The 115,343-nt window shown below is 47.8% G+C and carries 113 protein-coding genes, 7 tRNA genes, 1 rRNA gene and 1 riboswitch (1 of these 122 running past the window's edge); of the genes, 41 read left to right on the top strand and 80 right to left on the bottom strand.

Features of this window, described 5'->3' with window-relative positions:
* The 15 genes from ABCW47_RS14835 to uxuA all read right to left on the bottom strand — a co-directional run.
* On the bottom strand, positions 1-385 hold the start of the coding sequence (locus tag ABCW47_RS14835; RefSeq protein WP_343210718.1) for a leucine-rich repeat domain-containing protein. Its footprint begins 2,369 nt before the window's first position; 385 of the gene's 2,754 nt are visible here — the first part of the coding sequence; its start codon is at positions 383-385; the stop codon falls past the left edge of the window.
* 31 nt (positions 386-416) lie between these two features.
* Complete coding sequence (locus tag ABCW47_RS14830; RefSeq protein WP_343210717.1) at positions 417-1,208, bottom strand: hypothetical protein; 792 nt, start codon at positions 1,206-1,208, stop codon at positions 417-419.
* 170 nt (positions 1,209-1,378) lie between these two features.
* Entirely contained in the window at positions 1,379-1,918 is a 540-nt protein-coding gene (locus ABCW47_RS14825) for a hypothetical protein (RefSeq protein WP_343210716.1), read from the bottom strand.
* A gap of 3 nt (positions 1,919-1,921) precedes the next feature.
* On the bottom strand, positions 1,922-2,419 hold the full coding sequence (locus ABCW47_RS14820) for a signal peptidase I (protein ID WP_343210715.1): 498 nt from the start codon (positions 2,417-2,419) through the stop codon (positions 1,922-1,924).
* Positions 2,420-2,471: 52 nt separating this feature from the next.
* Entirely contained in the window at positions 2,472-4,133 is a 1,662-nt protein-coding gene (locus ABCW47_RS14815; RefSeq protein ID WP_343210714.1) for a carboxypeptidase-like regulatory domain-containing protein, read from the bottom strand.
* Positions 4,134-4,306: 173 nt separating this feature from the next.
* Positions 4,307-4,897: a hypothetical protein gene (locus ABCW47_RS14810; protein ID WP_343210713.1), complete on the bottom strand. Its 591-nt coding sequence runs from the start codon at positions 4,895-4,897 to the stop codon at positions 4,307-4,309.
* A 136-nt stretch (positions 4,898-5,033) separates the two neighbouring features.
* Positions 5,034-5,678, bottom strand: a complete 645-nt coding sequence (locus ABCW47_RS14805) for a signal peptidase I (protein ID WP_343210712.1) — start codon at positions 5,676-5,678, stop codon at positions 5,034-5,036.
* 290 nt (positions 5,679-5,968) lie between these two features.
* Positions 5,969-6,058: riboswitch (cyclic di-GMP riboswitch) on the bottom strand.
* A 19-nt stretch (positions 6,059-6,077) separates the two neighbouring features.
* Positions 6,078-6,743 carry an HD-GYP domain-containing protein gene (locus tag ABCW47_RS14800; protein ID WP_343210711.1) on the bottom strand — a complete coding sequence of 222 codons (666 nt, stop codon included), beginning with the start codon at positions 6,741-6,743 and terminating at the stop codon, positions 6,078-6,080.
* Between the two features lie 93 nt (positions 6,744-6,836).
* Complete coding sequence (locus ABCW47_RS14795; protein ID WP_343210710.1) at positions 6,837-7,637, bottom strand: response regulator; 801 nt, start codon at positions 7,635-7,637, stop codon at positions 6,837-6,839.
* Complete coding sequence (locus ABCW47_RS14790; RefSeq protein ID WP_343210709.1) at positions 7,634-9,442, bottom strand: sensor histidine kinase; 1,809 nt, start codon at positions 9,440-9,442, stop codon at positions 7,634-7,636. The genes ABCW47_RS14795 and ABCW47_RS14790 overlap by 4 nt, the downstream gene beginning before the upstream one ends.
* Positions 9,443-9,493: 51 nt before the next feature.
* Positions 9,494-9,889, bottom strand: a complete 396-nt coding sequence (rbsD, locus tag ABCW47_RS14785; RefSeq protein WP_343210708.1) for a D-ribose pyranase — start codon at positions 9,887-9,889, stop codon at positions 9,494-9,496.
* Positions 9,890-9,922: 33 nt separating this feature from the next.
* On the bottom strand, positions 9,923-10,663 hold the full coding sequence (locus tag ABCW47_RS14780) for an MBL fold metallo-hydrolase (protein WP_343210707.1): 741 nt from the start codon (positions 10,661-10,663) through the stop codon (positions 9,923-9,925).
* A gap of 20 nt (positions 10,664-10,683) precedes the next feature.
* Complete coding sequence (yfcE, locus tag ABCW47_RS14775; RefSeq protein WP_343210751.1) at positions 10,684-11,217, bottom strand: phosphodiesterase; 534 nt, start codon at positions 11,215-11,217, stop codon at positions 10,684-10,686.
* A 48-nt stretch (positions 11,218-11,265) separates the two neighbouring features.
* Complete coding sequence (locus ABCW47_RS14770) at positions 11,266-11,901, bottom strand: GDSL-type esterase/lipase family protein (RefSeq protein WP_343210706.1); 636 nt, start codon at positions 11,899-11,901, stop codon at positions 11,266-11,268.
* Between the two features lie 27 nt (positions 11,902-11,928).
* Positions 11,929-13,005: a mannonate dehydratase gene (gene uxuA, locus ABCW47_RS14765; RefSeq protein WP_343210705.1), complete on the bottom strand. Its 1,077-nt coding sequence runs from the start codon at positions 13,003-13,005 to the stop codon at positions 11,929-11,931.
* A 290-nt stretch (positions 13,006-13,295) separates the two neighbouring features.
* On the opposite strand from uxuA, the gene ABCW47_RS14760 reads away from it, so the two are divergent.
* From ABCW47_RS14760 to ABCW47_RS14740, 5 genes are all read left to right on the top strand, one after another.
* A complete protein-coding gene (locus tag ABCW47_RS14760; protein ID WP_343210704.1) occupies positions 13,296-14,042 on the top strand; it encodes a DUF5058 family protein in 747 nt (248 codons plus the stop codon).
* 12 nt (positions 14,043-14,054) lie between these two features.
* Entirely contained in the window at positions 14,055-14,735 is a 681-nt protein-coding gene (locus tag ABCW47_RS14755) for a hypothetical protein (protein ID WP_343210703.1), read from the top strand.
* A 15-nt stretch (positions 14,736-14,750) separates the two neighbouring features.
* On the top strand, positions 14,751-16,196 hold the full coding sequence (locus tag ABCW47_RS14750; RefSeq protein WP_343210702.1) for a M20/M25/M40 family metallo-hydrolase: 1,446 nt from the start codon (positions 14,751-14,753) through the stop codon (positions 16,194-16,196).
* Positions 16,197-16,425: 229 nt separating this feature from the next.
* Complete coding sequence (locus ABCW47_RS14745; protein WP_343210701.1) at positions 16,426-17,028, top strand: RNA polymerase sigma factor; 603 nt, start codon at positions 16,426-16,428, stop codon at positions 17,026-17,028.
* Positions 17,015-18,187 (top strand): anti-sigma-I factor RsgI family protein, encoded by a 1,173-nt coding sequence (locus tag ABCW47_RS14740; RefSeq protein WP_343210700.1) that lies wholly within the window; start codon positions 17,015-17,017, stop codon positions 18,185-18,187. The genes ABCW47_RS14745 and ABCW47_RS14740 overlap by 14 nt, the downstream gene beginning before the upstream one ends.
* Positions 18,188-18,255: 68 nt before the next feature.
* Here the strand turns inward: ABCW47_RS14740 and ABCW47_RS14735 are convergent, their stop codons facing one another.
* The 4 genes from ABCW47_RS14735 to ABCW47_RS14720 all read right to left on the bottom strand — a co-directional run bounded on the left by ABCW47_RS14735 (position 18,256) and on the right by ABCW47_RS14720 (position 21,249).
* Positions 18,256-19,134, bottom strand: coding sequence for a cation diffusion facilitator family transporter (locus ABCW47_RS14735; RefSeq protein WP_343210699.1), 879 nt, complete (start codon positions 19,132-19,134; stop codon positions 18,256-18,258).
* 59 nt (positions 19,135-19,193) lie between these two features.
* Complete coding sequence (locus ABCW47_RS14730) at positions 19,194-19,832, bottom strand: MarR family winged helix-turn-helix transcriptional regulator (protein WP_343210698.1); 639 nt, start codon at positions 19,830-19,832, stop codon at positions 19,194-19,196.
* Between the two features lie 214 nt (positions 19,833-20,046).
* Entirely contained in the window at positions 20,047-20,337 is a 291-nt protein-coding gene (locus tag ABCW47_RS14725) for a putative signal transducing protein (RefSeq protein WP_343210697.1), read from the bottom strand.
* A 195-nt stretch (positions 20,338-20,532) separates the two neighbouring features.
* Positions 20,533-21,249 (bottom strand): CPBP family intramembrane glutamic endopeptidase, encoded by a 717-nt coding sequence (locus ABCW47_RS14720; RefSeq protein WP_343210696.1) that lies wholly within the window; start codon positions 21,247-21,249, stop codon positions 20,533-20,535.
* Between the two features lie 167 nt (positions 21,250-21,416).
* On the opposite strand from ABCW47_RS14720, the gene ABCW47_RS14715 reads away from it, so the two are divergent.
* Positions 21,417-22,421 carry an anti-sigma-I factor RsgI family protein gene (locus ABCW47_RS14715; RefSeq protein WP_343210695.1) on the top strand — a complete coding sequence of 335 codons (1,005 nt, stop codon included), beginning with the start codon at positions 21,417-21,419 and terminating at the stop codon, positions 22,419-22,421.
* 64 nt (positions 22,422-22,485) lie between these two features.
* Here ABCW47_RS14715 and ABCW47_RS14710 read toward each other — a convergent pair whose 3' ends face one another.
* From ABCW47_RS14710 to ABCW47_RS14695, 4 genes are all read right to left on the bottom strand, one after another.
* Positions 22,486-22,653, bottom strand: coding sequence for a hypothetical protein (locus ABCW47_RS14710; RefSeq protein WP_343210694.1), 168 nt, complete (start codon positions 22,651-22,653; stop codon positions 22,486-22,488).
* Between the two features lie 32 nt (positions 22,654-22,685).
* Positions 22,686-25,160: an ICP22 family protein gene (locus tag ABCW47_RS14705; protein WP_343210693.1), complete on the bottom strand. Its 2,475-nt coding sequence runs from the start codon at positions 25,158-25,160 to the stop codon at positions 22,686-22,688.
* A 234-nt stretch (positions 25,161-25,394) separates the two neighbouring features.
* Complete coding sequence (locus ABCW47_RS14700; RefSeq protein WP_343210692.1) at positions 25,395-26,099, bottom strand: hypothetical protein; 705 nt, start codon at positions 26,097-26,099, stop codon at positions 25,395-25,397.
* A 137-nt stretch (positions 26,100-26,236) separates the two neighbouring features.
* Positions 26,237-27,019 (bottom strand): SAM-dependent methyltransferase, encoded by a 783-nt coding sequence (locus ABCW47_RS14695; protein ID WP_343210691.1) that lies wholly within the window; start codon positions 27,017-27,019, stop codon positions 26,237-26,239.
* Between the two features lie 154 nt (positions 27,020-27,173).
* Between ABCW47_RS14695 and ABCW47_RS14690 the strand changes: the two genes are divergently transcribed.
* The 4 genes from ABCW47_RS14690 to ABCW47_RS14675 all read left to right on the top strand — a co-directional run bounded on the left by ABCW47_RS14690 (position 27,174) and on the right by ABCW47_RS14675 (position 31,062).
* Positions 27,174-27,785 carry a TetR/AcrR family transcriptional regulator gene (locus tag ABCW47_RS14690; RefSeq protein ID WP_343210690.1) on the top strand — a complete coding sequence of 204 codons (612 nt, stop codon included), beginning with the start codon at positions 27,174-27,176 and terminating at the stop codon, positions 27,783-27,785.
* A gap of 155 nt (positions 27,786-27,940) precedes the next feature.
* On the top strand, positions 27,941-28,615 hold the full coding sequence (locus ABCW47_RS14685; RefSeq protein WP_343210689.1) for a response regulator transcription factor: 675 nt from the start codon (positions 27,941-27,943) through the stop codon (positions 28,613-28,615).
* Positions 28,616-28,647: 32 nt separating this feature from the next.
* Entirely contained in the window at positions 28,648-30,030 is a 1,383-nt protein-coding gene (locus tag ABCW47_RS14680) for a sensor histidine kinase (RefSeq protein WP_343210688.1), read from the top strand.
* A 156-nt stretch (positions 30,031-30,186) separates the two neighbouring features.
* Positions 30,187-31,062, top strand: coding sequence for a DUF362 domain-containing protein (locus ABCW47_RS14675; RefSeq protein ID WP_343210687.1), 876 nt, complete (start codon positions 30,187-30,189; stop codon positions 31,060-31,062).
* A 90-nt stretch (positions 31,063-31,152) separates the two neighbouring features.
* Here the strand turns inward: ABCW47_RS14675 and ABCW47_RS14670 are convergent, their stop codons facing one another.
* Positions 31,153-31,413 carry a hypothetical protein gene (locus tag ABCW47_RS14670; protein WP_343210686.1) on the bottom strand — a complete coding sequence of 87 codons (261 nt, stop codon included), beginning with the start codon at positions 31,411-31,413 and terminating at the stop codon, positions 31,153-31,155.
* A gap of 183 nt (positions 31,414-31,596) precedes the next feature.
* On the opposite strand from ABCW47_RS14670, the gene ABCW47_RS14665 reads away from it, so the two are divergent.
* On the top strand, positions 31,597-32,340 hold the full coding sequence (locus ABCW47_RS14665; protein ID WP_343210685.1) for a PepSY domain-containing protein: 744 nt from the start codon (positions 31,597-31,599) through the stop codon (positions 32,338-32,340).
* A gap of 153 nt (positions 32,341-32,493) precedes the next feature.
* Positions 32,494-32,763, top strand: coding sequence for a DUF1905 domain-containing protein (locus tag ABCW47_RS14660; protein ID WP_343210684.1), 270 nt, complete (start codon positions 32,494-32,496; stop codon positions 32,761-32,763).
* 78 nt (positions 32,764-32,841) lie between these two features.
* On the opposite strand, the gene ABCW47_RS14655 is transcribed toward ABCW47_RS14660, so the two are convergent.
* On the bottom strand, positions 32,842-33,561 hold the full coding sequence (locus ABCW47_RS14655; protein WP_343210683.1) for a M48 family metallopeptidase: 720 nt from the start codon (positions 33,559-33,561) through the stop codon (positions 32,842-32,844).
* Positions 33,562-33,565: 4 nt separating this feature from the next.
* On the bottom strand, positions 33,566-33,823 hold the full coding sequence (locus ABCW47_RS14650; protein WP_343210682.1) for a TfoX/Sxy family protein: 258 nt from the start codon (positions 33,821-33,823) through the stop codon (positions 33,566-33,568).
* Between the two features lie 342 nt (positions 33,824-34,165).
* Here ABCW47_RS14650 and ABCW47_RS14645 point away from each other — a divergent pair, with 342 nt between their 5' ends.
* Together ABCW47_RS14645 and ABCW47_RS14640 are read left to right on the top strand one after the other, a co-directional pair.
* Positions 34,166-34,468: a hypothetical protein gene (locus tag ABCW47_RS14645; RefSeq protein WP_343210681.1), complete on the top strand. Its 303-nt coding sequence runs from the start codon at positions 34,166-34,168 to the stop codon at positions 34,466-34,468.
* Between the two features lie 41 nt (positions 34,469-34,509).
* Complete coding sequence (locus ABCW47_RS14640) at positions 34,510-36,537, top strand: leucine-rich repeat protein (protein ID WP_343210680.1); 2,028 nt, start codon at positions 34,510-34,512, stop codon at positions 36,535-36,537.
* A gap of 111 nt (positions 36,538-36,648) precedes the next feature.
* Here the strand turns inward: ABCW47_RS14640 and ABCW47_RS14635 are convergent, their stop codons facing one another.
* Positions 36,649-37,884: an MFS transporter gene (locus ABCW47_RS14635; RefSeq protein ID WP_343210679.1), complete on the bottom strand. Its 1,236-nt coding sequence runs from the start codon at positions 37,882-37,884 to the stop codon at positions 36,649-36,651.
* A gap of 132 nt (positions 37,885-38,016) precedes the next feature.
* Here ABCW47_RS14635 and ABCW47_RS14630 point away from each other — a divergent pair, with 132 nt between their 5' ends.
* Both ABCW47_RS14630 and ABCW47_RS14625 read left to right on the top strand, forming a co-directional pair.
* Positions 38,017-38,739: a hypothetical protein gene (locus ABCW47_RS14630; RefSeq protein ID WP_343210678.1), complete on the top strand. Its 723-nt coding sequence runs from the start codon at positions 38,017-38,019 to the stop codon at positions 38,737-38,739.
* Between the two features lie 7 nt (positions 38,740-38,746).
* Complete coding sequence (locus ABCW47_RS14625; protein ID WP_343210677.1) at positions 38,747-39,220, top strand: YbaK/EbsC family protein; 474 nt, start codon at positions 38,747-38,749, stop codon at positions 39,218-39,220.
* A 221-nt stretch (positions 39,221-39,441) separates the two neighbouring features.
* Here the strand turns inward: ABCW47_RS14625 and ABCW47_RS14620 are convergent, their stop codons facing one another.
* From ABCW47_RS14620 to ABCW47_RS14545, 16 genes are all read right to left on the bottom strand, one after another.
* Entirely contained in the window at positions 39,442-40,419 is a 978-nt protein-coding gene (locus ABCW47_RS14620) for an immunoglobulin-like domain-containing protein (RefSeq protein WP_343210676.1), read from the bottom strand.
* Positions 40,420-40,456: 37 nt separating this feature from the next.
* Positions 40,457-40,726: a hypothetical protein gene (locus ABCW47_RS14615; RefSeq protein ID WP_343210675.1), complete on the bottom strand. Its 270-nt coding sequence runs from the start codon at positions 40,724-40,726 to the stop codon at positions 40,457-40,459.
* 3 nt (positions 40,727-40,729) lie between these two features.
* Complete coding sequence (locus ABCW47_RS14610) at positions 40,730-42,223, bottom strand: FGGY-family carbohydrate kinase (protein ID WP_343210674.1); 1,494 nt, start codon at positions 42,221-42,223, stop codon at positions 40,730-40,732.
* Positions 42,213-43,154 (bottom strand): transketolase family protein, encoded by a 942-nt coding sequence (locus ABCW47_RS14605; protein ID WP_343210673.1) that lies wholly within the window; start codon positions 43,152-43,154, stop codon positions 42,213-42,215. The genes ABCW47_RS14610 and ABCW47_RS14605 overlap by 11 nt, the downstream gene beginning before the upstream one ends.
* Positions 43,147-43,971: a transketolase gene (locus ABCW47_RS14600; RefSeq protein WP_343210672.1), complete on the bottom strand. Its 825-nt coding sequence runs from the start codon at positions 43,969-43,971 to the stop codon at positions 43,147-43,149. Before ABCW47_RS14600 ends, ABCW47_RS14605 begins: the two co-directional genes overlap by 8 nt.
* Before the next feature lie 4 nt (positions 43,972-43,975).
* On the bottom strand, positions 43,976-45,379 hold the full coding sequence (locus ABCW47_RS14595; RefSeq protein WP_343210671.1) for an L-fucose/L-arabinose isomerase family protein: 1,404 nt from the start codon (positions 45,377-45,379) through the stop codon (positions 43,976-43,978).
* Positions 45,380-45,451: 72 nt separating this feature from the next.
* A complete protein-coding gene (locus ABCW47_RS14590) occupies positions 45,452-46,462 on the bottom strand; it encodes a LacI family DNA-binding transcriptional regulator (RefSeq protein ID WP_343210670.1) in 1,011 nt (336 codons plus the stop codon).
* 293 nt (positions 46,463-46,755) lie between these two features.
* A complete protein-coding gene (locus ABCW47_RS14585) occupies positions 46,756-47,649 on the bottom strand; it encodes a sugar phosphate isomerase/epimerase family protein (protein ID WP_343210669.1) in 894 nt (297 codons plus the stop codon).
* A 17-nt stretch (positions 47,650-47,666) separates the two neighbouring features.
* Positions 47,667-48,116, bottom strand: a complete 450-nt coding sequence (rpiB, locus tag ABCW47_RS14580) for a ribose 5-phosphate isomerase B (RefSeq protein WP_343210668.1) — start codon at positions 48,114-48,116, stop codon at positions 47,667-47,669.
* Positions 48,117-48,197: 81 nt separating this feature from the next.
* Positions 48,198-49,094, bottom strand: coding sequence for a sugar phosphate isomerase/epimerase family protein (locus ABCW47_RS14575; RefSeq protein ID WP_343210667.1), 897 nt, complete (start codon positions 49,092-49,094; stop codon positions 48,198-48,200).
* A 132-nt stretch (positions 49,095-49,226) separates the two neighbouring features.
* Entirely contained in the window at positions 49,227-50,273 is a 1,047-nt protein-coding gene (locus tag ABCW47_RS14570) for a substrate-binding domain-containing protein (protein ID WP_343210666.1), read from the bottom strand.
* A 346-nt stretch (positions 50,274-50,619) separates the two neighbouring features.
* Entirely contained in the window at positions 50,620-51,564 is a 945-nt protein-coding gene (locus tag ABCW47_RS14565; protein WP_343210665.1) for an ABC transporter permease, read from the bottom strand.
* A complete protein-coding gene (locus tag ABCW47_RS14560; RefSeq protein WP_343210664.1) occupies positions 51,554-53,071 on the bottom strand; it encodes a sugar ABC transporter ATP-binding protein in 1,518 nt (505 codons plus the stop codon). The genes ABCW47_RS14565 and ABCW47_RS14560 overlap by 11 nt, the downstream gene beginning before the upstream one ends.
* Positions 53,072-53,664: 593 nt before the next feature.
* Complete coding sequence (locus tag ABCW47_RS14555; RefSeq protein WP_343210663.1) at positions 53,665-55,890, bottom strand: thiamine pyrophosphate-dependent enzyme; 2,226 nt, start codon at positions 55,888-55,890, stop codon at positions 53,665-53,667.
* Positions 55,887-56,987: a 2-oxoacid:acceptor oxidoreductase family protein gene (locus ABCW47_RS14550; RefSeq protein WP_343210662.1), complete on the bottom strand. Its 1,101-nt coding sequence runs from the start codon at positions 56,985-56,987 to the stop codon at positions 55,887-55,889. Before ABCW47_RS14550 ends, ABCW47_RS14555 begins: the two co-directional genes overlap by 4 nt.
* 11 nt (positions 56,988-56,998) lie before the next feature.
* On the bottom strand, positions 56,999-58,249 hold the full coding sequence (locus ABCW47_RS14545) for a hypothetical protein (RefSeq protein ID WP_343210661.1): 1,251 nt from the start codon (positions 58,247-58,249) through the stop codon (positions 56,999-57,001).
* Between the two features lie 318 nt (positions 58,250-58,567).
* Here ABCW47_RS14545 and ABCW47_RS14540 point away from each other — a divergent pair, with 318 nt between their 5' ends.
* The 5 genes from ABCW47_RS14540 (at position 58,568) to ABCW47_RS14520 (ending at position 64,101) form a co-directional block, all read left to right on the top strand.
* Entirely contained in the window at positions 58,568-59,056 is a 489-nt protein-coding gene (locus tag ABCW47_RS14540; protein ID WP_343210750.1) for a DedA family protein, read from the top strand.
* An 88-nt stretch (positions 59,057-59,144) separates the two neighbouring features.
* Entirely contained in the window at positions 59,145-60,458 is a 1,314-nt protein-coding gene (locus tag ABCW47_RS14535; protein WP_343210660.1) for a glycosyltransferase, read from the top strand.
* A gap of 20 nt (positions 60,459-60,478) precedes the next feature.
* Complete coding sequence (locus ABCW47_RS14530) at positions 60,479-61,114, top strand: hypothetical protein (RefSeq protein WP_343210659.1); 636 nt, start codon at positions 60,479-60,481, stop codon at positions 61,112-61,114.
* A gap of 118 nt (positions 61,115-61,232) precedes the next feature.
* The gene (locus ABCW47_RS14525) at positions 61,233-61,937 is read left to right on the top strand and encodes a response regulator transcription factor (RefSeq protein WP_343210658.1); all 705 of its coding nucleotides are present in this window, start codon (positions 61,233-61,235) and stop codon (positions 61,935-61,937) included.
* Complete coding sequence (locus tag ABCW47_RS14520) at positions 61,909-64,101, top strand: sensor histidine kinase (protein ID WP_343210657.1); 2,193 nt, start codon at positions 61,909-61,911, stop codon at positions 64,099-64,101. Before ABCW47_RS14525 ends, ABCW47_RS14520 begins: the two co-directional genes overlap by 29 nt.
* Before the next feature lie 79 nt (positions 64,102-64,180).
* On the opposite strand, the gene ABCW47_RS14515 is transcribed toward ABCW47_RS14520, so the two are convergent.
* The 4 genes from ABCW47_RS14515 to ABCW47_RS14500 form a co-directional block, all read right to left on the bottom strand.
* A complete protein-coding gene (locus ABCW47_RS14515; protein WP_343210656.1) occupies positions 64,181-64,939 on the bottom strand; it encodes a GNAT family N-acetyltransferase in 759 nt (252 codons plus the stop codon).
* Between the two features lie 158 nt (positions 64,940-65,097).
* A complete protein-coding gene (locus ABCW47_RS14510) occupies positions 65,098-65,706 on the bottom strand; it encodes a YcxB family protein (RefSeq protein ID WP_343210655.1) in 609 nt (202 codons plus the stop codon).
* Complete coding sequence (locus ABCW47_RS14505) at positions 65,697-67,106, bottom strand: Sapep family Mn(2+)-dependent dipeptidase (RefSeq protein ID WP_343210749.1); 1,410 nt, start codon at positions 67,104-67,106, stop codon at positions 65,697-65,699. The genes ABCW47_RS14510 and ABCW47_RS14505 overlap by 10 nt, the downstream gene beginning before the upstream one ends.
* 50 nt (positions 67,107-67,156) lie before the next feature.
* The gene (locus ABCW47_RS14500; RefSeq protein ID WP_343210654.1) at positions 67,157-68,350 is read right to left on the bottom strand and encodes a GGDEF domain-containing protein; all 1,194 of its coding nucleotides are present in this window, start codon (positions 68,348-68,350) and stop codon (positions 67,157-67,159) included.
* Positions 68,351-68,636: 286 nt separating this feature from the next.
* Between ABCW47_RS14500 and ABCW47_RS14495 the strand changes: the two genes are divergently transcribed.
* Both ABCW47_RS14495 and ABCW47_RS14490 read left to right on the top strand, forming a co-directional pair.
* Complete coding sequence (locus ABCW47_RS14495; RefSeq protein WP_343210653.1) at positions 68,637-69,197, top strand: RNA polymerase sigma factor; 561 nt, start codon at positions 68,637-68,639, stop codon at positions 69,195-69,197.
* Positions 69,194-69,730: a hypothetical protein gene (locus ABCW47_RS14490; protein WP_343210652.1), complete on the top strand. Its 537-nt coding sequence runs from the start codon at positions 69,194-69,196 to the stop codon at positions 69,728-69,730. Before ABCW47_RS14495 ends, ABCW47_RS14490 begins: the two co-directional genes overlap by 4 nt.
* 92 nt (positions 69,731-69,822) lie before the next feature.
* Here the strand turns inward: ABCW47_RS14490 and ABCW47_RS14485 are convergent, their stop codons facing one another.
* The 4 genes from ABCW47_RS14485 to ABCW47_RS14470 all read right to left on the bottom strand — a co-directional run bounded on the left by ABCW47_RS14485 (position 69,823) and on the right by ABCW47_RS14470 (position 73,368).
* Positions 69,823-70,497, bottom strand: a complete 675-nt coding sequence (locus tag ABCW47_RS14485; RefSeq protein WP_343210651.1) for a class II aldolase/adducin family protein — start codon at positions 70,495-70,497, stop codon at positions 69,823-69,825.
* A 58-nt stretch (positions 70,498-70,555) separates the two neighbouring features.
* Positions 70,556-71,329, bottom strand: coding sequence for a DeoR/GlpR family DNA-binding transcription regulator (locus tag ABCW47_RS14480; protein WP_343210650.1), 774 nt, complete (start codon positions 71,327-71,329; stop codon positions 70,556-70,558).
* Positions 71,330-71,396: 67 nt separating this feature from the next.
* Positions 71,397-72,689 carry a four-carbon acid sugar kinase family protein gene (locus tag ABCW47_RS14475; RefSeq protein ID WP_343210649.1) on the bottom strand — a complete coding sequence of 431 codons (1,293 nt, stop codon included), beginning with the start codon at positions 72,687-72,689 and terminating at the stop codon, positions 71,397-71,399.
* A 19-nt stretch (positions 72,690-72,708) separates the two neighbouring features.
* Complete coding sequence (locus ABCW47_RS14470) at positions 72,709-73,368, bottom strand: aspartate/glutamate racemase family protein (protein ID WP_343210648.1); 660 nt, start codon at positions 73,366-73,368, stop codon at positions 72,709-72,711.
* A gap of 379 nt (positions 73,369-73,747) precedes the next feature.
* Between ABCW47_RS14470 and ABCW47_RS14465 the strand changes: the two genes are divergently transcribed.
* The 4 genes from ABCW47_RS14465 to ABCW47_RS14450 all read left to right on the top strand — a co-directional run bounded on the left by ABCW47_RS14465 (position 73,748) and on the right by ABCW47_RS14450 (position 77,649).
* A complete protein-coding gene (locus tag ABCW47_RS14465) occupies positions 73,748-74,122 on the top strand; it encodes a BlaI/MecI/CopY family transcriptional regulator (RefSeq protein ID WP_343210647.1) in 375 nt (124 codons plus the stop codon).
* Positions 74,123-74,124: 2 nt separating this feature from the next.
* Complete coding sequence (locus ABCW47_RS14460) at positions 74,125-75,672, top strand: M56 family metallopeptidase (protein WP_343210646.1); 1,548 nt, start codon at positions 74,125-74,127, stop codon at positions 75,670-75,672.
* A gap of 211 nt (positions 75,673-75,883) precedes the next feature.
* Entirely contained in the window at positions 75,884-76,303 is a 420-nt protein-coding gene (locus ABCW47_RS14455) for an HTH domain-containing protein (protein WP_343210645.1), read from the top strand.
* A gap of 140 nt (positions 76,304-76,443) precedes the next feature.
* Positions 76,444-77,649, top strand: a complete 1,206-nt coding sequence (locus ABCW47_RS14450) for a pyridoxal phosphate-dependent aminotransferase (protein WP_343210644.1) — start codon at positions 76,444-76,446, stop codon at positions 77,647-77,649.
* A gap of 95 nt (positions 77,650-77,744) precedes the next feature.
* Here ABCW47_RS14450 and ABCW47_RS14445 read toward each other — a convergent pair whose 3' ends face one another.
* The 5 genes from ABCW47_RS14445 to ABCW47_RS14425 all read right to left on the bottom strand — a co-directional run bounded on the left by ABCW47_RS14445 (position 77,745) and on the right by ABCW47_RS14425 (position 82,089).
* Positions 77,745-79,694, bottom strand: a complete 1,950-nt coding sequence (locus ABCW47_RS14445) for a sensor domain-containing diguanylate cyclase (RefSeq protein WP_343210643.1) — start codon at positions 79,692-79,694, stop codon at positions 77,745-77,747.
* Between the two features lie 6 nt (positions 79,695-79,700).
* Positions 79,701-80,219: a GNAT family N-acetyltransferase gene (locus tag ABCW47_RS14440; RefSeq protein ID WP_343210642.1), complete on the bottom strand. Its 519-nt coding sequence runs from the start codon at positions 80,217-80,219 to the stop codon at positions 79,701-79,703.
* A gap of 29 nt (positions 80,220-80,248) precedes the next feature.
* Positions 80,249-80,755: a flavodoxin family protein BilS gene (bilS, locus tag ABCW47_RS14435; protein WP_343210641.1), complete on the bottom strand. Its 507-nt coding sequence runs from the start codon at positions 80,753-80,755 to the stop codon at positions 80,249-80,251.
* A gap of 18 nt (positions 80,756-80,773) precedes the next feature.
* Positions 80,774-81,886 carry a bilirubin reductase gene (gene bilR, locus ABCW47_RS14430; RefSeq protein ID WP_343210640.1) on the bottom strand — a complete coding sequence of 371 codons (1,113 nt, stop codon included), beginning with the start codon at positions 81,884-81,886 and terminating at the stop codon, positions 80,774-80,776.
* Between the two features lie 129 nt (positions 81,887-82,015).
* Positions 82,016-82,089: transfer RNA gene (locus tag ABCW47_RS14425), tRNA-Pro, on the bottom strand.
* 244 nt (positions 82,090-82,333) lie between these two features.
* Between ABCW47_RS14425 and ABCW47_RS14420 the strand changes: the two genes are divergently transcribed.
* Positions 82,334-82,720: a (deoxy)nucleoside triphosphate pyrophosphohydrolase gene (locus ABCW47_RS14420; RefSeq protein WP_343210639.1), complete on the top strand. Its 387-nt coding sequence runs from the start codon at positions 82,334-82,336 to the stop codon at positions 82,718-82,720.
* A gap of 7 nt (positions 82,721-82,727) precedes the next feature.
* Here the strand turns inward: ABCW47_RS14420 and ABCW47_RS14415 are convergent, their stop codons facing one another.
* Entirely contained in the window at positions 82,728-83,999 is a 1,272-nt protein-coding gene (locus ABCW47_RS14415; RefSeq protein ID WP_343210638.1) for an FAD-dependent oxidoreductase, read from the bottom strand.
* A 370-nt stretch (positions 84,000-84,369) separates the two neighbouring features.
* Here ABCW47_RS14415 and ABCW47_RS14410 point away from each other — a divergent pair, with 370 nt between their 5' ends.
* From ABCW47_RS14410 to ABCW47_RS14395, 4 genes are all read left to right on the top strand, one after another.
* Positions 84,370-85,236 carry an RNA polymerase sigma factor gene (locus ABCW47_RS14410; protein WP_343210637.1) on the top strand — a complete coding sequence of 289 codons (867 nt, stop codon included), beginning with the start codon at positions 84,370-84,372 and terminating at the stop codon, positions 85,234-85,236.
* Complete coding sequence (locus tag ABCW47_RS14405) at positions 85,229-85,909, top strand: DUF2461 domain-containing protein (protein ID WP_343210636.1); 681 nt, start codon at positions 85,229-85,231, stop codon at positions 85,907-85,909. Before ABCW47_RS14410 ends, ABCW47_RS14405 begins: the two co-directional genes overlap by 8 nt.
* A gap of 119 nt (positions 85,910-86,028) precedes the next feature.
* On the top strand, positions 86,029-86,241 hold the full coding sequence (locus tag ABCW47_RS14400; protein ID WP_343210635.1) for a hypothetical protein: 213 nt from the start codon (positions 86,029-86,031) through the stop codon (positions 86,239-86,241).
* A gap of 283 nt (positions 86,242-86,524) precedes the next feature.
* Complete coding sequence (locus ABCW47_RS14395; protein ID WP_343210634.1) at positions 86,525-86,776, top strand: hypothetical protein; 252 nt, start codon at positions 86,525-86,527, stop codon at positions 86,774-86,776.
* Between the two features lie 64 nt (positions 86,777-86,840).
* On the opposite strand, the gene ABCW47_RS14390 is transcribed toward ABCW47_RS14395, so the two are convergent.
* Positions 86,841-87,053, bottom strand: coding sequence for a hypothetical protein (locus ABCW47_RS14390; RefSeq protein ID WP_343210633.1), 213 nt, complete (start codon positions 87,051-87,053; stop codon positions 86,841-86,843).
* Between the two features lie 453 nt (positions 87,054-87,506).
* Between ABCW47_RS14390 and ABCW47_RS14385 the strand changes: the two genes are divergently transcribed.
* Entirely contained in the window at positions 87,507-88,274 is a 768-nt protein-coding gene (locus ABCW47_RS14385) for a GolD/DthD family dehydrogenase (RefSeq protein ID WP_343210632.1), read from the top strand.
* A gap of 132 nt (positions 88,275-88,406) precedes the next feature.
* Here the strand turns inward: ABCW47_RS14385 and ABCW47_RS14380 are convergent, their stop codons facing one another.
* The 5 genes from ABCW47_RS14380 to ABCW47_RS14360 all read right to left on the bottom strand — a co-directional run bounded on the left by ABCW47_RS14380 (position 88,407) and on the right by ABCW47_RS14360 (position 93,154).
* Entirely contained in the window at positions 88,407-89,123 is a 717-nt protein-coding gene (locus tag ABCW47_RS14380; RefSeq protein ID WP_343210631.1) for an ABC transporter ATP-binding protein, read from the bottom strand.
* Positions 89,123-89,881, bottom strand: a complete 759-nt coding sequence (locus ABCW47_RS14375) for an ABC transporter ATP-binding protein (RefSeq protein WP_343210630.1) — start codon at positions 89,879-89,881, stop codon at positions 89,123-89,125. Before ABCW47_RS14375 ends, ABCW47_RS14380 begins: the two co-directional genes overlap by 1 nt.
* Positions 89,868-90,872 carry a branched-chain amino acid ABC transporter permease gene (locus ABCW47_RS14370; protein WP_343210629.1) on the bottom strand — a complete coding sequence of 335 codons (1,005 nt, stop codon included), beginning with the start codon at positions 90,870-90,872 and terminating at the stop codon, positions 89,868-89,870. Before ABCW47_RS14370 ends, ABCW47_RS14375 begins: the two co-directional genes overlap by 14 nt.
* Positions 90,873-90,887: 15 nt before the next feature.
* Positions 90,888-91,763, bottom strand: a complete 876-nt coding sequence (locus tag ABCW47_RS14365; protein WP_343210628.1) for a branched-chain amino acid ABC transporter permease — start codon at positions 91,761-91,763, stop codon at positions 90,888-90,890.
* Between the two features lie 146 nt (positions 91,764-91,909).
* The gene (locus ABCW47_RS14360) at positions 91,910-93,154 is read right to left on the bottom strand and encodes an ABC transporter substrate-binding protein (protein ID WP_343210627.1); all 1,245 of its coding nucleotides are present in this window, start codon (positions 93,152-93,154) and stop codon (positions 91,910-91,912) included.
* 361 nt (positions 93,155-93,515) lie between these two features.
* On the opposite strand from ABCW47_RS14360, the gene ABCW47_RS14355 reads away from it, so the two are divergent.
* The 3 genes from ABCW47_RS14355 to ABCW47_RS14345 all read left to right on the top strand — a co-directional run bounded on the left by ABCW47_RS14355 (position 93,516) and on the right by ABCW47_RS14345 (position 98,031).
* Positions 93,516-95,291: a sensor histidine kinase gene (locus ABCW47_RS14355; protein WP_343210626.1), complete on the top strand. Its 1,776-nt coding sequence runs from the start codon at positions 93,516-93,518 to the stop codon at positions 95,289-95,291.
* Positions 95,266-96,843: a response regulator transcription factor gene (locus ABCW47_RS14350; RefSeq protein ID WP_343210625.1), complete on the top strand. Its 1,578-nt coding sequence runs from the start codon at positions 95,266-95,268 to the stop codon at positions 96,841-96,843. The genes ABCW47_RS14355 and ABCW47_RS14350 overlap by 26 nt, the downstream gene beginning before the upstream one ends.
* Before the next feature lie 150 nt (positions 96,844-96,993).
* Positions 96,994-98,031, top strand: coding sequence for an NAD(P)-dependent alcohol dehydrogenase (locus ABCW47_RS14345; protein WP_343210624.1), 1,038 nt, complete (start codon positions 96,994-96,996; stop codon positions 98,029-98,031).
* A gap of 208 nt (positions 98,032-98,239) precedes the next feature.
* Here the strand turns inward: ABCW47_RS14345 and ABCW47_RS14340 are convergent.
* The 3 genes from ABCW47_RS14340 to trmB form a co-directional block, all read right to left on the bottom strand.
* Positions 98,240-98,312 (bottom strand) — tRNA-Lys (locus ABCW47_RS14340).
* 150 nt (positions 98,313-98,462) lie between these two features.
* Positions 98,463-98,612, bottom strand: a complete 150-nt coding sequence (locus ABCW47_RS14335) for a hypothetical protein (RefSeq protein WP_343210623.1) — start codon at positions 98,610-98,612, stop codon at positions 98,463-98,465.
* A gap of 33 nt (positions 98,613-98,645) precedes the next feature.
* The gene (trmB, locus tag ABCW47_RS14330) at positions 98,646-99,320 is read right to left on the bottom strand and encodes a tRNA (guanosine(46)-N7)-methyltransferase TrmB (RefSeq protein WP_343210622.1); all 675 of its coding nucleotides are present in this window, start codon (positions 99,318-99,320) and stop codon (positions 98,646-98,648) included.
* A gap of 345 nt (positions 99,321-99,665) precedes the next feature.
* Here trmB and ABCW47_RS14325 point away from each other — a divergent pair, with 345 nt between their 5' ends.
* Both ABCW47_RS14325 and ABCW47_RS14320 read left to right on the top strand, forming a co-directional pair.
* Positions 99,666-101,114: a D-alanyl-D-alanine carboxypeptidase family protein gene (locus ABCW47_RS14325; protein WP_343210621.1), complete on the top strand. Its 1,449-nt coding sequence runs from the start codon at positions 99,666-99,668 to the stop codon at positions 101,112-101,114.
* A 46-nt stretch (positions 101,115-101,160) separates the two neighbouring features.
* Positions 101,161-102,297: an iron-containing alcohol dehydrogenase gene (locus ABCW47_RS14320; protein ID WP_343210620.1), complete on the top strand. Its 1,137-nt coding sequence runs from the start codon at positions 101,161-101,163 to the stop codon at positions 102,295-102,297.
* Between the two features lie 54 nt (positions 102,298-102,351).
* Here ABCW47_RS14320 and ABCW47_RS14315 read toward each other — a convergent pair whose 3' ends face one another.
* Genes ABCW47_RS14315 through ABCW47_RS14290 form a run of 6 tightly spaced genes read right to left on the bottom strand, consistent with a single transcriptional unit; the run spans position 102,352 to position 109,151 of the window.
* A complete protein-coding gene (locus ABCW47_RS14315; RefSeq protein WP_343210619.1) occupies positions 102,352-103,521 on the bottom strand; it encodes a M24 family metallopeptidase in 1,170 nt (389 codons plus the stop codon).
* A gap of 1 nt (position 103,522) precedes the next feature.
* Entirely contained in the window at positions 103,523-104,644 is a 1,122-nt protein-coding gene (locus ABCW47_RS14310) for an MFS transporter (RefSeq protein WP_343210618.1), read from the bottom strand.
* An 8-nt stretch (positions 104,645-104,652) separates the two neighbouring features.
* Entirely contained in the window at positions 104,653-105,681 is a 1,029-nt protein-coding gene (locus tag ABCW47_RS14305; RefSeq protein WP_343210617.1) for a substrate-binding domain-containing protein, read from the bottom strand.
* Between the two features lie 27 nt (positions 105,682-105,708).
* Positions 105,709-106,671, bottom strand: a complete 963-nt coding sequence (locus tag ABCW47_RS14300; protein ID WP_343210616.1) for an ABC transporter permease — start codon at positions 106,669-106,671, stop codon at positions 105,709-105,711.
* Positions 106,672-106,674: 3 nt separating this feature from the next.
* Positions 106,675-108,183 (bottom strand): sugar ABC transporter ATP-binding protein, encoded by a 1,509-nt coding sequence (locus ABCW47_RS14295; protein ID WP_343210615.1) that lies wholly within the window; start codon positions 108,181-108,183, stop codon positions 106,675-106,677.
* Positions 108,183-109,151 (bottom strand): ABC transporter permease, encoded by a 969-nt coding sequence (locus tag ABCW47_RS14290; RefSeq protein ID WP_343210614.1) that lies wholly within the window; start codon positions 109,149-109,151, stop codon positions 108,183-108,185. The genes ABCW47_RS14295 and ABCW47_RS14290 overlap by 1 nt, the downstream gene beginning before the upstream one ends.
* Before the next feature lie 180 nt (positions 109,152-109,331).
* Between ABCW47_RS14290 and ABCW47_RS14285 the strand changes: the two genes are divergently transcribed.
* Entirely contained in the window at positions 109,332-110,624 is a 1,293-nt protein-coding gene (locus ABCW47_RS14285; protein WP_343210613.1) for a M24 family metallopeptidase, read from the top strand.
* 154 nt (positions 110,625-110,778) lie between these two features.
* Positions 110,779-111,954 carry an ROK family transcriptional regulator gene (locus ABCW47_RS14280; protein ID WP_343210612.1) on the top strand — a complete coding sequence of 392 codons (1,176 nt, stop codon included), beginning with the start codon at positions 110,779-110,781 and terminating at the stop codon, positions 111,952-111,954.
* 115 nt (positions 111,955-112,069) lie between these two features.
* Here the strand turns inward: ABCW47_RS14280 and mscL are convergent, their stop codons facing one another.
* Positions 112,070-112,525 (bottom strand): large conductance mechanosensitive channel protein MscL, encoded by a 456-nt coding sequence (mscL, locus tag ABCW47_RS14275; protein ID WP_343210611.1) that lies wholly within the window; start codon positions 112,523-112,525, stop codon positions 112,070-112,072.
* A gap of 333 nt (positions 112,526-112,858) precedes the next feature.
* Between mscL and ABCW47_RS14270 the strand changes: the two genes are divergently transcribed.
* A complete protein-coding gene (locus ABCW47_RS14270) occupies positions 112,859-113,536 on the top strand; it encodes a transaldolase family protein (RefSeq protein ID WP_343210610.1) in 678 nt (225 codons plus the stop codon).
* A gap of 209 nt (positions 113,537-113,745) precedes the next feature.
* On the opposite strand, the gene ABCW47_RS14265 is transcribed toward ABCW47_RS14270, so the two are convergent.
* The 7 genes from ABCW47_RS14265 to ABCW47_RS14235 all read right to left on the bottom strand — a co-directional run.
* Positions 113,746-114,585, bottom strand: coding sequence for an SDR family NAD(P)-dependent oxidoreductase (locus tag ABCW47_RS14265; protein ID WP_343210609.1), 840 nt, complete (start codon positions 114,583-114,585; stop codon positions 113,746-113,748).
* 122 nt (positions 114,586-114,707) lie between these two features.
* Positions 114,708-114,781 (bottom strand) — tRNA-Met (locus ABCW47_RS14260).
* Positions 114,782-114,855: 74 nt separating this feature from the next.
* Positions 114,856-114,937 (bottom strand) — tRNA-Tyr (locus ABCW47_RS14255).
* A 4-nt stretch (positions 114,938-114,941) separates the two neighbouring features.
* Positions 114,942-115,014 (bottom strand) — tRNA-Thr (locus tag ABCW47_RS14250).
* Between the two features lie 17 nt (positions 115,015-115,031).
* Positions 115,032-115,104: transfer RNA gene (locus ABCW47_RS14245), tRNA-Val, on the bottom strand.
* 5 nt (positions 115,105-115,109) lie between these two features.
* A tRNA-Asp gene (locus tag ABCW47_RS14240) sits at positions 115,110-115,183 on the bottom strand.
* Between the two features lie 65 nt (positions 115,184-115,248).
* Positions 115,249-115,343, bottom strand: a 23S ribosomal RNA gene (locus tag ABCW47_RS14235); the annotation flags it as partial.

Here is a 115,343-nt window from a genome sequence, read left to right as displayed (position 1 = left end):
CCTTGCCGATCCCGCTAAAAGCCTGATCTCCAATCCGCACAACAGTAGATGGTATCGTCAGCGTGCCTCCCATCCGGTAACAGTTATAGAAGAGGTACTCCCCTATCGAAGAAATTCCCTCTGTCATTTCAACACCGGTGATCTCTGCCCTTCTGTCATAAAACGGGGCTGGATTTTCCGGCGAATAGTCATAGAGCGGACCCGTACCTTCTATCACCAGTACGCCATCTTCCCGGATACTTCCCTGCACGCCGTCACCCAGAACATACACCTGTGCGCTGTCTCCGGCAAAACTTAAGGAAGCGCCGGAACACAGTACTGTGATCATAAGAATAGATAAGATCAGTACAGGCAGGCTCCTGCCTCGTTTTTCTTTCTGCTTCATTCCGGCACCTCCATTTCTTCTATTTTATATCTTACGGGATCGTAATCCCGTCTCCTGCATTTAACAATATTTGTCCTGCACTATAATCAGCGGCTATACTCGATTTGAAGAACCGGAGTATATAGCAGCTGTTTGCCTGAACGGTCAGCTGTGCGGTTCCTCCTGTCCAGCTCTTCATATAAGAGTTCGTGTTGTCCGGTGCAACAAGCGCCGGGTCCCACTGAATCGGAATCGTCCTGTCCTCTCCTGCCTGTATTTTCACATCTACATAAGAACTGCCCGCGAAATCTGTCTTTTCGCAGAAGACTTCATTTCCCGGCTCCTGGAGATAAAAAGTTGCACTGTAGTTCACTTCGTAGGGAGATGTGGTGGTCAGATGCACCGTCACCTGTGTACTTCCAGCATCCGGGGTGATCTGAATCACTGAGGTCTGCCCTGCCCTGGCCCCATCCGCCTGCAGTCCAGCAGGTATCGTCCCCGCCGTATGTTCTGCTGTTCCTCCGGTTACCGTTACCTGCCAGCTGATCGTCCCGCTGGTAATCTGCACCTCGTTCCTATAATTGCAGAAATGGATAGGAATCCCATCCTTCCAGTCAAACAGCGTGTAGGCAGCACCCGCACTTTCCCGCTTCAGATAATTGCTGGATACGTAAAAATCCTGGGCCTCAGCCAGATGAGAAGAGGCAGAATCCGAAATATATTTTGCAAAGGAAAGACTTCCCATACAGCTCAAAAAGACGACGGCAGTCAGACTGACCGCAATCATCCTTAAGCGTCTTTTGCTTTTATGGCTTTTGCTATCCGCATCTTTCATACTCTGCACCCGTGTCTTCCTGTTTATAACTTCTTTCAAGTACGCCGAGGCGTACTTGCTGCGAGCCGCGCGTCATGCTTTGCATGACATAATACATCTGTGCGGCTCTGCAATCCGCCGGAGGCTTTATCTAAACAGAACCTGTTAGATAAAACTTCCGCTTTCTGTTTCACTTGTTCTCAAGGGGTACTCCCCGTTGCCTGGCTGGCTGCTACTGTCACTGTAATCAGATCAATCTCATCCTGATAAACCGGATCAGACAGACTGGACGGCCAGGTTATTTTTATTTCATAAGAATGGGATACTTTCTGTGTATGGGGCAGCCTGCCGCCCGACATACTGTTTTGTCCCGGATCTGCCTCGGCCAGCTTATTCCATTCTTCCGGCTGGACTAACGGTTCCCCTGTTATCTCAAAGGTAAGGGGCAGATTCCCGGTTGTCTCAAGGGAAATGGAATAAATCTGTGACACCTCGCTTACCCTGTCACCCTCATAGTTGTTGATTAGAAAGGAGTAGATACTGGTATCTCCGGGCTTTAGCGGCCCTATTGTAAATTGAAAGGAAGAAGGTTCCAGATCGGAGGCCATAGATGCCACCAGAGCTGTACCGGTTCCTGTCATTCGTGTCGCATACCGGGAGAGCGTAACAGAAATCAGGACCGAGGTAACCAGCACCAGGTAAACCAGATAAGGCCAGATCCTTCGTTGCTTTTTGCGCACAGCCTATTCCTCCCTTACTCTGCCCTCCATCAGATACGGTACTTCTATCATCAGAAAACCTCCCAGACACAGCAGCATGATTCCTGCCGGGCTCTTCAGAAAATCAATCAGTCTTCCACATCCCGGTATGGCAAATACTACTTTTCCCACAATCTGTCCGGGATCAATTGCTTCATCCTCCACATTGTTGGCGTCTCCCTGTGTGATGACCTTCCCGTCTTCCTTCTTAACAATTCTGTGAGTGACAAATGCCTTACCCCCGTCGTAGGTTACGATATCACCGATCTCGTACTCTTTCTCCCTGTGAATGATAATCAAATCTCCCACTGAAACGGCCGGTTCCATACTGCCGGACGTCACCTCCAGTCTGGAAAACCCAAATAAAAAGGGCGGGTCCTGCCGCAGCATCAGCTGGGCTATCAAGAACCATACATTGATCAGCAAAATCCCGAAGAGGGCTATTGTAATGAGGATGCGGATTCCTTTCCTCAATTTTTTCATTTTTCTCAAATCCTTTCCTGCTGACAGCCTGTTCTCGCTTCCGAAGCATTTGCTATTCTGCTTTTGCCCGCACGGTTATCGTTACAATATAGGAACGATTACTCCCGGCTCCTACCGCGGAATCTTTTTCATCCTGCTCCTTGCTGATCGAAAAAGGCCACTTCCAGTCCAGCCGGTAACAGATTCTCTCACCAGCCGGAATCCGTACCGTTTTATCTTTTAACTCAGCGGCTTCATACCAGCCGCTTCCCATCACATAGCGTTCTCCCCCGTCTGTAATATCCGCCAGCCGGTACCGCATGGGCAGAGAAAAACTCTGTTCTCCCACTTCCAGTGTATAGATGATATCGGTTTCCTCCGGATTCATCAGTTCAAAGCAGTAATATCCTTCCGATCCCGGTGCTAATTTTTCTGTAATTCCTGCCGTCCGGTTATAAAAAATGTCAATGGACGAGACCTGCTTCCAGCTTTTCCCCGATGCGGAATCAATCACATCAAATTTGGTTTCTTCTTCCTCATCTGGATCTGGTGGGTTAATAATCGGCGGAAATACAACTCCTGGTGTATCAGTGCCCGGCGTATCGGTTCCAGGCTCATCAGTCCCCGGAGTCTCATCGTCTTTCCCCGGATCGTCGGGTTTGTCTGAATCCGGTTTATCATCCGGTTTATTTCCCCCGGTATCCTTATCTTTATTGGGAGGGTCCCCTCCGTCATCCGTCTGATCGGACTTATCCGGAGGGGAAACAGGTTTTGTTCCCTTATTATCGTTTTGGTCGTTATTCTCTGTACCAGGCTTTGAAGGCGGATTCTTGCCTTCCTCTGTTTCTACCGGGACAGGTGTCTTATCCTGAATCCTTACTGGTTCCTTAACCGGCGGCGTGGTAGTTCCTTCTGAATTTTCTATGCTTAAATCCGGCAGTTCTTTTGTCCCGTCCGGAAATGTAATCGTTCCGTCTTCCTCCAGGGTGGTTCCGTCACCCGCCGTGTAACCGTCTTCCGGCGGTGTGAGTGTTCCTGAATTATCCATGGCTCCCTGTCCCGGCAGAAGCAGGGTACCGTCGGTGGTGAGCACCGTGCCGCCCGGCAGGATTACAGGCCCGTCGGTGGGTGTAATTTCCTTCTGCCCCGCATACAGACTTCCCTGATCCGAATATCCGGCGATACGTTCCGGAAGGATCTGCACGGAATCCGAACCATCTGAAAGCTGCACCGCTATTTCCACATATAAGATATCCGCGGCTATCTGGATAGAACAGTCTCCGCTTTCACTCTGCTCCCAGTCCACACCGGTAAAATCCTCCTGGCGCTTCAAGGTTACTCTGTTTTCTGCCAGAACCTGCTCTCCATCCATTACAAAGAGGGTATGGTCACCGGTCTCCACATCGGAGAAGAGAAACCGCCCCCGGCTGTCTGTCTGAGTCTCCCTGGGTTTACTGTGAAGCCGTATGGTCTTTCCAGCAAAGGGAGTGCCGTCCGGATATAAAATCTGTCCTGCAAAATGTACCGTCTGCTCTGTCTCCGCCTCCGGCTGGAGAATAATGGTGTCAAGTATCTGTCCCCTGTAATCTCTGGTATGCCTTCCCAGTATGAAGCCAACCATACAGGAGGTAATCATCATCAGGATTAAAAGCACCGCAGCCAGAGGGACCAGCCACGCAGGCCGCCCTGATCTGGTTTTCTCGGAAGGTATCTTATTATCTTTTTCAGAGTCCATTCTGAAAGCGCTCCCTTCCTGTGATTCAAAATCTGTCTATCAGTTCCAATTGTTTTTCAGCCCTTGGCAGAATCTGCCGCCCGCGGCCTGCTCTGCCAGGGGCTGAAATGCCCCCGGTTTATCAATAACATTCTATCCGGCACAAAGGATAGGATTCGTGGCTGGCGTAATTATTACGGAGCTACTGGTGCTGTAATTGCCTGTTCAGCAGTTAAAGCAAGGGTAAAGGTACCAGTTCTCTCAGCTTCTGTTGCTTTGCTGCCTATCGCTGTATCTGTATCGCCTTCAATCCATTTCCAATAGATTGTTTTATTAACCTCTGCAACATTAGCTTCTGCTCCTGCTGCTACATTACCGAGTGTAATTTCGCCAGTTATTTCTGTTGCGCTGGCTGCATCACTATCATAAAATTTAATAGGAAGGCCTTTTAAACCAGTAGTATCCAGTTTCGCTTTTAAAACAGTGTCAACTTCTGTACCCGTTGCATCAACACCTACTACAATTGATCCTGTAGATCCGGGAGCAATCTTTCCAGATGCCACATTATCTTTGTTGGTACCTGTGTCTTCCAGGTTAAAAGTAAAGTTACTAGTTTGTGTTGCTCCATTTGCGCTAACAGCAACCGCCCACTTAGCAGCGCTTCCAGTACCAGTACCGGTAACGGTCGTAGCGTACTTAGCCAGAGTTCCTGACATAAGGGATGTAGTCACCAGCGTTAATGCCAGTGCCAGAACAGCGAGATTTCTGATTTTGTTTTTCTTCATTTTGATATCCTCCTCATGGAATTTAATGTTTGAAAACCCTTCTTTCCTGCCGGCCCGGTTTCCCCAGGCTCCCGCAGGTGAAATTATTTTTAACTGTCAGGCCGTGTGCCCCGGCTTTCACAGTGTATTACCTTTCCTATGCCTGATGGATTTGATTTTCCCCCGGCTGATTTTCTTTCTGCGCTTTGAGAGCCGCCAGCTCTGCTTCCAGCTCTTCGGTCCGTTTCAGTTCCTTCTTCCCGTTTAACCGATGCCGCAGGACATCCCAGAGTACAAACAGCAGCAGCGGCAATACGATAAAGACGATCATGCCGGTGGTACTTTGCATGAACATGGCGAAATTTCCAAGTCCCGCCAGATGAACTCCCATGTAGGTTCCTTCCACATCCTCCGGCGCTACCGTGGTACTGTCGGTGGTATTGTTGTTATCGCCCTGGGTTACGTATCTGGTCTGGCCCTCTTCCTGCACGATTTCCTTGATCCGGTGGGTTACCGCCTGACCGGATACCTGATAACAGATCACATCGCCCGCTTTCAGGCTGTCTGTATCCACGGATTTGATCAGGATCAGATCCCCCGTGTTAAAGGTGGGCTCCATGGAGCCTGAGAGACAGATGACCGGTTTGATCCCCAGAAAGTCCGGTATCTCATCCGGTCTTGTGTAGGTCTTGATAATCAGCGTCAGGTTCACTATGATAACTGGTATCAGAATGACACAGAGCAGAATGCTGATTATGGTGCCTGCCACAGAGTGTTGTTTCTTTTGCTTTGTTTCTTCCATCTGAATTCTTCCTTTCCTTATTTGTGCCGTTTTTTGTTCTATATAAAATGTTTATCAACTTATTTGTATTCGGAAACAAAAAAGCTGCCTGGCTTCGGCCAGGCAGCTGATTGACGTAAGTACACAAAAGAGGCTCCGCCGGGACTTCGCCCCTGGAACTCTTTTACTATGACAAGCAGATACAAGGCTGGTATTAGCCTATGAAGAAACGTGACTGCTTGTCACAAAAACCCTGTTATATGTAAAAAAAGACATAAAAAAAACAGGTTAACGATAAGTATGTAACTACTTACGGCAACTGGCTGCCATTTCCGAATAATCGGAAGTAAGGCCCTATAGCTTTGCGTCACCGGATTTCCCCGGTTTTGCCAAATATTCAATTGTTTTAAGACTATCCTGTCATTTGACCAGAAGAGGGTCAAGCCGTTCCATTATGTTCCGGAACACTTCTACCAGTTCAGGATCAAAACAGATCCTTTTGTTCCTGATAATCTGTGCGAAAGCAAATTCGCGGGGCATCGGCCTGCTGCCGAACCGCCCATTAACTAGTCTGTCGTAGGTGTCACATATTGCACAGATTCTGCCTGCAATGGGAATCCCATCCCCCTTCAGTGAAAAGGGATATCCTCTTCCATCCCATCTCTCGTGATGGCCGATCGCCGCATCCAGTGCAAGATTTCTGGCTCTGGCCTCCTCATTGCTGCCCTCCGGCTCTACATCCTCCGGTCCGCCGCAAATGATATGAAATCCGTCCAGAGGATGTCTCTTTACAACATCAAACTCTGACGCATCCAGGGCTTCTTCCGGTTTTAAAAAACAATCCGGAACCACCGCCCAGCCAATGTCATACAGGCGAAAGGAATCCTGCAGATAGGGAATATTCTCCCTGTTAAAATCTTCATCCTCGGAGTACAGTCCCAGCTCGTAAGCAGTCTCATACAGGAGCGCCGCATGTTCTGCCACCCGGCTGCTGTAATCCTGAAAATATTCGGGCATTTGCCCAAATACCTTCCGGCTGTCGATCTGTTTTTTCATTGACAGGTTCAAAGCCAATCCATTCAACATGGCGTCTCCCCCCTGCTATGATGGTTACAGTATAATAGGCTTACCGTACCAAAAGCGTACCTTGACAAAGATTTAACAATATTTACCAATTTTCTATTCACAATCAAGGTCGTACATTCCGCACAGCTGTGCCGTAGTTTCCTCCGCCCAGTCGTAATCAAACAGATATTCTCCATGGAATTCCGGAGCATTTTCCTTTCTGTCCAGATAATCGTAGTAGTCACAGACGATCTCGCTTCGGTTGATACTGCATTTGCCCCTCTGGCTGATAAAGACTTTGGGAAAGCCCCTGTCCTGAAACAATTTATGTAAATACATGACCGCTTTCCGGTATGCGGTCTTGGTATTTTCATCCGCCATCCGGTCACTCCACAGCTTGTCGATCGCCTCCTCCATGGAGACAAATCCTCCCCTGTGATCCACACACAGCGCCAGCAGTTCCTTTGCCTTCGCACTGGAAAAATGGATGGCCTCGCCGTCAGCAAATACGTCAAAGCGGCCGAAGGTCCGTACATAAATCCGCCGCCGCTGTCTTCTAGACAGCAGCCTCGCCCGCTCCAGCACATCCACAATATCATTATGGTCATAAGGCTTCATCACATAATAATCCGCCTTCTGTTTCAAGGCCTCCATCATGTATTCCTCATATCCTGTCACATATACGAGAACAACGTCCGGGTAGAGTTCTCTCAACTTCTGACCCAGGATAAGTCCGTTCATTTCAGGCATCTCGATGTCCAGCAGGGCAAAATCTATCTGATGCTCCCTGGCGTATTCCAGTGCCTCGAAGGAATCGTCAAATTTTCCCACCAGCTCAATGTCAGGTATTCCCGCACTTTCCAGTTCAAACTGCTCCATAGAAAGAAGTTCATCGTCCACTATTATGGTTCTCATGCCAGATCATCTCCTTCCTTATCCTGTACTGTCCTGGTATATGCGGCAGAAGACGGAATATCAACCCGTGCTCTGGTACCTTTTCCCGGTTCGCTCACTATTTCCAGGCTGGCATTTTCCAGCTTTTCCAGCCGGAACTTTATATTTTTCAGTCCCAGGCTTTCTTTTTCCTTTATATCCTCCATGTTGAAACCGGCGCCGTCATCCTCCACCGTCACAGCATATCCATCCGCCGTTTTTTCACTGCGTATAAATACCTGTCCGCCTTTCCTCTTCTGGCAGATTCCGTGCTTGATCGCATTTTCCACCAGGGGCTGAATACTCAGGGGAGGAACATAAAACCCTTCCTCCTCAATCTGAAAGACCACGCTCAGCCGGCTGGCAAACCGCACCTGTTCAATATTGGTGTAAGCCCGGATATGCTCCAGCTCCTGAGAAAAAGGAATCTGGTCCTTTTCTTCCAGAGAGTGAATGTTGGCCTGCAGATACCTGGAAAAGTCGTACACCATCTGATAAGCATCATCCGGCGACTTCTTGATCAGGGTCCGGATAGATGCAAGGGTATTGTAGATAAAATGGGGCTGTATCTGGCTGAGCATAAGCTTTGTTTTGCTCTGCTGCAGCTCGGCGGCCAAACGGGCGGATTCTTCATAATTGTCCAGTATGTTGCCCGCTGTGGTGATGCAGAGGGCAATGATTAATATCAGCATGCCTGTGCGGATAAACAGACCTACATTCCGGTACTGGTTAAAATAGTAATACATGATTTCCACAATCACGCCGATATCAAACCCGATTAATCCCAGCAGTTCGATCGGCTTCCACCCCGACGTTTTTCCCTCCTGCCGGTCCTCCCGCAGATCCTGGAATATGGCATAAAAGGAGTATGCTGCCGTCGTAATCATAAAGAAATGGGTAAGCGGCGCTGTCACAACAAAGTCTACCAGGTTGAGGCACTGGAGAATTGTCATCAGGAAAAAATTCCCGATTAACACCGTGTAGAAAGTCTGTATCACCTTCAGATGTTTCTTTTTCAGCTTCTGCTCCAGAAACAGCAGGTAGGTTAGGGGTGAAAGGTTCAGCGCCAAAAACCCACAGATCCATACGCCATCTGAAACAACAGCATTCGGAAGCCTGGTTTCACTGAGCAGCCAGACCGCCACGTTCATCACCAGAAGCCCGAAATATCGCATGGATTTGTATTCGACCTTTCTTCTGCTCAGTGAAAAAGAAAGGATATACAGCATCACCCCCAGGAATCCGACTATAATGGTGATCACCAGGGACGGAAGATAGTGCTGCAGAATGATGCCGTCCGCAGACGCCGCATTGCAATAAAAGAACGCCCCGATCTGGCCGGAAAATCCCCGGTAGGGTGACCGTATTTCCAGAGTCAGCTCCTCCCCCGACTTTTCCGGCAGAAGCGTTACATAGTTCCATCCGCTGGGGGTTGCGCTTCCAAAGAACTGTTCTGCGCCGGTGTCCTTCACATAGACCAGTTCCTCCCCCTCCCAGACCCGTATGGACTGGAAAAAACTGCGGAAGCACAGCACGGTATGTTCCTCCACCTGTGCCGGCACACGGTTATGTATAATAACCGGCTCGTTCTTCTTTGAGGGCAGATATTCATAAACGGAAATGGGCCGCCTCGATCCGTCTGCTTCCTGGACGGTCCAGCCTGTGTTAAAAGCAGTCACCTCCGGGTCTCTGTCAAAATCCATGCGGAAGGTCACAATCATCATAATCAGTCCGATTGCAGCCAATACATAAAGGCTGATAATCTTCCAGTTTTTCTTATGTTTCATACTATTTCTCCCGGCGCTGAAGTTCCCTTTATTTCTGTCTCAATCTCAACGTCAAAATGCCACGCCTGCCCTTACTATCACATTGGCAAAAGGAGTGATCTCTCCGGTACGGACCGCAAACTTCACATTCTTTGTGAACGCCTTGAGATCCTCGTGTGACATGCAGCTTTCTCCCACGCCGGAGAAGGTTTCATGAATCACATCCAGCACCTTCGGATTCTTCTCTTTTATTTCCTCCGCCAGATACAAGTGCTCTGCCACTACTTCATTTTCTATGGCTCTGATCACCTGTTCAAAGGAGGGCACACCGCCGATGAGCACCAGATCCACAATCGGTACGCCAGGGGGGATGGGCATCCCCGCGTCTCCAATTAAAAATAAGTCTTTATGTCCCAGCGCCGCGATATGCGCGGACAGGGAAACATTTAATATTCCGCTCTTTTTCATAGAATTTATCCTCTTTTATATTTGCTGTTCCATTTATACCGGTATTGGTTCAGCCTCCACTATGCTGAACCCGTCCGCAAGCGCCTGCTCCGTGTCAAAATCCGCATCCAGATGCATCAGATGGATCTTTGCACGTTCGCCGGGCTTAAAATCCTTAGTCACTTCCAGCAGATCATTGTACTGAAAATGCACCACGCCTCTGGGATTCATCGTCGTCTCATGATACACGGCGGTATAGTTGTGAATTTCCTTTAACTTCGGGTTAAACAGCTTGGAATCCCCGCTGTAGAAGATATGATAGTCCTTATTAACCGTCAGGTCGATCCCGTACACATGTCCTTCAAAGATCGGATCATGCTCTGTCTTCTCAAACGCATATTCCGCCGTCAGCCTCTGATCCTCCAGAAACAGTTCGTCCCACAGATTGACGTAAAAAGTATACTTGTCTCTTGCTACGCCCTGCATATGCAGATAATCGGCCAGCGCAGGGTTGGGGAAATACACACAGATTTTCTCCGGCTGATGGCGGAACACTCTGGAATACAGATAGAGTATAGTATTTGACAGGCCGCCCACGTGGTCTCCGTGCATATGGGTGATCAGAATATGCACCTTGGAGATACCCTCCAGTACATTCAGTTTTACCATCTTCGGCAGTACGTCGCCGCCCATGTCAAGGATGATCAGATCTGTCCCGACACGGATATAGGCGCTGTTATTGCCCTTCTCCGTATTAAACGCACTTCCGGTTCCAAAAAATTTTAAAGTATCCATCGTAACCTCCGTTCCCGTTTTTATTTGATAATTCGGGAACTGAACAGTTCCCGTATGGTAAATTTCCCATCTTCATATATCATATAGCTGTGTACATCGTCATCCTTTGGCAGGGAGACTGAGCCCGGATTCAGGTAGAGATAATCCCCGATCCCGCGGTTTTCCTTGATATGGGTATGCCCGTGCAGCAGTATATCCCCCGCTTTTAACGGCGGCAGCTGGTTCTCATGAAACAGATGTCCGTGTGTCACAAAGACCATCTTCCCGTCCAGATACAGTATCATGTAGTCTGCCAGAACCGGGAATTCCAGCACCATCTGATCCACCTCTGCCTCACAATTGCCCCTCACACACAGAAGTTCATCCTTCATTCCATTTAAAATGCCGATGACCTCCTTCGGGTTATACTCCTTCGGCAGGTCATTCCGGGGGCCATGATAGAGCAGATCTCCCAGCAGTATCAGTTTTTCCGGCTTTTCTCTCTCCCAGGCTTCTTTTAAGGCCCGGCAGTAATAGGCGGAGCCGTGTATGTCCGACGCAATCATTAATTTCATTTTTGTATCCATGCCTTTCCCTTTTTGATCCGCATTTCAAGCTGACCGCTATCCGATCAGTTTTTTAACCTGGGCGTAAAATGCGTCCGCCATTGCCTGATGGGAATCTTTGTCCATGTGAAGGCCGTCTATCTTGCTGGGCCAGCCATATTCCGCCGCATTCATATAGAAGACTCCCTGCTCTTCGGCTACCTGGGAGAAGCACCGGTCAAACTCCAGGGAGCGTTCTCTTGCGGTCCGGTCAAACATATAGCCGAAGGGTCCGTCCTCAATGCCTTCCCCGATCAGAATCGGCGCCGCAAGAAGAATTTTTGGTTCCCGGTATTTGGGCATAAAGTCATATTTCCGTATTATCTTTACCACTTCACCGGCGCCCTTTGCAATGTCCATGGCAGGCGCGCCGAAGCGCATTTTCAGATCATTGGTTCCCAGCATCACGATGACCAGATCCAGGGGGCGGTGAGAGGACAGCAGAGGTATCAGCTGATTCTTACCGCATTTATTTCCCTCCACCGGGTCTTCATACACGGTTGTCCTTCCCCCATGTCCTTCCTCAATGACATAATAATCTTCCCCCAGCATTTTCTGAAGAATGCCGGTCCATCTCTCATATCGCTCCCAGCGGCCGCCGCTGGGGTTGCTTCCGAATGTATTGGAATCGCCGAAGCACATTATATTTTTCATATTAACCTTTCCTCCTATTAAAAGCGTTTACCGTTTATTCATCTTATCAATGGCTTCCCACAGGCCCCAGATGTAGTTGGCACCCAGCGCCCGGTCGTACAGGCCGTAACCCGGTCTTGCCTGTTCTCCCCAGATCATTCTCCCGTGGTCCGGACGGATGTAACCGTCGAAGCCTCCGTCATAAAATGCCTTCACTACTTCAAACATGTCCAGATCCCCGCACTGGCTTAAATGGGCGGATTCGTCGAAATCCTTCGGCGTATGGTGGTGCATGTTCCGGATGTGGGCAAAAGGCACCCTGCCCATTCTGGAAAATTCTTTTGCCATAGCCGGTATGTCATTCTTCAGGTCGGAGCCCAGAGAACCGGTACAGAGGGTCAGCCCATTATAGGGGCTGTCGTTTAAGGAAAAGAAGGTCCGTATGTTCTCCGCCCCGGTGATCACCTTCGGCAGACCATAAAGGGGCCACGGCGGATCGTCCGGATGGATGGCCATGCGAATGTCATATTCCTGTGCGCAGGGCACCACCGCATCCAGGAAATACTTCATATTCTCCCAGTAGGTCTCCTGGCTCATACTCTGATAAAATTCGATATCCTGCTGCATTACGGAGAGCCTCTCCGGCTCCCAGCCCGGCAGGGCAAATCCTCTGGCTTTGCTGGCCATCGTGTCCGCCATCTTCCCGGGGTTCATCTCCAGCACCTTCTCATGCCGGTAAGCCATGGCCGTGCTGCCGTCTTCCAGAGGAAACGCCAGGTCGCTTCTGGCCCAGTCAAGCACCGGCATAAAATTATAGCACAGACATTTAATCCCGATCTCTCCCAGATTTTTCAAAGTGCTTATGTAGTTGTCAATATATCGGTCCCGGCTGGGAAGACCCTTCTTAATATCCTCGTGGATGTTGACGCTCTCGATCACTTCTACTTCCAGCCCCGCGCCGTTGATCTCTTCCTTCATGGCCTTTAAGCGGTTAAGGGGCCATACCTCCCCCACAGGAATGTCAATCAAGCAGGCGGCCACGCCGCTCACCCCCGGGGTCTGCCGGATCTGTTCCAGTGTCACGCTGTCGTTTCCCCCCGGAAACCAGCGTAAAATCATTTTCATAGCCTGTCCTCCTTTTATCTTTTCAGCCGTATGCATAGTCTCCGGCCATCGCTGTTAATTGTTTTAATTTTACCATATGGAGGCCTTTGTTACAATGTCAAGTCAGCTCCCTTTGTTCCAATATTATCCGTCGGAGCGGAGGATGGATACCCTTTCCCGTCTCGCTTTTTGATCTCACGTATGGTACAATTAATTCCATCAGATGATAGTGTACAAGGGTACAAAATCATTAAAATACAGGAAAAGAGGGATGTTTCATCCCTTTTCCAGAGTACAAAAGGGGGTTTTCTATGAATCCGGAGTATTTTTCTACGGTGAATTCCCTGCCCTTTTATCTCATAGTGGGCGGGGTAATCTTATTTATCACAGCAATCTGTCTCGTATTTATTGTAAAAAGCTATCGGGCGGGGCTTGCGATCGGGATGGACAAGAAGGTGTTAAAACGGGCCATCACATCCAGCGCTACCTTTACTGTTCTGCCCAGTATCAGTATTCTGCTGGGGGTTATCGCATTAAGCGGAACACTGGGCGTTCCATTTTCCTGGCTCAGGCTTTCTGTAGTTGGGGCTTTGCAGTATGAGCTGAACGTGGCGGAAATAGCCGCAACCGGTATGGGCCTCTCCGGCCTGAAAGCTACCGAGATGTCGATGGGTTCCTTTGTTACCATCGGTCTGGTTATGACGGTGGGTATCCTGGGCGGTGTTCTGCTCTGCATCTTCGTTTTGAAGAAATATCTGAATAAAGTCCGCAGCAAGCCAAAGAGCGGAGAGGAATCCTCCAAACCGGGCTTCGGCGCCTACGCTACGATTGCCATGTTTATCGGTCTGTGCAGTGCCTACATCGGTTCTTATGTGGGTACCTTTACGGCTTTCGGCAATTTCATGCCTTTGGTTGTAGCCGGTGTGTCCGCACTGGTAATGGCCATTTTTGAATACTTTACCCGAAAGAAAAATATGGCCTGGCTGGATAATTTCAGCGTTGCAACCAGTATGTTAATCGGCATGATTGCCGCAGTACTTATAAATAAAGCAATGTAGGGAGGTGGAGACATGAATCATTCGGAAAAAGAAACTTATTTTGAGAAATTTAACAGCAGTCTCCACTTTCTGGGCAGACTTGCTCTGATCATCGGAGTCATCGCTCTGGTCTCTGTTCCGTTTATTTTCGGAATGTTCTCCGGCGTGATGCCGAACGGACAGGGCTTTTTAAGTGGATTTTTGAAGGTAGCAATCATCTATTACCCGGTTGCCGTGGTGGAATTTCTTGTCTATGCTCCCATGCTTGGCGTGGGCGGCAGCTATCTGGCGTTTATTACCGGTAATATTACAAATCTGAAAATTCCCTGTGCTATGAATGCCAAGGATATCGCGGGGACAAAGGGCGGCACTCCGGAGGATGAGATTATCTCAACCTTAAGTATCGCCACCAGTTCTCTTGTCACGATGCTGGTTATCTTTGTGGGAGTTCTGCTGTTGGTGCCGCTGACCCCGGTGCTGGAAAACCCCGCGCTTCTGCCTGCTTTTGACAATGTGGTTCCGGCCCTGTTCGGTGCGCTGGGTCTGAAATATTTTGCAAAGAGCATCAAAATAGCAATTGTACCGTTCGTTCTCATGACACTGCTCTGTGTCCTGATGCCCGCGGCGATTTCTCAGACCAGCCTTCTGCTTATTCCGGCCGGCGGTCTGGCTCTTGCTATCGGCTATATGCTCTTTAAGAAGGGAAAATTATAAAAGGAGGAAATGGATATGCTGTGGTTATGGATTTTGCTGGCAGTGCTTGGGGTTATTGTTCTGCTGGCTGCGGTCGTGCTTATCCGCGCCGCTGTATTAAAGCCTACTCCTGCTGTTACGGCAGTCCCCACAAAGGGTGATCCCGCGCGTTCCAAGCAGTATGCGGAAACACTTTCCCGAATGGTTCGGGAGGAGACGGTTTCCAGCCGCTACGACGAGGACCGGAGTAAATTTTTAGAATTTCACAAAGTGTTGGAGGAGCTTTTCCCCAATATTCACAAGACCTGTGAAAAACATGTATTTAACGGCAGCCTGCTCTTTAAATGGCCGGGCCAGGGAAAGGGTGATCCGATCCTGTTCATGAGCCATCATGATGTGGTAGAAGCAGGCGGCAAGTGGGAACAGGAGCCGTTCGGCGGCAAGATCGTGGACGGAGCTGTCTGGGGCCGCGGAACGGTGGATACCAAGGGAAGCTTATTCTGTTTTCTCACCGCTGCGGAGGAAATGATGAAAGAGGGCTATGTTCCCGCCTGTGATGTTTATTTGGCAAGCAGCTGTACCGAGGAGTGGAGCGGAGAAGGCGCCCCGCTCACCGTTCAGTATCTGAAAGAGAACGGCGTCAAGCTGGGCATGCTGATCGACGAGGGCGGAATGATCATGGAAGAGCCCATCGGCGGCGTAAAGGGGACCTACGCTATGGTAGGCGTACTGGAAAAAGGCTATGGCGATGTTAAATTTATTGCAAAGGGCAAGGGCGGCCACGCCAGCGCGCCTATGCCTCATACTCCTCTCGCCCGACTTGCTTCCTTTATCTGTGAGGTGGAGAAACATTACCCCTTCCGCTCGGAGTTTAATCCCACGGTTCAGGAGATGTTCCGCCGGGTAATGCCTAATATGAACTTCGGTATGAAGGTAGTATTTGCGAACCTCTGGCTGTTTAAGCCCCTGCTGAAAAAGCTGATGCCGTCCATCAGCCCCGCCGGTGCGGCTATGCTCCGCACGACGATTGCCTTTACTACGGCAAAGGGCTCCGACGGATTAAACGTGCTTCCGCAGGAAGCATATGTAACAGGTAATCTGCGTTTCATTCCCCATCAGGGCACAGATGAAAGTATCTCCCTGATCAGTGAGCTGGCAAAGAAATACGATATCGACACGGAAGTTATCTACAAAGACTATCCCTGTCCGGTGGTAGATTACACAGGCAGCGCTTTTCTCTCTGTGGAAAAGGCCATCAACGAGATTTATCCCGGCGTGGGTGTGTCTCCCTATGTTATGACCGGAGGCACAGATGCCAAATTCTATAAGGATATCTGTAATGACTGTATCCGTTTTGCGCCTCTGGCTATCACCAAGCAGCAGTATGAAAGTATTCACGGTTTAAATGAGAATATTAACTGTAATGCCCTCCCGCCGGGAGTGGATTTCTATAAGCTGATTGTAAAAATGCAGGAAAAATAACTGCTATAAAAGGAATCCTGTTTTTCGCAGTATTCCGATGCAAGCAAAAAAGCGCCGCTTAAGCCGGCGCTTTTTTAATGAAAGAATCTTTCAAAAAGTCCTCTGATGTGGCATGATGAAATTAAGATGCGATCCATGCGATAAAAACAGAACAACTAACGTTATATAGATAGAAGTGATACACGCCGTGTGTTTTCCGCTTAGCGGCGCGTGATCCACAGGAGGAGCTATGTTACTATTCTGCGGCATCATCGGGAACGGACGGACCGCGCCGATGCATTCCAAACTACAGATTGATGAAGATTTAATCCGCCGGATCGGGCAGGATGATAGGGAAGCGTTCCGCATGCTCTATGAACTGTCCGAACGCACGGTCTATGCCTATGTGTTCTCTATTCTCCGCAATCCTGAGGATACTCTGGACGTGGTGCAGGATACTTTTCTGAAAATAAGGGCCGCCGCCCATCTGTACCGTCCGATGGGAAAGCCGCTGGCCTGGATCTTCACCATTGCCAGAAACCTGGCCGCCAGCCGGCTGCGTCAGCACGCGAAAACCGATTCTTTTGAAACTACGGATCTGGAAAATGATACGCTTCATTCCTATATTTCCGATCCGGAAGACCGGATGGTGCTGCGGGCCGTTCTCAATCAGCTGTCGGAGGAAGAGCGCAATATTATTCTTCTCCACGCCGTCTCCGGTCTGAAACACTCCGAGATTGCGAAAAGCCTTGGAAAGCCCCTTTCCACTGTTTTATCCCGCTACAACAGGGGCCTTAAGAAACTAAAAAAATATCTGACGGAGCAGGGAGGTTATGAACATGAAGAAAATTGAACAACGGCTTTCTAATGCTGTGTCCCGGCTGCCCCGGACGGATGTGAAAGAGCTGGAGAATATACCCGTGATCAAAATGAAAGAACCGGACGCGTATACCCGCCAGGAACCCCCTGCACGGCTGTCCCGCCCCCTGATTTACCGGACCGCGGCCGCATTCTGCTGTCTGCTCATCTGTATCATGGCAGGCGCTTGGATCTCCTCCTATCGGATTGCCGCCGCCACAGTGAGCCTGGACGTTAATCCTTCCATTGAAATGACCCTTAATAAGAAGGGGACATTGCTCTCCCTGAAGGCAGTCAATTCGGATGCGGATGCTGTTGTCCGGGGCATCCGTTATAAGGGCCGTACCGCAGATGCTGTAATATGTGATATTCTGGACCGTCTGGTGGAGCAGGGATATCTGAAAGAAGAAACCAACGCGCTGCTTCTTACCGTGAAGGAGAAAAAGGAAAAGAGCGCTAACGAACTGGTTTTTCTTCTCGATCAGAAGATACAGGGCTATCTGGCTCAAAAAAACATTGCCCCGCAGGTTGTCTCGCAGGTGATCACGCCGGAAAAGGAAGCTTCCAAAATAGCTGCCGATTACGGTATTACGGAGGGTAAGCTTGCCCTGATCCGACGGATAATGGATAAAAACCCTGCCTATACCCTGGAGGAACTGGCTGGCAGGAATATAAATGACCTGCTTTTGCTGCTGAATGACGATGAAACGATACCAGTCACGTCTCCCGTTACGCCGCCTCCTAATGATGAAAAGCCCTCCGTACCCTCAGATAGAGATTCTGATAGAGGTAATGAGGAGGAGGACGATCGGGATGAGAAGGACGATCATGACGGCAGGGAGAAACCTGATGACAAGGAGGAACCTGACGATAAAGATGATTCGGACGACAGGGAGGAACCTGACGATAAAGATGATTCTGACGACAACGATGATTCGGATGACAGGGATGATTCGGATGGCGAAGATGATTCAAATGGCGAAGGTGATTCGGATGGCGAAGATGATTCAAATGGCGAAGGTGATTCGGATGGCGAAAATGATTCGGATGGCGAAGATGATTCGGATGACAAAGATGATGTGGTTAATGATAAGAATGAGAATGAAGGCGAAGACGCGGAGGATGAAACAGAACCTGATGAATCCGAAGAATAAATTCCGCCGGCCGATAAATTACAGCCGGCGGAGTTATCCCTGCAGACAACACCGTGAGTGCCGGCTCTTCAATCAGGGGCTTGGGGTACATCCCAGTACAAAGTGGCGTTCATTTTCATTTCCTGTTCCATTTTCTGCTTCATACGGAATAAGATTTGTGGGTTATCATGCAAACTCTCAGCCGGCATTCCTCCTATTCTGATATAAACCAGCCTGTTTTGTGGACCGTAATCATGAAGAGAAATCTCTTCTATGGATTTAGCCGGAATATATTCTGACACAAGCTTCCTGATTTTGTCTTCCGTATCAGGGTCAATTCCTTCTCCTAAAAGCAGTACAACGTTTTCACAGAATGAACAGATACCGGACTTTAAGATTACGGCAGCCACAGCTATTCCCAGTATTCCGTCTACAGGAATGGCCGTAAGCGGAGTAGCCAGCAGGCCAGCCAACGCAGCTGCTGTTACAAGAGCATCGGATAGGTTATCTCTCCATACAGCTTTCAGTACAGTAGAATCCACGCTCTTATTGCAGCGGCTTATATACCATGCCATAGCGAATTTTCCCGCTATACTGATACACAGGACAGCAACCGTCAGTCCCGTAATTATAATCGGCTGCGGTGTCAGCAGCCGTTTGAAACCATCAACCCCGACGGAGACGCCTGTAAATAAAATAAGAAGGGCTATGACAAAACCACAAACATACTCCATACGCCCGTGGCCGTACGGATGCACCCTGTCCTTTTCTCTTCTGGAAAGCGAAAAACTCAAGAGCATGATAAGTGATGAAGTACAGTCCGCCAGATTATTCATGGCATCGGCAGTAATAGCCACACTGTTGCTCATAAGACCGACAGCGGTCTTAATAATAACAAGTATCAGATTCCCAAACAGCCCTATTAACCCGGAACGCTTTCCTGCTATACTGCGTTCTTCCGTATCCATATTAGCTATCGTTTTATTTCCCTTCTTTCTATCTAAATCAATCTTCTGCAGATGATCTATTATTGTCTCTCTTGTCCTGCCCTCATGCGGCAGTGCTCGCGGTATCTTCTTTCCTCCCGTCTTCCTCTGGAACGGCGGTGATCCTCATTGCCAAAGGCTGTAAATCCGTTGCGGCGCATTGCCATAAGATCTTCAAAGGCATCGTCTCCCATCCTGGCCCTGGCCTGTGCCATCCAGTGTTCCATATCTCTCCGGCCATCTTCTCCCAGTTCTTTTTCTGCTCTTGCGATGATCCGGTCCAGATAATCTCCAAAAGCTGCCTGCTCATCTTCATTCAGACACCCGAACAAGTCAGGGAAAGCAGGAGATTCCTGTTCTGCCGACTTTCCGCTTTCCGTAAGCTTTACCATCACCACACGCCTGTCGCTTTCCATCTGGGATCGGGTAATATATCCGGCCTTCTCCAATTTGCCCAGCAATTCGCTTAAGGACTGCTGCCGTATATTAAGCACATAAGACAAATCCCTGGTGCTGATCTCCGGCTGCATTTTCAGCAGTGCCAGAACACGGCCCTGTCCTCTTGTGGGGTCAGCAAAGGGGCCGCGTCTTCCATGCATCTGCACATGCTGTCTCTGAATCAGCCACTGTAAATGCATCATTTTTTCTATTAGTTCCTTATTTTTCATATATTCAGACATTCATTTTACCTCACTTTTTCTATTTATCAGGTACCTGTTGTATTTATTCTACAGGTACCTGATAAATTTGTCAACACTTTTTGTAAGGTACCTGTTTGATTTTCATTTTCTCTAATCACAGGCCTAACAGACAAAAACGGCCGGGAAGGAAGTAAGACAACTAGTCTCTGCTCCGCTTTCCGGCCGGGTCTTTTCTTTTTATTCATTTCCAGTGCTATTCCTGTTCTTCCTGGCTGATATCCAGCCCCATGCCTTCGATAACTTCTGCAGCCAGTTCTGCCTGTTCTTCTGCCACATAAATATCTTCACCCAGCATAGAACTTCCGGCATACATATTCATGAACCCGCCTGCTCCTTCATCAATCTTGTACGCAGGGACGCCATTATTCTTTAACGTATCCAGGATCATGTCTGCCTGCAGATTATCCTCTGCAGTATAAATCTTTACAACCTTCTCATCACTCATCACGATCACCCGTCCTTTCTGAATCCTGTCTGCTGCCATACTGCATTTCAGCCGCTTCTATAGAGAGCGGTATAATGTCTGATGACATTATATCATAACTGCAACTGCAAAACGTTATGATACCCTCCGGGAGATGTGCACTTCGCGCATTGGTAAAGGCCTGCGGCCTTAAGCGCTTCGGCACTGGTATAATGTCTGATGACATTATACCATCCTTTGCAATTCTTTGTCCATCTACGCGAACACCGCCGCAATAAAACTGACAGTCGAAAACAGGTTGCACAAACAGTGAAAAACAATACTGATACCAAAATTCTTTTTCCTGTAGCTCACATAGGCAACCGGAGCGAAGGCTAATATACGGAATATATTATGAAACGGCAGCCAGAAGTGATACAGCGAAAACAGAATTGCTATCAGAATTGGCGTAAACCAGTTCTGCTTCTGATAGTGGGATGTTAAATAGCCCCGGAAATACAGTTCTTCCGTGATCGGACAGAGAAATACATTAAAGACCACATAGACCACGCTGGTCAAGACCAGGGTGGGCCTGGAAAACGATCTGAGATATTCGAAATCAGTCCAGTCAAAGCCTGCCGGAAGCCAGCTTAACACTGTTTCTCTCATGCCTGCAACGATACCATTTTCAACCGGCGCTGCAAAGGCCGACAGCAAACCGGCAATGCCGAAGAAACAAAAGGCGATAATCAGTATTTGCAGAACCGGTATTTTCTTTTGCCCGTTAAATGCACTTCTCAACGACCAGGTTCCATACTCTTTTTTACTGGCGTTCAGAATAATTCCCAGCTCGATCGGCATGAGTACCAAAGCCGCCAGAATAAAGAACAGCAGTAAATGTGGTATGGGGTAGATATAGCCGGCCAGCAAATATAAAAGCGAAAAGATTGCCGTCGGAATAAAAACTCTTGCCAGTAGTCCCTTTGTACTCATTTATTATGTCCTCCAGTTCTATTTTCAATATTATAACACGAAGAATAAAAAAGTTTAATTATGATGCGATAAAACTGTAATCCTCCGCGTTATCTTCATGAGAGAACGAAATACCGGCCGGTAAATCTGTTATCACTGAAAATAAATGTTTAAAGGAGAGGATTACTATGTTAAAGATGAAGAAAAATTTACTCTGGGTTTTAGGCGGCGCAGCAGCCGTTGTTTGTTTGTTGTTCGTACTGATACTTAAACTTTCTGCTGTCCCGCATGGTTATATCGCTATTGACGTCAATCCCAGTATTGAATTGGAGACAGACCGGAACAACAGAGTTGTTGCCATTCATCCTGCCAATCAGGATGCAAGGGAACTGCTCACCGGCTATGCTATGGACAGCAATGAACTGGACGATGTGGTGGAAGATATTGTGGACCGCCTGTACCTGGCAGGTTATCTTACAGATAACAGTGATAATAAGATACTGATCACCGCGGATGAAAAGACCACCTCCCCCGCATTGCTGGAGAAGGTAAATACCAGTGTCTCCAATTACCTGAATGTCAGAAAGCTGAACGCAACGATTTTAAAACAATCCATCGACGTATCCGAACAGCTTTTAGCAGACGCTCACAACAATCAGATGTCCGCCGGAAAATATACGATTGTGGAACGCATTTTACAGGAGGATAAGACATTGACCGCGGCAGATCTGGCCGGAACAAGCCTGAAAGATCTGATTGCGTTTGCCTCCCAGAAAAATGTGGATTTGAATGAGCTGGTTGATGAATACCATGATGCCCTGGACGATGTAATGGAGCAAAAGGGAATTCATGATGTGGATGATGATATTCTGGATCTGGATGATGACGGGCCGGAGAAGGAAGATCCGGATGACGATGAGGCGGATGACAGAGATATAGATGACGACAGGGATGAACCGGACGACGATGACGACTTTGATGACCTGGATGACGATGACAACAAATTCGATCCTGAGGACGAGGATGAAGATGACGAAGACCACGGCAAACAGAAACCGGTTCAGCCCGGCAATAGAAATCATCAGGAAGATAAAGACGACGAGGATGACGAAGCAGATTGGCAGGACGAGGATGATGACGACGATAATGAGGATGATCTTGACGAGGATGAGGAGGAGGACGATGAGGATTAACCGACATCGCCAAAAGGTAAAAGGACCCGCAGCCAGAAGCTGCGGGTCCTTTTAGGTGTATGATTTATTTAGAGGAATTATCCTCCAATTGCTGATTAAGCTGCTGTTCCAGACTGTTCTGTCTCTTCTTATACCGTACCATGTGTACAATAAACACAGCCGCAATAAGAAGCAGTACAATCAGTGCCGGAATATCCCATTTACAAAATGCACCTGTCATTATATTTAACATAGCGATCTCCTTCCGCTTTTTTATATCAATATTTACTGGTTTACTTTTTCCTGTAATTCGTACATACGTTTCTGATGCTGATTTCTCTTCCAGATAAATACCGCTTCCACTGCGAAAGCCACAAGCAGAATCAGGAAGTGAAGAATACAGCATGCATGACCGCTCTCACCGGAGCCCATCTCGCCGCTGCCGAGAGGTACGGATTCATCCGGAATGGTTGTCAGGTCATAGCCGTTATCTTCGGAGCCATCGATCTGTGAACCATTACCCAGCGGAACCTGCTCATCCGGAAGCTCTACTGTCTGACCCGCAGGCTGACCCGGATTATTATAAACCGTCACACTATTATTTCCCGCAGTACCTATATTGCCGGTTCCCGGAGCCTGAGGGGCTGCCGGATTAGCCGGGGTTGTAGTTACTGCATCGTCAATTGCCGTATCCTGTCCGTTTTCATTTCCCGGACCCTCAGGGGTGGTCGGATTCTCTGGAGTCTCTGGGGTTACCGGCGTATCTGGTGTCACTGGGGTGTCTGGTGTCACCGGGGTATCCGGGGTTACCGGCGTATCTGGTGTCACCGGGGTGTCCGGAGTTACCGGCGTATCTGGGGTTACCGGGGTGTCCGGGGTTACCGGCGTATCCGGATCAACTGGATCTGTCGTCGATCCATTGTCTATTTTCTTAAACTGAGCCGTTACCTTTAAATCTCCTGTGATTACAGAGAAGTCCTGATCCCAGCCGATAAACTTCTTACCCTTTACCTCCGGGTCAGCCGGTGCAGCAGCCCCATATCCATGAATTACCTGCTGTGTTTTTAAAGATGCACCATCCTCATTTACAAATTCAACCTTATAGGTAACCGCGTGCACCTTAATGTCGATTACCGTATCCTTATCAAAGATAGTATGACCAAATCCGCTCGCATAGTCTACCTTGGCGTCCGTACCGTCAAATACGGATACAATGGTTCCCGCCTTAAAGGTAATCGGCTGATTTTTATAAGTGCCTGTTACATCATTCAGCAGTTCCATGGAAACTGCCTTCATATACTGAGCCGGTCTTGTTCCTGGTATTTTCAGAAAAACGCCAAATGCGGTAATCTTGTCAGTTAACTTTTTCTCTACTGAATAAACATCGCTGTCATTATTTTTCAGGACAAAATCCTGTTTCAGTTCGTCATCCAGGTAATAGTTAATGGTGTATCCCTCAAAGCGGTATACCGCCTTGTAGGTCATGTCGAAACGGACACAATTTATGTCTGCAAGCTCTTTATAATCAGAAACCAATTCCCAGTGATCAAATACCCAAGGGCCGTTATCTGCCGGATCTGCCGGCATCTGTGCGGAAGCCCCCCATATAACCTGCTGCTCTGAAAGAACAGTATCATCCGCATTTAAAAATGTTACAGTGGGAGATACACCGAAAGATACCTCTATATTAATAACTGCCCCTGCTTTAAAATCATAATTCTTAAATGCCGGATCAAAGTTAATGCTATATCTGCCCGGTGTAGGGTCCTGTGAATAGGTTCCTACTGTCTGGCCTTCAAAGACTCCGTTTGTAACATCATATAAATAAGGAGCGCATAACCAGTCATCTCTATGACCGTCTAAAAGCATCTTTGGATGCATTTCATATCTGACGTCTTTATTACTGGTTTTAACCTCTCTCGAAATATAGTCACCCATAGCCAGCCACTTAATAGCATTAGGACCGGAATCATCATCAAATTGATAATGCCCCGTGAAGGAATATCCTGCATCAAGCAATTCTTGACTCAGATAGTAATTAACTACATAAACATTTTCTTTTTGTTTGTATTTGGCTTTTACCGTTATGTCTTCTGTTATGTTGTTGAATTTAATGTTCCATTTCTGAAAAACCCATCCGGGAATTCGCTTTTCAAAGTCCGGTGCTACTGCTGCTTCCCCGTCCACTACTTCCTGAGTCGTTTCTACGAACTGACCGTCCGGACGGCGGTACCGGAATGTTACTGTATGGGATTCTTTCTCCGCATTCTTTTTATCATCGTCGGCTTCATCCTTATTTTCATCATCGCCGGTTTCATCCTTATTTTTATCATCACCGGTTTCATTTTTATTTTCATCATCGTCGGCTTCGTTCTTATTTTCATCATCACCGGTTTCATTTTTGTTTTCATCATCACCGGTTTCATTTTTGTTTTCATCATCACCGGCTTCGTTCTTATTTTCATCATCGCCGGTTTCGTTCTTATTTTCATCACCACCGGTTTCGTTCATATTTTCTTCATCGCCGGTTTCGTTCTTATTTTCTTCATCGCCGGTTTCGTCTTTGTTTTCGTCATTGCCGGTTTCATTTTTATTTTCGTCATCGCCCGTTATCGTGTTGTTCTCAGCATCACCGAGCTGACCGCCTTCCGTACTTTCAGCCCCCTCCGACGCAAATGCCGGTGCGGTATTACCAAGTACCATCGCAATAACTAACAGGAAAGCAAGCGCAACACTAATTTTCTTCTTAAACTGTTTCATCTTCACCGTCTCCTCTACTTATCCATCAACAGGGATTTGTTATCCCTTTTTATCCTCTTATACTAATAAAGAGGGGAGGACTTTTCAAAACGGCTCACAAATTATAAAATTATTTTTAAATTATTTATTCCCACGGGGTTACAGCCTTAAATCTCTCTGCATAGCAAGAGGCCGGCGCAAATTATCATAATTTGCGCCGGCCTCTTTTCATACATTTTGTTACACTTGCGTATTTCAATCATCCCAGCCCAGGGCTTCCAGCTTGTCTTCGATTTCGTCCTTACAATAATCCGCAAGATCTGCCTGCTTTTCCAGTTCTGCGGTCTGTTCTTTAAAGTCTTCCAGCTCTATATCCCCGTTATAATAAGCATTTTCCAGACGGTCAATTTCCTCTTCCAGTTCATCCTCCTGCCGGTCATATTCCTCCATCAGCCGTATTAACTGGGATTTTGACTCCGGCAGAGCCGGTAAGTCCTTTGCTTCCAACGGTATTTCATGGTCCCAGCCCAGCTCTTTGATCTTTCCTTTTAAATCCTTCTTACTCTGGTCCAATTCCTGATACCGGATCTCAAGTTCCTGGTATCGTTCATTAAATTCTTCCTGAGAAAGTTTCCCCATACGATATTGCTGCTCTACCTTTTCTATTTGTATTTCTACTGCTTCCTTTTCGGCGGCCGCAAGATAGTACTGGTCCATCAATTCGTTTAAGTTCAGTTCCCCGGCATCTGCAGGATTCATATCCGGGGACTGATCCCCCTCCGCGCTGTCTCCTGCATCTGTCAGTTCTCCGCCTTCTTTATCTCCAGTCGTCTGCTGCGTGCTCTTATCATTTTCTGCCTGATCGGAAATAGCCTGCGTCCGGCGGTCAGACTGTCTGGCGCATCCGGTCAGCAGGAAGCAGACTATGAAAAGAAACAGCATTGGAATATATCGTTTCATAACTATAAAACATCCTTTCTGATCCTGAGCATGTACAGCTGCTCAAAAATTCCTGCAATCGTTTGTATCTGAAACAATGATACACTGTTAGGATTAAAGAAACATTAAAAAGGAGCCGGCATGTATGCAATAACCGATTATCTCTTTTGCAGCAGCCACACAGCACCGATAAGGTCGCTCCGTAAATCATTATACTCCGCCTGCTGGCTGATTACATATCGTTCAAGCATATCTTTTTGTGCGGGATACTTGTTTATAAGTTCATTTGCGCGCGAAGTGATCCAGTTCATTTCCTTATCGGCCACGTCAGAGCTTATATTCATATCATCCTTACATTCGACCAGCCGCAGTCCTGACTCTTCAAAATATTTACACCATTCATTATAGGAAGGATACGTCTTTTCAAATTGAAGCCTGCTGTTTACCGCCTCATCGGATACATAGGCATCGTCAATCAGAAGAAAACCACCGGTTTTTATGGCAGGCAGCAATTTTGCCAGGGTTTGCCTGTAATCACCCAAAATATCCCCAACCGCACCAAAAATTACACAGTCGTAACCCCGTTCCCTATCTATAGAAAGATTGACGTCTTCTACCGCAAACTCGCACAAATGGGAAACCCCGTATTCTCTCGCTTTTCCTTCTGCATAGGAGATAAACTCCGGCAGTATATCAATTCCTTTCACCTTAATTCCCAGTTCTTTTGCAAGCCGTACGGATACCGCTCCTTTTCCGCAGGCCAGATCCAGCACTTTTGTATCGCCGCCTGTTGGTATATATTTCTTAAAGAAAAGCATCATTTCCTCAGGTGAACTGCCCAGCTCCCAAAAATCCTGTAACAGATAGGGCAGATACGGTATAATCTCCAAATCTTCCGAGGTAAGCGATTCTGCTAATTTTACTTTTACTTGTTCTTCCATTTGCCATCTCCTTATAATATGAATTATTATTCGTATTCTTATTATATGCGGAGAGTCCTATGCTGTCAAGGGAAAACACGAATTAGAGTTCGCATTTTCCCTTGCGGCTGGTTTTTTGATGTAGTATACTATTGCTGAAAGCAGGTGAACCTATATGCCAGATATCAGAAAACCTCAGCAGAGCCGTGCGATTGAGAAAAAGAATAAGATTCTTAAGGCAGGCTTTGAACTATTTTGTGAACAGGGGTACTATGCTACCACTACAACACAGATCTGCCGGAGAGCAGGGATATCAACCGGCGCTCTGTACAGCTATTTTAAGGACAAAAAAGATATATTTATAGCGGCTTTTAAAGAATTTCTGGAAGGAGAATATTTTAATGAACTTCTTGATTCACTCCGCAATATTGATGAACCGTTTCATATTGATTCGTTTTTAGACAGATGTATCGAAGTCTTAACTGAGATCTACCGGGGTTCCTATACGGCGCTGACGGAATTGGCTAATATGCAGTTGGAAGATACAGAAATAATGGATAAATTCAGCCATTTTGAAGACACCTTTATGGACGCTGTTGTGGATGCTTTGGCTGCGCATCATATCAAAACAGATTACCTGGCTGAGAAATACTACCTCGTTTATATTTTAATAGAAGCATTGGCAGCGGAAAAAACGTTTCATAATCACGCTTCGGTAAATTATGAGAAGCTGAAAGAGGAAACTTATAACACGATCAAGAGTTACTTATTACTGAAACAAGACTGATTCGCCGGCAGGATTAGAGTGTCAAAACAGTGCAAAGCATTGGCTCTGTACTATATATGGATATGTTAGCTTGCTCACATATCCATATATAGTATGAGCATTGCACCTACGGTGCTTTTGACACCCTAATCCATTAGGCAAGAGGAAATCAAACTATGAGATTGCTTGTTGTAGAAGATGAAAAAGATCTGAGAGAAGTGCTGGTCAAACGGCTGAACGCTGAAAATTACGGCACAGACGGCTGCGGGGATGGAGAAGAGGCCCGGTACTATCTGGACTCTGCCGATTACGATCTGGTGATCCTGGATATTATGATTCCGAAGGTAGACGGCCTTACCCTTCTTAGGGAGCTGCGGAGCAAAAAAATTAAAACCCCGGTCCTGCTGCTGACGGCAAGAGACAGCATCGAAGACCGTGTAAAGGGGCTGGACGCCGGCGCGGACGACTATCTGGTCAAGCCCTTCTCCTTTGAGGAACTGCTGGCAAGAATTCGTGTACTGCTGCGCCGGCAGGCAGATGAGGCGTCCAACGAGCTGACGCTGGGTGAACTGGTTATGGATGTGGCAAAACACACCGTCGTCCGTTCGGGCAGGGAAATCTCCCTTTCCAGCAAAGAGTATGCAATTCTGGAATATCTGCTGCGCAATCAGGGCATTACCCTGTCCAGGGAAAAGATAGAAAACCACGTCTGGAACTATGATTTTGAGGGAGGTTCCAATGTAGTGGATGTCTATATCCGCTATCTCAGAAAGAAGCTGGATGATCCCTTTGATAAAAAACTGATTCACACGGTAAGAGGCGCAGGGTATGTTCTGAAGGAAGAATCCTGACCGTATTGCCTGCATACAGAAATGAGCCGAATATGACAAAACGTTTATCCATAAAAACCCGTGTTACACTCTGGTACACTCTGCTTGTCCTGCTCCTGGTAGGAATAGGACTGGCCTATATTTTCACGCTCTCCAACCGGATTCAGCTGGAGAAGTCCAGAGAGCTTCTGACCAGCACCGTATCCGAACTGATCCCGGATATCGAGCTTTCCCGGAACGGGGTGGAAGAAGATGCCCTGGATTTTTACGTTGCCGGAGTCTCCCTGTTTCTCTATGATGAACAGGGCCGTCTGCTGGCGCCGGCCGGAAGCCGGGGTATCAAAGTAAATGCCCTTCTGGAAGATGATTATGTGAAAACGGTGGAGGCGACAGACGGCACCAGCTGCTTTGTCTACGATCTCTATACGTCCGTGTCAGATCAGGGCATCTGGATTCGGGGCGTGCTGCCCATTGCTGAAGTCACATCCACCATACGCCTGATGCTGTTCACCGCTCTGGTTATGGCCCCGGTGTTTCTTGTTATTACTGCCGCAGGCGGATTTATCATTACCAGGAAAGCATTCCGTCCGGTTCAGTCTATCATTGATACGGCAAACGCAATCAGCGGCGGCGGAGATCTGTCTCTGCGGATTGAGGTAGAGCAGAACAGTTCCAGGGACGAGGTGGCAAGGCTGGGACTTACCTTTAATTCCATGTTTGACCGTCTGCAGGCTTCCTTCGAATCAGAAAAGCAATTTACCTCGGACGCCTCTCATGAACTGCGCACGCCTATTGCCATTATACTGTCTCAGTGTGAGTACGGTCTGGAGCAGGCCAAGACAGAGCAGGAACATAAAGAGGTGCTGGAATCTGTCCTGCGCCAGGCCAAGAAAATGTCCGCGCTGGTATCCCAGCTGCTGACCCTTGCCCGGGCAGACAACGGTAAATTTCAGCTGGAAATTGAGACCGTCAATTTCAGTGAGCTGTGTGAGATCGTCTGTGAAGAACTTTCCCTGAAAGCAGAAGAACGGGGTATTTCATTGTATCCGGACCTGGAAAAAGATCTGATTATAGAAGGAGATCAGACCTTTCTGTTGCGCATGCTGACCAATCTTATTAACAACGCGGTCTGCTATAACAGAAGAGGCGGTGAAGTCCGCGTCCGGCTCCGCAGGCAGGAAGCCTGCTGTCTTCTCGAAGTGGAAGACAACGGGATCGGAATAGCGCCGGAACACCTGGATAAAATATGGAATCGCTTTTATCAGGCCGACCCTTCCCGTTCAGCAAGAGAAAGCGGCAGCGGCCTGGGGCTTCCCATGGTAAAATGGATCGTACAGGCACATGCCGGGAGTATCTCTGTTACAAGTACACCGGGACAGGGGAGTCGTTTTTCCGTACTGCTTCCTCTGAATGGGGCAATGAAGATGGAAAAATGAAGAAATACTACCGAAGAATGTTATTTAACTTTTTAGATTAAAGTGTGAATTAACTATTGACTTAAAGTTAACTTTAAGGTCTATGATCTTTTTGTCGGAAACGTTTTCCGATAAGCGATTCGCATCAATCCATTTGCATGAGAGGAGAGACACACAATGAAATCTAAGGTATACTTTACAAAGGAAATTACACCGGAAGCTCTGACTAAAATTTATGAGGCCATGGGCGCCGAACTGAACGGCAGAACAGCAATCAAGATCTCAACCGGAGAACCCGGAGGTCATAATTTTCTGGACTTTAACCTGATTAAACCTCTGGTGCAGAAGTTAAACGGAACAATTGTAGAATGTAACACTGTATATGAAGGCAGAAGAAATACAACAGAAGCCCACTGGCAGACCTTTAAAGATCATGGATTTATGTCTATCGCTCCCTGTGACATTATGGACGAGGACGGCGAGATGCCCCTCCCCGTCGGGAACGGCGCGCATCTGGAGCAGAACTATGTAGGCGCGCACCTGAAAAACTATGATTCCATGCTGGTTCTTTCCCATTTTAAGGGACATATTATGGGCGGCATGGGCGGAGCCTTAAAAAATATGTCTATCGGCATTGCTTCCTCCCGCGGAAAGCTTCTGATTCATACCTCCGCAACCAGTGAGGATTACGATGCTATGTTTACCGCCGATCATGATTCCTTCCTGGAGTCTATGGCAGATGCGGATAAATCCGTTATGGATTATATGGGAAGAAAAAATATAGCCTATATCAACGTGGCAAATAAGCTCTCTGTTGACTGTGACTGCGCCGCAAATCCGGCAGATCCGGAGATGGCGGACATCGGAATCTTTGCTTCCCTGGACCCGGTAGCCCTGGATCAGGCCAGTGTGGATGCTGTTTATGACTCACCTGACAGCGGGAAGGCCGCTCTGATTGAACGGATAGAAAGCCGCAACGGTATTCATACGGTGGAAGCCGCTGCTGCTCTGGGTCTTGGATCAAGAGAATACGAGCTGATCGATCTGGACTAAGATGATTTGATCATTTGGTTTTCTGTAAGGATTTTCTATAATTAAATGCCGGGGATAATATAACTTATCCCCGGCGTTTTCTTTCTATATTTAAAATACACATACCATTTCTCTCTTAACAATCAGCAATATCACGAAAATAACCGAAAAAACCACTTTTTCCCAAAATCCCAGATCCTTTTTATAATCTTCATAGGATCTTGTATAAAATATTAATCCAAGACCAAAGCATAGTATAGTTACGCTCAAGAAAACGATATACGGTATTTTTAATTTACCAGCCATCGGCAGCAGTATAATGATCAGCAGCCTGGAAATGGTGTAAAACCTGCTTTTTATTGTATCTCTCATTCCTTAATCCCCTATTATGATAATTACCTGCTAAATTATCATACCACAACGAAATTATTTTTTTCATTCTTTAATCTTTTTTTAATTTTCCTCTGTTATGATGATAGCATCAAAAGAAAACCGACCCGCAAATCGGTTACAATAGGCATAATGTCAAAAAAATTATTATATGAGGTGAAGCATATGAAAAAGAAGAAATTATTTGCATCTGTTCTGGCTGCGGCGGCAGTGATTACAATGGCATTCCCGGCGGTTAGCGCAAACGCTGCTTCCGTAAGCATGTCCAAAGCGGAAGACATTGCAGAGTCCTATGTTCCCAAAAACAGTATTCATATTTCTACAGAAAAAGATGACGGATGTTACGAGATGACCTATTATCATGAGAAAAATGAGGAATCTTATGAAGTTGACATCTATATTAAAACAGGTAAGTTAAAAAGCTTTAACAGTGAGAAAGATGACGACAGGGGCAGCCGCACTGTCAAGATCAGTAAGTCAACCGCCGAAAAGGCTGTTACGTCAGAACTCAAAAACATTGATGTCACATCCACTAAGTTGAAAAAAGACGATGGTTACAGGAAGTATAAAGTAACCTTCACCGCGGATGACTTTACCGGCGATTATGATATTGACCCAAAGACAGGCGAAGTTCTGGAGCGGGATATCGATGTTAAGAAATCTGTGTACAAAGGAACGGCCAGCAGCTCCTCTAAGACAAAGATCAGCACAGCGAAAGCCAAAGAAATCGCCCGTGCCAAAGTTCCGAATGCTACTATCGTAAAATGCAAGCTGGATGAAGATGACGGCCGCTGGACTTATGAGATCGAAATGATTAAGGGCCGCTATGAATATGATCTGGAGATTGATGCTTATACCGGCAAGATCCTGGAGTATGACGTAGATTACGATGATGACTATGATGATTGAATGCTGAATCATTCGTCCCACTATGCATATAAATGATATAAACATTGCAAATTATCATTAGAATATACACATAAGGATGGAGATATTGTATATCTCCATCCTTTTCCTATTACCATACCATATACCACAATTATTCCAGTACAAGGAGACATCATGAATCAAAAACAATATCAGTTTGAGGCAGTTATACAGAAGGTACCGGATATCGACGGGGCTTATATTGAATTTCCTTTTGATGTCATGCAGGAATTTGGAAAAGGCAGGGTAAAAGTACATGCTACATTTGACGGTTTCCCCTATGATGGCAGCCTGGTCCGAATGAAGACACCCGGCCATATCCTGGGCCTGCGAAAAGATATCCGGACAGCGATAAATAAACAGCCTGGAGACATTGTAACCATAACCATAAAAGAACGGGAATAATCGATTGCGGCAATGATTGTTTTTGCTGCTTGGCATAAATTATAAGTATAAGCACCGTTCTTTGCGCACTATCGGCAGCTAACCCTTAAGCATATCCCTTCTCTCCTTCCAGTCCGGCATGTACCCCGCTATAAATGCATAGAACTCCTTCGAGTGATTGGGATGTATGAAGTGACTGAATTCGTGCAGCACTACATACTCGATACATTCCCTGGGAAATTCCAGAAGCCGTTTATTCAGCGTTACGATCCCTTTCGCCGGTATGCAGCTTCCCCAGCGGGACTTCATCGTCCGAACCTTCAACACAGGCATCCGAACTCTATACATCTGAAAAGCAGGATAAATCTCTCCAGTCACTTCCGCAAACACTTCCCTGCATAGCCTGTCTATAAAAAGAGTCATCTGCTTCTGCCTCTCTGAAAAATCGGCGCAGTCTTTCACGGTCAGATAAATCGTCCCTGCTCCTTCATCCAAAGTAACATTTCCTGGTTCTCCCCCCTGCACAAACAGGGAAAACGGCTTCCCCAGAATATTAAAAATCTCTCCCGTCATAAACTGCCTCGGCCCAGGCTTCTGCTTCTCCAATTCCTGAAAACGGGCCAGAGCCTTAAAAATAAATGCTCCCTTTGAGCATACAATCTCATCCACCTGCTCTGCTCTTATCCGCGGATCAGCAGAAACATAAATACAGCCATCGGGATGGATACGAAGATTCACATTCTTCACCGGTTTGCGCTGCAGAAGATAGATAATATCCTGCCCATTATAACGTACCTTTCTCCATGACTCCCTGACCATACCCTTAACCCTTAAAAGAATGATAGAACTCTTTCAGATCCGCCTTCACCTCCGCAGGCAAATCATGCCACCGGATACCCCGAACCGCTCCCTCCAGAGCACAAAGCCGGTTATAACAGGCAGAATCATCAATCGCCTTAATCCTCAGCCAGGCCTGTCTGCTTCCAAGCTCCTTCAACTGATCCTCTGATTCCACACCGACCGCAATCAACTGTTCCTCCATAGCCTTTCCTATATTTGGCAGTTTCGTCAATTCGCCCATATCTTAACCTCCATAAGCATTGTGGCCTATCTCTTTTACATTCGCAGCTGTGCTGCGATTTTCGTTGGACGCAGGTCTGCGTCCATACTTAACCATTCCGAAGGAACGCTTTCACCTGCGGCCTTGCCGCAGCTTTCACTCCGTTCTTCACTATTCCATCATTATTATACCCCTCTTTTACTCGTTAGAAAACCTCGTACTTTTTTCTATCCGTATAAATCTGTCCGAAAATAAATTTTTTAAAACCTCATACCGTATGATTTTTCTTTTTCCTCTGCTGTGTTACGCTTTATTGAAAGCAACGTTATAAATCAACGATCAGGAAACTGAGAGGAGGAAGATATGGATATCTATGATGCGGCTTATGATTTTTCTGTACGTGTGGCTGAACTTGTCCGCTACTTGAACGAGGATTCCAGGGATTTTCCCTTATGCGGCAAGCTCCTGGACTGCGGCGTGGGCGCCGGTCTCTCTGTCCGGGACAATGACTGCAGCAGTGCTGCCCGATGGATACGGCAGGCCGATTATATCATCGAGATGGCCGCAAAATCCGGTTATCTTACCGACGGCCAGTCCCGTCCCATCCGGGAAGTGGCAATACATCTGCTGGCATTGCTGGACCCGGTACCCACAAAGGAAACATGAAATAAGAGTTGATTTTAGACAACGATATGGAGGAACATACTATGACAAACATTCCAACGATGTACCAAAAACTTCTGTTATGCCTGGCCCTGTTCTTTGGCACCGTTCTGCTCTCCGGTACGGTCTGTCTGGCCCGGAACCATACGGAAAATGAGTCCAGCGGTTTATACCCCCCCCCCCCACAAAAAATCAGCGTTCAAAGAGCCCCTGGCTCTCCCGGCTCTGCTGATGCAGCCTTGAAACCACTATCCGGGGACTATACCCTCTCCGCAGCCGATCCTTCTGAGAACATCCTCGAAGTGACGTTTGACAGCAATGACAACAATACCAGCATGGGTGCCAGCAGTATGAAAGATGCCATAGATACTGCCCTAAGTGAGTCGGGGAAAAAGTCAGCGGATGTTACCGGGATCAAACTCACCGGCAAGGCGGCGGAGATTACCGCTTATAACTGGAAGTATCTGCTGGAGCGGTTTACAGATAGCAGCGGCTGGACTCAATTGTTCTCCCTGGATCTCTCTGCTATGGACAGCCTGCGCCAGATAAAAAACGATCCTTCTTCATTCGTTACTATTTCCCAACTTACAGCTGTACACTTTCCGGACGGCCTGAGAACCATTGGGGATTCTGCGTTTTCCGACTGCATTAATTTAAAGGATGCAGTTCTGCCCGGTCAACTGGAGTTTATCGGGTATAGGGCATTTTTCTTATGCCGCAGTCTGGATAGTGCGATCCTTCCCAGTAGTTTGGAATCCATTGGAGATTCTGCGTATGACGGCTGCAAAAGCCTGACAGATATAACCCTTCCGAAGAACCTGAAGGCCCTTGGAAAACATGCGTTTGGCGACTGTGAAAACCTGAAGGCGGTATCTGTGGCTCAAGGCAATCTATATTTTAAAGCACAGGACAACGTGCTCTATAATTACGCCATGACCTCCCTTCTTCTCTATCCGATGACAAAAAAAGACGTTTCCTTCCTTATACCGGGAAGCGTGACCTCCATTGCGGATTCTGCGTTTTTCGGCTGCAAAAGCCTGGCAGCCCTGACCTTTCCTGCCGCTCTGGAATCCATTGGAGATTATGCGTTTTTCGGCTGCAAAAGCCTGACAGCCCTGACCTTTCCTGCCGCTCTGGAATCCATTGGGAATTCTGCATTTTACGACTGCAAAAGCCTGACAGCCCTGACCTTCCCTGCCGCTCTGGAATCCATTGAGGATTTTGCGTTTTTCGATTGTTCCAACCTGAACTCCCTGTCCTTTCGCAGTACCCTCCCCCCTGCCGTTGGCCCCAATACTTTTTTAAGTGTTTCCTACCGCGGCACAATCTTCTACCCCTCCGGGGCAGCAGGTTATACCGAGAGTTGGAACAAGCATACCCTCTGTTTGCCCGATTGGACCCTTCAAGAGGAACCAGGCGGCAGTCCCGGCTTTATCCCCGCCCCCATCACCTATCCCCTCACTCTTTTGGCGGATACGGGCGGCAGGATCTCTGTGGGAACTGACGCCTCCTTTGTCCCCGGCACCTCCATTTCCCTGCTGGCCGTACCGGATAACGGCTATTCCTTCGACGGCTGGATTTCTTCCGGCGGCGGCTCCTTTTCCCACCCTGACAGCCCTGATACCTCCTTCATCATGCCTGCGGAAGCGGTCACTGTCACCGCGCGCTTTTGCTACACCGGGGAAGGGCCGGAATATCTCTGGCGTACCCTCTCCCATGAGGATTCCGGCATAACCGTGTCCGGCTATTTTTCCAAAGATGCCGTCCTGTCTGTGCAGGAAGAAGGCCTGCACAAAGCAGGCTCCTGCTATGCCTGCGACGATATCCTCCGATCCCGCAAAGCCGGTCAGCTGACCGCTCTCTATAATATCAGCCTGAGCTCTGGTTCTTATAAAGGAATCCTGTATGTGGAATTCCCGGTAAGTAAGACAGATAAAGGTGAAATGCTTACCATCCTGCACTGTAAGAAGAAAGTGCTGGAAACCTATACCCTCCCGGCAGATGGAAGCACTGTCAGGGGCAGCTTTACAAGCCTGTCTCCCTTCGCGGTAGTGAAGACAACGAAGAAATAGAAATGTCAGCGGTCACAGCAGGCTGATGATCAAAGTATAAGGGCAGTACCCGCAGTACGGCACTGCCCTTAAGCATCACTGATTAATTTTCACTGTCCCCCAGGGACATTTTCACTTCCTCACTCCCCACACCACGGCAAACATCACCAGCGGGAATATCACCGCCACCGTAAGCCCGGTCTTTAACCCGATCTCCGCCAGCGGCTGACCGGGGAATAAAACCTGACTCCATGCCGCTTTTCCTTGTTCTACAGCAGTAGAAATTCTCCCAACCAATCCCGGCCCCAGAGCACAGCCCACATCACCCGCCAGAGCTAACAGAGCAAACATCGCCGTCCCTCCCTGGGGGCAGAAACGGGAGGAAAGGCTTAGTGTACCCGGCCACATTATGCCCACAGACAATCCACATAAAGCACAACCTGCCAGTGACAGCAGCGGCCACGGTGAAAGTGCCGCCAACAGATAGCTGCCTATGCAGAGGATGCTGCTCAGGCGGATAAACCGCTTCAAGTCAATGCGGCTTCCGAATTTGCCATAAAATACCCTGCTTAACCCCATCAACACAGCAAATGCACACGGGCCAAGCAGATCGCCAACCGTCTTGGAAACCCCAAGACCGGACTCCGCAAACAGGGAAGCCCACTGTACCATCGCCTGTTCCGCAGCGCCGGAACAGATCATAAGCAGTATAAACATCCAGAACAATTTCAGACCGATCAGGCCTTTCACTGACATTTTCTCCTGGTCTTCTACAAGCTTGCACAGCGGAACCTTTGCAAAGACAAATGTGTTGCACAGCGGTACAATGGCCCACAAAAGGGGCAGGATATACCAGTGCCCGATCCCTGCGGTGACAAAGAAAAGGGTTGACAGCAAAACCACACCCACATGCCCCCAGCAATAGAAAGAATGCAGCAGACTCATAGCAGAAGCTTTCTCTTCCCCTGGCAATGCTTCCACGATAGGGCTGATCAGCACCTCAATCAATCCCCCGCCAATTCCATAAATAATCACAGAAAGCATCAGCCCAGCATAAGCGCTTGGAAGCAGATAGGGAAATATCCCCAGGCCCGCCACCCCTGCTGCCGCCAGAATATGAGCCGTCACAATACATACCCGGTAGCCCAGCCGGTCAACAAAGCGAGTCGCCAGAAAATCAACCACCATCTGCACGCAGAAATTAATTGATACCAACAGCCCAATCTGCGCCAGAGAAATAGAAAATGTATTCTGAAATGTCAGAAACAGCAGCGGCGCCAGATTATTGACAATCGCCTGTGTGATAAACCCGGTATAACTTGCATACAGCGTATGCTTGTAATTTAATTCTTTCACCATTCTCCCCATGATTTCCTCCGTATAACCACTTAATTAATGCCAGTATAGCATAGAACCCCCCTTCCGGCCATCCTTCCCTTTCTCCTTTCTTTTTTTGCCGGTTTATGCTATTCTTTTATATGTTCACAGGAGGTAATGTCCATGCATCTATACAAAATACGCCGCTTTATCCGCGGCATCTTTTCCGGACGCCGGCACTCGGCCGCAGCCACATCTGTGATCCAGAGCAGCGACGGACCCACTTCTATATTTATTGTCCAGAAAAAGAAGAGTAAGAAAAAGAAAAAACAGCAGGCTCCTGCGGGCAGGTCCCCGGAAGAGCTGCTTAAGGATGTAAACTATACTAATCGGACGATTTATGATCTGATTCCGTATTTAAAAGAGCGCTGGAACGCGGTACAGGTGCCGCTGAGCAATCACGCAAAGGATGTCATAAAATCAGACATTATCATGAACGAGATGCCGGAGCTGCTCACTGTCCGGATACCGGAGCTTCCAAGGGGCCAAACGCCGGATCAGGAACTGCTGCAGGCCTACGCGAAAGCTATGGATGCAAGGTTTGAGGAGGCCATGAATTACCCCTCACAGGCATTAAATCTGGATATCCGCCGGTTTGAATTTCCGGTATATCGAAAGCATAAAATCGCCGGAACCTGCCGTGTGGATCTGGAAATGACCAATGATATTATTGATATCGTATTCCTGGACACCTCCACGAAGGTTGATATGGATTTCATTTGCCGGGATATCCTATTTTACAGAGGGCTTTCCAAGGAGGATGTCAGGAAGCAAAATAGAAATTATCACCGCTGTCTGACGCAGCTGCAGTACGAAGCGAGCTTGGCAGAACGCAAGAAAGGATGAATGACCAATGTCAGTAGAAAAAGTCAGAAACTACTTAAGCCAGTACCATGTAGAAGACCGGATTCAGGAATTCACCGTATCCAGCGCAACCGTTGAGCTGGCAGCGCAGGCCTTAAATGTTGCTCCGGCACGGATCGCAAAGACACTTTCCTTTAAAAAAGACGATGGATGTATCCTGGTGGTTGCCGCGGGGGATGCCAAAGTGGACAACCGGAAATTTAAAGATACCTTTGGCCTGAAAGCAAAAATGCTGCCGGTCGACGAAGTTGCCGCCATGGTAGGTCACGCGGTAGGGGGTGTCTGTCCGTTTGCCGTTCCGGAAAACGTGCCCGTTTATCTGGACGAGTCGATGAAACGTTTTGCGTCGGTCTTTCCCGCCGCGGGAAGCAGCAGCAGTGCAGTAGAGATGACCTGCGATGAACTGTTTGCCATATCACATGCCCAGTCCTGGGTTGATGTGTGCAAACTGCCGGAGAAATAGCACAACCGCACATTTACATAGGAGCCTGCCGCTTTATCACGGTAAGCTCCTTTTTTGTTACAATAAGGCGGTTCGCAAAGCGTGCCGCCGTTTGTTCTTTTGATCTAATCCAGCTTTTTCATCCAAATTTCGTACTACCGGCTGGCAGAAGAATAGCGAAGAAACTCCCAACGTAGAAAAAACCCTTGAAAACGAGTTGATTTCAAGGGTTTTCTCTATTATTATTTCATTTCAAACTCAGCATAAACTGCCGGACCGTCTTTTAAGCGTTTCACCAATCTATACTTTCCTGGAAGAAGGGAAGCATACTCCTCCAGATGAAAGCGTATTATTTGACTGCTCTTCGGTAAAATCCGATAAGGGAAATTATCAATTGTATACTCAACCCCCTCCATCCGCCGGGGTACCGAATACCAGGTCCCTTCCAGCAACACCTCAAATGCAAAATAACGCTCTAACCATTGCTCCGTGTCACTGTTATTTGTTATCGTTACATCAAGACAGACATCAGAAACGGAACATGGCTCTGCAACCGTTACCACAAGACTGTCAGCTTTTGACCATGTATGCCTGGGAGCCTTTTGGAGCTTCGACCGATCTGTCAGATCAGCCCTGTTATTATCCTCTCCGTTCAGGAACATACCATAATGAACATTGTCATCAGTTAGCAGGTGTTTTTGAAGCCATGCAATCTTATCTCCGGTTCCATAAAACACATTAATTTTAATATCCTCTTTCAGAGAAACCAAAGCCATTCGGAGTGATGCAAAGGGAGCATCTTCTATCTGATCAATCTGTATTAGCCCATTGCTCATATGGATTTTAATCATTCCCTTATTCGTGCCTGCATAACTTGATAAGGCCTCCAAAAGATAAAGAAGGTTGTCTTTCTCCTCTTCTGTATAAGGACTCCCGAAGTATGAACCTTTCTCTGATGGTACAATCGTTACCTGTTCATTATCCCAGACATTTTCTTTAAACCAGGTGATTTTCCCATGATCAGGCATTCCCATCGGAAGCTGGTACTCCTGCAAATCATCATTGTACTCAACCGGAAATATTTCTATGCCCTCCGGAAGAATAACATAGCGATCCTCTTTGCAGGGAAGAATCAGCGGATAATCCGTTTCCAATTCATCGCAGGGCCAGGTAACATATAACGGATGGGCCTGTTCATAGTGTAACAGCGCGGACTCCAAAGACAGCTGTAAACCTGTAAGGCTATCTGCATTATTCTTACGATTCACTAGAAGGCAAATAAAAAACAATAGAACCATTATTATTATGAATGAAAAGCTCTTCTTTTTCTTCATCCAATCCATCCTCTAATTCAAATAACCACTGCAGGCCTGTGTCAAATAACATATTAACATACATTTTCACTTGCAGCTTTGCTGCAATTTTCACCGGACAAAGCCTTGGGCTGCAGTCCGCCTTTCCCCATTCCGAAGGAATGTTTTCACTTGCGGCTGTACCGCAGCTTTCACTCCATTCTTCATTCTTCACTTTTCACTCTTCATTTTTCCTTAGCACTTCCCCTACTGCTTCCTTCCACCCCCGATAAAGCCGTTCCCGTCTCTCCGGCTCCATCCGGCTGTCATAGCGTGTGCGCTTCATTTGGGAAAGAATCTCTTCTTTATCATATATACCCAGAGCAATACCAGCTGTGTAGGCCGCCCCGATACCGGACAGTTCCTCCATTGCCGGAACCTGTACCGGGATATCCGCCATATCACTCTGAAACTGCATCAGATATGAATTCCTGGTAGGCCCTCCGTCCACCCGCAGTTCCTGTATAGAGATTCCCGCGTCTTCCTCCATCGCCCGCAGAATATCAGTAATCTGATAAGCAATGCAGTCCAGGGCGGCACGAACCACCTCTGCCTGACCGGTGGTTCTCGTTATTCCTTTTATGATGCCGGTCGCTTTGCTGTCCCAGTAGGGTGCCCCAAGCCCGGTGAAGGCCGGAACCAGATAAGTCTGATCCTTGGGATTTGCCGCCTTCGCCAGCTCTTCCGTCTCTCCGGCGGAGCGGATCATTTTCAGATCATCCTTTAACCAGCTGATTACCGCGCCAGTATAATTGATATTTCCTTCCAGTACATATTCCGCCACGCCGTCCATTCCCCAGGCCAGGCTGGTAACTACGCCGCTTTTTCCAAAGACCGGTTTCTCCCCGATATTCATCATGACCGAAGAACCGGTACCATAGGTTGCCTTAACCATACCTGGCCGGATACAGCCCTGGCCGAATAATGCCCCATGTGAGTCTCCCAGCACAGCATGAATCGGCAGCGGTCTGTCAAATGCCCCCTCAAAATCCGTCTCCCCGAAGAGGCTGTTGGAATCACACACTTCCGGCAATATCTGTACCGGGATTCCAAAGGCCCTGCAGATTTCTTCGTCCCAGCACAGATTCCGAATATCGAACAGCTGTGTCCGGGATGCGTTGGAATAATCCGTTTTAAATACCGTACCGCCGGTCAGCTTAAATATCAGCCAGCTGTCCACGGTCCCGGCACAGAGTTCCCCTCTGACCGCTTTTTCCCTGACGCCTTCTACATTTTCCAGTATCCAGGCCAGCTTTGCAGCGGAAAAATAGGGCGACAGGTTGAGCCCGGTATGGCTCTTGACCAAATTCGCGAATTCTCCCACATCAAGCCGGTTACAGATAGTTTCTCCCCTTGCACATTGCCACACAACGGCTGGATAGACCGGTTTCCCGCTCTTTTTCTCCCACATCAGCGCAGTTTCCCGCTGATTACTGATGCCGATGCCCACAATATCCGTCTGGGGGATATCTGCCTGGTTCAGCAGATTTTTCACTACCTGACAAGTATTATGATAGATTTCCTCCGGATCGTGCTCCACATAGCCTCTCTCATCTATCATCTGCCGGTGGGGCAGATCCGTCCGGCAGACCAGTTCTCCCAGACCGTTAAACAACAGTCCTTTTGTCCCCTGGGTACTCTGATCAATACCCAGAATATATTTATTTTTCACGATTCATCAACTCCAGTGCAGCTTCTGTAATTCCGGCTGCATTTAATTTGTAATAGTTGAACACTTCCTTCGATGTTCCGGTTATCACCGGTTCGTCCGGCAGGGTCAGGCTGATAACCGGCACCGGCTTGTGGGCCGCAGTAAGCTGGCAGACCATAGAACCCAATCCACCCTGTGCCACATGTTCTTCAATGGTAATGATTCCCTTCGTCTCCGCTGCCGCCTTTCGCACTGCCTCCTCATCCAGCGGCCGTATACAGTACATATCCAGAACTCTCGCAGAAATTCCCTGCTCCTTCAGGACCGCCGCTGCTTCCACCGCTGCGGCAACCATTTCCCCGCAGGCAATCATCGTAATATCGGTTCCATCTTCAACCAGCGTTGCTTTATCCATCTCAAATGGTATGTTTCCCTCTGCGTAAATATCCTCCACCGCATTTCTGCCCACCCGGACATAGGCCGGTTTTTCATCCTCCAGAAGGGCTTCCATCAGTTTTTCTGTCTGGAAACGGTCGCTGGGGAAATAAACTCTCATGTTGGGATTGGAACCCAATGTGGCAATATCATTTACAGAATGATGGGTCAGCCCCAGCGCCCCATAGCTCACACCGCCGCTGATCCCGATCAGTTTCACATTTGTATTGGAGTACGCCACGTCCACCTTGACCTGCTCCATACTTCTGGTTGCCAGGAAACAGGCCGGGGAAACCGCAAATGCCTTCTTCCCGCAGCTTGCCAGTCCCGCCGCGATGGAGACCAGATTCTGTTCCGCGATCCCCACCTCCACAAATTGATCCGGATGTTCCTCCACATAGCCGCTCAGAGAAGCGGAACCTCTGGAATCGCTGCACAGCACCACAATATCCTTATCAGTCCGGGCCGCTTTTGTCAGAACATCATTGATTACCTGCTTATTTGCTGTCTTATTCATGTGATGCCACACTCCTTTCATCCAATTCTTTCAGAGCCGCCTGATACTGTTCCTCTGTAGGCACTTTATGGTGCCACTCCGGCTTATTTTCCATGAAGGAGATTCCGCAGCCCTTCGTGGTGTTCGCAATGATTACGGTAGGTCTTCCTTTCGTCTCTTTTGCCTCGCACAGGGCGCGGTCAATGGCATCCAAATCATTGCCGGGTATAGAAATCACATGCCAGCCGAACGCCGCCCAGCGTTCCTCCTGACTGTCATGGGACATCACTTCTTCCGTGCCGCCGGAGATCTGAAGCCGGTTTCTGTCCACGATTGCAGTCAGATTATCCAGCTTATAATGGCTGCCCGCCATCACACCTTCCCATACGGAGCCTTCCGCCAGCTCCCCGTCTCCCATTACGGTATAAACCCGGTAGGACGCATGATCCATTTTCCCCGCCAGGGCCATTCCCACCGCAACCGGCAGGCCGTGCCCCAGAGAGCCGGAATTCATTTCAATTCCCCTCACCTTCCGGTTGGGATGGCCGATATAGTTAGAGCCAAACTGAGAAAATGTATCCAATTCTTCTCTCGGGAAAAAGCCCCGGTCGGCCAGAACGCAGTACAGACTTTCCACAGAATGTCCCTTGCTCAGGATAAACCGGTCCCTGTCCGGATGGGAGAAATTCTCCGGCGTGCAGTTTAAATGTTTATAGTACAGTGCTACCAGAATATCCGTCACGCTCAGATCCCCGCCGATATGCCCGCATTTTCCGTTATATACCAGGGTTACGATATCCTTCCGGATCTGGATGGCTTTTTCTTTCAAATCAGACATTATTTCATTCTCCTCTCAGATATGCTTTTACATCTTCCTCAATCGGATCATAAAAATCCGGTGTCACACCAATATATTTACACGCCTCATACAATACCGGAACCACGTCCTTGTGGATTCCCACACAGTGATGAATATAAGGCCCGCAGACAACCTTGTCTTCCAGACGTTTGATATTCTCAACCTCAATCCACAGATAAGTTCCCATTCCTTTGGGCCCGTCCACACCTTTGGCATTGCCCAGAAGCATGGAGTATTCCCCATTGTCCCCGTCAAAGCGGCACAGTGTCAGGTCTCCGTGCTTTGCCTCAGCGGTAACGCTGCCCGGATGGTCAAATGCCAGCGGATAACCGAGAATCGGTTTTTCCTTCGCTACAGAAATCGGCCATGGCCCGCAGTGCTGCAGCAATTCTCCGTTCTCAATATCCGGATGGCGGATCGTCCAGTCCGCAAAGAAGGAACGCATCTCTCCCATTCCAGCTGCCTCCACCAGAAGCGCGGTAACCGCACCGTGTATATCCGTCTCACAGACAACCGGAATCCCTTCTTCATTCAGCAGAGAATTGGCGGCGCAGGGCATAATGCCGATCTCATCCTGCAGCGCATTCCAGCACTGGATGGCAATCGCGCTGCATCCATATTTCTCTGCCAGATTCTTCATGGCAACCTTCAGGGCGGCTACATTTTCCACTTCCTCATCCGTCACCTGAATCGTCATATTTTCTTTTATGTAGGAAACCACCTTAGCCGCTTCTTCTGCCTCTTCCTTCACCCGCTTCACTTCTTTCGTCAGCTCCGGCATAGGAATCGGAGACAGCTGAATATTGAACTTCTCCAACAGCTCACCCTCATTGCACATGGTCGTCCAGAAATCAAAAGGACGGGTAGAAATCTGCAGAATACGGATTTTCTTAAACGTCCTCACCACATTGCAAACCGCCATAAAATCTCTTAAGCCCCTCTCAAACACCGGGTCATTCAACCGGCAGTTGGTCATATAAGTAAAGGGTACCTGAAAACGGCGCAGCACCTTGCCCGTAGCAAATAATCCGCACTGGGTGTCCCGAAGCCTTACCCCGTTCGGTTCCGGCCTCTCATCCAGCGGTCCCCAGAGCAGTACCGGCACATTCAGTTCCTTCGCCAGACGGGCGCACACACACTCCGTGCCAAAATTACAGTGGGGCAGAAACAGGCCGTCAACCTTCTCCCGTTTAAACTTCTCCGCAATCTTCATCATATCCTCATCACTATAGAGAAGCCCCTCCTCGTTGATATCCGTAATATCCACAAAATCAACCCCCAGCTCACGCAGGCGGTCGCTGGTCAGGTTCCGGTACTTGAGCGCATCCGGCGCGCTGAAAATGCTCCTTCTCGTCGGTGCAAACCCTAGCTTAATATTCGCTTTCATATAAATATCCTCCCTTAAATATAAAATTATTTTTCATCCTGTTCTTCATTTTTCATTCTTTACTTTTCACTCTTACTTCTTAATGACCTTCACGCTTTCCCTTTCCACAAACTCCGTACAAACCTGAATTTTGGCTTTTACCTTACTTCCATTTTCCAGCCGGTCAACCAGCCGTTTAACCGCCATCTCTCCCATTTCCTGTTTGTATACATGAATTGTTGTGAGTCTGGGATTAGAAATCTCGCAGAAGGGCAGGTTGTCAAATCCAATCACGGAAACATCCTCCGGTACCCTTATGCCTTCCTCCTGCAGGGCTCTGATCGCTCCCAGCGCGATCACATCATTATCCGCAAAATATGCCGTTGGCAGCTCCTGTTTTGTGGTATGCTGCAAGAAATTCTTCATCCCCAGGTATGCGGTTTCCACGGCAGGCCCCAGCGTAACTTTATATTCCGGCACAATCGGCAGGTTATGGTCTGTCAGTGCACGTTCCAGGCCAATCTCCCTGTAGTTGAATGCTTTGATCCGGAAATCCGCTTTCAGATATCCGATCCTCTCATGCCCGCACTGGATCAGATAATTTACCGCTTGGCAGGCTGAATCCGTATTATTGATCAGGACACTGTCAAAGGCAACGGTATCACTCCACCCGTCCAGCAGTATAAGCGGGCAGTCGGGATGGGCAAACAGCTGAAAATCCTCTTCCATCATCTCACTTCCCAGCAGTATAACCGCGGCGCTGGTGTCTGTCAGAATCTGGTTCAGCTGTTCTTTAAAATCTTCCTGTTCTTTTTCCAGGCGGCAGAAAATTGTCTCAAACCCCAGTGACCGTGCCTTCTGCTCCACACCTTCCATCACCGCTGGAAAAAAAGGGGTATTTTCAATGATTTTTCCGTTCCTCTTGAAAATAACAAATTTAATTTTCCGAATCCTTTTTTCATTAACATACCCCATTTGGGCAGCCGCTTTAAAAATCTTCTCGGCCGTCTCCTTATTTACCCCCTTTTTCCGGTTTAGGGCATTGGAAATCGTGGCAGGTGAATAACCAGTCTGTTCACTTAGCTTACGTATACTTATTTTCACCGTCTCACTCCCTTCTTTGTACTTCTTAATTGTCATTATAAACGTTTATGTAAAATGTTCAAGTGTTTTTTTACATTTTATAGTCATTCTTTTCGAAAAGGAAGCAGGATATTACTCGATATAATCCGTTGATCAAACGCTTTTCTCCCTATAAACGTCTATATAAATATTTATATTTTTGTTTATATCCATCTGCTCTTAAACTAGTTTTATTCCACAGAAGTTCTTTATAAAACAAAAAAAGCGAAAGCCGGGGTATTTCTCAGCTTCCGCTTTCGTCATTTATTCAATTCTTAATCTTCAAATTGTGCCCGGATATAGCACAGCCCTTCTCGTAAGGCATTCAGCCGGCTTTCCAGACTGATATCCGGCAAAAGATTTCTCCACATCCTCAAATTATAGGTTGCCTCTCCCTCAAAAGCCACTGCCGCCTCTATCGTAACGGTCTTGTCATAGCCGATTCGTTTCAGTGCCCGGCCAATTTCCGGCCAGTTAATTCTCTTTGTGTGGAATGGAATTCCCCGGTTTGGCTCTGTCACATGGAACTGCCCGATTAAATCACCGGCTTTTTCAATTGCCCCCTCCAGATCATCCTCCTCCATACTCATATGGAACGTATCCAAAAGCAAACCGCAGTTCTTACTCTCAATCTGGCTGCAGTAGGAAATCCCTTCCTCCACCGTATTTAATATGTAATTTTCGAACCGGTTCAAAATCTCAAAATTGAGCATAACACCCAGCTCTTCCGCCACCGGAGCTGCCTTTCTCATACATTCAATGCTGCGCATCGTCCTCTCGTATTTTGCCTCCGGAGTAACCAGATCATGTTGAAAATGAGTCGGCCATCCGGAATAAATACCGGCTCCTCCGAATTCCTTACCTCCCGCCATGGCAATACTCTCAATCGCTTTAATCAGATGATCAACCGCGTATTGCCGGATATAGAGATCCGGTGAACGCATATCAAGCGCCTCCGGAAATCCGAAGGAAAACAGCAGCTCCAATCCCGCATCCTCCGCCAAATTACGAATTTCCTGAATCTGTTTCTTTTTGTGCATGAGCATTGCGTCGGTCGGCCTCATCTCCACCGTCTCTGCCCCGGTCGATTTCACCTGCGCAAAAAACTCTTCTACATTATCCTGGTCATAATAACCGCCCCAGGTAACCCGGTGTACACCATATTTCATACGCCCCGCCTCCTTCCTCACACAGGCTCCATACCATTCTCGATTCTCTCAATCATACCCAGCCTCTTTGCATGAATACCACCCTGAAAATCCGCAGCCAGCCAGCTCTCCACAATCATAACCGCCAGCTCTGTGCCTACAACCCGTGCTCCCAGAGCCAGCATATTTGTATCATTATGTTCCCTGGAGAGACGGGCGGAATAACAATCGGAGCATACCGCGCAGCGAATCCCCTTAACCTTATTAGCCGAAAGGGAAATACCAATCCCGGTGCCGCAGAATAAAATCCCCTTCTCGCACACGCCATCCGCAACCGCCTTCGCGGCAGCATAACCATACACAGGGTAATCCACAGGATCAGCAGACTCTGTACCATAATCTCTCCACTCGATTCCCCGCTCCGTCAAAAACTCCCGAATCCTGTTCTTTAACTCCAACGCCGCATGATCACAAGCCAACGCTATCATAACATCATCCCCGCCTTTCCAAACTCAAACAACATTTACTTCTTGCGGCATTGCCGCAACTTTCACTGCCCTTCCCGTTCCTCACTCTTCACTCTTCATTATTCCTTTCATATATCCAATTCCCTCTCTCAGCATCTGAAGCCTTGCCTCCAGAGAGGTATCCGGAATGAGATTTCTCCACATGCGCATACAGTAAGTGTCGCTTCCGTCAAAGATCAGCGCCGCCTCCAGTACCACGGTATCATCGTAGCCCACGTCTCTCAGCGCCCTTCCAATCTCCGGCCAGTTTATTTTATCTGTGTGGTAAGGGACCTTCCTGTTAGATTCAGAGACATGGAAATGTCCGATATGGCCTTTTGCCCTGCGTATCGCCTCCGGTATGCTGTCTTCCTCTATATTCATATGAAATACATCCAGCAGCAGGCCGCAGCATTTACTGTCCACCTGTTCGCAGAAACTAATTCCTTCTTCCACCGTATTCAGAACATAGTGCTCGAACCGGTTGACAATCTCAAAATTAAGCTGTACGCCGCATTCCTCCGCAACCGGCATAACCATTCTGATGTTCTCTATACTGCGTTTTGTACGCTCCGCTTTTTCTTCCGGTGTAATAACCTGATCATCGTACCTGGCAGGCCAGTTAGAGTGCAGGATTCCGCTCACCTTCCTCACCCCGATCAGTTCAGCACCCTGTATCACCCGGAGCAGATGTTCTCTTGCATACTTTTGCAGATAGGGATCGGCGGAACACATATCCAGTCCCTTCGGCGCCCCTGCATTGCAAAGAAGTGTAAGTCCCAGATTTTCTGCCGTCTGCCGTATTTCCCGCGCTCTGGTTTTGTTCTGCTGCAAAGCTGCATCGGGTATCTTAAACTCTGCCGCCTCCGCCCCGGTGGACCTTGCCTGCTCCAGAAATGTCTCCAGCGGGATGCGGTTAAAATCGTCGGCCCAGGTCCAGCGGTGAACTCCATATTTCATGTGCTTGCCTCCTTTTTGTGCTGTACAGACCTGAAATCATTTATATGATCTGTACTATTTTCTATTTAAATGGGGTGCCATAACCGGCACCCCGCTTCTCTCGGCTAAATGGATTCCATTTCAGCCTCTTATCTATGCATCCAGTGCTACACCATAGAAATCATCTGCATTTTCCTTGGTAGCAATCGGCACGTCATCCACAATTTCTTTTTCTCCGTCATATACTCCGCCATTCTCGAAGATCTTTACCAGCACGTCAACCGCTGACTGTACGGAAGTCGGGTATGCGGTAGTTCCGGCAATCTTTCCTTCCTTTATCATATCCAGTGTGGATTTATAACAGTCATTGCCATAGATCAGAACATCATCCGCGCCGGCTGCCTCACACGCCATGTAAGCGCCCTGTGCCATCTCATCATTGTGGCAGAATACACCGTCAATATCCGGATATTTCACCAGAATATCTTCCATACATGCCATACCTTTATCCTTGGCAAAATCACCGCTCACGTCCGCAATCACTTCGATGTCGGGATAGTTCGCGATTGTCTCAAGGAACCCCTTCGCACGATCCGTTGTGTCGGAAGCGCCCAGGGTACCTTCGATCATAGCAACCTTACCCTTGCCGTCCAGCCTCTTTGCCATATCGTCCGCGCTCTTCTGCCCGATCATATAGTTGGAACCGGTAATCGCACAGGTATAGTCATCATTGGAAACATTACGGTTTACCAGAATCAGCGGAATACCCGCGTCCATAACCTCGGTGGCAGCCGTCGCCATGGTGTCCGCCGTAACTGGACAGCAGATGATCGCATCTACGCCCTGGCTGATCAGATCCTCAATATTAGCGGTCTGAGTCGTCGCGTCATTTTTTCCATCCGTTACGATAATCTCCCAGTTAAGCCCCTGTTCCTGCACATAAGCCTTTAACTGCTCCACGCCTGCCACACGGAACGGATGGGCCAGCTTATTCTGGGAAAAGCCGATCACCATCTTGGTATCCTTGCTCCATGCTTCATCGCTTCCTGAATCCTCTTTCTCGGTATCCTGATTATCCGTATCCGCAGTGGCACCGCCGTCGTTGTCTGCCGGTTTCTCATCCTTTGCGCAGGCCGTCAGCGACAATGTCATAGCCAATACCAAAAGCAGTGCCAACATTTTTTTCATGTACTTCTTCATTTTACTTACCTCCATTTTTAATCGGTACCGGCCGAAGCCGGAATCAATTTCTAAAAAACATTGTTAGACAGATGCGGTAAAATCCTCTCCCTCCTTTCCTGAACCATTTATATTTTCCCTTGTGGAAAATAACTCACATCATCATTCCCACCCTCAAAACAATCTCAACATCGCTTTTTCGCTTCTTCCCTCTACATCATCTCTTACGGCTCTTCCTTCTTCGTCCTTCATTATTCATTTTTCCTTCTTCCCTCTACATCATCTCTTCACATTCTTCAATATTCATTCTTCACCATCTCTTCACGTTCTTCGTTCTTCATTATTCATTCTTCATTCTTCCCACATCCTACTGCTTTCTTCTCATTACATCCGCCGCTACGGCAAAGATAATAATCCCGCCCTTAAACACATACTGCAGATAAGGACTAACACCAATCAGGTTCAAAATATTACTGAGAACACCCAGAAGCAGAACGCCTACTACGGTTTTCACCTGGCTGCCCTCGCCGCCGCTCATCAGTGTTCCGCCGATAACGGTAGCCGCTATGGCATCCGAGTGGTAATCCTCGCCCAGAGCCGGTTCACAGGAGCCCAGCCTTGCCGTTCCGATAACTGCGGCCACTGCAGCCAGCATACCGCTGATTATGTATACCAGAATCTGTATTTTCTTAACACTGATACCGGAGAGCCTTGCGACTTCCATGTTTCCGCCGATTGCATAGACGGAACGGCCAAATTTTGTCTTCGCCATAATAAAGGCTGCCAGACCCGCCATGATCAGGTACAGATAAACCTGAATCGGGATTCCGAACAGATACTCCTGGCCGATGGCGTTATAGGTTTTGGACGAGCTGGCTAACGGCGCTCCGTTGCTGGTCATAAAGGCCACGCCCCTGAGTATGATGGAAACGGCCAGTGTCATGATAAAGGCCGGCATTCCCCGGTAGATGAAATAGCCGTTGAATATACCCACAACAGCACCGATCAGCAATCCGACCGCAATGGCTCCTACCCATCCCACGGTAGGCATGATATACATCATGACCATACCGCAGACACAGAACAGCGATCCTACGGACAAATCAATCGCACCGCTGATAATAACAAACGTCATGCCAATTGCCAGGATACCGTTTACCGCCACCTGGCGCAGGACATTTGTCAGGTTTTTCGGCTGGAGAAATTTAGGCTGTAAGATCGATGCGGCGATAACCAGCACCACAAATATAATGACGATCCCATATTTTTTCGTAAATGTTGAAAATCTTCCTTTTGCTGTCTTATTTTCCACTTTCCACACCTCCGATAGCTGCTTCCATTATTTTTTTCTCATCGGCCTCCTGCCAGGAGAACTCACCCCTGTAGCTTCCGTCGTGCATAACAATGATCCGGTCACTGACTCCGATCACTTCCGGCAGTTCGGAAGAAATCATGATGACCGCGGCCCCTTCATTGGCCAGTTTACGCATCAGCCGGTAGATCTCCGCCTTGGCCCCTACATCAATTCCCTTTGTAGGCTCATCAAAAATCATTACCTTTGCATCCGTAAACATCCACTTTCCGACAATTACTTTCTGCTGGTTGCCGCCGGACAGCTCTCCGACTCTCTTCTCCGCATCAGGTGTTCGGATATTTAATGCTTTTACATACTGATCCGCGATTTCCCGCTCTTTTTTCAGATTCAGTGTTTTAAACCGGGTAAAGATTCCCTCCATATTGGCCAGGGACGTATTGTGATTGATGGAAAATATCTGGATCAGTCCCTGTTTTTTCCGGTCCTCCGGAGCCAGGGCAATCCCGGCCCGTATTGCTTCCTCAGGATGTTTGAACTTTACTTTTCTGCCTTTATATACCACTTCACCTTTGACATCCGGCATTGCTCCGAATATGGACATCATTGTCTCCGAACGTCCTGCGCCGATCAGGCCGGCAAAGCCAAGGATTTCCCCGGCATATGCCGTAAAGGAGATATCCTTTACCATCTTGCCCTGGGAGAGATGGCTTACTTCCAGCAGCGCCTCCCCGCGCTTCCCGTCGTGGGCCGGATAAAAATCTTTCAGCTCACGTCCGACCATGGCATGCACAATGTCGTCTTTTGTCACATCCGCCGTCTTCATGGACGCGCTGTTTTCCCCATCCTTCATTACCTCAATCCGGTCGGTAATCTCGAAGAGCTCTTCCAGACGGTGTGTTATGTAAACAATCGCAATTCCCTGTTTTTTCAGCTGTCTCATGATCTCGAACATATGGGATATCTCCCTGTCCACCAGGGAGCTTGTGGGCTCATCCATGATCAGCACTTTTGCCTTATTGATGATGGTTGCCCGGCAGATTTCAATCATCTGGCTCTGGGCAATGTTCAGATCACGCATGAGTGTATCCCCTGGAATATCAAGGCCCATCTTGCTCAGGGCTTCTTTCGTCTCATGCTCCATGCCCTTCCAGTCCACAATGCCGCGCTTATTTGTTCTCAGATTTCCCAAAAACATATTTTCAGTTACACTTAACTGGGGCATAACCGAAAGTTCCTGGTATATAATACTGATGCCCAGTTCCCTTCCTCTCGCCGTGGACGTAACATCAATCGGCTGGCCTTCCAGGTATATTTCGCCTTCATCCTTCTGGTAAGCCCCGGTCAATACCTTCATTAATGTCGATTTTCCTGCCCCGTTTTCCCCCACGAGCCCCAGTATTTCCCCGGCATGCACGCTGAGAGATACCTGATTCAGCGCCTTTACGCCGGGAAATGACTTGCTGATATTTTTCAATTGCAGGATCGGCTGTCCATCATTTCTCATTTGCTACGCTCCTTTATTATGTATTTGCTTTTAAAACAGTCCGTTTTTGCCTCGGCTGTCCTGGCTCTCTTTGTCGGACAAAGCATCTGACCGTTTCAAGCATGAAAACCCATTTTTACAGATATATGTAACAATTCCTCCGCTTATCTCAACTAAAACAGGGAGTTTTTTGGGACAAAACCAGGAAATATCCACTTATCCAGCAAATGCTGTTAGCTTATTGCAGCAAACCCGTTGGCTTATTGCAGCAAATACCGTAGATTTTCTGCATAAAAAGAACAGCGGCAATTTACGGGCTCCGTGATACGCCCATAATAAATTGCCGCTGTTCCAGGACAAAGCTATTCTGTTGTCAAAGGGGATTAAATTGCAGCTATCTGAAAATACCCCCCCCCACTCCGAAATTCGCACTTATAGGCGGACAAACTGTATTATTCGCAGAAAATGTATTGTATTGCACATAATTAGTCATTTTATCCTCCTATTGTCGATTTGAAGCGGTTATATTCATGTTTATTTCTGTTTTCTTTGGTCCATTTGTAGAATTATTCTATCATCTTTGAATAATTTCCGCAAGACTTTTCGACAATTTTCTACAGATAAGGATTCTGGCTTCGCTCTTTCAGCCTCAGGAATCTCCGGTCAATTTCCTGCTGAATATCTTCCACGACAGAACGATACTCCTCTTTTATCAGGTGTTTTGTCCTGCCCATCATGCCCAGCCACTCTTCCACCGGTATCTTTTTCTTCGTTTTCTCCGGATCATAGGAGAGCAGCGTATTTCCTCTCTCCACTTCATACAGCGGAAAATAGCAGCAATCCACCGCCGCGCCGATCACGGACCGCTCTGTATTCGGCTTGTCGCCCCAGTTGAGGGGGCAGGCGGAGAGACACTTGATATAGGCCATACCATCTTCTCTTGCCACCGCCTGTGCCTTGGCCGCCTTGCGAATAAAATCCAGCGGATTGGACTCTGCCGCTGTAGCAACATAGGGAATGCCGGTTGCCGCCATAATCTGGGGCGTATCCTTGTGGAAGAAGGTTTTCCCGTACTGTGTCTTTCCCACATGGGAGGTGGAGCTTTTTGCTCCCATAGGCGTGGAGTAGGACAGCTGATAACCGGTGTTCATATAGCCGCCGTTATCATATTCCAGCAAAATCAGATGATTGTTGCGCAGTGCAGTTCCGATGGCGCTGCCCATACCGATATCCATGCCTCCGTCACCGCTGACCATGATAAACGTAATCTCACCCTCAGGCAGCTCTCCCCGTTTCTGTCTCTGATAGTACATTTCCACCAGCCCGGCCAGCGTAGCTGCTCCGTTCTGGAACAGATTGTGAATATAGGGCACTTTAAAAGCAGTTTTCGGATAAGGCGTGGTGACTACCATGCCGCAGCCTGTCTGGAACAGAAGGACTACATTTCCCTCGATTCCTTTCAGCAGCAGATTTACATTTACCGGGATACCACAGCCAGGGCAGGCCCCGTGGCCGGGCGCAAGGCGTTTGGGCATTTTGGTGGACTCGCCCAGAGTGCCCGCCTTCACCTGCAACGTGCCGTCTTCTTTCCGTGTGCAGGTGGTATAGCCGGGGGACGCTTTCTGCTCCGAAATCGGATCAAAATAGCGCATGCGTTCTGTCTCTCTGCCGGGATAGACGCCGTAATAGTCAAACCGGTCCGGATTTTCCTCCAGTCCTTCATTCAGAAGTTCAATTGCATCCTGTACATAAAAGTCTTTGCCGCCCAGTCCGTAGATTCGGCTGATGACGGCGGCGTGGGATTTATCATCCAGCAGCGCGGCTTTGATCTCCAGCGACATATTGCCGCCGCCCGCGCCGTAGCTGTCCTGGCGGTCGCCTACCACAATAGTCCTGGCTCCTCTCAGTGCCCTGGCGATCTCCCCGGCAGGAAACGGACGAAGGATATTAGCGGTGCAAAGCCCCACACGCTTTCCCTCCGCCCGCATTTCATCCACGGCTTCTTTCGCGGTGTGATAGCTGGAACCGAGCAGGAATAAAATGACGTCTGCGTCTTCGGTCTTATATGTCTGTCCCCAGCTGTAGCCCCGTCCGGTCAGCTCCCTGTACCGTGAGAAGATGTCCGGCAGCTTCCTGCGCGCCTCCTCCATAGCCTGGTGCAGCTGATATTTGTTATTCATCACATCGGGTTCGTTCATATAGGACCCGACGGTAATGGGGTTTTCCATATCCAGCAGGTCGCATGGGGCTTTCGGCTGTCCGATAAAGGCCTGTACATCCTCATCCCTCTCAAATACGAAACACCGGGTCTTCTGATGACTGGTAAAGAAACCATCAAAGGCGACGATAACCGGAAGCCTTACTTCCTCCGCCAGTTTCAGGGCGCAGATATTAAAGTCGTATACTTCCTGGGCCGTGGATGCAAAAAGGATAATCCATCCGGTATTCAGCGTATACATGATGTCGCTGTGATCTCCCTTGATACAGAGAGGTCCGGATACGGTCCGGCAGGCCACATTCATCACCATGGGGAACCGGGTGCCGGACTGGACCGGGAGCTGCTCCAGAGCATAGAGCAGACCATTTGCACTGGTTGCGTTTAATACCCTTCCGCCGCCTGCCGATGCTCCGTAGCAGATTCCGGCCGCACTGTGCTCTCCCTCCGCGGCGATCATGGAAATGTCGTGTTCTCCCTCTGCCTTCATCAGATCCAGAAATTCCGCAATCTGTGTTGAGGGAGTGATAGGATAATATCCCATCACATGATAGTTGATCTGTTTGGCGGCAAATGCAGCCATCTCGTTGCCGCTCTCAAACATGGTTTTCTGTTTTGCGATCATACAATACCTCCGTCGATCCGTCGTTCATCTGTATAAGATTCGCTGGTTACCCAGGAATTCGCGCCTGTTCTTTCATAGTCCAGGTGATCCACAACCAGATCCTGATTGCGCAGAAAATGAGTTTTATCCGGGTGCTCCCGTTCTTTTCCCATCACCAGAGCATTGGTCGGGCACACTTCCACACAGCGCAGACAGCCCTTGCAGTGATAATAGTCCAGCCCCATGTTTACCATAGCTGGTTTTCCCTTATACTCACCCGGCTTGAACTGAAATACCATGTCCGGGCACGTACTGTCGCAGAGCCCGCAGTTAATACATTTTTCCGGCAGGAAGATGGGGAAATATCCTTCCCGGCTGGCAGACAGGTCATTGGATACGATACTGCCGAACCTTGTATTTACCCCTCCGATCGGCGCGTTAGCATATCCCCAGTCCGACTGGGGTTCCTGGTAAGATACTTTCTCATATTGGCCGTCCGGCGCAAAACACCTACTGCTTGCATTTTCATAGCCTCTCTTCACGCCCTCCAGGTTGGCGGAGAGCAGTGCAGGGTATTTCTTTCCAAGTGTGTCCTCCACCAGCTTAAGCACCGGGTCCAGATCAAAAAATCCTGCTGCCTTGGCAATTGCGCCCAGCATGACCATGTTGATCCTGGACTTGCTCTCCATGGCAATTTTCAGAGCATCCACACAAAACAGTTCGCCCGCGTAAAGCTTCATGGACTCCCGGATCTGTTCGGGGCTCTGATCCGTATTAATTACAATTTTGGTGTTCGGGAGGACGCCTGCGGTCACCGGAAGTTTACCGATTACCGCTTCGTGAAAAATACCCAGAATGTGAGGGTTTTCCACGGGACTGTTTATCCGCAGCTCCTTTTCCGGCGCACACCAGCGGATAAATGCCTTCACCGGCGATCCTCTTTTTTCAGAACCATAGCTGGAAAAAGCCGAGGAGTTATAGCCCAGATAGGTGGCTCCCAATTCTCCCAGCAGCTTACCGCACAGGTTTGCTCCCAGACCTCCGATGCTCTCCAGCCGCATCTCATAGTATCCTCTGTCGTTTGTCTCCGGCAGAGGCTTTACAGTCAGTTCTTCCATCTGATTTCCTCCTAATTAATTGACTCCGGCCGGCCTACCGTGGTATTGTCCGCGGTTCTGATCTGCAGTTCCGGAATCGGGTGTTCTTCCGTCTGATACCGGTAATCTTCCCCATTTTTCTCGATATAGCTTCGGATGACACAGTGACTTGGAACAATGTCATCCCTGCCGTCAACTTCCTTCTGGAACCATGCAAATTTGGAATCCTTTGAAAGGTTGTCCACCTCCACGTAGTCCTCACCCTCAGACGTAAGCCGGACGGTATTTGCCAGAATCTCGCGCACATACGCAATATTGGAACGCAGATTTAACAGCGTCGGGAAATCACCTTTTGGAATTACCTGCTGCCAGTCCTTCTTTTCATATTTCTGAAGCAGCTCCACGGCTTTGTGCAGATGGGCCAGTTCCAGATCAAAATTCTGTCTCCACAGTTCCTTGATTTCTTTATCTGTCTCCTCCATATAGCAGGAGTAGTATAAATAACATTCTGTATACTCATGGCACAAGAGCTGCTCAAACCAGCTGGGATTGGGGTCCATCAGACACTCATACTGGGTGACATGCTGTTCCTCAATCAGGCCGATCTCCTGATACAGCTTTCTGCCGATATCCGAATTCTGTGCATTTACCACGTTCATATAGTAGTTCATCGTCTGCTGCTCGGCGGCTGTGATAATCGCCACATTCAGACGGGTGATCGGATCGGCTTTTCTGTTGTCGATGTGGCCCCTCACATTGTCCATGGGGAACCTGTGTTCCGCGATCGTTGGGCGTCCCGGCATTACCTCCGTATACTTGCCCACCAGTTTGTCTGCTCTGGCTCCCTGTTCCATTTCCAGAAGATCCCCGTACCGGTACAGATGGTCGAAGTCCTCCAGAAGGGCAAAATCCAGGGTCATCTTCACATACGGGTCCGGCTCTCTCTGGGCCAGAATTGCAGTCAGATCCACTGCCAGCTGCTCATAGCTGATGGTATGTTCCAGTATGGATTCGTTGGCCGGTTTCAGTACCGCGATTTTTCTCTGCTGCTGCTGTTCGATTCTGCGGATCAGCGCCAGTTCCCTTCTCAGATCATTGTCATCACAATGTCTTGCAAACTGTCTCTGAAACCAGTTTTGTTCAAATTCAGTTCCGTTCATAAGAATAATGCGGGTCTTTGTGTAAGGATCTACCTCATCCTTATTATAGGGTTTGGGGTAAATCTGTTCCCAGTTTTCAAAAGATTTCATTAGGTCCATGGGGTTTTCGTTAAATGGGTTCATGCTCAGTACCTCCTGTTTATTTCGTTAGCGAAATCTGCCATGTTAGTATGTGTATTATTTCCCATTTTTATAAGAAACTAAGCATTATCCGGGCTCTTTCGGAGCCCCGCAATAATAATAAAAGGAATTCTTTATAAAATCTTTTGATTTTTATGAAAACATTATTCAGATTTGTTCGTTATCATAAATAACAGATAATAACAATATGCTGTTGTGATTTCCGTTCGGATCGTTAAATTCCGGCCGGGAGTGAAATACGTAAGAAGATGAGAGAGGTAGTTTTCGTTGAGTGCAGCAATTGAAACTTTTGGCGGATATATGTCCCAATACGGCGCCATCGCCGTTTTTGTAATTGTTCTGCTGGAATATATGAACCTTCCGGGATTTCCGGCAGGGATTATCATGCCGCTGGCCGGGATCTGGGCATCCCAGGGGGGTATCAGTTTTCCGATGACCATTCTTCTATCGGTAGCGGCAGGCCTTCTGGGGAGCTGGATCTTATATGGAGTCGGCCGGATCGGCGGCGAGCTGTTCCTGGATAAATTTCTTCGCAAATTTCCAAAACAGGAACCTGCAATCCGGAAAAATCTGGCCATATTGCAGGAAAAAGGTTCCTGGGGCGTATTTGTGAGCAAGCTGGTCCCCATGCTGCGCACACTGATTTCCATACCCGCGGGTGTACTGAAGATGAATTTTATGAAGTACTCCATCAGTTCGGCCCTTGGAGTCTTCGTCTGGAACCTGTTCTTTGTCGGAGCCGGTTATTTCCTTGGAGATGCGGCATTCCGGCTATTGAAATTAAAATAAGTTACTGTTTTATATAAGGATGAGAAAGCAGTGCCATCGTATTTATCATATGTTTTATACGGAAAGCGCTGCTGCATGGAGGAGTATTATGAGAATCGCAATGATGACAAATAATTATAAGCCTTTTATCGGAGGCGTACCGATTTCCATCGAGCGTCTCTCCGAGGGGCTGCGTGCTCTGGGACATGAGGTTTACATTTTTGCTCCGGAATACGAAAATCACAGAGAGATCGAGAAGACGGAAAGCGGCATTACCATTTACCGCTACCGGTCCAGCTGCGGTAAGACGGCTAACAAATATGTTCCGGACGGGATGGTGTTTGCCAAAAGCTTTGACCGCAGAATCGGCAAATGGTTTCAGGAGCTTCAGATAGATGTGATTCATGTCCATCATCCGATTCTTTCCGGCAACACTGCCCAGATTCTGGGCCGCCGTTACCATATACCCGTTGTATTTACTTACCATACCCGTTTTGAGCAGTACCTTCACTACATAAAGCCCTATGCCGGGCTGGAGCGCCGCTGTTCATCCCGCAGCAGCAAATCAGTGGAGGAAAAATTGCTGGTCAGTATCCGGGAAAAGCTGATTCCCGCATACATCCGCGGTTTCGCAAATCATTGCAATATGGTTTTCGCTCCCACCGCTTATATTAAAAATAATCTGCTGGACCAGGGTGTCGTAAGTCCGATCCGGGTTCTGCCCACCGGTCTTACCGGAAGCAGCTTCCTTCCGGATGAAAACAGTGCGTGTGAAATCCGCCGAAGCTATCTGAAAGATAAAACCTTTTTAATGTGTACGGTTTCCCGCCTTGCCAAGGAGAAAAATCTGGATTTTCTGCTGCAAAGCCTCGCGGTATTGAAGGAAAAAATCGGAGATGCCTTCCGTTTCCTCATGATCGGGGACGGCCCGGAAAAGGAAAAACTGGAAGCCTTGGCTGCATCCCTTCACTTAACTGAAAATGTGGTTTTCATGGGAAATATAGAAAACGAACAAATCCGGAATTATCATGCTGCATGTGATCTCTTCCTGTTTGCTTCAAAATCAGAAACCCAGGGAATCGTGCTGCTGGAGGCGATGGCTGCAGGCAATCCGGTCGTCGCGGTAAAGGCTTCCGGCGTGGTAGATGTCGTTGAGGATGGGGTGAATGGCTATATGACAGAGGAATCAGCACCTGCCCTTACTGATGCTGTTGAACATGTACTGTTTAATTTTGACTGTCACAGCCGCCTCAGACAGGGAGCTGTGGAAACTGCCCGGGCCTATCAGGATATCCGGATCGCACGGGATGCGGAGAAACACTATCAGGATGCGATTTATGACTATTGCTTTGAATCTGCGTTTCGGAAGCATGCCGGCTATTCCAGGGACACGAAGGCTGCCGCACAGATGATGAAGAACTAGCAGAAATGAGGGGTTAATCAATGCTGGAAAAATTATTTAATGTTTATTTGAGACTGGTGGAAAAAACCGCCAGGGTACGGCTGGTCAATGAAGAGTGCATCCGGGATACCCGGTTTGTAGGCGGCTATTGGCACGGGGACAGCTGTGCAATGAATCTGGTACTGCAAGATTTTTCCCGCAAGGGCTATCCGGTCTGTATTGCCGTGACAGCAAGCAAGCGGGGAGACTATATTGAGGATCTGATCCGGAAGCGGGGCGGCTTCACCGTCCGGCTGGAAGATGGTCTGGGCATGAAGAAAAATATGAAACAGCTGGAGGCCGCGGCGAAAAATCCCGATCAGGTATTGGCCTGTGCGCTGGACGGTCCGCTGGGTCCGCTGCACGAGCCGAAAAAGCTGGGCTTTTATCTGGCTAAAGAGGCCGGACGCAAAATGGTCGGCTTTCATCTTGCCTATTCCCACGCTATCTATCTGAAAAAGCGCTGGGATAACTATGCGGTACCTCTTCCTTTTTCTACTATTGAGATCACATTCCATGACTTTGGAATGATCACACAGGATACATTAAAAGACTTTAAAAATTACCGGATGACGGTCGCGGAATGTCTGTCCGGTTCCAGAAAGCTTCATTCCTCCGAAACAGTATGTACCGGATAACCGGTATTTCCTTTCAAGGCTGTATAAACCGTGTTATACTATCATCAGTGATCAGCGGGGCGGTTACGCCTATTCAGCCGATACGGAAATAATTACAGGTTAAAAGGAGAAGGAAGCAATGGAACCACGCCAGATACTTATTGTAGAAGATGACAAGGAAATCCGGGATGGTATTGAAATATATCTGAAAAGTCAGGGATATGAAGTTTATAAGGCTGCGGACGGCATAGAAGGGCTGGAGGCGATCAGCCAGCATGATATTCATCTGGCTATCGTAGATGTGATGATGCCCAGAATGGACGGCATCACCATGGTGATGAAGCTGCGGGAGAATTATGACTTTCCCGTCATCATGCTGTCTGCCAAATCAGAGGAAGTAGATAAAATAATGGGGCTCAATATGGGGGCGGATGATTATGTAACCAAGCCGTTCACGCCTCTGGAACTCCTGGCACGGGTGAATTCCCACCTTCGCCGCTATTCCAAATATCTGGACGCGATGGGACAGAATTCCAGTACTTCCGTTTACACAACCGGCGGACTGGAACTGAACGAATCTACGGTAGAAGTAACCGTGGACGGGAATCCGGTAAAAATGACCCCGATCGAATTTAAAATACTGCTGCTTCTCATGAAGCATCCGGGACAGGTCTTCTCTCCTGAAGAAATCTATGAAAAGGTATGGAACGAACGGGCGGTCAACACAGATACCATCATGGTACATGTACGGAACATCCGTGAAAAAATAGAAATCAATCCAAAAGAACCGAAATATTTGAAGGTGGTGTGGGGTGTTGGATACAAAATTGAAAAACAGCCGTAAGGGTCTTGGTATTATCCTGATCCTTCTAATTGTTCTGCTGCCGGCAATTGTAACGGTAGCAGCCTATCCTTCCATAACGTCCAAAATTAAATACGATTATGACAGAGGGTACGAAACAGAGAATTTTCTCGTCCGGCTGTACCGGGGCTCTTATATTCTGTATCAGGAGGCCCTGTCCCAGGACCCGGAAGCAGAGCACAGCCCCTCTGATTTTTTTACTCCTCAGTATGCGGAGTTCGCCGGGGAGGCTGACCGTTCGGCAGGCATCTATGCCCTTGCTGCGGAGAGCATTTTCAATGACTGGAATTTTTCCTGGAATGAGGTTACATCCTTTGTGGACTATTCCGCAGTAGTAAATCAAAAGGGCGCCAAGCTCAGCTCCTACAACCGGGACAACCTGGCAGCCTCTCTCACCAAAGACCGGTATGCATTTTATGTCACCCTGCACTTTGACGGGGACGGAGACATGTCCATCGCAGACTGCTATGGCGCTGATCTGGTCAATCTGAACAATATATTACAGCAGCTCCAGAGCAACTTCCGCAAACAGGTGTATTCCACAGATATTCAAACCGTGGATGACCAAGGGAGTACGTATTATCTGACTCTGGCGGATTCTCCCAGGAATATGGATGTTTCTTTTGCCATAACAGCAGAGAATGCGGACTATATAGATGAAGAGTTTGGACATATCTATTATTATCAATACAAGTCGATCATGCATTCCGGCGCCCCGGTTATCTATGCAGGTATACTGATTGCCGCAGCCCTGTTTGCGTTGATTCTTCCGGGAATAAAAAGCCTGGGGTATCAGGAGCTCCGGATTTTCCGGCTTCCCGCAGAGCTTGCTGTCTTTGGAGCTATACTGTCCTTTTTGATGATCGGACCTCTGTGCGAGCTGCTGTTAAATACCAAAAACGGCGATCTGATCAGCACATCGGGCAACTGGATTTTTAATGACAGCGTCAATACGGTACTTGTGTTCTCTATTAACGTGCTGGTTCTGGCTCTTGCTTCCTGGCTGTCCTTCTGGTCCTTCGCCAGCCTGCGTCCGGTTCTGAGCCATCCGTTCAAATACTTAAAAGAGCGTTCTCTGATTATCCGGTTCTTTCGGTGGATCGGCAGCAAAACCCGCAGGCTGTTCCATTCGATGACCGAGATAGACTTTAATGATAAAACAAACCGGTTTGTATTCAAGGTAATCGGAGTCAACTTTGTCATCCTGGCTATCTGCTGCAGCTTCTGGTTTTTTGGTATCTTTGTACTGCTGCTGTATTCCGCTGTTGTCTTCTTTCTGGTTAAAAAGTTTTTCGATAAGCAGAAAAACAACTACCAGGTGTTATTTAAGGGTGTTAACCAGATGGCAGAGGGTAATCTGGATGTGACGATTGAGGAAGATCTGGGTATTTTCGAACCATTTAAGGAACAGCTTACAACCATCCAGACCAGCTTTAAAACCGCGGTGGAAGAAGAAGTCAAAAGCCAGAAAATGAAGACGGAATTAATTACAAATGTTTCCCACGATCTGAAAACTCCGCTTACCGCTATCATAACCTATGTTAATCTGCTGAAAAATGAGAATATCACGCCGGAAGAACGCCGGAACTACATTGATACGCTCGAGAAAAAATCTCTTCGTCTGAAAACACTGATTGAAGACTTATTTGAAATCAGCAAAGCCACCAGTAATAATATTACGCTGAATATAATTGATGTGGATTTGATTCACCTGATTAAGCAGGTGAAAGTAGAGCTGTCAGATAAGATAGAGGATTCCGATCTGGATTTCCGCTGGAATCTTCCTGAGGATCGTATTATCCTTCCTCTGGACAGTCAGAAGTCCTACCGGGTATTCGAGAATCTGATTATCAATATCCTGAAATATTCTATGCCCCGGTCTAGAGTGTACATTGACGTGATCCCCCGCGAGGAAAACGGCGTGGACATTATGCTGAAGAACATGTCGGCAACCGAGCTGAATTTTTCCGCCGAGGAAATCACGGACCGGTTCGTCAGAGGCGATCTCTCCCGCAATACGGAAGGTTCCGGCCTTGGTCTTGCTATTGCAAAATCTTTTGTAGAACTGCAAAAGGGCACCCTCAAGATTGATACGGACGGAGATCTGTTTAAAGTGACGCTGCACTGGGATTACTACAAAAAATAGCCATCAGAAAAGCACGCCGAAAAGGCGTGCTTTTTTTCAGAACAGGCTGTCAAAAGCTGTTTTGACAGCCTTATTTTATTCAGAGTCCGTGCTGCTGCAGGAATTGATCAAACTTCTTCTCATTAAATATTTCGTTCGTCACATATTCCCCATTGTAAAAGAAGCTGTAGGTCGTAACCGGCGACGGAGCATTCTGCGCCTGTTCGGCCGATTCTATTTTATGAACAGAGACCATGACGCCGTGCTGCTTTGCAGCCTCCTGCATAAGAGGAACATACTTGTCTGTGAAGGGACACTGGTTCGTATAGTAAAGGACCATTCCCTGTTCCTCTATCCTGCCGGTTTTGGCACATTCTTTCATCTTCGGAACCGGTGCATCCTCTGAAAAGGGAAGATAGTAAAGGATAAAATAGGGGTCTGCCTGATCCGCGACCCGAAAGCCTTTATACTTCAGATATCCCGGATCGGAGAGATAAGGACGTTTTTTTCCGGAAGAAAGGATTGTCACTCCTTTCATCCCCTTTTCTTTCGCATCCTGGATACAATGATTTAATAGTTCATTGGCATAGCCCTGGCCCTTATACTGGCCCGATACCCAGAAGCAGTTGATATGCATATAGCCGTCTGCTGATATGGGACACCATGCGTGTTCGGCGGGAATATACTCAATAAATACCTTTCCTCTCACATTGGCCCTGTAAAATACCAGCCCGTCGGCAAAGTTCTGCCGAAGCCACGCTTTCTTGGACCCGACACAGTTTTCCCCCTTTTTCTCCACGATACTGCAGCATATATGCTCTTTTTCTATATTGTCATTTGTCACCGTAATAAATTCCATGGTTGCTTCCTCTTTTCTATGTTTTTTTCATTCTAGCACATATAACCTGACACCCTGTGTCATATTTAAGAAATCGTCCAAAGAAAATATTGGATTAACCCGGTCTGTTTTCAAAAAAATGGGAAGGACAGCTTTTTTCACTGGCCTTCCCCGATCCATCAGTTTGCCTGCGGATTTCCGGCTTCCGCCATTTTCCGCTCCAGAAATTCTTTTACTTCTTTCTCCGTCCCCCTGCAGAAGCCATTCCGGTCCATCCGGATGCAAACTCTTCCGAATACAATAGACAGATAGCCCCTTTTCTCAACAATCCCCGTGATCGTATCATAACGATACTGCGTCGTTGTATTCCCATCGGCAGTGGTTATGCAATCCTCATAGAAACGAATTACCCGTGTCCATTCCTGCCCGCCCTGCACGCCTGCCAGAATCTGAAATTGTCTGGAGGCCAGCATCTTCGTTCTCAGGAAAGCACGGTAGAAGCTGAACACCGCCAGCACCCCATACAGAAGCGCTGTCCACAGACGGTCTCCGATCACCATGATAACAGTAGTAATGAGAAAAACCGCCATCAGAACGATCCAGCTGATTTCCAGGATCGTCCTGCCGCTTTTTATTACCGGGTGCTTTGCCCAGTCCAGATAGCGTTCCCTCGTAACCTTATAACGGTTCTCATACAGGATCTGCGCCGGGTTGTTATTTTCCTTCTTTTTCTCCATCTGTATTGCATGGGCCCGATCCGGCCCCTCCTCTCTTTTGTTCAGCTGCACAGCTGTATAATCGTCTCCGCGAAGATCTTCGCGCTCATCACCAGAACGTCCAGATCCTTGTGTTCATCCGCACCATGGGCATGATCATCGGAACTTAAGGCTCCGCAGCCAAAAGCAACCCCCCGCTTAAGCGCGTGTACGTAAGTAAATCCTCCGATGGAAATACACGCTCCCTTTTTCCCGCTGTATTTTTCATAGCAGTCAAGCATCGTTCGGATGAATGGCTGATCCGCGGGAACATAGTGAGCCTCCATCAATGTATTCTTCTCCATCGTGATTCCAAGGGCAGCGTACCGTTTCAGCAGTACCTGCATCACATTTTCATCGTTGGCGCAGATCGGCGCCCGGCAGTCGGCGCACCCGGTCAGCCCCCAGGGTGTATAAGACAGCATATTAAAGCTTATGGTAAGCGGACCGCTCTCCGCGTCCGACATGGCGATCCCCGCGCTCTTCCCGAACCAGTCCCCATGGGGGTATAGTCCGCTCAGACCACAGAGTTTCCGATACCCTTCCGAGGGCGCCACCGGCAGTTTGGCCACCGCCTCCAGCAGGGCGGTAAGGCTGTTATTTCCCTTTTCCGGCATTGAGGCATGAGCAGCCAGACCCTTCGCTTCTATGACAAGATTGCCATCTTTCATACCAGCTGAGAACGTCACTCCCGTTTTCATCTCTGCTTCTTTAATGATGTCCGCGGCTTCTTCTGCAGCCATCCCCTCGATCACCGCTGCTGCCGTATCCGGAATTACGTTAAACTTAAATCCGCTCTGCACGCTTAATACTCTGGGCAGCTGTTTCTCTTCTTCAAACTGCGACGTAAACTCCTCATGGATTCCGCCCTTTTCCACATTAATCAGAGGGAAATCCGCATCCGGCGAAAAGGTAACAGGCGCTTCCTTCTCGATTGTGTAATAATAATCAATGTCACTGCTGCCGCACTCTTCATCTGTACCGAGCAGCAGCCTGCACCGTTTGGAGAGAGGAATTCCCAGTTCCTTAACCGCTCTCATGGCATATAAAGCCGCTATCGCAGGTCCTTTATCATCCGATGTTCCTCTGCCATATATCTTTCCATTCCTAAAAACCGGCTCAAACGGCTTTGTGACTGTCCAGTCATCCCCCGCCGGCACAACATCCAGGTGGGCGAGAATGTCCAGCATCGGCTCCTTCTCCGGCCCCATATCCAGGGCTCCCACATAATTGTCATAGTTCTTCGGTACGAACCCGTACGCGGTCCCCATTTTAAGCGCCTCTTTCAGGCAGGCTGCCGGGCCTTCTCCATAGGGCATGCCTTCCTTTGCCGGGCCTTTATCCGACTGAATCCGCACCAGACGAAAGATATCTTCCACCATCTCATCTTTGTGTGCTTCCATATATTGATCCAGTTTCTCTTTATAATCCATCATGTCCGCCTCTCCTTTTTTATAAACCGGTCGCCCGGATATTCTATCTGCTATGATATGCCATTATCCCGTGCGGAATTCCTGCGGGCCTTATCTTCATACATCCTTTTATCCGCCGTGGCTATTAATTCTTCCAGATTCATCGGCGCGCTCTTCTTTGCATATGCAAATCCAACGGCAAGTTCTATTTCCGGAGAATGTTCCGCATTATAACTCTTTATTGCTTCCTGAAGGTCATCCGAAACTTGTCCGGTCACTTCCCGGGGCTCATTTTCCAGAAAAGCGAGAAACTCGTCTCCTCCGATCCGGAATACATCTCCTCTGTTCCGGAGTGCTTTCTGCAGCAGCTCGCCGACAGCCTTAATGATAACGTCACCTGTAGTATGCCCGAACGTATCATTTATTCTTTTCAATCCATTCACATCCGCTATCATACAAATGAGACTGTCCAGCCGATCCCTCCGGTTCCGGAGGTCTTTTTTCTTTTCTTCATAGGCCGTTCTGTTTTTCAGCCCTGTCAATCCGTCCAGATATGCCAGCTTCTCATACATTTCCTGCAGTTCCAGCTTTTTTTCCTGCAATGTGACCTGTGTCTCCAGCAGCTCCCTTTCTTTTTCTTCATCATATAGCTTCAGATGATTCCGCACCACCTGAAAAATTATAGTATAGGTAAGAATCATATTGATCAGAAAGATACCCAGAATTGCGAAATACTCCGGCCGTTCAGCCAAGGGCTTCGGATACAGCATGATAAAGTAGGCTGTCGCATAATAGACAATACTTATGATGGCCAGACGGCGCCATACATTTTTTAAGGTTCTCATAATCTCCAGATATTCTAAACGTATCTTCCTGACGACATAGTACATCAAAAAGATAAGCGGCAGCATGATAATAAAGCACAGCCAAAAAGGGCAGCCATACAAAACCGGAATGCGAGTCAGATAGATCAGTATAATGCCGCACAGATCCACAGAACAAAACGTAAAAATAAATCTGCTGTCCCGATAACGCGACAGTATCAGACAAACTAAAAGAGACGGAATCGAATAACAGGCCAGAGACGCCTGTCCCTCTGCCCACCCCCGGTTCACAAGAGTCAGATATGCAGCCGTCGTAAGCAGCATAACCAAACCCATCGTTATAAATGTAGTTCTAGCTGAATAGCGAAACTCGGTCAGCGTCAGGAAACAAGCGATAAGAACCAGGCAGGCGGTTATAGATGTTATATGAATGATCAGCATTTCATCCTCCCAATAAAACCCAACAATAATTTGTATGACAACTTCTTATTATTTTATCACAGCGGTGTAAAATAATGAAGGGAGTTTACCTTTATTAACTGATCAAATTGGAAAAAAACAAATCAGCGGCGCTCTTGCGCACGCAAACAACAGCTGCCGTTACACTTGTCTATTAACACCGGATTATCTACAATAAAAATATATTTTACACAAACATGCAATGTAAGACAATTTTTGTTGTGTATATAGGTGAAGGGCCCTTTAAACCAAAGAAAGGAGCAAGGTAATGGATGACAGACAAATAGTTGAATTGTATTGGGAACGTTCGGAATCTGCTATATCTGAAACCGCTGATAAGTACGGAAGATACTGTCACTGCATTTCCTATAATATTCTGCATAGCAATGCAGACGCAGAGGAATGTGTCAATGATACTTATTTAGGCGCCTGGAATGCGATGCCGCCACATCGCCCCAGCCAATTGGCAACCTTTCTCGGAAAAATCACCCGCAACCTTTCACTGAACAGATTTAAGCAGTATACAGCACAAAAACGTGGTCTGGGACAAACGGAGCTGGCTTTGTCCGAATTGGAAAACTGTGTTCCCGCGGCCGGCGGCGTGGATGAAGCCACAGATGAAATGGTTCTGATTGAGAGTCTGAATACCTTTCTCTCTCATCTGCCTAAAATCAAACGTCAGATCTTTGTACGCCGCTATTGGTTTTTAAGTTCAATCAAAGATATCTCGGAGGAATACAGCATGAGTGAAAGCAAAGTTACATCTATGCTTTTTCGGATACGTGCTGACTTAAAACTTCATCTTGAGAAAGAAGGGATTATACTATGAAAAATGAAAGACTGCTGTATGCCATTGGAAATATAAATGAAAAATTCATTTCAGAAGCCGAACCAGGTCCCTATGGGAAAAGAATATGGAAACGATCCTTGATTCTGGCTGCCGCGGCTCTTCTTGCACTGGCCCTCTGCGGATTTACCGCATACAAATTAGGATGGTTTGATCCATGGCAGCAAAGTCCGTCTGCTGATCCGGAAGAGGTCGTCCGGCATGCGATTGAAAATCAAATGGATAAAGATTATACAATAAGCGTGCGTGTGGATGAAGTTAAGGTGGATAAAAATGAAACTGCCCGTGCTGCCGCTATGTATTCCGGCAGCGAACTTGCCGGGGCTCGGGGCTGGACAGAGGAATACCTTGCGGAACACTTTATCGCAGTACGCGCAAACTATTATGTAGAGTACGACCACACCAAAACGTTTCTGGACGACGGCGATACACAACAGTATTTTTACTTAATCCAGGATGCAGAAACCGGCGAATGGACTATAGTCGAAAATACGTCCCCGAATACAGGTACGTAAGCATCAACCGGCGGTTTTGATTTATTCAAAACCGCCGGTTATCTATATTCAAGTACGCCTCGGCGTACTTGCTATTGAGGGGGGAGTCTTATCTACTTCCATGATAAAATAGTTTTCTTTACCGGCCTGTAATAGCCTCCCTCCAGGAAATCTGTCACGGTTTCCTCTCCCACAGGCATAAGCTTAAATTTGCCTGCATTGGCAAGTACATTCATCCGGCATACATTTTCCACAATCTCAAGCGCGCACATTGCCTCCTTCATAGACGAGCCGCAGATAATTACCCCGTGATTGCGCATGAAAATAACATCTGCCTCCGGGCAGACATCTGCCACCGCGCGGGCAAGTTCCGCCGACCCGGCGTGGTAATAATCCACATAGGCAACAGCCGATAAATAGTACATCGCCTCAATGAACAAATTCGGCTCCACCTTGATATCGGAACTGGAACACAGCGTGGTAAAAAAGGGCGAAGCGTGAACGACAGCCTGTACATCGGGCCGTTTTGCATACACTGCCCTATGCATCCCGCTCTCCTTGGACGGCTTTCCCTGTCCGCTGACCGTCCCGTCCTGTTTCACAGTCAGGATATCCTCCCGGCTTAAATCCCCCAGTACCGTGCCGCTGGCTGTTATATAAATTTCTCCGTTTTCCCCCCTGGCACTGATATTTCCAGAAGTTCCCCAGGTCAGATTTTTGCTGATTATCTGACGTCCTGCATCTATTATTTCCCTGATTTCTTTGCTTTCTGACTCTACTCCCGCCATTCGTTCCGTATCCTTTCTATGATCCGCCTTCCTGCTTTTTTAACTCCGCATCTGGTCATCATACCGTTTTTAATTCAACGCCTGCTTTTGCCATCTCATTCTTTAATTCGTCAGAAATGTGTTCTGAGGTGATTACTAAATCCAGCTGAGTAAACTTTGCAAAGGTATACAGCTTTTCCTCCCCCAGCTTGGAGCTGTCCGCCAGCAGCACTACCTCTCCCGCCTGTTCCACCGCCCTGCGCTTCACATTGGACTCAAACAGGTTGGCACTGGTACAGTTGCCCCGGCAGGATATCCCGCTCGTCCCCAGGAATGCAATATCGACATTAATATGGGACAGCTCCTGCTCCACATTCGGTCCGACTAACGCCATAGAGCTGTGAACCACTTCGCCTCCCAGTACAATCACTCTCCAGTTTTCTTTCTCCGCGCAGTCTCGTGCAATATCCAGGCTATTGGTGATAACCGTCAGCCCCTCTACCCCCTGAATAAAGCGCAGCACCGACCAGGTAGTAGAACCCGCATCCAGGAAAATGCGCATGCCGGGCTGTATCAGCCGGGCCGCTTCCTCACCGATGCGGCTCTTTTCCGCCAGATTGGCAAATTTGCGCTGCTGAACCGGAGAAATATTCTGCATCATCTTCTGAAGGCCCTGGACGGCTACCGCTCCGCCATAATTCTTTTCAATATAGCCTTCTCCCGCCAGCTTCGTAAAATCTCTCCGGATCGTTTCCTCAGATACCTGAAACTGCCTGGCCAGCTCTTCCGCCTTTGCACTGCCCTGCTTAAAAATAATCTCTTTAATCCGGTTTCTGCGCTCTGCAGCTATCATTCCATTCCCTGCCTTCCGTCCTGTTTTATCTGAATTGATTATACCGGAATTGTCAGGGGTCGTCCATCTAATTTTCTCTTAGATAACGGTAGGTCTTCACGAAGAATTCCCGTCCTCCGAAACTCCCTGATTTCAGAACAATAAACAGCGGAGGTTCTGTCAGGGCGATGCTGGAAGGCAGTCCGCTCTCGATTTCCTCATATACGGCCATTCCGTCAATCTTCATTTCACTGCAAAAACTTCCCGAGGTATCTCCTCCCGCTACCAGTACCCGGTTTTGTCCGGTACGCTCCAGTACATTGCGGCAGATTTGGGCCAGCGTTTCAGAAATACATTTCGCCATCTGTTTTTCATCAAATCCCAGCGAAGCTGCGAATTGTTTTCCTTCCTCCACGATTTGCCGGTCATTATCGGAATATACCAGGACATCCCTGCCGCTGCTTACTCCCTCCGCCGCCAGTGACGACAATCGTTCTACAAGAGTCTCACGGTCTTCAAACAGTTCTCGGACCGGCAGCGCGCAGGAAAGCGTTCCCTGCTCCCCCGCACAGATAATCTGTTCTCTGGTCTGGGGCATCAGGCTTCCCGAAACCGACATAATCCCCAGCCCCGGTTTTAAAGCCGGAGGCATCAGGCGTGATTTTCTGCTGCTTTGGCACCGTTTTGCCTGGGGATATGCTATGGCCGAGGCACCGCACATCACACGGATATGTTCTGTGGCCTCCGCGATGATTTCCAGATCTTTATTGTCCCGCACATCTAAGATCAGATAGCCTCCCTCTTTTTTCTGCCTCTCAATTTCCGCCCTCAGTGCCTCCGGCCCTTCCTCTATCACAGGCCATCCCACCGCTTTGACCCCTCGCCTGGTCTGCCTGCGCAGAATATCCGCCAAATTGGATTCTGTCATAGGGTTCACCGGATCATTCCTGAACTCGGATTCTTCCAGGAGAGTGCCGCGCACATAATGGACACCGTCCACCGTAGTTCTTCCGTTATCCGGGAATCCCAGCACCACAACGGCAAATTTCTCTCCCAGCGCATCCAGCATCCCGTCAAATTCAGCGCCTATATTTCCCCGGAATACAGAGCAGGTCTTTTTAAAAAACCGTTTTATTCCGGCATCCGCCAGTGTTCTGGTGGCCTCAAAGACACGCTGATAGGCAGTACGCGCCGGCATAAACCTGGAATCCGTATCTATCACAACAACATCCGCCTCGTGGGACAGCGCGGACTCCCTGCTGTCAAAAGAAAATACATTTGCGCTCAAGCCTCCCTTTACATACATGACCGCTATATCATTGGCCCCTGTTACATCATCGGCCACTACTCCAATCTGAATCTGTTCCGGTCTGGTATTCATCCTGTTATCCCCTTTCTCCTTACTGGTGATTTAATTCCCGGTACATGTTCACAACCTGATCTACGGCCGGACCGGTACTGAATAACACTTTTTTCTGCATTTCTTCCGGAAGCATAGCTGCCGCGTCCGCCATGGATGCCTGTGCCAGATATACCACATCCTGTTCCTTTGCGGCTTTGCCTGCCGCTTCCGCAATCAATCTGTCGTGTTCCGCTTTGTCTCCTGCCTGCAGCGCCTCATAGGCTCCTTCTACCAGAACCGGGGTAACTTCCGCTTCTCCGTTTCCCTTTCTGCGTATCAAATTGCTGGAAGGATTAAGGGTTGTGGGAAGCGTTGCCAGCACAGCCACCTTCTTTCCCATCTTCACCGCCGTGTCACTGACCGCATCATCAATGCGGATCAGCGGGACAGACAGCTTTCCGGAAGCATAGTCCGCAAAATCACCCACAGAAGAACAGGCACTTAGAATCAGCTGGACGCCCTGCCGCTGCGCAAACTGTGCATAACAGAGTAGTTTTTCAAATGCGTAGTCCAGTGTTGCAATGTCCTCTTTCAACATAGGCAGGATCGAGTCGTCTATAAAATTATAGATCTGGATATCTGGGCACCGGTTCTTAATCATTGTATTTAACGGTGCAATTGTGGCTGGTGTTGTGTGAAGAATTGCTATTTTACCCATATTAACCTCCATTTCGGAGCATTGCGGCGGGGGGAAGAGAAATTCACGAAAGCGCTTTCTCCTCTGCCATAAAAGCCATTTGTGATGCTCCGGCACAAATAGCCCGTATCAACTTTTAATCGCCATGCAGCGGCATGAATGTTGATTTTTGCCTGTTTCTATTTTATCAGTGACTGTTTATGTTGATTTATTCTTATATTATGTTGATTTTCCACACTTGTCAACTGTTTTTACTGTTAACTTTTTCACAATTCCACATATAAAACTGTGGTTTTTTGATTATCCAAATTTATTCAATTTTAGGTTTACATTTGTGTACCATTCGTGTATACTAAAGGTAGTCAATTGTATACCATTTTGAACTGGAGGTACTGTCGTTATGATCGGTTTGTCCGATGGAGAATGGAAAATTATGAAACTACTGTGGGAAAGTGCACCGAGAACGATCATGCAGCTGACCTCGGCTTTGGAACAGGATACCGGCTGGGGGAAGCACACGGTTATCACAATGCTGAACCGCATGGAGAAAAAAGGCGCCGTTTACTATAAAGAAGGGGTCAGGGCCAAACAGTATTTTCCGGCGGTGGAGCAGGAAGCGGTGTCAGCCCGTGAGACTGAGGGTTTCCTGAACAAAGTCTACGGAGGGAGCCTCAGCCTTCTGGTCAATACCATGGTAGAACAGGAATCATTAAGCAGCGATGAAATTGATGAACTTTATGATATTTTAAAGAAAGCCGAAGAAAGGAAGTCCTGATTATGGGTGAAGTGCTGATTACCTCTTCCGTCCTGATTCTTCTTATCTGCGCCCTGCGTCTCCTTCTGAAGGGCCGGATCAGCCTGCGGCTCCAATACGCACTGTGGGTTTTGGTGATCCTGAAGCTTGCCTTTCCTTTTTCCATTCCGTTTCTGGCGGGCGGTGAAATCGAAAGCTCTTACAGCGTCATGAATGCCGCGGACGCCATAGAGGACAGGTTAAATGAAAATCCCAACCTGGCTCCCCTCGTAACCAACATAAAAACTGGTGTTGTGACTTATGATGACCAGGCGGATACTCTGCTGGAAAAAGCTGCCGCCATAGACTGGGAGTTGGTTATCTGGATTGTCTGGAGCAGCGGGGCGCTTTTCATGGTCCTGTGGAGTATTTATATCAATCTGCGGTTTGGGAAGCATCTGAAAGCCATACGGACACCTTTTCACTGTGCGTATTCCACCCTGCCGGTCTATGTGGCGGAGGGGCTCTCTTCCCCCTGTCTTTTTTGGATGGAAGGAGAGACCGCCGTCTACATTACGCCGGAGATCGCCGGTGACCCGCTAAGGCTGCGCCATGTGCTGGCCCATGAGCTCTGTCACTATAAACACGGGGACCATGTCTGGGCTCTGATCCGCTGTGGTCTTCTGGCCTATTACTGGGTAAACCCCTTTGTCTGGCTTGCCGCCTCCCTTTCCAGGCGGGATTGTGAGCTGGCCTGCGATGAGGCAGCAATTGCCCGGCTGGGAGAATCGGAGAGGATCTCTTACGGGAAAACACTGATCAGCCTGATTGACAGAAAGAAAAGGCCCTCTGATTTAGCAAACACTGCAACTACGATGACAGATAGTGAAAAAGGAATCAAAGAAAGGATAAAAATGATTGCAAAAAAACCAAAAATGCTGGCCATTACCCTGGCCGCTGTCATTATTTTCCTGGCGGCCGCTGTCCTGATCACATTTACTTCTTCGCGCAAAACAACACAGAATGCATTCTTTGAATCGGCTCCCGGTTCGCTTCTGGAATGGAGCACCCCCGAAAAGGCGCAGGTTGACGAGACTACCGGCCTGGGTGCTGATCAGCCCTCCCTGGACTACGCTTCAGAAGACTTGATTATTTTTCATGATTATTTCGGGCTGTTTGTTTATGATCTGGAGAAGGAAACGCTGCTGTATGAGGTGGATCTTGCCGGGATCGGCTGCGATTTTACACAGGGGGAATCCAGCTGTGATGTGAAAGTAACGGCGGATGGAAGCCTGGTCTGGCTTCATCCTATGGATAAGGAAGAAATGTATCTTTTCCGGACCGACAAGGGACAGCTGGCAAAGACAGCTTATATCCCCTTTGAGGAATACCTGGGCCAGGAGCCCTTCAACAGCTTTGTTCTCGTTTCTGACCTCCCGGATATGGAACCCGGCAAGTGCAGCTACAATGCCGTCATCCTGAGCGGCGGTGCCGAAAAAAAGGAATATGGTTATCTCTATTTCCCTGATATGAACGCAATGAGCATACAGTATAAAGCAGGGGACAGGACGTACTCTCTGTTTGCCCGTTAGCCCTTTTCTGCCCGCTGTGTATGGTTTGCCGGTGCCCTCTGCCGCCGATGGACCATACACAGCTTTTTTGTGCTGTTATAATAAATATTTTTGTGCCATTTTACTGGCACAGGTCCTAAGTGTTCCTCCCGCTCCCTCTTTCCCGGATTTTCCTTTTCAGCCGCGCGTTCTTATGGTAGGATAAAAAGAAAGCATGAAAGGAGCTGTATCTATGGAATCATGGGAAAAAACTCCTACATATGAAGAATTGCTGGAACGGCTGACCGGAGAATACCACATCAGCCTGGAAACTCTGGCAGGGCTTTTCCAGATAGATGCAAGACTATTACAGAATCTTGAAGTTTGCGGGGATTTGGTGCCGGTAAAACAGAGGATGGAAATTACTAATATGATGCATGTCCTCTATTTCATGTCCGAATTCTCCATCTTTGAACGGAACCGGGCGGTTCTGGATGTATTATTCCAGATTCACAAGCTGCTGCCGTCCACCGTCGCCCATCTGGCAAAGGTAAGCGAGGATGACATTGCTCTGTTTATGAAAGATGAGAGTGCCGTCCCGGATGATGTAAAGTATCGGATTGCCTCTACCGCTTTGTTTCTCCACTTCCTGTTTAAACCAAGGGAGGACTGATTGCCCGCGGAATTATCTATATAATTTTTTTCGGGTATTGGATTTCTTGCGAAGATATTCTATTATAAGAAAGGACCATTTAAATTTACGAAGAAGAATGATGGGTGTCATATCAAATGATATGGCCCGGAATGAAAGGTATGGGGATAAGAATGATATCTATTTCAGAAAAAATGTATGCACTGGGCAGCAAGCGTTCCGTTATTCGGGAAATGTTTGAATACGGCAAAAAAAGAGCCGCTGAGATCGGCGCGGATAAGGTATATGATTTTAGTATAGGCAATCCAAGCGTTCCGGCGCCGGATTGTGTAAGAGAGGCCATTATGGAACTGGTTTCCGAGCCGGATTCCGTTTCTCTTCACGGTTATACTTCCGCGCAGGGAGATCCTGCTGTAAGAAAAGCTATTGCGGATTCGATTAACAAACGGTTTGGGACCAGTATCACGGAAAACCACATTTATATGACAGTCGGCGCGGCCGCATCCGTCAGCATCTGCTGCAAAGCCCTGTCTGTACCGGAGGATGAGTTTATCACCTTTGCTCCATTTTTCACAGAGTACCGGGTATTTGTAGAATCCACCGGCAGCAAACTGGTTGTTGTTCCTCCAAAAATGGATGATTTTCAGATTGATTTTGAGGCTTTTGAGAAGCTGATCAATGAACATACAAAGGGTATTATTGTAAACTCTCCCAACAATCCCTCCGGTGTGGTATATTCCGAAGAAACCGTCATCAAACTGTGTGATTTGCTCCGGAAGAAACAGGAGGAATACGGTCATCCGATTTTCCTGATCTCCGATGAGCCTTACCGTGAGATCGTTTACGATGGAGTAAATGTACCCTATTTCATGAATTATTATGACAATACATTTGTATGCTATTCCTACAGTAAGTCTCTTTCTCTTCCCGGAGAGCGGATCGGCTATATTGCTGTCTCCGATAAGATGGCGGAGGAACCGGCCGTCTATGCCGCAGTCTGCGGGGCAGGACGGGCTCTGGGCTATGTATGTGCGCCCAGCCTGATGCAGAAGGTCGTGGGCAAATGTGTGGATAAGACAGCAGACGTGTCCATCTACAAACAAAATCGTGATCTGCTCTATGGCGGCCTCACAGAACTCGGCTATGACTGTGTCAAACCGGATGGTGCTTTTTATCTCTTTGTAAAAGCGCTGGAGCCGGATGCCAACGCGTTCAGCGAGAAGGCAAGGAAGTATGAGCTGCTTCTGGTGCCCGGGGATGATTTCGGCTGTCCGGGTTACGTCCGCGTCTCCTACTGCGTCAGAACAGATATGATCAAAAATGCCATGCCGGCATTCGCGGCTCTGGCAAAAGAGTACCTCGGATAATTTGAATAATAACGCAACTCCATGTGATGAGCTATCGTCACATGGAGTTTTTTGTTGCATAGAAAAATTCTCCAAACTTTCCTATGTTACATGCCTTATGGAGTAATCTGTGGTTTTTTCTGGTTCTGACGGCAGACCGTATATCCGTTCTTTCCTTTTCGCTTCGTCTCATAGAGTGCCGCATCTGCATATTTATACAAAAGTTCCCGGCTATCCCCCGGCCTTGCGAACGCCACGCCGATACTTGCCGATACATGCCAGCAATGACCATCTTCCTCATAATCATGATCCAGGGCTGCCGAGAGCGTCTTCACCTTTTCCTCGGCCCATGCCTCATCGGGCACAGCACAGAACACGGCAAATTCGTCCCCGCCGACGCGTCCCAGAATATCCGTCGCGTTAAAATGGGCCCGGATGATCTGGGTAAAATCATGGATCACCCCATCCCCGAAAACATGGCCAAACAGGTCATTTGCCTGTTTAAAATTATCAATATCCAAAATCAAAAAAGCAAATAGTTTCCCCGTATCCGCTGCCAGCTCCCTGTCCATCCTGTGCTGGGTTCCCGACTTCGTTAGCATACCTGTCATTTCATCCGTCTGCGCCAGCTTCACCATCTGCTCTTCCCGTCTTTTCTCCGCGTCGATATTCTGACGGTAGGTCAGCATGTGAAGAGTTTGGTTACTTTCCTGCCAGATCAGCCGGGCGGTGATCCTCATCCAGAAATAGTGCTCCCCATCATTAGAGATCATGAATTCATACCGAAGGGTATCTGTACCTTCATGGAACGCACGGATAACACTCTCTGGCGTGAAGGTCTCAATATAACCCCGGCGGAACTCTTCCTTTATTTGTTTTTGCGCGATTATATGCAGGGCCTTATCAAAAGAAACGCCTCTGGGAGCGCCAAGACTTTCAAAATATTCCTCCGTTGCCCGGTTTGACGGCCGGTTATTGGTGATATCCATCTCATATATCTTGTCGAATAACTGCTCCGTTGCCTTCTCAAATATATTGTGCCGCTCCTGTTCCTTATCCCGTTCCAGGGTTACAATCTGACGGTTAAACTTCCGGATCACGCGGGTTATAATGTACAGGACTGCCAGCAGGATAACGCAGATTACCGCCACAGTCACTTCCATCTGCCTTGCAAGCTTTGCCGTCAGCAGGCCTGTATTCTGTTCCACTGCCAGTGACCACTCCAGTTCAGGCAGATACCGGGTGACCAGATAATTCATTCTTCCTTTTTCCGCCGGAATCTCCGCCCAGAAGCCATGAGACGTTTCCTCTTCCTTCCAGCCAAGAACCTCCTGCCTGGTCTGATCGTCATACAGAGTTTTCTCAAAGAAGCTTACATGCTCATATCCCGAGTATTCCGCGGAAATCTCAATCAAGCCCTCACCGTCGATCAGATACGCGTTTACACCAAACTCGTCCTGGTAAGCCCGCAGGAGCTTCTGCAGATGGTCAATACGCACTCCCACCCCCACAATACCGACTATCTTCTGATTCGCATCCCGTATTTTGCAGTTTACGAAGACGGTTATCTCATTATCTGCCCCCTCCACCTCGTCGTTGTCCACATTGATGGCATACTCCGTACCGCTTTCCAGCATATCATAATACCAGATATTTTCCGGGTCCTCTTTTAACAGAACCCGGTCCGCCCCATTAAAATTGTAGTACAGATTGGTGGCCGCAGATACAAGAAAGACGGAATCATACTCGTATTTTATCCGGTAGGTGTCCAGATACTCCCGGATTGTTTCCTCATAACTCTGATTTTCCCGGTCATCCCCTTCCTCCTGAAGCAGGCTTTTTAATAGGCTGTCATTTGCCATTGTAAGTGAGACATTCACAGGTTTAGTAAATATAGAATTGATCTGATAATAGATGCCTTCCGAAGTCAGATTGGAAACCTGCTCTATATTTTTCAGTGATTCACTGTAATTTGCACGATAGCTCAGCACTGCCGTAATAAGAAAGCCCGCAATGATAATTGCGCAAACCAACAGATTGGTCCGCAGTAAAATATTCTTTTTCATAAGGCTTCAATTTTCCTTCCGTATGTGACATTTCCTGATATACCGGACGTCCGGATAGGGTTCACCCTCAAAATAACAATTTAGCTCATCCTCCGTTGCCCGGAAGCCCTGCCTTTCATAAAAGCTCCTGGCCCGGGCGTTTTCCTTCAGCACCCAGAGATATAAGCAGTCAAAGCCCTGCTTTGCCAGCAGGCCGCACACATCTGTAAATAAAGCTTTGCCGTAGCCCTTCCCAAGTTCCCCGGGCAGAACATACAAAGATTTTATTTCTCCCCAGCTTAAGTATCCTTCCTCCTGAGATCTTCCATAGACTGCCGCTGCCAGGATTCTGCCTCCCTGCGCTGCCACCCTGATATTCCATTCGCCGGTTTCGATCCATTTCTGAAACGTCTCCTGCCAAAAGTCCTCTCTCAGCTGCTCCAGGTACGTATCCGGCAGTTTACCCCTGTAGGTTTCCTTCCAGCTCAGGGCATACAGACGGCTTGCCTCTGCTGCGTCCTCAACCCGTCCATCTCTTATCTCCATATTAACGTATTCTCCTCCCCGTCATCTTGCTACTCGCCGATCCGTTCCTCCGCAAAGGCAGCCGCGTGTTTCAGATCCTCCTGGTCCGGATGAGCGCCTGCCATCTCGAAATTATTCAGCAGCATCCCGACTTTTTTATCCCCCGGATGCTCCTTCTGCATTTGTAAATATCTGGATCTAACTGACTCCGGCATCCTGCCCTGGCACATAAAGCTGCCCAGATAAGTATTGTCCTCACTCAGCGCTGTGCGGATATTCAGAGCCAGGCGGTCAAAATATGCCTCATCACAGCCAAAGCCAGCCGTGGCAAAAACAGCGGTGCGCGTGCCGTGAAGCCCCTTAAGGAAGGAAACCATTTCATCCGTAAAATTACCTTTGTCAATCCATGACCCGGCAAAAATAATCTCTGCCTCCCCTATAGTAAAGCCCTCCGGCCCGCCGAAATAAACACAGCTTCCGGGCCTGCTGTCCCTGATTGCCTCGGCAACCTGTTTTGTATTTCCTGTTCTGCTGCTAAATACCACCGCGTATTTCATACCGTTCACGCTTCCTTTCTATTTATCCTTATCAGCCGCTCTCCGGACACAGTGCACCCCTTTATGCTGCTGCAGTCCCAGAAGACAGCCCACATTACATCTGTTACAGGATACAATTTCATCTTCGGCCCCGGAATTCACCTTTTTCAGCCAGTCTGGATCGGCAATCAGCTGCCGGCTCATCGCTGCCAGCTGTATCGTCCCCTCTTTCAGCTTTTCCTCAATAAAACCAGGGGAAGCCAGCTTCCCAACGCCGCATAAGGGCAGATTAGTAAACTTCCCGGCTTCTTCGCAGAACGGCAGGAAGCATCCCTCCTGATTAAAATATGGATGTCCCACAGGCGGTATTGAGTCACTCAGCTTAGAATGATCCGCCAAAGTGATATGAAAACTATCCGCACCCGCTTCCTCCAGGAGAGGAATAAAAGTCCCCAGCTCTTCCCTCAGCACACCCGCATTCCCATAGTGCGGATTTTCCTGCCGGACCACAAGCTTGAAATCTATGGGGATATCCGGCGCAGCCCGTTTCACCGCCCGGACCGCATCGCATGCAAATCGGGCCCTGTTCTCCGAAGTCACTCCATAGCAGTCCTGCCGCAGATTATAAAGGTCCGAACTGAAGCTGCCGCACATCCGGTCGCCATGCACCTGGATGATGTCAAATCCAGCTTCTACCGCCAAAACCGCGCCCTCTCCAAAGCTGTCCGTTATCGTTCTCACATCCTGTATATCCATCCCTGTAATATATCCGGATATGGATTCATTCATTTTCCTTCGCAGGTCATCTTCTGTAATCTTTCCGGCAAGCATCCCCGGCACATATTTTATCATGGAGGATAACCGGGCGTCGGACACATAGAGCTGCGCGGCAGCCAGAGCCCCGCGGGAGTGGATACAGTTTGTTATCCCTTTATAATAATCCATTCCCTTCTTCCTGCGCAGCGAATGATAGCCTTTTCCCAGAACCGGCACATCACCGATAATGATCAGGGCAGCCCCTCCTTCCGCTATCTCCGCAAGTTTACATAAGTATTCTTCCTCCCGAAGCCCCATCGTTGTAGGCGCAAAAACCAATCTGTTTTTCAGCCGCACGTTCCCTATCTCTATCGGGCTGTTTAATATTTCATACATTTCTTACTTCACCTGTTTCTGCTTATGCCATATTATGCTGAGGGAAGTCCTGTTTCACAGGAACACCTGCTATGAAAAAAAATAGGTATACTGCATAGCAGTATACCCATTCCCTTTTCATTCCCAGAATCGAAGCGACAGGATTTGAACCTGCGACCTCTGCGTCCCGAACGCAGCGCTCTACCAAGCTGAGCCACGCTTCGTTATATAAAATTGAACAGCCAAAAATCCCCCAACCCTGATTAGCTGCCTATTATTTATACCACATATGCCAATGTTTGTCAAGAAAATAAACCTGATTTTATCCTCCCGAATAACCGATATTTTACAGTTTGCTTTTTATATGGTAGCATAGACAGCAAATGCGGTTAAAACGTAATTACCGCCGCCCGCCGGGAGTCGTATATCCCTGGCAGGCAGCGGTATTGTGAAAGGAGCAGTTACCGGATGAAAACCATTGAAGTTGCTGCTGCCATAATAAAGGATGGCAGCCGTGTCTACGCCGCACAGCGCGGTTACGGTACATTTATCCACATGTGGGAATTTCCCGGAGGGAAGCTTGAACCGGGTGAAACACCCGAAGAAGCACTCGGCAGGGAGCTGTGGGAGGAACTGGAAATCAAGGTTGTGATAGACCGTTATTTTCTTACCGTCCACTACGATTATCCGGATTTTCACCTAATCCTACACTGCTATCTCTGTACCCTGGGGGAAGGTGTCCCCCTCTTAAAAGAGCACTGCAGCGCCAAATGGGCAGGCAAAGATGAGCTTTCCGGCCTGAACTGGCTTCCGGCGGATCAGCAGATTATTGATGCGCTTCAGGATATTTTATAAGCAGCAGTTACAGCTCTGCCTCAAAAATACCGGTCAGGCCGGCCAGGTGTACTGTCTCGCCAATTTTTTCTACATCTGTCTCATACAGGCCCAGTTCTTTCATTCTTTCAAAAAATACAGAGCCCGAGAATGTATATTTCCTGCTGAGGCCCTCGTCGGTCTCCATCTGCTCTCTGACATAAGCAATTGCCTCTCCTATCGCAGTTTTTCTGGATAACACAAGGGGCTCTTTACCGGCCGCGTCCCTGACACTATTTTTTCCTGCCAGTACCCCGGTTACAATTGCTTCCGTGTGACCTACCAGCAGTCCTGCTTTTTCTCCTGCGCAGAACAGGTTTTCCAGTCCTTTTACTTTCAGGCCGTCATCTCTGGGGGCCATAGCCATAAAGCGCATGGAGTTCCCCTTGCCCCCCGCATAGGGATCTTCGTATCTGGCATACGCAAACCCGGGAATCTGCTGAAGCTTGCTTAATGGAAAATATGGGGTCATTAATTTGGCGTGGCCGGTATCCAGCAGAATAATATTGTCCGCGAATTCCTTTCTGGCATATTGCTGGCATGCCTTCTGATCCAAATGGTCCTCTCTCAGATGGTCCGGTATCCTGCGGATCACAACTCCGCTGGTATTCAGTTCTTCCACCAGTTCGGGCGCAAGTGAATCCTTATATAATTTGCAGGAACCGCTCATGGCCCCGATCGTTCCATCTTCTTTCACCCCGGTCTTTTCCGGTATACCCGCCAGTCCGGTCAGGCTCACTCTGCCTCCGAAGCTTGGGCAGCGCAGGATACACATAGCGCACCCGTTGCCATATCTGGCACAATTGTTAATCGGTCCGGCGCTGCCGGTTGTATCAATAAAAATATCTCCCTCCGCCGAATCCCCGGAGGATGTTTCCACCCGCACGATTCTCTGCTGTTCGATCACGGCCTTAACCACTCTCGCCTGATAGAGGATTTTTACACCAATACTTTGCAGCAGTTCCTGGATAAGCGCCGGCATTTTACCGATGTCATAAAGAGAGGCATGTTCATGTCCCGGAAAAGAAATATTTTTATGTCTGCAGTTGGAGTCTATAACCCGAAACAGTTCCCCGCCCCCCATTGCAATCATTTCCTCTGCCGCGGTAAACCGGCCGTTATTTCTCATAATACCGCCCACAAGCCCGGTCCCCAAAAGCATATCTGTTCTTTCCAGAAGCATTACCTCGGCACCGCACTTAGCCGCTTCATATGCGGCAGCGCAGCCTGCCCAGCCTCCGCCTACAACCACAATTTTCATAATTTCCTCCATTCCAAAAAGGGAACAAGTCCGTCAAAGTGAATTCTATAGCATAGTAATTGCCTGATCACCAGAAAAACATGTAACTGTCTATAACAAAGTTATCCGGTCTGCAGCCATAATAGAACCGTTTTCCAGGAGGTTTGGGGTGCCAAAATACGATCGGTTACGGTATAGTAAATACATTGAAAGTATTTCTAATGAAAAAGATCTGTCTTTTTTATCTGAAACTGTCACACGGCCATTATTTTCTTGTCTAATTAAGTAAAGGCAGTCTGAAAAGAGAATGCAGGTGTGCAAAAAACCAGCCAGGATTTCGCGCTTCGAACTGTCTGCTGTAAAATGACTGTTAACAGGAAAGGAAAAAGAAATGGGTAATGTAAACCACGAGGAACAATTAATTGAAAAAGCCGTCTCCGGCAATCAGGAAGCGCTTGAAACACTGTTAGTCAGTGTGCAGGACATGGTATTTAATCTGTCTCTGCGGATGCTTGGGATGATACCGGATGCGGAGGATGCGACACAGGAAATCTTAATTAAAGTAATGACCCGCCTGTCTTCGTTCCGCGGAGAGAGCAGGCTGTCCACCTGGGTATTCCGGATAGCCGTAAATCATTTAAAGAATTACCGCAAGGGAATGTTTTCCAAATATCCGCTCAGCTTTGAAGCCTATGGGGAAGATATTGCCTCCGGCCGGGAAAAGGATGTCCCGGATATGACCGGCGGAGTTGATCATGCCCTTCTGGAACAGGAATTAAAGCTTTCCTGCACCAATGTGATGCTTCAATGCCTGGACGCGGAGAGCCGGTGTATTTATATACTGGGGACCATGTTTCGGCTTGACAGCCGCATCGCCGCGGATATTCTGAATCTTACTCCTGAGGCATACCGTCAGAAGCTGTCCCGTACCAGAAAGAAAATGGCGTCTTTCCTGGGTGAATACTGCGGACTGAGCGGGACTGGCTCCTGCTCCTGTAAGCGCAGAGTCAATTATGCCATCGCCAGCCACCGTATCGATCCGGCAAGCCCCGCATTCCTGTCCATGAAGGAGCGCAGCTATGATACAATTGTAGAAAACACAAGGACTATGGAGGAACTGGACGGACTGTCCCAGATCTTTGCTGGTTTTCGTGCATACGAATCCCCCGACAGAGTCACGGCATGGATTCAGAATCTCATCCGGTCAAAGAATTTTTCAGAACTGTTGCAGGGAAAGGAGGGCGCACTCTGTGAATAAAGATAACATGCTGGCCTATCTGGCGGCCCTGGAAGAAAATAATAACCGGGAATGGTATCACGCCAACAAGGCGGATGGCAAAACAGCAGCTCAGGAATTTGAAGAGCTTATACTTCAGCTGATCTTCAAAATACGGGAATTTGACAGCAGCATCCCTCCGTATGATCCGAAGGAGCTCACCTTCAAGCTCATGCGGGATACCCGCTTCAGCCATGATAAATCCCCCTATAATCCTGCTTTTCGGGCACATATCGGGCCCTGTGGAAAACTGCCTGTTCCGGTTGGCTACTATATTATGGTGAAACCCGGTAACCGGTCTTTTCTGGGCGGCGGCCTGTTTGCGGACATGTTTAAGGATGCAACCGCTATGGTACGGGATTACATTTCCCTGCATGGACGGGAATGGGAAGAGATTATATCGGCTCCCGCCTTTACCGAACTGTTTACGCTGGGCAACACATCTTTGAAAAAGGTACCTCAAGGCTTCGACCCTTCTCATCCCCAAGCGGAATATCTGAAATGGAAATGCTGGTATCTGGAGTGCCCGATCCCCGACATCCGGCTGACCGGCCCTGACTTTGCAGAATACGCGGCAGATATCTTTGCCAAAATGAAACCGTTTAACGACTATTTAAATCGTGCCCTGCAGAACTTTCAGATGCCCTCAAGATAATAACCTGTACAAATATTTCGTACTGCATTCTGTATAATATTCTACCTTTGACAAAGACTAATGACATCATATTGTATGTACCAATTACCAAATGCATCAGGAGAAGGAGGAATAGAAATTTGGCAGATCAATTTTCCGGAAGTTATTCCGATGGGTCCTTTATCGGCAGACATGATCTTCCTATTGGCTTCACTATGGAACTGGCACAGAATCAGGAAGCTCTGCTCCGGTTTTCCAAACTGGATAAAGGTCAGCAGAAAGCGGTAGCGGACGGGGCCAGAAATGTTCGTTCCAGGGAAGAAATGCGCGTTTATGTAAATCATATCCGCTAAATCCATAAAGAATTCAGGTTTTACGAAGATGCTGTTTTTTACGGCATCTTCTTTTTTTATACCTGACTCTCCCCGTTTTGAGCCTGATTTTTACCTTATTTTCCCTTTAGACAATCCCACACCATTTTGGACGGCCCACATACTATAGTATTAAATAAGACAATCCGACAAGTCGAATTGCTTATCATGAATCAACAATTTGTCAGGCCATACGGTCCCTTCAAATAAAAGCAAATCGAATCGGCCAGGCCGGATAAATTATTTAAGGAGGTTATTATTATGTGTGGATGTTTCCGTTGTAATTGTGGTTGTAATGGTTGTGGTAATAACAATAATGGCTGTGGTTGTAACAATAACAATGCAAGCTATAACGCAGGTTATAAAGCAGGCTACAGAAGTGGCTACAACGCAGGTTTTGCTGCCGGCTGTGCTTCCGCTTCCGCTTCCAACACAGCATCTGACTGCGGCTGCAACAGTGGCTGCAATAGCTGCAACAATGGCTGCGGCTGCAACAACTAGTGTGTTTCGTTTATAAGGTTCTACGGAACCTGATGATTCTTTAACGAAAACATCCGCCCTGACCGGGCGGATGTACATATCTAACTATAAACAACGTTCTGCATGCAGACATTGCTTCTGTCCGCAAATGCTATATTATACTCCTCATCTGTTCCATAAAATAAAATATCCAGCAATCTCTTCGGATCTGGCTGCCTGGCGATCCAGTCCAGCAAAACTAAAGCATCATCTCTATCGTTCTCATCTAACATTCCAATCCAGTCATTTAAACAAATCTTTGATTCTGTTATCATAGCTCACCCTCTCTTTCGTAATGTAGGATCTTTTGTTTTATATGATCCAGCAGCCGAAAACTGATTATTATACTATTCTCTGTCATAATCCCATTCTGTACCTATCTAAATCACAGATTAATAATCATCAGCTACTGACTGGATATTATACTCTATCCTCTATTTAAGTGCAACACCGCCAGTCCGCGCAAGTGCGTTTAATTATAGATTTTTACGCATAAATATTAGAATTTTGGTCAACCAAATCTATAAAATCAGTTGTCATAATCCCGAATAACCCAAATAAAATTATAAATATACGAATATCGACTTTTATCAACATTTTCTTCCATTTTCTGAAATCAACTCCCGCGGAATATAGCCGTTTTTGCTGTCCGTATTGAATTTAAAAGATTCAAATGATATGCTTGATATATCAAATTATGTCAGTCTCTAAGCAGGAAAGGAGCCAATATGAGCGAATATAAAAAATTTAGTTACGATTTAAGACTGGACGGCAAAGTGGCAGTCATCACCGGCGGAACCAGCGGAATCGGAAAATCAATTGCCGAGGTTATGGCCTGGCGCGGTGCAAAAGTGATTATCCTGGGCAGAAATCCCAAGGTACAGGAAATCGCTGCCGGGATCGGCGAAAACGTGGCCGGCAAACAGCTGGACATTACGGATCGCGCCGCGGTTAAAAAAGTGATTGGGGATATCGCTGTCGAATACGGTCACATTGATATTCTGTGCAACAGCGCCGGAATCGGTTCCGGAGTGCCCGCCTCCGAAATTGGAGAAGAGGAGTTTAATAATGTACTGAATGTCAATCTGGTCTCCGCCTTTTTCCTCACCCAGGAAGTGGGCAATTACATGATAAAAGCAGGTAACGGCGGCAGAATCATCAATATCGCCTCCGACGCCGGAATCAGCGCGGTTGAAAATCATGTGGCCTACTCTGCCAGCAAGGCGGGACTTCTTTCCGTTACCAGAACACTTGCCCTGGAATGGGGACAGTACGGGATTACCGCCAATGCTATCTCTCCCACAGTTGTCATGACTCCTATGTCAAGGGAATACTGGCAGGGTGAACGGGCGGAAAAACGGCTTGTCCGGATGCCGGTACACCGTTTTGGTGAGATGGATGAAATCGCGGCAGCCGCAGCCTTTCTGGCCAGCGACGGCGCACAGATGATCAATGGTCATAATCTGGTAATAGACGGCGGTTTGAGTATATGTTAATCTGAGCATTGGATCAGGGGGTCAAAAGCACCTTTGGTGCTACGCTCATGCCATAGATTGATATGTAAACTCGTTTGCATATCAATCTATGGCATAGAGCCAGTGCAACGCACTGATTTGACCCATCCCGATCTAGCTTATTCCCATATAGCTTCTCTGGATATCTTCATTTTCCAGCAGCTTCTGCGCTGTATCCTGAAAGATAATCTCTCCCGTTTCCATTACATATCCTCTGCCCGCTGCATCCAGAGCCACATTACAGTTCTGTTCCACAAGTAAAACCGGAATACCGTCCGTGTTTATCTTTTTCACCGCCCGGAATATGTCTTCCACAATCAGCGGTGCCAGTCCCAGAGAAGGTTCATCCATCATCAGCAGCTTCGGTTTCTGCATCAATGCTCTTCCCACCGCCAGCATCTGCTGCTCTCCTCCCGACAGGGTCCCTCCCTGCTGGGTTTCACGTTCTTTTAACCTGGGGAACAAATCATAGACATAATCAAGGTCTGCCCGAATCTGCTCACCTTTGCGCAGATAGGCTCCCATCATCAGATTTTCCTTCACGGTCAGCTGTGAAAAGATATGCCTGCCCTCAATACATTGGGCAATGCCCATACCGGCTATTTTATGGGGTGCCAGATGATTGATCTTCTCACCCATGAACCGAATCTCTCCGCCGTATATGCCGTGAATCAGGCCGGAGACAGCCTGCAGGGTCGTCGTTTTGCCCGCACCGTTTCCCCCCAGCAGAGTGACAATCTCCCCTTCCTCCACATAAAAGGAGATTCCTCTTAATGCCACTATTTCACCATAGCGAAACTGCAGATCATTCACTTCCAGAATTTTTTCCATCAGGCTTTTCCACCTCCCAGATATGCCTCGATTACATCCGGATGCTGCTGAATATATGCAGGAGTCCCTTCCGCCAGCTTTTTTCCATAGTTCAGGACACAGATAAAATCACAGATGTTCATAACCAGTTTCATGTTGTGTTCCACCAGGAGAATCGTATAGCCCTTGTCCCGGATCTTTAAAATCGTTGATGCCAGCTCATCCTTCTCGCTCAGGTTCATTCCTGCTGCCGGCTCGTCCAGCAGAAGCAGCTTTGGATCACTCGCCATAGCCCTGGCTATTTCAAGCCGTCTCTGCTCCCCGTAGGAAAGGCCGCTGGCGGGCAGGTCCTTTTTGTCCTCCAGGCCCATAAATTCTAATATGTCACGGCACTTGTCTATTGCCGCCCTCTCTTCCTTCCGCTTCGTCCCCGTGTTCATTATCGCGGCCAGCAGCCCGGCCTTTGTCACGGAGTGACAGCCTACCATAACATTTTCCAGTACCGTCATTTTCTTAAACAGATTGATGTTCTGATAGGTCCTCGCAATCCCCTTGCAGTTAATCCTGTGGGGCGCCATTCCCTGTATTTCTTCACCATCCAGCATAATCCTTCCCGATGTTGGCGCATATACGCCGCTTATTATATTAAATAAGGTGGTTTTACCCGCGCCGTTTGGCCCGATCAGGCCGAAAATCTGGCCCTTTTCCACCTCTGTACACACATCATTGTTGGCAATAAGCCCGCCGAAACGGATTGTGATATGATCAATTGTAAGCATGGGCCTTCTCCCCTTTCTGCTTTGTCTTTCCTCCCGTATTTTTTCTTCGCGCTATACGGGCTTTTATACTTTTCAGGATGCCTACCGTCCCGTTGGGGAAGAAGAACAGGACGATCAGAATAAAAATCCCATAGATCAGGACCTGATAGGAGGCAAAGCTCTGAAATACCTCCTTCACCAGGAGCAGGATGGCCGCCCCGACAAAAGGTCCGGATGCAGTGGCAATTCCGCCGAACAGAAGCATTGTCATAAACAACGTGGACTGTGTGGCATTATATGTCTCCGGGCTGATAAAGCCTACCAGATGGGCATACATCGCACCGGCCAGCCCGGCCATCGCCGCGCTGATGGCAAAGGCCATAATCTTATAATACCGTACATTTACTCCCATCCCCTGCGCCGCATGGGTATTTTCCCGGATGGCTATAAACCCTCTGCCCACCCTGGAATGAATGATATTCTGTTTCACCAGCAGAATCACTGCTGCCAGAATCCAGATAAACACCATATAGCTCCGGTTCGTATTCAGTTCAAGACCGAAGAGATTAAAATCCGGAATACCGGAGATTCCCCCCGCCCCGCCTGTCAGTCCGGACCAGGAATTAACAAGCAGATAAATGATCTGGCCGAACGCAATCGTAAGCAAAGATAAGAAATGTTTTACCAGCTTGGATGCCGGCAGCGCAATTACAATACCCGCAGCCATGGCAATCACGCTTGCCAGAATAACAGATAGCAGTGTGGGGATTCCCAATCTCATGGACAGCAGTGTAGTTCCGTAAGATCCAATTGCAAAAAAAGCGGCATGCCCGAAGGAAATCTGGCCGGTATAGCCGAACAGCAGATCCAGCCCTGTGGTTGCAATTGCATAGATTCCGGCCAGGGAAATAATCAGTGCATTGTACGTTTCCCCCGATAAAATCCCGCATATCACACACAGTACCCCGATTACGGCTACTGTGACTTTGTGTTGTCTGAGTTTTGTTATCATTTCCGCCCTCCCCTTCTATTCCAGAACCTTTTCTTTAAATATGCCTGTTGGCAGTATCATCATCACCAGGATCAGAATACCGAAGGAAATGACGTCCTTATACCGGGTTGTGAGAAATGCGGAAATAAAGGTCTCCATAAAACCGAAAAACATTCCCCCCACAAGGGCCCCGTAGATATTGCCGTAGCCGCCTGCCACAGCTCCCGCAAACGCCTTCTGCCCGATCAGCGCGCCCATGGTAAAATAGACGCCGTAGACAGGTCCCAGAGCCGCGCCTATTATGCCGGCCAGTCCGGCCGCCAGGCCCCAGGTCACTCCTTTTGTCAGAGATACATTAATCCCCAGTGCGCTTGCCGCCGTCTGATCCAGAGCGGACGCACGCATTGCCGTCCCGAACTTGGTTTTATTCAGGAAGAAATACAGCAAAAAGGTGCAGACAATTGCAATAGATAGTACCAGAAGAGATTCCGGCGCTACCTGTATCCCCAGAAAGCTCACGGATGAAGCAGAAAAAATGCTGGGAAACTGCATAATGGAAGATGTCCACGACAGCATCGCCGTATTCTGCAAAATCATGGAAACCGCCGCTGTACACAAAATAACATAGGCAAAGGCCGCTCCCTTTTTCAGCAATGTGGAAATCAAATATCTATGTACAAAAAATCCCAGGAAAAACATCACGATAAAGGTTAATATAAATGCCGCAAAAATCGGCAGTCCCAGGTATTTATAAAATGTCAGACCGATAAACGCGCCAAACATCATAAAATCGCCCTGTGCCAGGTTCATCAGGCCGGTTGCCTTATAGATCAGGCTGTATCCCATGCCCAGCACTCCATACACGCTTCCGATCATCAGGGCCCCGATGACCAGCTTTAAAATAATTGACATACTGCACCCCTTTTCTCTGTCCTGCCGGAAATCATTTCCTCTGTTATAAAAGCTCTGTCTGAGAAGCCTCTGCGGTTTTCTCAGACAGAGCCATTCTGCCGTGATTGCACAGTGTATTCCCTCTGCGCTTGCTATTCAGACAGCCATCAGTTTCCTGTTCTCCAGGCCTTCATGGTATCCACATCAAAGGACTGTACCTTTCCTTCATAAATCATAAACTCATTGCAGGACTTCAGCCCGTCCCCGGAGCCGTCTGTAAAGTCAAAGCTTCCGGCGCATAAACTGATACCGCTTAAGGATTTAAATGCCTCTTTGACAGCCTCCCGGTCCGTAATATCATCTACCTTCTTCAGCGCTTCCGACAAAAGCATCATCTGGTCATACCCGCGGAAAATAACATCGGAGTATGGCATCGCGCTGTATTTCTCATAGAATTTATTTAATACTTCCCGGATCAGTTCGGTCGTTCCGTCCTCCGGTGTTTCCGGTACCACATAAGCTGCAGCAAAGATCAGGCCGTTTGCCGCATCTCCTGCCACACTTAATACCTCCGCGTTGGCTCCGCCCTCACTGGTATACACATAGCCGTCATATCCATGCTGGCGCAGCTGCTTTAAAATCAGGGCTAGCTCATTGCCGTTTCCATAGACGGTTATGCTTCCTGGCTTTGCCGCCATTATCTTGGCAATATGACCGGTAAAATCCGTATCTGTCGGCTGATACGTTACATCCGCAACAACCTCAATCCCTGCATTTTCCAGTTCACTGATGGTTGTATCATGCCCGCTCTGACCATATTCCGATTCCACACTTAAGAGCGCCGTACTGGTCTCTCCCATTTTGCTCATTTCCGATACAAATGTAGGTATAATATAATTTCCATTTACCGTGGCCCGGTACAGATATTCACAGCCGATATTCGTCCAGGTGGCGCCGGTTCCCGATCCGATCTGAAGTACCTTCGCCTCCTCGGTCAGGGAATGGGTTGCCAGCACGTTGGGGCTTAAAAAGCTTCCGATCACATAATCCACTTTATCCACTTCCAGAAGACGGGTCACCGCTTTCACCGCACCCTCTGTGGTGCCGCCGTCGTCATACACAATCAGTTCCAGCTGACGGCCCTGAATACCGCCTTCCTCATTTACCTTGTCCATTGCCAGACGGATGCCCTGTTCCAGACACTCGCCGCCGCCTGCACTGTTGCCGGTAAGGCTGGTGTAGAGACCTACATATATCGGACCGCCATCTCCCTGGCCTTTCTGATCATCCTGGGGCTTCTGCTGGTCCCCGGCCGGTATCGAAGGTTCCTCCTGCTTTTTGCCGCAGGCAGTCAGGCCAAACACCATCATCAGAACCAAAAACACAGCAAGTATTCTCTTTTGTTTTTTCATTTTGTACTCTCCTTTTCCACTCATATCATAATTTCAAAATTCCGGTACGATTCACGGAGCCTTTCGATGGTTTCATCATACCGGATTCCCATCGGGCAGGCCATAGAGAATACACTGCAAAACCAGCACAATCCTTCGTTTATTGACGCCCTCCCGGTACGAGATAAATGCAAGAAATTTAGTATAAAATGTAAATATATTAGGTTTCTTTCTTTTTTCTTGAAAGAAATATTAACACAATGATACTATATTAACGTAAAGAGTAAAATAATTTGACCTAATTGTCAGATATTGGTAAATATTACATAACGTCCGTTTCCGCTCGCAAAACCGGAAACGAACTACGAAAGAGGGGGCCAGCATGTTCGGATTTATCAGCCGTATTCAACTTCATCCCTACCGCAGATCTCATATGAAGCTTTTTTTCCTGTTTATTCTGACCTTTCTTATCCCGGTCATCGTCATTGCCCTCATTTTTTCTCATCTATATTATAAAACCGCCCAAACCAACGCGGTTCAGGCGATACAGAGAGAAACCAATCAACTGGCCTACAGTATTGAGACACAGTTAAACGTACTGAATTCATACGCTATCCTCATCGGGAGAGACCAGGATATTTTAAAACTCTGCCATCGTAACCAGCAACCATCACCGGAGTCTGCCGGCCTGATTCAGGATGCAATATCACGTTACTCCTTTGCCGCAGGTTCTCTTTATCCGAAGGTCACAATATTAAACAAGGACAACCAGGTGATCAGCGGCGCCGATTACGTAGGCAGTTTACTGGAAAACGAATCATTTATCCGCTGCCTCTGGAGCGGTACCAATGTATACAATCTGGATGTGGTCTGGCTGGCAGACGCGGAATTTCCGGACAAAGCCGGAGAAAACGGTCCTTCTTCCTATTATATAGTGAAAGCAATTGTAGACCCGGATACCTGGGAGCATCTGGGGTTAGTCGTCCTGAGCCTCCAGGACCATTCGCTGGCCAAGCTGTATATCAATGCCGTGGAGAAACACCAGTGCGCCTTGGTCCTGAGCCAGGAGGGTGCGGTACTGTCCAGCATCGACGATACGGGTCTGCTCTCCGGGATGAACGGATCGGATATTGTCGCCGCCCTGGATAGTTCAAACCCTGTGATAAGCAAAGATAATACGATCCTCTACCGCTGTTCCCTGAACAAAAGCCAGTGGCAGTTTGTCCTTGGCACGGACCTGGACAGTATGATGGAGGGATATATTCATACCGGAATCCTCTATTCCATTGCGATCGTGGCCTGTATTGTTATCTCTACCGGTCTGGCCTATGTATTTTCCTCCCGGTTTATGATTCCGATCCGGAGTCTGGTCAACCAGATGAATCGGGTCAAGGCAGGAAAATTAAATTCCCGTGTGGAGATTACTTCAAACGATGAAATAGGGGAACTGGCAAGAAATTATAATGATATGCTCAAGCGGATTCAGGAACTGATCCTTAAGGTTGTGGAGGAACAGGAGCTGAAGCGCAAATCCGACATGCTGGCTCTTCAGTCCCAGATCAATCCCCATTTTCTCTACAACACGCTGGCCTCCATACGATATACCGTATACTCTGATCATCCGCAGGATGCAGATGTGATGATACTGGCTTTGACCCGGATATTAAAAAATATTCTGTCGAACACAGCGCCGTTTAATACAATCGACATGGAGCTGGCTCAGCTCAATAACTATATCACCATCCAGCAGTACAGCTTTGATACTCCAATTAAGGTTACAATAGATCTGGAGGAGGGCCTTGGGGATTATCAAATTATTAAGCTGCTGCTTCAGCCCATTGTGGAGAATTCCATTCTCCACGGCCTGAAAACATCCACCCGTCCCCCGGAACTTACGATCACCTGCCGGAGTACCGGTGCGCGGGATATTTTATTTACAATCTGCGACAACGGCAATGGCTTCGACCTATCCAGCGTTTCCTTCCGCGAACAAAGCAGCAGCCATATCGGCATCGATAATGTCCGTAAACGGCTGCTGCTGCATTACGGCCCCGGGTATACTCTGGAGATACGAAGTCAGGTGGGCGAGGGCACTACGGTCAGCTTGATTATTCCAAAGAGAAAGGCAGTGAATGACAATGAAGATACTGGTAGTTGACGATGACAAATTAATCCGTAACTGGCTTACCATGCTGATCCGGCAGATCACCTCTCCGGATCTGGAAATCCATGCGGTCAATGATGCTCCCGCCGCTCTGGATTTTTGCCATAAGAATGAGGTAAATCTGGTAATCACTGATATTACCATGCCTCAGATGTCGGGCCTGGAGCTCCTGGCTGCTCTGCGGGAATCCTACCCGGACATGGAGGTAGCTGTGCTAAGTGCCTATGACAACTATGAGTATATCCGTCAGGCGCTGCGCCTGGGCGCAATCGACTACATATTAAAGGCTGAAATGAAATTATCAGATATTACTGCACTGCTTCAAAAGGTACGTATCTTCTCCAACTACAGCAGCCACGCTCCCGAGGCAGAAGAGACCACGTTTCACGAATATGGAAAGCACCTGAATGATTACCTGGAAGATACCATTACCACCAGTGATTTTCTATCCCGGCTCCCCCTGACAACCAGGAATCTGGCCGTTGAGTCCTTTGCTTTAAAACCGGAAGAAGAAGCCCTCCCCCCGGAACAGGTTATGGATCTCTGCGCCCGTACCCTTTCCACAGAAAACCTATCCGGCTGTCCGTTTTTTTACCAGGACTGCTTCCTCGTGCTCTATTCCCTGCCGGACGAAGCATATGAATACCGCCAGGAAACCCAGCAGAAGGTATCCCTCCTGCTGGAACGCAATATTTCCAACTATCTTCATCGGGACAGTCTGGCATCTGACCGGTTTTTCTGCGGCGACACGGACCACTTTCATGATGTACTTGTGGAACATCTATGGAAAATGGAATCCTGCCTCTACTATGGACAGAAAGATCCCGGCGTCTTCCGTCACCTTGGCACACCGGAGCTTTCCGATGCCACGCGCAGGCTCCGCTCCAAACTGGAGCTGCACTCCTACCAGGAAGCGCTGGATCTGTTTCAGAACTTTGTGGATGACTGCCATGACCGGATGATCTATCTCTACGATCTGAGGGTAGCTGTCCTCTACTGTATCACCGTATTTCTGGAGAGCACCGCAATTTTAAAGGACAGCTCCACCTTTGCCGCAGGGTATCACCGGATCAGCAAACGAATTAATCTGGCGGGCACCAAAGAACGGATGCTGGCCCGCCTGAAAGAATTCTATGAGCTGTATATGCTGGGAATCCGGGATCTGACCAATACTTCCGCGATCAGTCCTTCCATACGGAAGGCAACCGACTATATTCTCTGCAACTATAGAAATCACATCACGCTCGAAGATATCGCCAATCACATTTATCTGAACAAGACCTATATCAGTCAGCTGTTTAAGCGGGATCTGGACACCTCCTTCGGCAGCTATCTGGAAAGTGTACGTATCTCCAAAGCCCAGGAACTGCTGCGCAGTTCGTCCATGAATGTGACTCAGATCGCGGAAGAGGTGGGCTATACAAGCCAGAGCTACTTCACCAAGGTTTTCAAGAAGAAGGTTGGCATGGGCCCTCTGAAATACCGCTCCATGACAGCTCCCTCTGCCGGAAGCATGGACTATCTCTCCCCGCCGGACAGGCATTAACCGGGAGAATATTTATATAAAAAGGTAATATCCTTATATCCTCTTTTCCTTCCATTGACACCGGAGAATTTCCGATTTTATAATGCAACCAGCAAGAGGTTGAGCGAATCCGGATTCATCAGCACGAATGAGAAAGGAAAGGGAAGAATAATGGAAAATAAATCTGCTGTTCTCACAGCTGTACAGAAAATAGAAATGAGGCCGGCTCCCATGCCGGAGCCAAAACCCGATGAAGTGTTGATCAGGCTGGAATACTGCGGTGTATGCGGTTCCGATGTCCATTTCTTTGAAGATGGTTATATCGGCAAACGCTATGCCACCTTTCCAATGGTACTGGGGCATGAAGCGGCCGGAACCGTTGTCAGTGCCGGCTCGCAGGTACATGACCTAAAGGAAGGAGACCGGGTTGCAATTGAGCCGGGAATTCCCTGCGGACACTGTGAATACTGTAAGGAGGGCCGGTATAATCTCTGCCGGGATCTGGTCTTTTTATCCACGCCCCCCTATGACGGCGTGCTCTCCCGCTATATAACCCACCCGGCCCATCTCTCCCACAAGCTGCCGGAACAGGTGTCACTGCTGGAGGGTTCCCTCATTGAACCACTTGCCGTTGGCATGCATGCGGCGCGTCTCGGCAATATCTGCTCCCCAAAGACAGCTGTTATACTGGGGGCAGGCTGCATCGGCCTCACCACGCTCTTAGCCTGCCGCCAGATGGGCGCCTCCAAAATAATAATCTCCGATCTCTATGAAAACAGGTTGAAGAAAGCCCTGGAGCTGGGGGCGGATCATGTGGTAAATGCCTCTGAAGGAGATCCGGTAGAACAAATCCTTGCACTGACCGGAGGGGCCGGAGCAGATGTGGTCTTTGAATCCGCCGGCAATAAACACACAGCTTATCAGACCAGCCTTCTGGTGCGAAATGGCGGAACCATCGTTCTGGTGGGTAATATCATCGGCGATATTACCTTTAACTTCCGCAATATGACGTTAAAAGAAGCAGATTTAAAAACCGTCTGGCGCTATCGCAACGTATATCCTGCTGCCATTGATTCCATTGCAAAAGGGACGATCCCGGTAAAAGATATCGTGACCCGCATTTATGACTTTGACGAGAGCCAACAGGCCTTTGAAACTGCGATGAACGACAAACAAAATGTAGTTAAGGCAGTGATTCATATAGAGTGATCATATTGAACCAATTTTAAAAATCCCCGCTAAACCCAGTAATTTCAAGGGCTGCGGGGATTCTGATTTTGACTAACTTTTGACTAACCACATTTTCCTATCTTTTGATCTATTTTAGGGTATTTTCCTCCATTTTAAAAACCCCAAAAAGCAATAAAAAAAGCCCAGAAACCGTCAACGAAGGGCAGTTTAAGGACCTTTGTGCGCATGCGCCTTCAGGGGCTCGAACCCTGGACACCCTGATTAAGAGTCAGGTGCTCTACCAACTGAGCTAAAAGCGCAATATCCGCGTATTTTCCAACGCAAAAATTATTATATAATAAGAAACATTAAAATGCAAGTATTTTTTGTAACAATTGAAATAATTTTGTAAAACTCAGGGCAGAGCTTGCTGCCGGGAGGTACCGGCAGCATTTGATCCGCCGCTGCTCTCATTTCTTCCCTGGCTTTTTCCTTTTATCCGTTGATTCCAGCAATTTGTTTACGTCATCCCAGGAGTGCTTGATCTTTAAAAGCTTCTTGTCCAGCCCTGTCATCTGTCCGGTCATCCGGGCGATATTATTTTTCAGCGAACGTCCCATTCCCGCCGCCTCCAAAGATTTCTTCTCTTTATCTTATTCCGTCGGAGCCGCAACCTTTCCCGAATTATCCAAAACACGATAAATAACCATCTTGTGAATCGGATCTCCCATAGAAGAAAAACGCTCCTCATATTCGGTCATGACATTGCCTTCTTTATATTCACTGTGATGGAGATCATCCGTGTAATAACGGATTCTCCAGCCTGCTGCCTTCACCTGCTCCAGAGAAAACTGGAACAGTGTCCCATTGTCGGTCTTGAATTCAATCTCTCCGCCGGGCACCAGAATCTCATTGTACCGGGCCAGAAATTCCACTGATGTCAGTCTTCTTCTTGCATGTCTGTCCTTCGGCCAGGGATCGGAGAAGTTGAGATAGATCCTCTCCACCTCATTTCTGCCGAATACATCCGTGATCGTCTCTGCATCCATACGGATAAACAGCAGATTCCCGCTCTCCAGCTCTTCCCTTTTATCAAAAGCACGAATAAGCACACTGGAATACTTTTCAATTCCCACATAGTTGATCTGAGGATTCATTCTGGCCAATTCCGTAATAAACTTCCCCTTGCCCATCCCGATCTCGATGTGGATCGGATTCCGGTTCCCAAACCGTTCCTGCCATTTCCCCTTCCACTTCTCCGGTTCGTGCACCACGAACTCACTGGCAGCAATCATTTCCCTAGATCCTTTTATATTGCGCAGTCGCATAAATCATCCTCCTCACATATGGACATCATATTATCAAATATTATCGATATTTGCAAGAAATACGCAGAACCAGTCAGGAAAATACTTTCGTACCGTTTCTTTTGCAACTCCCTCTTGCTACCATGTAAAAAATCTTCTATAATTGTAGAAGCAGTTGCGGATAACGGAGCAGTAACCCTGCTCCCGTCAGAGAACCTGTCCCCGAAATTGATACGGACAGGCTCCCTCATTAAGTCTGTCCTTTTTAATTTCAGCCTTTTGACAAGAGACAACATATACATAAGAAAATCACCTGCGATTCGGGACCGCCTCTGACTGTAATATAACCAGCAAAAGGAGTTCGTAATGAAAAAAAAGAATCACTTTATCCATATATCTATGTTTCTGTTGTTCTGTCTTCTAATTTCTTTCCTCGCACCCGGTACTGTCCGGGCGGCAGGTCCGGATGTACCTATAGATTCTTCCGATTATGTATGGGAAGCCGGGCCGAAGATTCAGGGCAAGTCAGGAATTATAATGGATTCCTCCACAGGGGCCGTTCTGTATGAGAAAAATCCGGATAAGGTGCTCTATCCCGCCAGCCTTACCAAGATCATGACCGCTTTGCTGGCTCTTGAAAACGCATCCCTTTCAGAGAAGGTGACCTTTTCGGAGGATGCCATACGTAAAACTGAGGGAAGCAGTATCGGGATCAAGATCGGTGAGACCATTACCATGGAGGAGTGTCTGTACGGTCTGATGCTGGAGTCGGCCAATGCCGTCGCTTATGCCATTGCGGAACATATCGCGGGCTCTGTCGAGGCTTTTGCTCAGATGATGAATGACAGGGCCGCCGAACTTGGCTGTACAAATACTAATTTTACCAATCCTCATGGGCTGCATGATGAAAATCACTATACGACCGCCCATGACCTGGCTCTGATTTCCCAGGCCGCTCTGAAAAACAGCATGTTTCGAACTATTGTATCCACACAGACTTATATCATCCCCGAAACAGAGATGACGAACGAAGTAAGGCATCTGAACAATCATCATCAGATGCTGTATCCAAATAATTTTCCTCAGTACAAATACGATGCCTGCATCGGAGGAAAAACCGGCTATACCCAGGCCTCCGGTTACTCTCTGGCCACATTTGCAAAAAAGGACGGAATGCAGTTAATCTGTATCATTTTAAAATCCAAGTCGCCCTATGAAAAAAAGAATGAATATACCGATACCATATCTCTGCTGGATTACTGTTTTGAAAACTTCTCCCAGGAGCCGGTATCGTCCTTTCAGAAGAACCTGGCGTCAAGCAGCCTGAATTTGTTTTCCAAATACACGTCCCTGTTCGATTCTACAGATTCTCTTTTGAATTTAAGCGGGGACGGACTGGTTACGCTTCCCAAAAATGCAACAGCAGATCAGATAGAAGAGACGCTAAACGTATACCCCTCACCACAGACGGAAAACGGACAAAATATTGTGGGGACAGTCACATATTCTCTTGGCGGACGGGTTCTCGGCCAGGCAGATGTCACATTCCGGCCCCAGCAGACCTATCAGCTGATATCTTCCGAGGCTCCGGCAACACCGGTGATAGAGCCTAAAAAGGAATTAAAAGATGTCTTTACACGTCCGGTCCGGATTGCCCTGCTGGTCGTTGGCATTCTATTTGTGATTATCCTGCTGCTATTACTGTACAACCGGCTTGTTATCCTTCCCAGAAGGAGACGGCTGTCGTCCAGGGCACGGCATTTTCATAGTTCATCTGGCTACCAAAGACGCAGCGGACACAGAAGACGTTACTAAAAAATTTATCATACGTATAATGTTACTCAGGAAAGGAGCCTGCATCATGAATTTTAACTACTATGTTCCTGTAAACATCCGTTTCGGGCGAGGCCGTGTCACAGAACTGCCTGAGCATGTAAAAACCTACGGCTCAAAAGCACTTATCGTAACCGGCAGAAACAGCACCAAAAAGACAGGCCTGCTGGACCGTATTGAAGCTCTGCTCGAAGCAGCCGGCATCGTTTACACCGTATTTGACCAGGTAGAACCAAATCCTCTGTCAACGACGGCGCATAAAGGTGCTGATCTGGCGGCGGCAAACGGCTGTGATGTGGTTATCGCCGTGGGCGGCGGCAGCATTATGGACTGCGCCAAGAATATCGCGTTTCTCTGCTGCAATAGAGAGGGCGATATCTTCGATTACATCTGGGGAAAACGTACCGGAAGCAAAGCTCTTCCGCTGATCGCCGTACCTACCACCTGCGGAACCGGCAGTGATGGAGACGGTATTGCCGTGCTGACCAACCCGGAGACCAATGACAAGAAATCTCTGAATGGGCCTTACCTTATTCCAAAGGTTTCTATTTTGGACCCTGAATTATATATGACCATGCCCAAATCCATCTTTTCTGCCGTGGTGTTCGATGCCCTCTGCCACTGTGTAGAGTCCTATGTGACACAGAAGGCAACCCCGCTCTCAGAAATGTATTCCCTGAAGGGGGTAGAATTGATCGGCAAATACTTTGTCCGTGTGTACAACAACTATGAAACGGATGAGGAAGGCTGGGACGCTCTCGTTCTGGCCAGTATTCTGGGCGGAATGGCTCTTCAGGCAGCAGGAGGCGGAGCCCCTCACGCGCTGGAACATCCTGCAAGCGGACTGCGCAACGTAACGCACGGCCTTGGGCTTGCCGCGGTTTCCCCCTATATCTACGAGCTTCAGGTGCCCTGCGCGAAGGAAAAGTTCGATGTGTTATCACCTCTGCTGGGCGGCACCGGCGCAGATGACTTTGTAGCCGCGTGGAGAAAGCTTATTCAGGATGTTGACATTGATTTCTCTCTTTCCGATCTGGGTGTAAAAGAGGAAGATATTGAGTGGATGACAGAAAACTGCCTGTCCATCATGAAGGCAATCATCGACACCAGTCCATATCCCATGACGAAGGAAGAAGTACGTGAAGTATATCGAAAGGCATTTTAGGATTGAAAGAATAGTTCATAGAAAGGGGCCGGCAAAATGCCGGCCTCTTTCCTTTTACAACTCAATATAACCCAAATTGTCACGGGTGAACAGCCTTGCGCCTGTATCGGTAATCAACGCCACATCTTCAAAACGAAATCCATATTCCTCCGTTCTGAAATAATTGTCCACTGCAATGGACATACCCGGCTTTAAAATTTCCTCTGCCCCCGCCTGGAAAACCGGTTCTTCATCTTCCATAATGCCCAGTCCGTGACAGGGTGCACCCGGCGGTTTTCCATATCCCTTCCTTTGAAAATATTCCTGATACAGTTCCGTGATCTCTCCAGTGCTTCTGCCGGGTTTCAGCCATTCATCCGCCAGTTTCAGATGAACAGAAATCATAAAATCAATTTCCCGCCTTAGTAGCTCCGGCATGGTCCCGAAGATAAACGGCCTGCTGTAAGAACCGCAGTAGCCGCCGTAATGGCATCCAAACCCCACTGTTATCAGCTGGTTTTTCCCCGCCGGCATATGTTTATTTCTTCCTATGCTGCATCTTGTCATCTTTCCTGAGAAGTTGGCCATCGAAAATCCCGGTCCCTCCCCGCCGTCCTGAAACAGTTCGCCGGTAAAGATACCCTGCATTTCGTACTGGGTCATAACCGGGGACAGTTTAGGAAGAGCATGGTTAAACGCACGTTCTGTCAAAAGGCAGGCGCTCTCGATCATTCCGATCTCTTCCCCTGATTTTGCCATTCTCAGTTCTTCCATCACGCTGTCACAATTGACCAGTTCTGCGGTTTCCCCGCACGCTTCTTTTAATTCCAGGTACAAAGGATAAGGAATCGTGGCATAATCACCCAGGCCCACCCTTTTGATCGGTTTTCCTCCTGTCGCTTCATTCAGCAATTCCCGCAGGGTTCTCAGCTTCACTCCCTCATTTATAACAGGGTTCGCCGAGTGATCAAAAGCTGTACAGGTTCGCACCTGTGCACCGCCAAAGGCATTTGTCTGGGCGTATTCCAGTGATTCTGTGGCATTTAATACCAGAGGCAGTCCTTTTCTTCCGATTAAAATCCCGCCCGGCTCAAAAGCAGGCCAGTAATTTGCAAGGTATACAATATTTCTGTACACACCCTCCGATCCATAGCAGAAAAACGCATCCAGATTACGCCTTTCCATCTCCTGTTGGAGCTTGTCCACACGCCTTATATATTCTCCATAAGAAATTCCCGGTTTCATGTTATTCTCTTTTCCTTTCACGAGTGAATCTGTTTATCATCAATGCTGCTGCCACCCCAAAAAGCGCAGTAACAGCAAGCACCTTAAATGGCGCGGCATATCCCAGGTATTTTTCGGAATATCCTAGTATTGCCGGTGAAATAGTTCCTCCTACGGAGGCGGCTATACTCATGCAGCCGATCCTCAAGCCTGCGCGGGCAGGGTCTTTTTTCGCCGCCAAAAGCATCAGTTCGGGCCACAAAGGGGCGCAGAAAAGCCCCAGACAGAAGGCCATGAGCAGGGACAATCCTCCATGTGTTCCAAATCCCAGACAGACCAGTATCAACAAAACCATTCCATAGTAAAATAGAAGCCTTTCCTTCTTCTGTTTTACTGTAGCAGCAAAAAATCTGCCTATTGCCATGGCAAGCCAAAATGCTGAAATCGCGTATGCTCCATAAGAAACCTTCAAATTTTTTGAGAACAGATTCATAAGGTAATACCCCGTGCCGTTCTCAATCATTCCATACAAGAAAATGGCAAGCATAAAAATGGGAAGCAGGCCAATCCGCCTTCCGGTTTTACCTCTTTCGCTCTTTATAACCGCCCGGTTTTCAGGCTGATATGTTTTGATCAGCGGATAAAGCAGAGCAAAAAAGGCAGCTCCGGGAATCAAAAAAGACAGCGACCAATGGAAGGAAAGGTTTTCCATGATAACAGGGCTTAATACAGCTCCGATGCAAAATGCACACTGTGAATAATTGACAGAACTGGTTCCATCCGGCCGGTCTGCCAGAATAGCCGTTGCACTGCATTCCGTAAAGCTATACCCTGCCCCTATCAGGATATTGGCAAATACTACATTTACCACACCGTCTATTCTCATAATCAGGCAGCCGGCAATAAAGAAACACATGCCGGTAATAAGGGCTGTCTTTTTTCCGATATGATCTGCAATTGCTCCCGATAAAAGAGGCGCGGCAATCATAACCGCATATTTTTCACTGACCAGCATCCCCGCGATACCGGAATCCAGCTGATACTCCTGTGCCATATGTCCGATTGCCCATTGGAATCCTCCGGCCTCAAATCCCAAAAATAACAGCAATATACTTAGGCACACTACGATATTACTCTTTTTCATACTTAGGTTTAATTAAATGTCGGGATGCTCGTATACTTTTCTCTGAGCTGTTCATTTCCGATATAATCCTCTGCCTTCAAAAGAGAACAGTTGAATAAAATATCACTTGTGGAAATATGCCCGTAAGGAGCTGTAGATGAAAGTACATCTGTGGGGTGAGCCGCCGCAAACAGCTGTAACATCGATTGATACCCCATCATATAAGGATCGTCAACCACGGTGGCGGCAATCTCCCCTTTCTCCATACATTCCAATGTGGCAGTTCCAAAATCGCTTCCCACTACTGTGATATCATCTTTTCTCACGGTGCGGACCGCTGCAGCCGCGCCTGCAGAACCTGTCCCGCCTGTGGAAAATACTGCTTTTACATTAGGATTTGCCTGAAGGGCTGCCGTCGTATTGGATTCTGCAGTGGCTGTATCTCCCGCCTCGTTGCATTTATCTACAATTGTAATCCCCGGATAATTCTCTGCAAGGTAGTCCTCAAATCCCGCGCAGCGTTCTTCCTGGGCTACAGAACCAAATAGAGTAACAATAATGACTTCCCCCTGTCCCCCCATCTTTCCGCCGATAAACTCGGCGGCAGTAGCGCCAAAACTTGCATTGTCCGTGCCAAGATAGCAAAGCCGGTCGCTGCCAGGGCAGTCACTGTCACAGGTGATTACCGGGATGCCTTCCTCCAGCGCATTGTTGATAGAAGATACCATTGTATCCTCATCCGCACATGCCACAAGAATTCCATTCGGATGTTTCCCTGTCACCGTTTCCAGAATTCTTGCCTCCTGGGAGGCGTCAGCATCAGCGGGCCCCTGCAGCTCCGCCTTTACGCCCAATTCTTTTGCCGCGTCCAGAAATCCGGCGTACACCCAGCTGAAGTATTCCGAGCCTTTTTCAAAGGTAACGTAGACATACGTTTCATCTGACCTGTCAGCCGCCGCAGGTCCATCTGTGGTTTTTGTTTTTGATCCGCATGCCGTGAGTGTAAGCATCATGACAGCCGCCATAAGCAGGGACAGCACCTTTTTCATCTTTTTCATGTTATACTCCTCCTTTTTCTTTTGTCTTTATTTTCTTTTTACCCGCTGACCGAGTAAAACTGCTCCCACCAGGAACACGCCTGTTACCACATCCTGGAAATAAGTATTAATTCCGCTGAGAAGAAATGCGTTATATACCAGGGCGATAAAAATCAGGCCGATAATCGTGCCTCCCACACTTCCCACACCGCCCCGCGTCATACTTGTACCGCCTACAACAACACAGGTGATGGCTCTCGTGTCAAGATTTAAACCGTAAGAGTAATTTGCCGCCTGGAAATTCAGCACCGCCATAAGTCCCGCAATCGCCGCCAGTACGGCAGACTGCATAAACACAAAATACATGGTACGGTTTACATTGATACCGCACAGATCCGCCGCCTTTGCATTGCCTCCTACAAAGTATACCTTTCTGAAAAAACGGTTTTTCGCCAGCAGCACCGTCCAAATAATAGCAAGAATCAGCAGTACCACCAGAGGGAGCTTAATGCCAAGAATACGTATTTCCGCTATTTGCATAAACTCCTCCGGCAGGCCGGAAATAGAACCGGAGCCGGTCACAACCAGATTAAAACCTTTCAGGATCAGCTGCATCGCCATCGTGACAATAAAAGGGTGTACATTCAGCAAATTTCTCAGATAATTGTTACATGCCCCAATACCTGCGGCGATGATCAGCACAAAAAGCATCCCAAGCCAGATGTTGATGCCGTTTTTAATCATCAGGCAGTAAATAATTGCGGTAAAAGGCATAACGCCCGCCACAGAAAGGTCGATTCCCCCGGAAATAATAACAAGTGTCAGTCCCAGCGCGATGATTCCTTCCGGAACATAGGACATCAGCATTGCCTTGATGTTATATGCCGATAAAAATCCATCGTATACATATGACATAACAGATGAAATCAAAATAATCATGATTACCACAGAAGCAACCTGAATATCTATTTTTTGTACCATCTGTTTCGCAGCTGTTCTCACTTTTTTCACGTTTTACACCCCCTGCCCCTTTGCTTCATAGACACAGGTCATGACCTCCTGCTCTGTTAACCCAGTGTTTGGCAGAATTCCCCTGAAATTGCCTTCGTGCATTACTGCAATGTCATCGGAAACTTTCAGGATTTCAGGAAGTTCAGAGGAAATGACAATAACTGCAATACCAGAATCCGCCAATTCCCGCAGCATATGATGAATGGTCATTTTTACCCCGATATCAACCCCTCTGGTAGGCTCATCCACAATAAGAACCCTGGGCCTTGCCAGCAGTGCCTTAGAAAAGAGAATCTTCTGCTGGTTTCCCCCGGAATATGTACCCGCAGCTTTATTTTTTACCGGAGGCTGTATATTCAGCTTGTCGATATACTCATCCGCAATCCTGCTGATTTTTTCCTTGTTCATAGTCTTGTACTTTGTAACAAAATCTCCCAGGGAGGCCGCGATAATATTATCCTGAATTGGTTTTGTCAAAAACAGGCCCAGATCCCGTCTGTTTTCTGTCAGGTACACGATACCTTCCCCTATAGACTCCTTGGGAGAACGGAATCTTACCTCTTTTCCATCGTAAATGATTTTTCCTGAATCATATTTATCTGCGCCGATGATGGACATAACCGTCTCTGTCCTGCCGGCCCCAATCAGGCCAAACATACCCAGAATCCTGTTTTTATAAAGTTCAAAGCTCACATTCCTGAATTTCTTTCCATTGCATAAATCTTCCACCTTGAGGATTAATTCCCCTTTTTCCGAACCCGGAGCCAAAAATGCCTGGGAACTCAGATTATCTCCCACCATCATACGAATCATTTCCGGGGAGGTGATCTCCTCCTTTTGCAGGTGTCCTACCAGCTTTCCGTTCCTGAGGACAGACACCCGGTTACAGATAGCCTTTACCTCGTCTAATTTATGGCTGATAAAAATGACGGTCATCCCTTTTTCGTCCCTCATCCGGCGCACCAGCCCAAACAGATGCTCAATTTCATTGGCGGACAGAGAACTTGTAGGTTCATCCAGAATCAGTACGTCAATATTGTGGGAAACCACTTTCACAATTTCGATAACTTGCTGCATGGCCACACTCAGATTCTCAACCTTTTCCCGGGGATTTAAGTCGATTCCCATATCATCCAGAATCCGTTTTGCCTCGCTGCACATTTTCTTTTCTTTTACAAATCCAACTCTGTCTACCGGCTGGCGACCCGCAAAGATATTTTCCGCAATAGACAAATTCCCCACCACGCTCAGTTCCTGATGAACAATGCCTATCCCATGCTGATACGCGTCAATTGCATTGCGCAGATGAATCTGCTCCCCATTTTTATAAACCTGTCCCTCATTGGGCTGATAAATACCCCCGATGATTTTCATCAGTGTGGATTTCCCGGCGCCATTTTCTCCAATGATCGCGTGGATATCCCCACGATTGATCGTAAAACTGATATCCTGCAACACATAATTTCCGCCAAATTTTTTTCCGATGTTTTCAAGCCTGATTATTTCTTCCATTAAATCAGCCCCCTTCTTTCGGCTCTCTTGTTGTGCATGACATCAATGAACAATGTAAGAACCAGCATGATTCCGCTGATCGCCGTCTGCCATTCCGCATTGCCGCCAAACTGTATGAACGAATTATTTACAATAGCCACCAGCATAACGCCTAAAACGGTACCGAAAATATTTCCTTCGCCGCCGGACATAACCGCTCCGCCAATTACCGCCGCCGCAATGGCCTGAGTCTCATAACCATTTGCATATGCCGCGTTTCCCATCGCGTAACGACTGCACATCAGTACGCCGCACAGTGCTGCACATAGCCCGCTCAGGGCGTATCCTCCCATAAGAATCCTGTTTGCGTTAATTCCGGACATATAGGCTACCTGCCTGGAGGTTCCCACTAAATATACTTTTTTGAAAAAGGAATTCCTTGGGACAAGAATAGCCAGGACTATCACGACCATCGCCGAAATAAGAATCAGATTTGGAATCCCGAACAATGTTCCCTGGCCAATATTGGCGAACCCGGAAGGCAGCCCTGTGATGGTATATCCATTGGTCATTACATAATTAACACCCCGCAAAACAGACTGGGTGCCCAGGGTAGCGACAAACGGCGCCAGGTGTCCGTATCCCACCAGCGCGCCATTTATGGCGCCGATGATCATCCCGGCGGCCAGCGCGGCCAGAATTGCCAGAAATACAGGAGCACCCCCCTGCATCAGCTGTGCAGCGATCACCGATGAAAAAGCTACAATGGGTCCCACAGAAAGATCCACACAGCCCAACATCAGGACCACCGTCATTCCACAGGCGAGAATGAGGTTGAAGGTTACCGTCGTCAAACTGCTGCTCAGATTTGAAACCGTCAAAAAGGTACTTGGTTTCAAAATAGACATTGCGCTGATGCAGACTGCTATTGTAATCATCAGTACGATCACTCTGCTGGAAATGTTTTTCCTATTTACTAACCCCTTCATGTTAGGATTAATACCTCCTTCCCTTGAACTTTATAAGTATTATAGCATCTGTCCGAATTAAGTCAATTCTTTTTAAAATATTTTTTAAAATCATTTTTAAATCTATTGTATTATTGTGAAAGGTATGTTAATATACGATTCAGAATTATACAATCACACTTAATTAAAGGAGGTATTTCAATGTTTTTAACACTTAAGGATTATGAAAAAGTGCAGCAGGTTGTGGATCATTACGCGGCAAAGCTGGACCTGTCCGCGGCGATTGCCAAGGAAGAATTTTATGCAAGGTACAAAAAGGTATGGAAGCAATTAGAAGAAAGAGAATTGGATTTCGGCTTCTTCTTCTGGTACAGGGAAATGCCCGGTGACGGAATTTATCTCACCGGTTATAACCCTACTCTGGAGAAAGCCTGCGCTGTCATCGCCCCCGGCAGAAAACCGCTGCTGCTGGTGGGGCCGGAATCCGGAAAATGGGCCAAAGAAGCCGGCCTTGATCTGGAATGTAAATTTACAGAGGAGTTCAGTCTTCCGGATGAATACTACGAAGGGGTTACCTGCGCTTCCCTGCCCCGGGTGATCCAGGAATATGTGGGCCACGAGATTAAAAGAATTGGTATTATGACTTCTCTCGATGTTGTAACAGCCAAGGTTCTGGATATTTTCAGAAATGATGTGCCCGGTGCCCCGGAGCTTGTGGATGCCGCCGATATTCTGGCAGATCTGCGCTATGACAAATCAGATGCAGAATTTCATTGTATGAAACAGGCGGATATAATTGCCGCTGCAGCCATCCGCGCCATGCTTGCCGTCATCCGGCCCGGTCTCAGAGAGCTGCAGGTAACAGCCGTCGGAGATTATGTGGTCAAAGCCCTGGGCGGCGAAAGCTATGGCGCAGAATCCATGGCTGCCTCCGGAGAACGAAACCGGTACATCATCGCTCCGGCATCCAACAAAATTATTGAAGAAGGAGAAATTGTCCAGTTAAGCTCTGTTCCTAGTTTTCAGGGATATAAAGGCGTCTGCCGCAGAACAGTTGTGGCGGGCAAAAGAAATGCGGTTCAGAAAGAGTTTTTTGAAAAAATGAACCATGGCTATGAACTTGCGGTGGCGGAACTTAAAAATGTAATTGAAAAAGATCTTCCAATTAACCGGGTTGACCTGGCTGCCCGTGACTACTTTGCAACACAGGAAATCGAAGGGATCAACATGAAATCTCTGCATTTTTACAGCACCAGTCACGGCACCGGATTAACAGAATGTCTGGAAAAGATCCCCACCCATCCACTGAAAGAAGATTATTACGGGAAGGGGAAAAACGTTGGCATGATGCTGGATCTGGGCCTTTACGATCATCCTGACAAAGATATTTGCGGCGGATGCGTGGAGAGTGCATTTTTCAAAAAGGGCAATATATTCGTCAGTTTAACCGACCTTCCTGTGGATGTTCAGGATCTGGTAGGTAAAGGCCTTTAGGCAATAAATACCTGCAGTACATAAAGGGAGAATAAGGAGAATAAGCGCGGAACAGAGGATTGACAGCCCCTTGTTTTCCCACGCCAGCGTTGTAATATTTTAACAATTAGTATATACTGATTTTGAAACTATAAGGAAAACGTGGTGATGCCCAATGATTAATGATGTAGTTGATTTAAAAAATAAAAATGCAAAGATTGTCATGGATCTGATCCGATTCAGCGACAGTCTCACGAAAAAAGATATTGCCAAGCAGTCTGCGCTCAGTATTACTACCGTGTCTACCATATGCTCGGATCTGAAATCATTGGGGATTATTTCAGAACAGCGAACTGCGAACTCCCGTGTAGGCAGGATACCCAATTCCATTTCTTTCCACTATGATGCTTTTTTTGTCATAGGGATAGATTTGCAGGTTGCCAACACGCTGGGACTGGCAATCATCAATCTTCACAATGAAATTATATTTTCTAAGACATACGACATTTCGGATATCCAGGAGGTTGAGGATATTGCCGTCTATGCGAAAGAACAGCTGGATGAACAGATTCAGGAACGCGAGCTGAATCCTTCTCATTTTATCGGAGCAGGCATCTCTGTCCCTGCTATTTTTGACGCGGTGGACAGCTGTTTAATCAGCAGTTCCATTGAAAAATACAATGGCGTCAATATGAAACAAGTTTTCCAATCAGTGTTTCATATACCGATCTATGTAGATAATTCCAGCAACTTTAAGGCAATTTCCGCCCATACCACAAGCAAGGTGTCCAACATTGTCTGCCTGGACATTTCACAGGGAACCGGTGTGGGAATCATATGCAATGACGCTCTCCTGCGTGGTAAAAATGGTTACGGTGCGGAAGTGGCCCATGTGCCCATCGGCGATAAAACCTTGCGGTGTCCCTCCTGTGGGTCCTATGGATGCATAGAGGCGGAACTGCAGGTGGAACATATTCTTCAGCACTATCCTCATTATGATGCCGGCAGAAACGCCGACTCTCAATGGAGCAGTTTTGTAGAGTACGTTAATCAGCATCCGGATGATTTCCGTCCTCTGCTTCAAAAAATAGGTTACTTAGTGGGCTCTCTCACCAGTATCCTGGTAAATATTTTTGACCCCTCCATGTTCTTAATTACAGGGTACATTGCGGATTTATTTCCTCTAATCAGAACTGAATTTATGGAACAGGTGCAAAAACGCTGTTCCCTGTCCCTTGCGAGAGGGCTTACCTTCCAGGTGGAAAATTATCATTCCAGCAGCATCTATGAAGGCATATGCGATACAATATATGACAACTGGCTGCCTCTTGATAATATAGAAAGACAGTAGCAGACTTCGCGAGCCGTCTTATTGTAAACCAAAGGGGGAAGGAAGTGAATCATCCGAATCACTTCCTTCCCCCTATTATTGCCCTTACCGGGCGCTCATTTTATAGTTATCAATTCTATTGTTCTTCCAGCTCAGACGTACAATTAGGACATCTGGTTGCCTCAAGCGGAATGTCCGACAGACAGTAAGGGCACTTCTTCGTCGTCGGCGCCGCGGGCTTTTCTTCCTTCCGAAGAGAATTCATAAACCTCACAAACAGGAACACAACAAAAGCCATGATCAGGAAATTTAAGATCCCGGAAATAAAATTTCCATAATTTAGCGTAGCTGCCCCTGCCTTTTGTGCTGCCTCTATCGTGGCATACTTATTTCCATCCAAAGCAAGAAACCAGTTGCTAAAGTCAATCTTACCAGTAAACAGACTGATCACCGGCATAATAATATCGTTTACCAGCGAATTGACGATACTACCGAAAGCACCGCCGATAATCACGCCGACAGCCAAATCCAGCATGTTCCCCTTAATCGCAAACTTTTTAAATTCTTTAAACACCTGAACACTTCCTTTCATCTTCTGTACCCCCGGCCTCAACAATTGCCGGAACTTACTTAAGTTTAGACCATGATCGGATTCCTGTCAAATCCGGCCGCAGCTCTTTCAGCTCACCTTTGTAATGGAAAATTAACCGCAAGGGTCGCAATTAAAAACAGTCCCATTAGCTACCTGTCTCTCCGTTTTTTCTATAACAGGTATCTTGTCTTCTTTCATTTATGTGCTAACAATTATCATAGCATAAATTAGAAAAATACTATAATACAATTGTTCCTCCATGCTATAATAGTCTTAAGGCCACTATTGAAAGGCGGACGTGGCAATGATCTGAACCCGAAAGGAGGACTCCAGATGAAACTAATTATCGACAGCGCGGATACCAAAATAATCAGAGAATTATATGACTATTTTCCCGCAAAAGGCGTTACTACCAACCCCTCCATTCTGAAAGCTTCCGGCAGAGCTCCCTATGACGTACTCAGAGAGATCAGGGATATAATCGGTGCAGACGGGCAGCTGCATGTGCAGGTTGTTTCCCAGGAAGCAGAAACTATGGAAGAGGAAGCCTTCCGGATACGAAAAGAACTGGGAGAAAACACTTATATCAAGGTACCTGTAACCAGGGAAGGATTAAAGGCAATCAAACGAATGTCGGCAAACGGCATCCAGGTAACCGCAACCGCCATTTACACGCCGATGCAGGCATATCTGGCCGCAGAGGCAGGCGCAGTATACACCGCGCCCTATGTAAACCGTATTGATAACCTGGGATATGACGGCGTTTCAGCCGCTATACATATGCATGATATCTTCCGCAGCAATAACCTGAATACCCAGGTACTGGCTGCCAGTTTTAAAAACTCCTACCAGGTTCTGGAGCTGTGCCGTCATGGTATTGGTGCCGCTACCCTGGCTCCTGATATTATAGAGGGGCTGGTCAAAAATGAAAATGTAGCCGCCGCTGTTGATGCATTTGAAGCAGACTTCTTTCTTCTCTGCGGTGAAAGCAAAAACATGTCCGACTGCTAATCTTCGCCATCGAGTATAAAAAAAGGAATCTGCCCGTTATCTGCGCAGATTCCTTTTTATCATATAGGAAACTTTGTCCCCTATATGATAAACCCTCCGGGGGATCGCACTGCGGCGGAAAAGAATCGTGTTGCCGGAGAATCCCGCTTGCGGGATTCTTTTTCTGATAGCATAGAGGCCCGTAAAGCGTTCCCTCCTTATTTATTGACTCACTGGGGAGGCATTGATGTAGGGTGAAAACCCTGCCATGCCAGATCCGGATCTCCTACCAGTCCCTTTCCTCCATTGATAGCCAGAGACGCACCAGTTATATAGCTGGCCAAATCAGAAGCCAAGAATACAATCGGGGCAGCAACTTCCTCAGGTTCACCGGCTCTCTTTAATGCGATCTTCTTCATTGTCGATTCCGTATGGTTGACAATAGCGTCTCTGGATAAAATCGTATTGATGATTCCCGGCTCCACTGCATTAACACGGATATGAAATGGTGCAAGTTCAGCGGCTACACCCTGGGTCAGCTTTGAGACCGCGGCTTTAAAAGCTCCGTACAAAAGGCGGTACACCGCCGGTGTTTCGGCAGAGGCAGAGGAAATATTCACAATGGAACCGCCTCCGGTCTGCTTCATATACTTGCTGGCAGCATTAATTCCATAAAGAGTAGAACTGAAATTCATATCCAATATGTATTTATAGTCATCCTGTGTAACATCACACAGCGGCATATGCCGATTTCCCCCGGCACTATTGATCCAGATATCAATTCTGCCGAACTGTTCATAGACTTCGGCCGCAAATGCCTCCACCTGTTCCTGGTCCGTACAGTTGCACTGGCGGATCAGTGCGGTATATCCCTGAGCCACAAACCTCTCCTGAAAGCCCTTCAGCTTTTCTTTATTACGGCTGCATACAGCCACCTTGCAGCCTTCTCTTGCAAATATCTGTGCACAAGCCTCACCGATGCCGGTTGATCCGCCGCAGATAACAGCGACCTTTCCTGATAAATTCAGATCCATGTTCCGATACCCCCAATCGTCATTATTTAAATCCATTATAGTCGTTCCGCCGATAAAAAGTCAATGAAGGTCCGGATACCAGGATTTTCTCTTATTTCACTAAGTTCAATAATTACGCAAAAAAACAGATCATTAGATTTATTCTAATGATCTGTGAGTTGCGGGGGTAGGATTTGAACCTACGACCTTCGGGTTATGAGCCCGACGAGCTTCCAGACTGCTCCACCCCGCGATAATATAATTTGCAGGAATTTTCTTCCTTTATTAGTATATGAAAAAACATTCAGATTATGACTGTTTTTTCAGTGGATGGAGAAGGATTCGAACCTTCGAAAGCGTAGCTAACAGATTTACAGTCTGCCCCCTTTGGCCACTCGGGAATCCATCCATAAAGCCGACAATCGGACTTGAACCGATAACCTGCTGATTACAAATCAGCTGCTCTGCCAATTGAGCCATGTCGGCAAAAATTCATTACTTAATGGGACCTACAGGGCTCGAACCTGTGACCCTCTGCTTGTAAGGCAGATGCTCTCCCAGCTGAGCTAAGATCCCATAAACGACCCAAGCGGGACTCGAACCCGCGACCTCCGCCGTGACAGGGCGGCGCTCTAACCAACTGAGCCATTGGGCCAACATTATATATTTCTACCTTCAAAACTGCACATGAATTCTTTTCTTCCTAAACCTCTTTCCCTTTTGGTCAAGCCCTCGACCGATTAGTAACTCTCCGCTCCATATGTTGCCACACTTCCACTTGAGTCCTATCTACCTCATACTCTTTAAGGGGTCTT

Origin of the sequence: Anaerolentibacter hominis (assembly GCF_032380675.1) — a bacterium.
GTDB classification, from domain to species: Bacteria; Bacillota; Clostridia; order Lachnospirales; family Lachnospiraceae; genus Anaerolentibacter; species Anaerolentibacter hominis.
The sequence above is the reverse complement of the archived record's forward strand: the minus strand, read 5'-3'. Positions and strand labels throughout refer to the sequence as shown.

Bases quoted from the DNA above. Each gene is read 5' to 3' on its own strand.
- ABCW47_RS14820 (WP_343210715.1), bottom strand. From the start codon at position 2,419: ATGAAAAAATTGAGGAAAGGAATCCGCATCCTCATTACAATAGCCCTC.
- ABCW47_RS14815 (WP_343210714.1), bottom strand. From the start codon at position 4,133: ATGGACTCTGAAAAAGATAATAAGATACCTTCCGAGAAAACCAGATCA.
- ABCW47_RS14810 (WP_343210713.1), bottom strand. From the start codon at position 4,897: ATGAAGAAAAACAAAATCAGAAATCTCGCTGTTCTGGCACTGGCATTA.
- ABCW47_RS14805 (WP_343210712.1), bottom strand. From the start codon at position 5,678: ATGGAAGAAACAAAGCAAAAGAAACAACACTCTGTGGCAGGCACCATA.
- ABCW47_RS14800 (WP_343210711.1), bottom strand. From the start codon at position 6,743: ATGTTGAATGGATTGGCTTTGAACCTGTCAATGAAAAAACAGATCGAC.
- ABCW47_RS14795 (WP_343210710.1), bottom strand. From the start codon at position 7,637: ATGAGAACCATAATAGTGGACGATGAACTTCTTTCTATGGAGCAGTTT.
- ABCW47_RS14790 (WP_343210709.1), bottom strand. From the start codon at position 9,442: ATGAAACATAAGAAAAACTGGAAGATTATCAGCCTTTATGTATTGGCT.
- rbsD (WP_343210708.1), bottom strand. From the start codon at position 9,889: ATGAAAAAGAGCGGAATATTAAATGTTTCCCTGTCCGCGCATATCGCG.
- ABCW47_RS14780 (WP_343210707.1), bottom strand. From the start codon at position 10,663: ATGGATACTTTAAAATTTTTTGGAACCGGAAGTGCGTTTAATACGGAG.
- yfcE (WP_343210751.1), bottom strand. From the start codon at position 11,217: ATGAAATTAATGATTGCGTCGGACATACACGGCTCCGCCTATTACTGC.
- ABCW47_RS14770 (WP_343210706.1), bottom strand. From the start codon at position 11,901: ATGAAAAATATAATGTGCTTCGGCGATTCCAATACATTCGGAAGCAAC.
- uxuA (WP_343210705.1), bottom strand. From the start codon at position 13,005: ATGAAAATGATTTTACGCTGGTTTCCGGGGGGAAACGACAGCGTGACA.
- ABCW47_RS14760 (WP_343210704.1), top strand. From the start codon at position 13,296: ATGAATCCGGAGTATTTTTCTACGGTGAATTCCCTGCCCTTTTATCTC.
- ABCW47_RS14755 (WP_343210703.1), top strand. From the start codon at position 14,055: ATGAATCATTCGGAAAAAGAAACTTATTTTGAGAAATTTAACAGCAGT.
- ABCW47_RS14750 (WP_343210702.1), top strand. From the start codon at position 14,751: ATGCTGTGGTTATGGATTTTGCTGGCAGTGCTTGGGGTTATTGTTCTG.
- ABCW47_RS14745 (WP_343210701.1), top strand. From the start codon at position 16,426: ATGTTACTATTCTGCGGCATCATCGGGAACGGACGGACCGCGCCGATG.
- ABCW47_RS14740 (WP_343210700.1), top strand. From the start codon at position 17,015: ATGAAGAAAATTGAACAACGGCTTTCTAATGCTGTGTCCCGGCTGCCC.
- ABCW47_RS14735 (WP_343210699.1), bottom strand. From the start codon at position 19,134: ATGGATACGGAAGAACGCAGTATAGCAGGAAAGCGTTCCGGGTTAATA.
- ABCW47_RS14730 (WP_343210698.1), bottom strand. From the start codon at position 19,832: ATGTCTGAATATATGAAAAATAAGGAACTAATAGAAAAAATGATGCAT.
- ABCW47_RS14725 (WP_343210697.1), bottom strand. From the start codon at position 20,337: ATGGCAGCAGACAGGATTCAGAAAGGACGGGTGATCGTGATGAGTGAT.
- ABCW47_RS14720 (WP_343210696.1), bottom strand. From the start codon at position 21,249: ATGAGTACAAAGGGACTACTGGCAAGAGTTTTTATTCCGACGGCAATC.
- ABCW47_RS14715 (WP_343210695.1), top strand. From the start codon at position 21,417: ATGTTAAAGATGAAGAAAAATTTACTCTGGGTTTTAGGCGGCGCAGCA.
- ABCW47_RS14710 (WP_343210694.1), bottom strand. From the start codon at position 22,653: ATGTTAAATATAATGACAGGTGCATTTTGTAAATGGGATATTCCGGCA.
- ABCW47_RS14705 (WP_343210693.1), bottom strand. From the start codon at position 25,160: ATGAAACAGTTTAAGAAGAAAATTAGTGTTGCGCTTGCTTTCCTGTTA.
- ABCW47_RS14700 (WP_343210692.1), bottom strand. From the start codon at position 26,099: ATGAAACGATATATTCCAATGCTGTTTCTTTTCATAGTCTGCTTCCTG.
- ABCW47_RS14695 (WP_343210691.1), bottom strand. From the start codon at position 27,019: ATGGAAGAACAAGTAAAAGTAAAATTAGCAGAATCGCTTACCTCGGAA.
- ABCW47_RS14690 (WP_343210690.1), top strand. From the start codon at position 27,174: ATGCCAGATATCAGAAAACCTCAGCAGAGCCGTGCGATTGAGAAAAAG.
- ABCW47_RS14685 (WP_343210689.1), top strand. From the start codon at position 27,941: ATGAGATTGCTTGTTGTAGAAGATGAAAAAGATCTGAGAGAAGTGCTG.
- ABCW47_RS14680 (WP_343210688.1), top strand. From the start codon at position 28,648: ATGACAAAACGTTTATCCATAAAAACCCGTGTTACACTCTGGTACACT.
- ABCW47_RS14675 (WP_343210687.1), top strand. From the start codon at position 30,187: ATGAAATCTAAGGTATACTTTACAAAGGAAATTACACCGGAAGCTCTG.
- ABCW47_RS14670 (WP_343210686.1), bottom strand. From the start codon at position 31,413: ATGAGAGATACAATAAAAAGCAGGTTTTACACCATTTCCAGGCTGCTG.
- ABCW47_RS14665 (WP_343210685.1), top strand. From the start codon at position 31,597: ATGAAAAAGAAGAAATTATTTGCATCTGTTCTGGCTGCGGCGGCAGTG.
- ABCW47_RS14660 (WP_343210684.1), top strand. From the start codon at position 32,494: ATGAATCAAAAACAATATCAGTTTGAGGCAGTTATACAGAAGGTACCG.
- ABCW47_RS14655 (WP_343210683.1), bottom strand. From the start codon at position 33,561: ATGGTCAGGGAGTCATGGAGAAAGGTACGTTATAATGGGCAGGATATT.
- ABCW47_RS14650 (WP_343210682.1), bottom strand. From the start codon at position 33,823: ATGGGCGAATTGACGAAACTGCCAAATATAGGAAAGGCTATGGAGGAA.
- ABCW47_RS14645 (WP_343210681.1), top strand. From the start codon at position 34,166: ATGGATATCTATGATGCGGCTTATGATTTTTCTGTACGTGTGGCTGAA.
- ABCW47_RS14640 (WP_343210680.1), top strand. From the start codon at position 34,510: ATGACAAACATTCCAACGATGTACCAAAAACTTCTGTTATGCCTGGCC.
- ABCW47_RS14635 (WP_343210679.1), bottom strand. From the start codon at position 37,884: ATGGGGAGAATGGTGAAAGAATTAAATTACAAGCATACGCTGTATGCA.
- ABCW47_RS14630 (WP_343210678.1), top strand. From the start codon at position 38,017: ATGCATCTATACAAAATACGCCGCTTTATCCGCGGCATCTTTTCCGGA.
- ABCW47_RS14625 (WP_343210677.1), top strand. From the start codon at position 38,747: ATGTCAGTAGAAAAAGTCAGAAACTACTTAAGCCAGTACCATGTAGAA.
- ABCW47_RS14605 (WP_343210673.1), bottom strand. From the start codon at position 43,154: ATGAATAAGACAGCAAATAAGCAGGTAATCAATGATGTTCTGACAAAA.
- ABCW47_RS14600 (WP_343210672.1), bottom strand. From the start codon at position 43,971: ATGTCTGATTTGAAAGAAAAAGCCATCCAGATCCGGAAGGATATCGTA.
- ABCW47_RS14595 (WP_343210671.1), bottom strand. From the start codon at position 45,379: ATGAAAGCGAATATTAAGCTAGGGTTTGCACCGACGAGAAGGAGCATT.
- ABCW47_RS14585 (WP_343210669.1), bottom strand. From the start codon at position 47,649: ATGAAATATGGTGTACACCGGGTTACCTGGGGCGGTTATTATGACCAG.
- rpiB (WP_343210668.1), bottom strand. From the start codon at position 48,116: ATGATAGCGTTGGCTTGTGATCATGCGGCGTTGGAGTTAAAGAACAGG.
- ABCW47_RS14575 (WP_343210667.1), bottom strand. From the start codon at position 49,094: ATGAAATATGGAGTTCACCGCTGGACCTGGGCCGACGATTTTAACCGC.
- ABCW47_RS14570 (WP_343210666.1), bottom strand. From the start codon at position 50,273: ATGAAGAAGTACATGAAAAAAATGTTGGCACTGCTTTTGGTATTGGCT.
- ABCW47_RS14560 (WP_343210664.1), bottom strand. From the start codon at position 53,071: ATGAGAAATGATGGACAGCCGATCCTGCAATTGAAAAATATCAGCAAG.
- ABCW47_RS14555 (WP_343210663.1), bottom strand. From the start codon at position 55,890: ATGATCGCAAAACAGAAAACCATGTTTGAGAGCGGCAACGAGATGGCT.
- ABCW47_RS14550 (WP_343210662.1), bottom strand. From the start codon at position 56,987: ATGGAAGAACTGACTGTAAAGCCTCTGCCGGAGACAAACGACAGAGGA.
- ABCW47_RS14545 (WP_343210661.1), bottom strand. From the start codon at position 58,249: ATGAACCCATTTAACGAAAACCCCATGGACCTAATGAAATCTTTTGAA.
- ABCW47_RS14540 (WP_343210750.1), top strand. From the start codon at position 58,568: ATGTCCCAATACGGCGCCATCGCCGTTTTTGTAATTGTTCTGCTGGAA.
- ABCW47_RS14535 (WP_343210660.1), top strand. From the start codon at position 59,145: ATGAGAATCGCAATGATGACAAATAATTATAAGCCTTTTATCGGAGGC.
- ABCW47_RS14530 (WP_343210659.1), top strand. From the start codon at position 60,479: ATGCTGGAAAAATTATTTAATGTTTATTTGAGACTGGTGGAAAAAACC.
- ABCW47_RS14525 (WP_343210658.1), top strand. From the start codon at position 61,233: ATGGAACCACGCCAGATACTTATTGTAGAAGATGACAAGGAAATCCGG.
- ABCW47_RS14515 (WP_343210656.1), bottom strand. From the start codon at position 64,939: ATGGAATTTATTACGGTGACAAATGACAATATAGAAAAAGAGCATATA.
- ABCW47_RS14505 (WP_343210749.1), bottom strand. From the start codon at position 67,106: ATGGATTATAAAGAGAAACTGGATCAATATATGGAAGCACACAAAGAT.
- ABCW47_RS14500 (WP_343210654.1), bottom strand. From the start codon at position 68,350: ATGCTGATCATTCATATAACATCTATAACCGCCTGCCTGGTTCTTATC.
- ABCW47_RS14495 (WP_343210653.1), top strand. From the start codon at position 68,637: ATGGATGACAGACAAATAGTTGAATTGTATTGGGAACGTTCGGAATCT.
- ABCW47_RS14490 (WP_343210652.1), top strand. From the start codon at position 69,194: ATGAAAAATGAAAGACTGCTGTATGCCATTGGAAATATAAATGAAAAA.
- ABCW47_RS14485 (WP_343210651.1), bottom strand. From the start codon at position 70,497: ATGGCGGGAGTAGAGTCAGAAAGCAAAGAAATCAGGGAAATAATAGAT.
- ABCW47_RS14480 (WP_343210650.1), bottom strand. From the start codon at position 71,329: ATGATAGCTGCAGAGCGCAGAAACCGGATTAAAGAGATTATTTTTAAG.
- ABCW47_RS14475 (WP_343210649.1), bottom strand. From the start codon at position 72,689: ATGAATACCAGACCGGAACAGATTCAGATTGGAGTAGTGGCCGATGAT.
- ABCW47_RS14470 (WP_343210648.1), bottom strand. From the start codon at position 73,368: ATGGGTAAAATAGCAATTCTTCACACAACACCAGCCACAATTGCACCG.
- ABCW47_RS14465 (WP_343210647.1), top strand. From the start codon at position 73,748: ATGATCGGTTTGTCCGATGGAGAATGGAAAATTATGAAACTACTGTGG.
- ABCW47_RS14460 (WP_343210646.1), top strand. From the start codon at position 74,125: ATGGGTGAAGTGCTGATTACCTCTTCCGTCCTGATTCTTCTTATCTGC.
- ABCW47_RS14455 (WP_343210645.1), top strand. From the start codon at position 75,884: ATGGAATCATGGGAAAAAACTCCTACATATGAAGAATTGCTGGAACGG.
- ABCW47_RS14450 (WP_343210644.1), top strand. From the start codon at position 76,444: ATGGGGATAAGAATGATATCTATTTCAGAAAAAATGTATGCACTGGGC.
- ABCW47_RS14445 (WP_343210643.1), bottom strand. From the start codon at position 79,694: ATGAAAAAGAATATTTTACTGCGGACCAATCTGTTGGTTTGCGCAATT.
- ABCW47_RS14440 (WP_343210642.1), bottom strand. From the start codon at position 80,219: ATGGAGATAAGAGATGGACGGGTTGAGGACGCAGCAGAGGCAAGCCGT.
- bilS (WP_343210641.1), bottom strand. From the start codon at position 80,755: ATGAAATACGCGGTGGTATTTAGCAGCAGAACAGGAAATACAAAACAG.
- bilR (WP_343210640.1), bottom strand. From the start codon at position 81,886: ATGTATGAAATATTAAACAGCCCGATAGAGATAGGGAACGTGCGGCTG.
- ABCW47_RS14420 (WP_343210639.1), top strand. From the start codon at position 82,334: ATGAAAACCATTGAAGTTGCTGCTGCCATAATAAAGGATGGCAGCCGT.
- ABCW47_RS14415 (WP_343210638.1), bottom strand. From the start codon at position 83,999: ATGAAAATTGTGGTTGTAGGCGGAGGCTGGGCAGGCTGCGCTGCCGCA.
- ABCW47_RS14410 (WP_343210637.1), top strand. From the start codon at position 84,370: ATGGGTAATGTAAACCACGAGGAACAATTAATTGAAAAAGCCGTCTCC.
- ABCW47_RS14390 (WP_343210633.1), bottom strand. From the start codon at position 87,053: ATGATAACAGAATCAAAGATTTGTTTAAATGACTGGATTGGAATGTTA.
- ABCW47_RS14385 (WP_343210632.1), top strand. From the start codon at position 87,507: ATGAGCGAATATAAAAAATTTAGTTACGATTTAAGACTGGACGGCAAA.
- ABCW47_RS14380 (WP_343210631.1), bottom strand. From the start codon at position 89,123: ATGGAAAAAATTCTGGAAGTGAATGATCTGCAGTTTCGCTATGGTGAA.
- ABCW47_RS14375 (WP_343210630.1), bottom strand. From the start codon at position 89,881: ATGCTTACAATTGATCATATCACAATCCGTTTCGGCGGGCTTATTGCC.
- ABCW47_RS14370 (WP_343210629.1), bottom strand. From the start codon at position 90,872: ATGATAACAAAACTCAGACAACACAAAGTCACAGTAGCCGTAATCGGG.
- ABCW47_RS14365 (WP_343210628.1), bottom strand. From the start codon at position 91,763: ATGTCAATTATTTTAAAGCTGGTCATCGGGGCCCTGATGATCGGAAGC.
- ABCW47_RS14360 (WP_343210627.1), bottom strand. From the start codon at position 93,154: ATGAAAAAACAAAAGAGAATACTTGCTGTGTTTTTGGTTCTGATGATG.
- ABCW47_RS14355 (WP_343210626.1), top strand. From the start codon at position 93,516: ATGTTCGGATTTATCAGCCGTATTCAACTTCATCCCTACCGCAGATCT.
- ABCW47_RS14350 (WP_343210625.1), top strand. From the start codon at position 95,266: ATGACAATGAAGATACTGGTAGTTGACGATGACAAATTAATCCGTAAC.
- ABCW47_RS14345 (WP_343210624.1), top strand. From the start codon at position 96,994: ATGGAAAATAAATCTGCTGTTCTCACAGCTGTACAGAAAATAGAAATG.
- ABCW47_RS14335 (WP_343210623.1), bottom strand. From the start codon at position 98,612: ATGGGACGTTCGCTGAAAAATAATATCGCCCGGATGACCGGACAGATG.
- trmB (WP_343210622.1), bottom strand. From the start codon at position 99,320: ATGCGACTGCGCAATATAAAAGGATCTAGGGAAATGATTGCTGCCAGT.
- ABCW47_RS14325 (WP_343210621.1), top strand. From the start codon at position 99,666: ATGAAAAAAAAGAATCACTTTATCCATATATCTATGTTTCTGTTGTTC.
- ABCW47_RS14320 (WP_343210620.1), top strand. From the start codon at position 101,161: ATGAATTTTAACTACTATGTTCCTGTAAACATCCGTTTCGGGCGAGGC.
- ABCW47_RS14315 (WP_343210619.1), bottom strand. From the start codon at position 103,521: ATGAAACCGGGAATTTCTTATGGAGAATATATAAGGCGTGTGGACAAG.
- ABCW47_RS14310 (WP_343210618.1), bottom strand. From the start codon at position 104,644: ATGAAAAAGAGTAATATCGTAGTGTGCCTAAGTATATTGCTGTTATTT.
- ABCW47_RS14305 (WP_343210617.1), bottom strand. From the start codon at position 105,681: ATGAAAAAGATGAAAAAGGTGCTGTCCCTGCTTATGGCGGCTGTCATG.
- ABCW47_RS14295 (WP_343210615.1), bottom strand. From the start codon at position 108,183: ATGGAAGAAATAATCAGGCTTGAAAACATCGGAAAAAAATTTGGCGGA.
- ABCW47_RS14290 (WP_343210614.1), bottom strand. From the start codon at position 109,151: ATGAAGGGGTTAGTAAATAGGAAAAACATTTCCAGCAGAGTGATCGTA.
- ABCW47_RS14285 (WP_343210613.1), top strand. From the start codon at position 109,332: ATGTTTTTAACACTTAAGGATTATGAAAAAGTGCAGCAGGTTGTGGAT.
- ABCW47_RS14280 (WP_343210612.1), top strand. From the start codon at position 110,779: ATGATTAATGATGTAGTTGATTTAAAAAATAAAAATGCAAAGATTGTC.
- mscL (WP_343210611.1), bottom strand. From the start codon at position 112,525: ATGAAAGGAAGTGTTCAGGTGTTTAAAGAATTTAAAAAGTTTGCGATT.
- ABCW47_RS14270 (WP_343210610.1), top strand. From the start codon at position 112,859: ATGAAACTAATTATCGACAGCGCGGATACCAAAATAATCAGAGAATTA.
- ABCW47_RS14265 (WP_343210609.1), bottom strand. From the start codon at position 114,585: ATGGATTTAAATAATGACGATTGGGGGTATCGGAACATGGATCTGAAT.